Origin of the sequence: Bifidobacterium sp. MSK.13.1 (assembly GCF_019131435.1) — a bacterium.
In the GTDB taxonomy this organism is placed as follows: domain Bacteria; phylum Actinomycetota; class Actinomycetes; order Actinomycetales; family Bifidobacteriaceae; genus Bifidobacterium; species Bifidobacterium pseudocatenulatum.
This window is the reverse complement of the sequence record NZ_JAHOMM010000005.1, coordinates 1-115,343: the sequence shown is the minus strand read 5'-3', so window position 1 is coordinate 115,343 and position 115,343 is coordinate 1. Positions and strand designations below refer to the sequence as shown.

Annotated in this window: 84 protein-coding genes, 3 tRNA genes and 1 pseudogene (1 of these 88 running past the window's edge); 67 read left to right on the top strand and 21 right to left on the bottom strand. The window is 56.7% G+C overall.

Features of this window, described 5'->3' with window-relative positions; genetic code table 11:
* The 4 genes from KSY55_RS06675 to KSY55_RS06660 form a co-directional block, all read right to left on the bottom strand.
* Window positions 1-679, bottom strand: partial view of an ABC transporter ATP-binding protein gene (locus KSY55_RS06675; protein WP_080789563.1) — the 5' portion only. 596 nt of this gene lie to the left of the window's left edge; the window shows 679 of its 1,275 coding nt (coding positions 1-679); the start codon lies at window positions 677-679; the stop codon falls past the left edge of the window.
* Window positions 679-1,506, bottom strand: a complete 828-nt coding sequence (locus KSY55_RS06670; protein WP_004223131.1) for an ABC transporter permease — start codon at window positions 1,504-1,506, stop codon at window positions 679-681. Before KSY55_RS06670 ends, KSY55_RS06675 begins: the two co-directional genes overlap by 1 nt.
* A 104-nt stretch (window positions 1,507-1,610) precedes the next feature.
* Window positions 1,611-2,636, bottom strand: coding sequence for a glycosyltransferase (locus KSY55_RS06665; protein WP_033524312.1), 1,026 nt, complete (start codon window positions 2,634-2,636; stop codon window positions 1,611-1,613).
* A gap of 50 nt (window positions 2,637-2,686) precedes the next feature.
* Window positions 2,687-5,299: an LTA synthase family protein gene (locus tag KSY55_RS06660; RefSeq protein WP_303246372.1), complete on the bottom strand. Its 2,613-nt coding sequence runs from the start codon at window positions 5,297-5,299 to the stop codon at window positions 2,687-2,689.
* A 448-nt stretch (window positions 5,300-5,747) separates the two neighbouring features.
* Between KSY55_RS06660 and KSY55_RS06655 the strand changes: the two genes are divergently transcribed.
* Together KSY55_RS06655 and rfbB are read left to right on the top strand one after the other, a co-directional pair.
* Entirely contained in the window at window positions 5,748-5,930 is a 183-nt protein-coding gene (locus KSY55_RS06655; protein ID WP_099595080.1) for a hypothetical protein, read from the top strand.
* 465 nt (window positions 5,931-6,395) lie between these two features.
* Window positions 6,396-7,445, top strand: coding sequence for a dTDP-glucose 4,6-dehydratase (rfbB, locus tag KSY55_RS06650; protein WP_217749630.1), 1,050 nt, complete (start codon window positions 6,396-6,398; stop codon window positions 7,443-7,445).
* 414 nt (window positions 7,446-7,859) lie between these two features.
* Here rfbB and KSY55_RS06645 read toward each other — a convergent pair whose 3' ends face one another.
* On the bottom strand, window positions 7,860-8,333 hold the full coding sequence (locus tag KSY55_RS06645) for a hypothetical protein (protein WP_065439610.1): 474 nt from the start codon (window positions 8,331-8,333) through the stop codon (window positions 7,860-7,862).
* A gap of 204 nt (window positions 8,334-8,537) precedes the next feature.
* Between KSY55_RS06645 and KSY55_RS06640 the strand changes: the two genes are divergently transcribed.
* The 4 genes from KSY55_RS06640 (at window position 8,538) to KSY55_RS06625 (ending at window position 13,438) form a co-directional block, all read left to right on the top strand.
* Window positions 8,538-9,596, top strand: coding sequence for a LacI family DNA-binding transcriptional regulator (locus KSY55_RS06640; RefSeq protein WP_034879799.1), 1,059 nt, complete (start codon window positions 8,538-8,540; stop codon window positions 9,594-9,596).
* Window positions 9,597-9,866: 270 nt separating this feature from the next.
* Window positions 9,867-10,823, top strand: a complete 957-nt coding sequence (locus KSY55_RS06635; RefSeq protein ID WP_004223152.1) for a nucleoside hydrolase — start codon at window positions 9,867-9,869, stop codon at window positions 10,821-10,823.
* 65 nt (window positions 10,824-10,888) lie between these two features.
* Window positions 10,889-12,340, top strand: a complete 1,452-nt coding sequence (locus KSY55_RS06630; RefSeq protein WP_022244580.1) for an MFS transporter — start codon at window positions 10,889-10,891, stop codon at window positions 12,338-12,340.
* Window positions 12,341-12,460: 120 nt separating this feature from the next.
* Window positions 12,461-13,438, top strand: coding sequence for a ribokinase (locus KSY55_RS06625; RefSeq protein WP_117754727.1), 978 nt, complete (start codon window positions 12,461-12,463; stop codon window positions 13,436-13,438).
* Between the two features lie 175 nt (window positions 13,439-13,613).
* Here the strand turns inward: KSY55_RS06625 and KSY55_RS06620 are convergent, their stop codons facing one another.
* Window positions 13,614-14,627: a ribose-phosphate diphosphokinase gene (locus KSY55_RS06620; protein ID WP_004223162.1), complete on the bottom strand. Its 1,014-nt coding sequence runs from the start codon at window positions 14,625-14,627 to the stop codon at window positions 13,614-13,616.
* A 264-nt stretch (window positions 14,628-14,891) separates the two neighbouring features.
* Between KSY55_RS06620 and rpsF the strand changes: the two genes are divergently transcribed.
* The 8 genes from rpsF (at window position 14,892) to KSY55_RS09115 (ending at window position 19,406) form a co-directional block, all read left to right on the top strand.
* Window positions 14,892-15,179 carry a 30S ribosomal protein S6 gene (gene rpsF, locus KSY55_RS06615; protein WP_003810120.1) on the top strand — a complete coding sequence of 96 codons (288 nt, stop codon included), beginning with the start codon at window positions 14,892-14,894 and terminating at the stop codon, window positions 15,177-15,179.
* A 56-nt stretch (window positions 15,180-15,235) separates the two neighbouring features.
* On the top strand, window positions 15,236-15,895 hold the full coding sequence (locus tag KSY55_RS06610; protein ID WP_055063700.1) for a single-stranded DNA-binding protein: 660 nt from the start codon (window positions 15,236-15,238) through the stop codon (window positions 15,893-15,895).
* Between the two features lie 60 nt (window positions 15,896-15,955).
* On the top strand, window positions 15,956-16,204 hold the full coding sequence (rpsR, locus tag KSY55_RS06605; RefSeq protein WP_003833963.1) for a 30S ribosomal protein S18: 249 nt from the start codon (window positions 15,956-15,958) through the stop codon (window positions 16,202-16,204).
* Between the two features lie 19 nt (window positions 16,205-16,223).
* A complete protein-coding gene (rplI, locus tag KSY55_RS06600) occupies window positions 16,224-16,670 on the top strand; it encodes a 50S ribosomal protein L9 (RefSeq protein ID WP_004223169.1) in 447 nt (148 codons plus the stop codon).
* Window positions 16,671-17,253: 583 nt separating this feature from the next.
* Window positions 17,254-17,327, top strand: a tRNA-Lys gene (locus KSY55_RS06595).
* A gap of 200 nt (window positions 17,328-17,527) precedes the next feature.
* Complete coding sequence (locus tag KSY55_RS06590; protein ID WP_117656551.1) at window positions 17,528-18,256, top strand: MIP/aquaporin family protein; 729 nt, start codon at window positions 17,528-17,530, stop codon at window positions 18,254-18,256.
* Window positions 18,257-18,463: 207 nt separating this feature from the next.
* On the top strand, window positions 18,464-19,177 hold the full coding sequence (locus tag KSY55_RS06585; protein ID WP_227572367.1) for a hypothetical protein: 714 nt from the start codon (window positions 18,464-18,466) through the stop codon (window positions 19,175-19,177).
* A complete protein-coding gene (locus KSY55_RS09115; protein WP_259330792.1) occupies window positions 19,083-19,406 on the top strand; it encodes a DUF3152 domain-containing protein in 324 nt (107 codons plus the stop codon). The genes KSY55_RS06585 and KSY55_RS09115 overlap by 95 nt, the downstream gene beginning before the upstream one ends.
* Window positions 19,407-19,452: 46 nt before the next feature.
* Here KSY55_RS09115 and KSY55_RS06580 read toward each other — a convergent pair whose 3' ends face one another.
* The gene (locus KSY55_RS06580) at window positions 19,453-20,586 is read right to left on the bottom strand and encodes a glutamyl-Q tRNA(Asp) synthetase (protein ID WP_217749623.1); all 1,134 of its coding nucleotides are present in this window, start codon (window positions 20,584-20,586) and stop codon (window positions 19,453-19,455) included.
* A gap of 150 nt (window positions 20,587-20,736) precedes the next feature.
* Here KSY55_RS06580 and KSY55_RS09265 point away from each other — a divergent pair, with 150 nt between their 5' ends.
* The 4 genes from KSY55_RS09265 (at window position 20,737) to clpB (ending at window position 26,149) form a co-directional block, all read left to right on the top strand.
* Window positions 20,737-21,201 carry an HTH domain-containing protein gene (locus tag KSY55_RS09265; protein WP_004223192.1) on the top strand — a complete coding sequence of 155 codons (465 nt, stop codon included), beginning with the start codon at window positions 20,737-20,739 and terminating at the stop codon, window positions 21,199-21,201.
* Window positions 21,202-21,434: 233 nt separating this feature from the next.
* Window positions 21,435-22,259 carry a YggS family pyridoxal phosphate-dependent enzyme gene (locus KSY55_RS06570; protein ID WP_022245595.1) on the top strand — a complete coding sequence of 275 codons (825 nt, stop codon included), beginning with the start codon at window positions 21,435-21,437 and terminating at the stop codon, window positions 22,257-22,259.
* Between the two features lie 131 nt (window positions 22,260-22,390).
* Window positions 22,391-23,212: a fumarylacetoacetate hydrolase family protein gene (locus KSY55_RS06565; RefSeq protein WP_217749622.1), complete on the top strand. Its 822-nt coding sequence runs from the start codon at window positions 22,391-22,393 to the stop codon at window positions 23,210-23,212.
* 222 nt (window positions 23,213-23,434) lie between these two features.
* Window positions 23,435-26,149 (top strand): ATP-dependent chaperone ClpB, encoded by a 2,715-nt coding sequence (gene clpB / locus KSY55_RS06560; protein WP_171025375.1) that lies wholly within the window; start codon window positions 23,435-23,437, stop codon window positions 26,147-26,149.
* 154 nt (window positions 26,150-26,303) lie between these two features.
* On the opposite strand, the gene KSY55_RS06555 is transcribed toward clpB, so the two are convergent.
* Complete coding sequence (locus KSY55_RS06555) at window positions 26,304-27,188, bottom strand: copper-transporting ATPase (protein WP_217749621.1); 885 nt, start codon at window positions 27,186-27,188, stop codon at window positions 26,304-26,306.
* Between the two features lie 172 nt (window positions 27,189-27,360).
* On the opposite strand from KSY55_RS06555, the gene rmuC reads away from it, so the two are divergent.
* The 5 genes from rmuC to KSY55_RS06530 all read left to right on the top strand — a co-directional run bounded on the left by rmuC (window position 27,361) and on the right by KSY55_RS06530 (window position 40,526).
* Window positions 27,361-28,695, top strand: coding sequence for a DNA recombination protein RmuC (gene rmuC / locus KSY55_RS06550; RefSeq protein WP_217749620.1), 1,335 nt, complete (start codon window positions 27,361-27,363; stop codon window positions 28,693-28,695).
* Window positions 28,696-29,141: 446 nt separating this feature from the next.
* On the top strand, window positions 29,142-32,102 hold the full coding sequence (locus tag KSY55_RS06545; RefSeq protein ID WP_254881876.1) for a LamG-like jellyroll fold domain-containing protein: 2,961 nt from the start codon (window positions 29,142-29,144) through the stop codon (window positions 32,100-32,102).
* Window positions 32,103-32,282: 180 nt separating this feature from the next.
* The gene (locus tag KSY55_RS06540; protein WP_217749619.1) at window positions 32,283-38,375 is read left to right on the top strand and encodes a family 43 glycosylhydrolase; all 6,093 of its coding nucleotides are present in this window, start codon (window positions 32,283-32,285) and stop codon (window positions 38,373-38,375) included.
* A gap of 252 nt (window positions 38,376-38,627) precedes the next feature.
* Window positions 38,628-39,290 (top strand): hypothetical protein, encoded by a 663-nt coding sequence (locus tag KSY55_RS06535; protein WP_004223209.1) that lies wholly within the window; start codon window positions 38,628-38,630, stop codon window positions 39,288-39,290.
* Between the two features lie 285 nt (window positions 39,291-39,575).
* On the top strand, window positions 39,576-40,526 hold the full coding sequence (locus KSY55_RS06530) for a TrmH family RNA methyltransferase (RefSeq protein ID WP_117675869.1): 951 nt from the start codon (window positions 39,576-39,578) through the stop codon (window positions 40,524-40,526).
* Window positions 40,527-40,960: 434 nt separating this feature from the next.
* Here KSY55_RS06530 and KSY55_RS06525 read toward each other — a convergent pair whose 3' ends face one another.
* Window positions 40,961-41,917 (bottom strand): hypothetical protein, encoded by a 957-nt coding sequence (locus KSY55_RS06525; RefSeq protein WP_022245588.1) that lies wholly within the window; start codon window positions 41,915-41,917, stop codon window positions 40,961-40,963.
* Between the two features lie 864 nt (window positions 41,918-42,781).
* Between KSY55_RS06525 and gatC the strand changes: the two genes are divergently transcribed.
* The 10 genes from gatC to KSY55_RS06475 all read left to right on the top strand — a co-directional run bounded on the left by gatC (window position 42,782) and on the right by KSY55_RS06475 (window position 55,766).
* Complete coding sequence (gene gatC / locus KSY55_RS06520) at window positions 42,782-43,078, top strand: Asp-tRNA(Asn)/Glu-tRNA(Gln) amidotransferase subunit GatC (protein WP_003833990.1); 297 nt, start codon at window positions 42,782-42,784, stop codon at window positions 43,076-43,078.
* A gap of 1 nt (window position 43,079) precedes the next feature.
* Complete coding sequence (gene gatA / locus KSY55_RS06515) at window positions 43,080-44,609, top strand: Asp-tRNA(Asn)/Glu-tRNA(Gln) amidotransferase subunit GatA (RefSeq protein WP_022245586.1); 1,530 nt, start codon at window positions 43,080-43,082, stop codon at window positions 44,607-44,609.
* 25 nt (window positions 44,610-44,634) lie between these two features.
* Window positions 44,635-46,131, top strand: a complete 1,497-nt coding sequence (gene gatB / locus KSY55_RS06510) for an Asp-tRNA(Asn)/Glu-tRNA(Gln) amidotransferase subunit GatB (RefSeq protein WP_065437769.1) — start codon at window positions 44,635-44,637, stop codon at window positions 46,129-46,131.
* 310 nt (window positions 46,132-46,441) lie between these two features.
* Window positions 46,442-47,545 (top strand): GNAT family N-acetyltransferase, encoded by a 1,104-nt coding sequence (locus tag KSY55_RS06505; protein WP_004223221.1) that lies wholly within the window; start codon window positions 46,442-46,444, stop codon window positions 47,543-47,545.
* Window positions 47,545-47,856 (top strand): DUF2469 domain-containing protein, encoded by a 312-nt coding sequence (locus KSY55_RS06500; RefSeq protein ID WP_003833998.1) that lies wholly within the window; start codon window positions 47,545-47,547, stop codon window positions 47,854-47,856. Before KSY55_RS06505 ends, KSY55_RS06500 begins: the two co-directional genes overlap by 1 nt.
* A 259-nt stretch (window positions 47,857-48,115) precedes the next feature.
* Complete coding sequence (locus KSY55_RS06495) at window positions 48,116-49,705, top strand: NAD(P)/FAD-dependent oxidoreductase (protein WP_004223226.1); 1,590 nt, start codon at window positions 48,116-48,118, stop codon at window positions 49,703-49,705.
* 299 nt (window positions 49,706-50,004) lie between these two features.
* The gene (gene rho / locus KSY55_RS06490) at window positions 50,005-52,155 is read left to right on the top strand and encodes a transcription termination factor Rho (RefSeq protein WP_033524305.1); all 2,151 of its coding nucleotides are present in this window, start codon (window positions 50,005-50,007) and stop codon (window positions 52,153-52,155) included.
* 468 nt (window positions 52,156-52,623) lie between these two features.
* Window positions 52,624-53,100 (top strand): Lrp/AsnC family transcriptional regulator, encoded by a 477-nt coding sequence (locus tag KSY55_RS06485; RefSeq protein ID WP_033524304.1) that lies wholly within the window; start codon window positions 52,624-52,626, stop codon window positions 53,098-53,100.
* 24 nt (window positions 53,101-53,124) lie between these two features.
* Window positions 53,125-53,538, top strand: coding sequence for a chorismate mutase (locus tag KSY55_RS06480; protein WP_004223233.1), 414 nt, complete (start codon window positions 53,125-53,127; stop codon window positions 53,536-53,538).
* Window positions 53,539-53,705: 167 nt separating this feature from the next.
* Window positions 53,706-55,766 carry a hypothetical protein gene (locus KSY55_RS06475; protein ID WP_254881877.1) on the top strand — a complete coding sequence of 687 codons (2,061 nt, stop codon included), beginning with the start codon at window positions 53,706-53,708 and terminating at the stop codon, window positions 55,764-55,766.
* Window positions 55,767-55,939: 173 nt separating this feature from the next.
* On the opposite strand, the gene valS is transcribed toward KSY55_RS06475, so the two are convergent.
* The 4 genes from valS to KSY55_RS06455 form a co-directional block, all read right to left on the bottom strand.
* A complete protein-coding gene (gene valS / locus KSY55_RS06470) occupies window positions 55,940-58,726 on the bottom strand; it encodes a valine--tRNA ligase (RefSeq protein WP_117645888.1) in 2,787 nt (928 codons plus the stop codon).
* A gap of 128 nt (window positions 58,727-58,854) precedes the next feature.
* The gene (locus tag KSY55_RS06465) at window positions 58,855-60,417 is read right to left on the bottom strand and encodes an ABC transporter substrate-binding protein (RefSeq protein WP_004223238.1); all 1,563 of its coding nucleotides are present in this window, start codon (window positions 60,415-60,417) and stop codon (window positions 58,855-58,857) included.
* 42 nt (window positions 60,418-60,459) lie between these two features.
* Window positions 60,460-61,125 carry an endonuclease III gene (nth, locus tag KSY55_RS06460; RefSeq protein ID WP_033524301.1) on the bottom strand — a complete coding sequence of 222 codons (666 nt, stop codon included), beginning with the start codon at window positions 61,123-61,125 and terminating at the stop codon, window positions 60,460-60,462.
* 136 nt (window positions 61,126-61,261) lie between these two features.
* Window positions 61,262-62,023, bottom strand: a complete 762-nt coding sequence (locus tag KSY55_RS06455; protein ID WP_022245579.1) for a response regulator transcription factor — start codon at window positions 62,021-62,023, stop codon at window positions 61,262-61,264.
* 174 nt (window positions 62,024-62,197) lie between these two features.
* On the opposite strand from KSY55_RS06455, the gene KSY55_RS06450 reads away from it, so the two are divergent.
* Window positions 62,198-62,956 (top strand): hypothetical protein, encoded by a 759-nt coding sequence (locus KSY55_RS06450; RefSeq protein ID WP_004223246.1) that lies wholly within the window; start codon window positions 62,198-62,200, stop codon window positions 62,954-62,956.
* 155 nt (window positions 62,957-63,111) lie between these two features.
* Here KSY55_RS06450 and KSY55_RS06445 read toward each other — a convergent pair whose 3' ends face one another.
* From KSY55_RS06445 to KSY55_RS06435, 3 genes are all read right to left on the bottom strand, one after another.
* Window positions 63,112-63,678 carry a manganese efflux pump MntP family protein gene (locus KSY55_RS06445; RefSeq protein WP_004223251.1) on the bottom strand — a complete coding sequence of 189 codons (567 nt, stop codon included), beginning with the start codon at window positions 63,676-63,678 and terminating at the stop codon, window positions 63,112-63,114.
* Window positions 63,679-64,236: 558 nt separating this feature from the next.
* On the bottom strand, window positions 64,237-64,731 hold the full coding sequence (locus tag KSY55_RS06440; RefSeq protein WP_004223253.1) for an inorganic diphosphatase: 495 nt from the start codon (window positions 64,729-64,731) through the stop codon (window positions 64,237-64,239).
* 144 nt (window positions 64,732-64,875) lie between these two features.
* Window positions 64,876-67,164 carry a maltotransferase domain-containing protein gene (locus KSY55_RS06435; protein WP_217749617.1) on the bottom strand — a complete coding sequence of 763 codons (2,289 nt, stop codon included), beginning with the start codon at window positions 67,162-67,164 and terminating at the stop codon, window positions 64,876-64,878.
* 277 nt (window positions 67,165-67,441) lie between these two features.
* On the opposite strand from KSY55_RS06435, the gene KSY55_RS06430 reads away from it, so the two are divergent.
* From KSY55_RS06430 to KSY55_RS06420, 3 genes are all read left to right on the top strand, one after another.
* Window positions 67,442-68,368: a hypothetical protein gene (locus KSY55_RS06430; protein WP_226555976.1), complete on the top strand. Its 927-nt coding sequence runs from the start codon at window positions 67,442-67,444 to the stop codon at window positions 68,366-68,368.
* Between the two features lie 251 nt (window positions 68,369-68,619).
* On the top strand, window positions 68,620-70,395 hold the full coding sequence (oxc, locus tag KSY55_RS06425; protein WP_217749628.1) for an oxalyl-CoA decarboxylase: 1,776 nt from the start codon (window positions 68,620-68,622) through the stop codon (window positions 70,393-70,395).
* Window positions 70,396-70,566: 171 nt separating this feature from the next.
* Complete coding sequence (locus tag KSY55_RS06420; RefSeq protein ID WP_004223270.1) at window positions 70,567-71,661, top strand: AEC family transporter; 1,095 nt, start codon at window positions 70,567-70,569, stop codon at window positions 71,659-71,661.
* Window positions 71,662-71,885: 224 nt separating this feature from the next.
* On the opposite strand, the gene frc is transcribed toward KSY55_RS06420, so the two are convergent.
* A complete protein-coding gene (gene frc, locus KSY55_RS06415) occupies window positions 71,886-73,241 on the bottom strand; it encodes a formyl-CoA transferase (RefSeq protein WP_047749771.1) in 1,356 nt (451 codons plus the stop codon).
* A gap of 343 nt (window positions 73,242-73,584) precedes the next feature.
* Window positions 73,585-73,658: transfer RNA gene (locus KSY55_RS06410), tRNA-Met, on the bottom strand.
* A 191-nt stretch (window positions 73,659-73,849) separates the two neighbouring features.
* On the opposite strand from KSY55_RS06410, the gene metA reads away from it, so the two are divergent.
* From metA to nucS, 10 genes are all read left to right on the top strand, one after another.
* Entirely contained in the window at window positions 73,850-74,884 is a 1,035-nt protein-coding gene (metA, locus tag KSY55_RS06405; protein WP_034879782.1) for a homoserine O-succinyltransferase, read from the top strand.
* A 470-nt stretch (window positions 74,885-75,354) separates the two neighbouring features.
* Entirely contained in the window at window positions 75,355-76,164 is an 810-nt protein-coding gene (gene atpB, locus KSY55_RS06400; RefSeq protein ID WP_003833854.1) for a F0F1 ATP synthase subunit A, read from the top strand.
* Window positions 76,165-76,220: 56 nt separating this feature from the next.
* Entirely contained in the window at window positions 76,221-76,448 is a 228-nt protein-coding gene (gene atpE / locus KSY55_RS06395; protein ID WP_003809874.1) for an ATP synthase F0 subunit C, read from the top strand.
* Between the two features lie 56 nt (window positions 76,449-76,504).
* Window positions 76,505-77,026 carry a F0F1 ATP synthase subunit B gene (locus tag KSY55_RS06390; protein WP_004223295.1) on the top strand — a complete coding sequence of 174 codons (522 nt, stop codon included), beginning with the start codon at window positions 76,505-76,507 and terminating at the stop codon, window positions 77,024-77,026.
* A gap of 29 nt (window positions 77,027-77,055) precedes the next feature.
* Window positions 77,056-77,883, top strand: a complete 828-nt coding sequence (locus KSY55_RS06385) for a F0F1 ATP synthase subunit delta (protein ID WP_004223298.1) — start codon at window positions 77,056-77,058, stop codon at window positions 77,881-77,883.
* Between the two features lie 71 nt (window positions 77,884-77,954).
* Window positions 77,955-79,583 carry a F0F1 ATP synthase subunit alpha gene (atpA, locus tag KSY55_RS06380; protein WP_065440675.1) on the top strand — a complete coding sequence of 543 codons (1,629 nt, stop codon included), beginning with the start codon at window positions 77,955-77,957 and terminating at the stop codon, window positions 79,581-79,583.
* Between the two features lie 3 nt (window positions 79,584-79,586).
* The gene (locus KSY55_RS06375) at window positions 79,587-80,507 is read left to right on the top strand and encodes a F0F1 ATP synthase subunit gamma (protein WP_004223300.1); all 921 of its coding nucleotides are present in this window, start codon (window positions 79,587-79,589) and stop codon (window positions 80,505-80,507) included.
* Between the two features lie 8 nt (window positions 80,508-80,515).
* Complete coding sequence (gene atpD / locus KSY55_RS06370; RefSeq protein WP_004223301.1) at window positions 80,516-81,997, top strand: F0F1 ATP synthase subunit beta; 1,482 nt, start codon at window positions 80,516-80,518, stop codon at window positions 81,995-81,997.
* Window positions 81,997-82,275, top strand: a complete 279-nt coding sequence (locus KSY55_RS06365; RefSeq protein WP_034879774.1) for a F0F1 ATP synthase subunit epsilon — start codon at window positions 81,997-81,999, stop codon at window positions 82,273-82,275. The genes atpD and KSY55_RS06365 overlap by 1 nt, the downstream gene beginning before the upstream one ends.
* A gap of 182 nt (window positions 82,276-82,457) precedes the next feature.
* Window positions 82,458-83,162, top strand: coding sequence for an endonuclease NucS (nucS, locus tag KSY55_RS06360; RefSeq protein ID WP_022245574.1), 705 nt, complete (start codon window positions 82,458-82,460; stop codon window positions 83,160-83,162).
* A gap of 60 nt (window positions 83,163-83,222) precedes the next feature.
* Here the strand turns inward: nucS and KSY55_RS06355 are convergent, their stop codons facing one another.
* Window positions 83,223-84,179: an FKBP-type peptidyl-prolyl cis-trans isomerase gene (locus KSY55_RS06355; protein WP_171842413.1), complete on the bottom strand. Its 957-nt coding sequence runs from the start codon at window positions 84,177-84,179 to the stop codon at window positions 83,223-83,225.
* 81 nt (window positions 84,180-84,260) lie between these two features.
* Between KSY55_RS06355 and KSY55_RS06350 the strand changes: the two genes are divergently transcribed.
* The 3 genes from KSY55_RS06350 (at window position 84,261) to KSY55_RS06340 (ending at window position 87,557) form a co-directional block, all read left to right on the top strand.
* Window positions 84,261-85,487: a hypothetical protein gene (locus KSY55_RS06350; protein ID WP_217749616.1), complete on the top strand. Its 1,227-nt coding sequence runs from the start codon at window positions 84,261-84,263 to the stop codon at window positions 85,485-85,487.
* On the top strand, window positions 85,487-86,485 hold the full coding sequence (locus KSY55_RS06345) for a hypothetical protein (RefSeq protein ID WP_004223315.1): 999 nt from the start codon (window positions 85,487-85,489) through the stop codon (window positions 86,483-86,485). The genes KSY55_RS06350 and KSY55_RS06345 overlap by 1 nt, the downstream gene beginning before the upstream one ends.
* 103 nt (window positions 86,486-86,588) lie before the next feature.
* A complete protein-coding gene (locus KSY55_RS06340; RefSeq protein ID WP_004223317.1) occupies window positions 86,589-87,557 on the top strand; it encodes a tetratricopeptide repeat protein in 969 nt (322 codons plus the stop codon).
* Between the two features lie 96 nt (window positions 87,558-87,653).
* Here KSY55_RS06340 and KSY55_RS06335 read toward each other — a convergent pair whose 3' ends face one another.
* The gene (locus tag KSY55_RS06335; RefSeq protein ID WP_217749615.1) at window positions 87,654-88,292 is read right to left on the bottom strand and encodes a hypothetical protein; all 639 of its coding nucleotides are present in this window, start codon (window positions 88,290-88,292) and stop codon (window positions 87,654-87,656) included.
* Window positions 88,293-88,534: 242 nt separating this feature from the next.
* Between KSY55_RS06335 and KSY55_RS06330 the strand changes: the two genes are divergently transcribed.
* From KSY55_RS06330 to araA, 12 genes are all read left to right on the top strand, one after another.
* Window positions 88,535-88,607: transfer RNA gene (locus tag KSY55_RS06330), tRNA-Arg, on the top strand.
* 163 nt (window positions 88,608-88,770) lie between these two features.
* Window positions 88,771-89,160: a Rid family detoxifying hydrolase gene (locus tag KSY55_RS06325; RefSeq protein WP_065437777.1), complete on the top strand. Its 390-nt coding sequence runs from the start codon at window positions 88,771-88,773 to the stop codon at window positions 89,158-89,160.
* A gap of 323 nt (window positions 89,161-89,483) precedes the next feature.
* Window positions 89,484-90,866, top strand: a complete 1,383-nt coding sequence (locus KSY55_RS06320; protein ID WP_095279597.1) for an amino acid permease — start codon at window positions 89,484-89,486, stop codon at window positions 90,864-90,866.
* 31 nt (window positions 90,867-90,897) lie between these two features.
* Complete coding sequence (argS, locus tag KSY55_RS06315; protein WP_065434912.1) at window positions 90,898-92,688, top strand: arginine--tRNA ligase; 1,791 nt, start codon at window positions 90,898-90,900, stop codon at window positions 92,686-92,688.
* A gap of 5 nt (window positions 92,689-92,693) precedes the next feature.
* Window positions 92,694-94,274, top strand: coding sequence for a diaminopimelate decarboxylase (locus tag KSY55_RS06310; RefSeq protein ID WP_117791332.1), 1,581 nt, complete (start codon window positions 92,694-92,696; stop codon window positions 94,272-94,274).
* A 203-nt stretch (window positions 94,275-94,477) separates the two neighbouring features.
* On the top strand, window positions 94,478-95,794 hold the full coding sequence (locus KSY55_RS06305; RefSeq protein WP_022245567.1) for a homoserine dehydrogenase: 1,317 nt from the start codon (window positions 94,478-94,480) through the stop codon (window positions 95,792-95,794).
* Between the two features lie 197 nt (window positions 95,795-95,991).
* Window positions 95,992-96,996, top strand: coding sequence for a homoserine kinase (gene thrB, locus KSY55_RS06300; RefSeq protein ID WP_004223341.1), 1,005 nt, complete (start codon window positions 95,992-95,994; stop codon window positions 96,994-96,996).
* On the top strand, window positions 96,993-98,465 hold the full coding sequence (locus tag KSY55_RS06295) for a Maf family protein (RefSeq protein WP_004223345.1): 1,473 nt from the start codon (window positions 96,993-96,995) through the stop codon (window positions 98,463-98,465). The genes thrB and KSY55_RS06295 overlap by 4 nt, the downstream gene beginning before the upstream one ends.
* Window positions 98,466-98,541: 76 nt before the next feature.
* Entirely contained in the window at window positions 98,542-99,660 is a 1,119-nt protein-coding gene (locus KSY55_RS06290) for a LacI family DNA-binding transcriptional regulator (RefSeq protein WP_022245566.1), read from the top strand.
* A 257-nt stretch (window positions 99,661-99,917) separates the two neighbouring features.
* Window positions 99,918-101,555 (top strand): xylulokinase, encoded by a 1,638-nt coding sequence (locus tag KSY55_RS06285; RefSeq protein ID WP_217749614.1) that lies wholly within the window; start codon window positions 99,918-99,920, stop codon window positions 101,553-101,555.
* A gap of 43 nt (window positions 101,556-101,598) precedes the next feature.
* The gene (locus KSY55_RS06280; RefSeq protein WP_022245565.1) at window positions 101,599-102,291 is read left to right on the top strand and encodes an L-ribulose-5-phosphate 4-epimerase; all 693 of its coding nucleotides are present in this window, start codon (window positions 101,599-101,601) and stop codon (window positions 102,289-102,291) included.
* Window positions 102,292-102,435: 144 nt separating this feature from the next.
* On the top strand, window positions 102,436-103,953 hold the full coding sequence (araA, locus tag KSY55_RS06275) for an L-arabinose isomerase (RefSeq protein WP_004223359.1): 1,518 nt from the start codon (window positions 102,436-102,438) through the stop codon (window positions 103,951-103,953).
* A 320-nt stretch (window positions 103,954-104,273) separates the two neighbouring features.
* On the opposite strand, the gene KSY55_RS06270 is transcribed toward araA, so the two are convergent.
* Entirely contained in the window at window positions 104,274-106,097 is a 1,824-nt protein-coding gene (locus KSY55_RS06270) for a long-chain fatty acid--CoA ligase (RefSeq protein WP_065439701.1), read from the bottom strand.
* A gap of 670 nt (window positions 106,098-106,767) precedes the next feature.
* Here KSY55_RS06270 and KSY55_RS06265 point away from each other — a divergent pair.
* The 5 genes and pseudogenes from KSY55_RS06265 to KSY55_RS06245 all read left to right on the top strand — a co-directional run.
* On the top strand, window positions 106,768-110,955 hold the full coding sequence (locus KSY55_RS06265) for an ATP-binding cassette domain-containing protein (protein WP_254881878.1): 4,188 nt from the start codon (window positions 106,768-106,770) through the stop codon (window positions 110,953-110,955).
* 363 nt (window positions 110,956-111,318) lie between these two features.
* Complete coding sequence (gene pdxS / locus KSY55_RS06260) at window positions 111,319-112,194, top strand: pyridoxal 5'-phosphate synthase lyase subunit PdxS (protein ID WP_004223372.1); 876 nt, start codon at window positions 111,319-111,321, stop codon at window positions 112,192-112,194.
* A gap of 113 nt (window positions 112,195-112,307) precedes the next feature.
* Window positions 112,308-113,051, top strand: coding sequence for a pyridoxal 5'-phosphate synthase glutaminase subunit PdxT (gene pdxT, locus KSY55_RS06255; RefSeq protein WP_118240207.1), 744 nt, complete (start codon window positions 112,308-112,310; stop codon window positions 113,049-113,051).
* A gap of 503 nt (window positions 113,052-113,554) precedes the next feature.
* On the top strand, window positions 113,555-114,916 hold the full coding sequence (locus tag KSY55_RS06250; RefSeq protein ID WP_022245560.1) for an ABC transporter substrate-binding protein: 1,362 nt from the start codon (window positions 113,555-113,557) through the stop codon (window positions 114,914-114,916).
* A 285-nt stretch (window positions 114,917-115,201) separates the two neighbouring features.
* A pseudogene (locus tag KSY55_RS06245) lies at window positions 115,202-115,343 on the top strand (sugar ABC transporter permease); the annotation flags it as partial.

Sequence of the window (115,343 nt, the reverse complement as noted above, 5' to 3'; positions counted from 1 at the left end):
CGGCATCCATGCTATGCGTGACAAGTATAACTGTCTTGCTTGGATCGGTTTTGACCTGCTTAAAGAACCTATCGCACTTCTTCTGGAAAGCCTCGTCTCCAACCGCAAGTACTTCATCTAGAACTAGAATGTCTCCGCGCGCTTTGATAGCCACAGAGAAAGCAAGACGCACCTGCATGCCGCTAGAATAGTTTTTAAGTTTCTGATCCATGAATTCACCAAGCTCAGCAAATTCAACGATATCGTCATACATTGCGTCGACTTGGTCGCGAGAGAAACCGAGGAGTGCGCCATTGAGGTACACATTTTCTCTACCCGTTAATTCTGGATTAAAACCGACACCTAATTCGATAAACGGGACTAGAGTTCCATTTATCACAACGTTGCCTTTTTCGGGTGTATAGATACCTGAAATAATCTTGAGGAGGGTTGATTTTCCAGAGCCGTTTCGTCCGACGATACCAAAGAAATCACCTTTTCGTACTTCGAAAGAAATATCGCGCAGCACTTGCTGTTCACGGTATCCTTTGATGCCTTTGGTCCAGTTCAGGAAGGCTTGTTTTAGGCCACTTGCCTGTTCTGTCGGCAGACGGAACGATTTTGCAACGTGAGAAACAGATAGCGCGAGGGGATTCTCTTCATCGTTCGACAGGACAATCGGGGTTTCAACTGTAGTCACTAGAGTACCTCCGCGAATTTGCTGCTATTCTTTCGGAAAACATGTACACCAAGCCAGAGCAATAATGCCGTCAGAGCATACGGGATAAGGGAAAGAATGGGGTCACCCACCCATGTCCATACAGTTGGAATGTCCTCTGGAGATAACAGATTGTGACGGACATCCATGATGGTCTGCGCTATTGGATTGAGTAACATAATTTTGGACACAGCGGGGAAGTACTGCGAAACCATAGAAAGTGGATAAATTACAGGAATCGCATAAAACATTGCTTGTAAAACGACATCCCATATATGGGACACATCTCGAAAATATACATACAACGTGCCGAGAAGCAACGAAATGGCGAGGGCCAGCGCATAAAGCTGCAGTACGTTCAGAGGAACTAGCAGCATATACCATGTGTAATGGGCGTGCGAGAAGAAACCGAAGATGACAACCACAAGCAAGTTTATTCCAAGGGAAATCATAGATCCCATGGTTGTTGCGGCAACGATGATATAGCTCGGGAAATGAACCTTGCGAAGTAAATCGCCACGATTAACTATTGACTGCATTCCCATAGTGGTCGCTTCAGAAAAGAATGACCACAAGCATGTACCGCACAGAAGTGAAATCGCAAATGTAGGAGTACCGTCCGAAAAACGTAGGAATCGGACGAAAACCATGTACATGACGGCAAAAAGCATCAACGGTTTTAAGACAGACCAAAGTACGCCTAGAAAAGATCCTTGATATCTTAGCTGGAAGTCAGTCTTCACTAATTCTTTAAATACCACTATTGAATATCGGTACTTAGCCTTGAAACGCCGAATTAAGTCACTCATAGTCTCTCCACTCTATCAAAAGGGATAGCTGAAACTTTAGGCTGTTTAAAATCTACACCCTATGCACATGCCACATATAACGTTGGATTGCTTTGGGAAGCAAGCTACTGCATGTTTTTAATTTTGCGGTCGTACACAGCCTTTTCAACTAACCGCATATGACGCAGAATTACACAAATTGTTTTTTGCGAAAGAGACAGCTTCCTAATAAGAGATTGAGCCTCGTTCTTGCTACGCTCATAAGTGCTTCTATTTGAGCTTAAATCGGGGGCGGAGGCTGCCTCGTTTAGTGATCCGATCATGGTGTAGTAGCTGCGGGCTGGAAGCACGCCTTGGCTGAGAGCATGCTCGAAATTTGACAGCCCCGCGTTGAGATTGTCCTGGTAAAAACTGTAATTGCGCTTGCTGTGAGTGACGGATCCAGGGGACTGGAGCCAGTAGTACAAAGTACAATCGATGTCCACAACTTTATGCATGCGGGAGTATAACTTGCCGGCTACCATGACATCTTGGGCATACATGCCTTCGGGGAAACGAATGCCGTCCCACAATTCTCGTTTGTATAAGCGGCACCAGTTCGCCTCGTTGAAGTAACGAGCTTCGGTATTTTTTTTGAGTATGTCACCGATGAGACGAAGACTCTTGCAGAAAACAGTTTGATACGACCGAAGTGGGTTTTTGAATGCAGTTACTTTGTTAGGTGCCGTTGCGCCTACTGCTGCAACTGATTTGACCTTATCGAGCTGTGAGATGCCAAACTGTTGCCACCGAGCCTTAGACATGTCAGAGCCGCTGCTTAGGAGAGCATGCAGAAGGAATTCAATGTTATGACAATCCAAAATGTCATCGTTGTCCGCAAAAGCGACATATTCACCGTGTGCGGCATCGAGGCCAGCGTTCTGAGCTTTAGCGATGCCACCATTTTCTTGATGAATGACATGAACACGAGAGTCCAGAGCTGCATAACTGTCGCAAATTTGTGGCGACTTATCCGTAGCGCCATCATCGACGAGGATGATTTCCAAGGTTTGGTATGACTGAGCCAGAATTGAATCGATACAGTATGGCAGATATTTTTCTGCGTTATACACGGGAACAATAATTGAGACCAACGGTCTTATACCGGTCATGAAGTGCATCCTTGACGCATGGGTTAGTCGTACGTTTCTATCGTACAAGGTTATTGGACTTTGGTGAAATCGGTGTTGTTTAGATACCCTTTGCCTGCGGTCATATCATATTGAACCAATTCATAGTCACGAAGTAGTTGTTTTGCGTCCTTACTCAGTGATTTCTTCGAGATCTGATTGCCTGACATGTCCAGATACGTTGTGTCCCCTGAACTGATTCCGCCTGTTTCTGTTGCGATGCGACTTGCTGCGGGAATTTGTTCCAACAATTGTGTAAGTAATGCAAGATAAGGAGATACTTTCGCATTCATATGGTTGGCTGCTAATGACATGAAGTAATTTGGCGACGTGAAGGCTGTATTAGAGGCATCGAGTTTCGTTCCACTTGATGCTGATGCACTGTTTGACCATATAAAGTAGTCGGTTTCATGTAGAGCGACGTGATTTTCAGTATCCTGATCAGCTGTCGAATAGATACTAGGCAGGTGATCGCCATAGAAAATCACAGTAATTGGCTTGTCAATTTGGTTGAGTTCGTCTAAGAACGAAGCGGTTGCCTGATCGGTGAGGTTTAGTCCTTTAGTATAGGTTTCGAGATTTTGATATTCGTCCGCAGACAATCCTGTGGAAGTATCTGCGCCTACAAATTCATTATCGATGTACCAATTGGTGTAAGGCATATGATTTTGCATGGTGGATAATTGCAAAAACTGTGGGTGCTTTTGCTTTTCGATTAAATCAATAATATTTTTGTATGCCTCTTCATCACTGACGTATGGAGAGTAGTCGATTGTGTCTTTGTGCTTGATTGAGGGAGTGCTATCAAGAGTGCGTAGGTGAGAAAAGCCAAATTTCTTGTAGTCAACGTTTCTCAGATACATGCTTTGGTAATACGGATGAACTGCGTCAGAGCCGTCAGCGCCATATCGATTGTTCCAGATTTGGTTGAAGGCATAAGGGTTCTTCTGATTAGGCACAAGCTGTTGGAACGGGATAATGAGGGAATCATCAAAAATAGACAGACTTAAACCCGTCAAAGCTTGATATTCCATATTGGCGGTACCTCCGCCATACCCCGAAGACAACATCAAGCCCGAGGTCGTGGTGTCTTTTATAGCATGAATATTCGGAATCGGATCAGTCGAAAAAGAAATACCAGGAATTCTTGTTGGATCGGAAAAAGTCTCCGAAAGAATCATTACTACAGTACTGTCAGTAAGGTCATTCTGCCTGTTGTTGTTGATTGATATGGCCTGCTGAGAGTATTTTTCCGCAATTTGCGTCATTGTATCGCGATTATAATCTTTTGGTTTTTCTATCACTTTCGTTTTTGCCAAGCTGAGGAATGTAGTGACCGGACCATTGGTCTGGGCGTCAATTTTAGTATCGAATAAGGAAGGAGTATACCCAAGCGATCCCGCGAAAGAGTATGCCCAGGAGCCGGGAACGCTGAGGTTCCAAGAGTAGGAACAGAGCAAAGCAATACTGGATATTGCGGCAACAATGCGGGTAAGAGTGCCAGTAAAGTTTTTAATGCTTGCAAAAGGTCTTTTCCATGAGCAATAGATGAAACTCCGTCTACCATCTATAATGAAGAAAACGATACAGCAGCAAATGAACCAGACTAAAACAGTGGCGGCTCCGTTGACGAATGACTGACTTTCTTTAGGAATGAAAGACAGAAGTTTTCCTGAATCTCCTCCTGTCACAAAAGATAGATCGGCAGGAATGATTGGTTCATTGCGTAGTCCCATCTTAATGTTATCGGCCGTGCCGTAAATAGTGAAAAGAATACCGAACAATAATGTCGCAATCCAAAATCGATTGGTAACAAAGATAAAAACAAGATAGATTATTGCAAGTGCAAACAAGCTGAGCAGAAATTGGTATTTCTGTTCGAGCCACATTTGACTGACGAATTTGGTGACTTGCCCTGCGACGCTGTTCAGAATTTTGGTTGTCTGATCAACTTCATCGCCTTTATCGTACGTTGGTTCGCTATACATTCCCCACTGAAGGAAGATGACCTCGGCAGAAGTCAATAGGGTGAACACGATGGCGTAGAACGCATAGGAGAACCTCATGCGCTTCTTCCACGGGCCATATGCTTTTCTAAAGAATTTGATGATGAGTTGAACGGCTTTGAAATTAATAAAAGTATGCCATGCGTTTTTTACTGCTGTGGCAGCGGTGTGGATGGCGTGACCGGTAACTTTGGTTGCTTTTACAGCCGTGTGCCCTGCGGTGGAAAGCGTTTTTGCCGTAGTATGTGCGGCTCGTTTGCAAACCGAGACGACCTGATTCAAAGGCTGCTCAGCGGGTTGATGGGGCTGGAGCTCAGAAGAATCGATTTGTTCGTTATTGTCTATTACATCTTTACTGACGGATCCACTGGAAACCATCTCCGGTAAACAGGGCAGGGTGCCAGCGCCTGAAATAAAGATGCTTGTGTTGTCGGAGGTGGCGTGAATTGCCGACTTCTGCGTATACAGTTTTGAACTATGGTGACCTGAAAGGGCGGATGGGGCGCAAGCGTTGCTGTCTTCGTCATTCGCAAGAGGGCGATATGTTCCACCCGCAATCGGCTGCTTAGTAAGTTTTACGTATGAAGGTGCACAAGCGTGACGGTCAGGCGAGTAAATGGGCATCGTCGCATCCTTCAAAAAGCAGCCCCTTGTAATTAGGGGCTCTGTACAATTAAACCGGATATATTCTAGTGTTCAGCTGTGGACGAACGGGTGCCTAGCGGATGTCTTAAAGGTAGCTGGAAGGTTAACTGTGCTACGTGGGGTATCTGCCTACAACGTAAGTGGGAAAGGGCAACAAAATGTATGCGAAATCTGAAGGGTCGTAGCGCAGGAATTGGTTGATTTGCAGACTGGGGGAGAGGCTCGATATGTGGATCTTTTTACTCAATTTGCTGCGAGCGACAGTCGACAGACGGATTTGGTGTTCAAGGTGGACGACTATATGCGCGCGCAAGTGTTGGATGCCACCAGCTGATAATGCGCCGAAAGCGTGGCTTGTATGGGGCGACGAGAAGGCGGGCGGCGGATTCGGTGCGTGGCTTGGCGCAGTTAGACCGTTGACGTGAGATGTAACGTGGTTGCCATGACAGACCATGAACGCACTATTCCGACTTCTGGACATATTGCTGCTGAACATGCCGTTCCAACTTGTGCTCGTATGAAGACCATTGCTGTTCCGGATTTTGAAGTGTTGTTTGCCGACTATAAGGGTTCCAAGCCTCAGGAAGACGAATTTGTGAAGTGCGTCGGACGGGAACGCTTATGACAGTTCGCCATGGCGATGTGACGCAGTCTGACAACTGAGATTCGGTAAGCGTCGCTTTTGAAGATGTCACGCTGCAAGCGAGTCGGCTTCACTGGAGGCAGAAGCGGGACCTGACTCATACTTGGCCTAGAGCCCGAATCTTGCCATGTAATCCAGAAGTTCTCTTCTGCCAGGACCTAAATTTTAGGGTGCTCGTTTGAGTTCAATGGGTCTCTGCTTGAAAAGCCAATGATTATGCGGTCTTTACACCAAATCAAGAGTTGCGAAAGGCGCTCTCATACACCAAATCAAGGGTAACTGAGGTGCCGTTCATACACCAAATCAAGGTTTGGAGTGCGAAAAACCTGCTGAATCTGTCATAGATATCGCATCCGCCACGGGGGAAGCCGTGCAACCATTGAACTTTTCGGCTTGCGCGGGTTACGTGAATTAGTGATTCGAGACATCGCCCACGAGCGCTCCATGATGCAACCCTGCCGGTACCCTGAAATCGTGAGTAGTGAGATTTTCAAGCCGCGCAACATCATCGTGACCGGCGGATGTGGGTTTATCGGAGCCAATTTCGTGCGCTACGTGGCACACAACCATCCTGACGTGCGCATAACCGTGCTCGACAAGCTGACGTATGCCGGAAATCCGCAGAATATCGCCGGTCTTCCGCAATCGCAAGTCGAACTCGTGCAAGGCGATATCTGCGATGCTGCACTACTGGAACGTATCGTGCCCGGGCATGACGCGATCGTGCATTTCGCGGCCGAATCGCATAACGACAACTCCATCGCCAATCCTGAACCCTTCATCACAACGAATGTGGAGGGTACGTTCCACCTGCTTGAGGCGGCGCGCAAGCATGACGTGCGATTCCATCACATCAGCACCGACGAAGTGTACGGCGACCTTGCGCTCGACGATCCATGCAAATTCACCGAAAGCACGCCATATAAGCCGTCAAGCCCGTACAGCGCGTCAAAAGCGGCATCCGACCAGCTGGTGCGTGCCTGGGTTCGCACGTACGGGCTTCGCGCCACGATCTCCAACTGTTCCAACAATTACGGGCCGTACCAGCATGTGGAAAAATTCATTCCACGCCAGATCACTTCCATCATGGAGGGCGTGCGTCCGAAACTATATGGCACAGGCGAGAACGTGCGCGACTGGATCCATACGGAAGACCACTCTTCCGCGGTGTGGAAGATTCTTACACGCGGGCGAATCGGCGAAACATACCTGATCGGCGCGGATGGTGAAATGAGCAATATTGCCGTGATGCGTATGATCCTGCGGCTTATGGGATGTGCCGAAGATGCGTTCGACTGGGTGCGTGACCGCCCCGGGCATGATCGGCGTTACGCGATTGACTCCAGCAAGCTGCGTACCGAACTCGGCTGGCGGCCCGTGCACACTGATTTCGAAGCCGGTTTGCAAGCGACCATCGCTTGGTATACGGACAACCGCGCCTGGTGGGAGCCCGCCAAAGCCGCCACCGAAGCCCGCTACCGCGCCCAAGGCCAGTAAAGCGCGTCGGATGGGAACGTTTGTGACGGTGCGTCATGGTGGATGCGGCGCAGCCTGGCAATTGGGTTCGGCAAGTGGCTATTGGAAAATAACGTGCTGCAAGTAGCTGACTTCGTCAGGAAATGCCTCCGGTCGGACTGTCGAATCTGCCATATATAAGCCAGATACGGTGCGAAAGCGCTTGTGCGGGGGTGAAGTCGTCCAAAACGTAACTTTGACCCCGTTAATAAGCTCTTTCGGGTTTTTGTGGAAGGGGTATCGATTTGCGGTATGGGCGGTTATCGGGTTGTGAAAACGTTGCGAAAGTCATCTTTAACGAGGCCAAAGTTGTTTGAAAACGCAACTTGGCCCCGTTGAACGCAGGGGCGGCGGAGCTAGGGGCGGCGCCCTGTCGGCTCGTCTGGCTCGGACGGCTTACTTGGCGGACTCGAGTTTGAGTTCCTGGCTGGCGATCACCGACTTGGCGGCCGCGTCGAGTTCGTTGGTGATGTTGCGCAGGTTGTCGGCGTACGTGCGAATATCGTCTGTCGCCTTGGTGAAGTCGCTGGCATTGCCGTTCGCGGGGCATGTTGGCGCGTTTTCCACGGCTTCGGCCAGCGTGATCGCATCCTTCAGGGTTTCCAGCGTGGTGCCGTCGGCCACGTCGTCCACGGTGAGTTTTGCCGCATCTTCGGCTTCTTTCTGAGCCTCTTCGAAGTTTTGCTGATGCGTGGCGAGCGCCTTCGCGTTCAACGTGCAGGTGTCGCTGGCGGCTTGCGTCATTTCGCGCTTATTGGCGACTGCGATGATGGCAACGGCTGCGAGCGCGATGGCAACCACTGCTATCACGGCGACGATGGCGATGGTCTTGCGCTGTCTCGCATTGTTTTTCTGCGTGGTTGGCTGCATTGCTGGTTCCTTTCTTCTTGTGCGGTTCTCATTTCGGGCAAAACGTTGCGAGTATACAAAAAACACTTCCGAAAAACGATTTACCACTGGAAATAATGTGGATTATTTTGCTATGAAAGGAATTTGTTTGTGGATGGGGGGTGCTGGGCGCGTCAGGAGTGCGTGGCATTTATGCTGGAAGGAGAAACGTTTTAAGGGGTTTGAATGGCGTATCGTGCGACGTTGAAGGATGTGGCCGCTGCTGCGGGGGTGTCTGTGACGACGGTTTCGCTGGTGTTGAATAATCGGCCGGCTCGCGTGTCTGAGGAGAAGCGTAAGGCCATTGCCGACGCGGCGAAGAAGCTGAATTATGTGCCGAATCAGAGCGCGCGTAGCTTGGTGACCAAGCAGTCCCAGCTGGTTGCGCTGATCGTGCCTGATATTGAGAACTTGTTTTTCGCGGCGCTTGCCAAGTGTGTGGAGGATGAGTGCGCCGCGCAGGGGTATTCGCTGATTGTGGCCAATTCCGATGATTCGCGTGCTGCGGAGCATGAGTTGTTGCAGCGTCTTCCTGCCCGTGGGGTGGATGGGGTGATGTTGATCCCGGCGCGTGAGTCGTGTGTTGGGAGTGCTGTTGAGCAGCTGTGTGAGGATGTGGCGCTTGTGTCGTGCCCGGTGGTGCTGATCGACCGTTTGACGCAGTGCGGCTGGTGCGATGCCGTCGGTTTTGACAACTATCTTGGTGGTCGTTTGGCTGCCCAGTATCTGGTGGAAGGTGGTCATACTCGTATTGGCATTGTCACCGGCGATATTGCGGAGTCGAGTGCCGCGGAGCGTCGTCGTGGTTTTGTGGATGCCATCGAGCAGTCGGGGAAGCATTTTGATTCTTCGCTGTGTGTTGAGGGTGATTACCGTTTCGATAGCGGCTATCGTGCCGCGAATCAGATCATCGATGGCGGGGCGACGGCCGTGTTCTGCTGCAACGATGTGATGGCGCTTGGCTTCCGTCAGCGTATGGCGGAGCGTGGGTTGCATGTTACTGAGGATATGCAGGTGATTGGTTACGACAATATTCTCAAACGATTCGGTCTTGGTTGGCGTATGACCACCGTTGAGCAGAGCGTGACTGATTTGGCCGCCGCTTGTTGGGGTATGTTGCGTAAGCGGATTGATGTTGCGGTTCGTGCCAAGTCCGGTACGGAATCAGGGGATGCCCGTCCGTGGCTTTCCGATCCGCAGGTTGAAGTGCTTACGCCGAAACTGGTGCAGGCGGCCTGCGCGTAAACCGCCATTTTTAGATGCTGCAGACTGGTGCAAAACGGGTGGTGCAGATCAATCTCGGTATGTGGTGACGTAAGCATCTCCAATATGCTGTAATCGTTGGGAATACAGGCAACACGCCGTGTATAGGTGAAGAATTTGCGTTCTTGATAAAACGCTTTATCATAAATCTTGTCAACACAACACAATCGAGAATGCGCTCGATGTATAACTGACGACGCACCCGTATGGTGGCGGACCGTCGTCAGGCCGTCAAAGAGGAAAGGCACACACATGAAAAAGATGATTCTTGATCTTGATACCGGCGTTGATGACGCGCTTGCCATTTCGTATGCTCTGGGAAGCCCGGAGATTGAACTGATCGGCATCACCGGCACCTACGGCAACGTGCTCGTCGAGCAGGGTGTGCGCAACGCACTGGCCGTGACCGACCTGCTCGGCCACCCGGAAGTCAAGGTGTATCAGGGTTTGCCGCACTCCAGCACCACCGACCATTTCGAAGTACTGCCGATCTCCGCGTTCATCCACGGCGACAACGGCATCGGCGACGTGGAAATCCCCGATTCCAGCCGTTCCGTCGAAACCGAATCTGCGGTCGACTTCATCATCGACGCAGTGAAGACTTATGGCAAGGATCTCGTCTACGTGCCGACCGGCCCGATGACCAACATCGAAGCCGCACTGAAGAAAGCACCGGAAATCAAGGATGAAATCGGCCAAATCGTGCTTATGGGCGGCGCACTGACCGTACCCGGCAACTGCAACGCCTGCATGGAAGCCAACATTTCGCAGGATCCGGAAGCCGCCGACTACCTGTTCCGTTCCGGGGCGCCGACCACCATGATCGGTCTCGACGTAACCCTGCAGACCCTGCTCACCTACAAGGAAACCCAGCAGTGGCGCGACCTCGGCACCAAGGCCGGCAAGTTCCTGGCCGACATGACCGACTTCTACATCAAGGCTTACGAAACCACGTCCCCGCATCTGGGCGGCTGCGGCCTGCACGATCCGCTCGCCGTTGGCGTGGCAGTGGACCCGACCCTCGTCACCACCCTCGACATCAATATGAAGGTCGACGTGGAAGGCCCGACCCGCGGACGCACCATCGGCGACGAAACCCGCTTGAATGACCCGGCCAAGACCATGAAGGTTGCCGTCGGCGTCGACGTGCCGCGCTTCCTGAACGAATTCATGACCCGCATCTCCGGCCTCGCAGCCAAGGCTGAATAAGCGTAACCGGCCAAGCAATCGCGTATCGCATATCGCGCAATTCGAGAGAATCAAGGATTTTTATTATGTCTAACAACACAACCGCCGTGACCGGCACTGCATCCGCCGATCCGTTCGATGATCCGGTGACCAGCAACAAGATGGCCATCCGCGCCCTGATCCCGCTGCTGATCACCTTCGTGCTCGGCACCCTGTGCCTGCAGGGCTTCAACCTGGTGTTCCAGCAGGTCGGCGCCGACGTCGGCGCACCGAACCAGGCGTCCCTGATCACCGCATTTCCGAGCATCGTGCTCGGCATCGTGTGCTTCATCTACGGTTCCCTGGGCGATTTCGTCTCCCTGCGTAAGCTTGTGACCGTCGGTCTCGTGACGCTGTTCGTCGGCTCCATCTTCGGTTTCGTGGCAAACTACTTCTTCGCCGCAAACCTGTGGACCGTGATCATCGCACGCGTGCTGCAGACCGCAGGCGAACAGGTGGCAGGTTCCGCCTTCCTGGTGGTGGCCACCAAGTACCTGCGTAACGATTTGAAGGTCATCTTCTTCGGTCTATTCACCGCAGCATACCAGCTTTCCGCATCCATCGGCGTGTTCGCAGCCGGCATGCTCAGCTCCATCGCATGGCAGTTCCTGTTCCTGATCCCGTCCGTCACCATCCTGTTCCTGCCGATCCTGCTCAAGACCCTGCCGTCCAAGAGCGGCAACGGGCAGAAGGTTGACGCATTCGGCTTCGTGATCTTCGGCTTCGCCACCGCATTCCTCACCCTGTTCTTCTCGTACATGGCATGGTGGATGCTCGTGGTCTCCCTGCTGCTGTTCGTGGCATTCGCCTTCTACATCAACAAGGCCTCCAACCCGTTCATCACCCCGGCGTTCTTCAAGAACACCCGCTGGCTGCGCGCCATCTGCCTGATCCTCGTGTTCTACTTCGTGAACTACGCACTGAGCCCGATCTTCAACGCCATCGGCACCAACATCTACGGCATGACCACCACCCAGGTCTCCCTGCACATTGTGTGGGCCTTCGTGGTCGCCGCCGTGGTGGGCACCTGCTCCGGTATGATCATCCGCAAGATCGGAATCAAGGCCGGTATCGTGACCGCAGGCACCCTCATGTTCCTCGGCTGGACCGGTGCGGCATTCTGCGTGAACTCCGGTTTCGTGGTGCTGACCCTGTGCGCATGTGTGTTCTACGCAGGCTGCGGCCTCATGTACTCCCCGGTGGTCTCCACCGTGCTGGGCACCATTGAAAAGGACGAATCCGGCCGTGGCGTCGGCATGAACGATCTGGCCATGAACGTTTCCCCGTCCATCGGCATCGCCATCATCGGCAGCCTGCTCGGCTCCAACGCCCTCGCAGGCGGCTCCATCACCGGCGCAACCGGCACTGCCGCCAACTATGCCAACCTGCTGCTGGTCGCCGCCGGTACCGCACTGCTTGGCCTGATCGTGTTCTTCGTCTTCAAGAAGAAGATCTACGAAGGCAACCATGCGCTGGAAACCGAGGAATCGGCAAAGTAATCGCACATTACATCCTCAATATAATAAAAATGGGGATTTGCGATAATTGCGATTACTGAACAACACTATTTCGCAAATCTCCATTTTCATAAATCTTCTTTTGATGTAAGGAAGGTAAAGATGAGCGCGACTGAAGTTCTCTCCGCATTGGACCGTATCCACGGCACAGTGTCCGTAATCGGCTCGATGAACGCGGACTACACCGTCACCGCACAGCGTCTGCCAGGGCCGGGGGAGACCATCACCGGCGGTCCGCTGCAGCTGCTGCCGGGCGGAAAATCCGGCAACCAGGCGGCCGCCGCAGCGCGCATCGGCGCAACCGTGCAGATGTTCGGCGCGGTCGGCTCCGATTCCAACGCCGACTTCCTACTCGGCGCTCTGGGCGAGGCGGGCGTGAACACCACGCATGTTCGCCGCGTGCTCGGACCATCCGGCACAACCGTGATTACCGTGGACGCAACCGGCGAAAACACCATCGTGTACTCGCCGGGATCGAACGCGCAGGTCACCGTGGATTATGTGGAATCCGTGCGCGATGCGCTGGCACGGTCTTCCGTACTTGGCCTGTGCTTGGAAAGCCCGATCGAAACGGTGACGGCCGCCGCGCGCATGTGCCATGAAGCGGGCGTGAAAGTGCTGCTCAACGATTCGCCGTTCACCCCGTCGCTGCCGGCCGAACTGGTGGAAGCATCCGATATTCTGCTCGTCAACGAGCATGAGATGGTGCAGCTGCTCGGCATTGACGAGCCGGAAAACGACGATTGGGACGGTTTCGATTGGAATCATGCGCTGGAAGCAATGCGTGGATTCGGTTTCGAACAGGCGATCGTGACGCTCGGCGGCGATGGTTCCGTGGTATTGGATTCCACTTCGGCAACGCCGATCCAGCGCATTGCCCCCGTGCATGTGAACGCGGTGGACACCACCGGCTGCGGCGACTCCTTCATGGGCACGGTGCTGGCCGGTCTTGCCTCGGGCATGGCGCTTTCCGAAGCGGCCGAGCTTGCCTCGTATGTTTCGGCATACGCCGCCACAGGGTATGGTGCGCAGGCCTCCTACGGCAATGCCGCGCAAATCCGCGAAGCATTCGCCAAATAACGGAAGCGAGGATGTCTATCGGACGCTAGCCAGATTTCTCTTTTCTCTCTTGATACGCGGGGTGCCGCATCCTACCGACGTAGGATGCGGCACCCCGTTTTTGGGAAGATCTGACATTAAAAAACTCGCCGACCGGATGGGGCGAGTTTTTGTTACGTTGAAAAGATTGCGCGAATCAGGCGTAGATATTGCGGGGACGCATGTCTTCGGGCAGACCGTTGAGCAGCGTGGAAACGGATCCGGATTCGAACACGGAACGGATGCCGGCGGCCAACAGCGGAGCCACGGACAGCACGGTCATGTTCGGCAAGCGCTTCTCTTCCGGAACGGGCACGGTGTCGGTGAGCACGATTTCCTTGGCACCGCAATTTCTCAGGCGTTCCACGGCCGGGCCGGACAGCAGGCCATGCGTGGCAACCAGCGTCACGGACTTCGCACCAGCGTTGTTCAGTGTGCGCACGGCCTCGCAGATGGTGCCCGCGGTGTCGATCATGTCGTCGACCACCACGCAGTCGTGACCTTCGACCTCGCCGATAATGCCATGCGCTTCGGCATGGTTCGGGCGGGTGGTGTCACGGGTCTTGTGAATGAACGCGAGCGGCAGATTGCCCAGCTTCGCGGCCCACTGTTCGGAAACCTTGATGCGGCCGGCATCCGGAGACACGATGGTGGTGTTCTCAAGCGGCATGTTGTTGCGCACGTAGTCAAGCAGCACCGGAGTGGCGGTGAGATGGTCGACCGGTCCATCGAAGAAACCCTGCTCCTGGGCGGCATGCAGATCGACCGTCATAATACGGTCGGCGCCGGCTGCGCGGAACAGGTCGAAAATCAGTCGGGCGGTGATGGGCTCGCGGCCCTGATGCTTCTTATCCTGGCGCGAATAGCCAAGGAACGGCGCGACCACGGTAATGGAACGGGCGGAAGCGCGCTTCATGGCGTCAACCATGATGAGCTGCTCCATAATCCACTTGTTGATCGGCTCGGTGTGCGCCTGCATCACGAACGCATCGGCGCCACGCACCGGCTCGGTGTAACGCACATACATCTCGCCGTTGGCGAAATCGTAAGCCGTGGTCTCAAGTACGTCGATTCCCAGGTATTTCGCGGTTTCATGGGCCTGCTCAGGGTACGCACGACCCGTCACCAAAGCCAATTTCTTATCCGGGGTGCCTTCGAGAATCGCCGACATGCTTCGCCTTCCACAAATCTAGAGTCGCGTAAATACGGTACCAACCGTACAAAAATAGCCGTATTCAATATAACAATGCGGGTGCCCATGACGCGCCTGCACCACAGAACGTGCGCAATTGCCGCTCGTCCAGCAGAAGGGCTATGCTGAACAGGTTGTCTGAACTGTATCTTTATACCTTTCATATATAGATGCGTGAAGGCAGTACGCATACACACTCCTGCCATGGAAGGTCCATGGCCGATAGTCCGAAGGAGGTGGGTGATGTCTGCGCATAAGTACGAACTGATGTTCATTGCCGATCCTGAGCTGGATGAGCGCGGTCTGAAGAAGCTGACCGAGCAGTATCTGGAAACTGTCACCAAGGAAGGCGGTGCTGTCGAGAACATCGACATCTGGGGCCGTCGCAAGCTTGCCTACGAGATCGCCGGTAAGACCGAAGGCAATTACGTTGTGGTCAACTACTCCGCTGAGCCGGCCACCAGCGACGAACTCGATCGTCTGCTGAACCTGAACGAATCCGTCATCCGTACGAAGATTCTTCGCAAGTAAGTAATTCCAAGCTTTTCAAGCTGCAAAACAATAAGCTGCAAAGTAAGTAGGTAACGATGGCAGGCGAAACGATTATCACTGTGGTGGGTAACCTCACGGCTGATCCCGAAATCCGTACGGTTGGCAACGGCTCGTCCGTGGCCAGCTTCACGATTGCCTCCACTCCGCGCACCTGGAACCGTAATACGGGCCAGTTTGAAGATGGTCAGGCTTTGTTCATGCGCTGCTCCGCGTGGCGCGACATGGCCGAACATTGCGCGCAGAGCCTGAGCAAGGGCATGCGTGTGATCGCGCAAGGCCGTTTGCAGCAGCGTTCCTACCAGGCGAACGATGGTTCCCAGCGCACGGTCGTCGAGCTTCAGGTCGATGAGATCGGCCCGTCCCTGCGCTATGCGACCGCCCAGGTCACCCGAACCTCCAGTGCCAACGGTGGTAATTTTGCCGGCAATCGTGGCGGCAACAATTTCGCTGGCGGCAATGGCGGATTCAACAATGGTGGCTTCGCCGGCAATGCCGGTGGCTATCAGGGCGGTGCCGGATATTCCGGTGGCGCTGGCTATCAGGGTGGGGCTGCCGCTCCAGCCAATGCCGCGCCCGCCGTGCAGCCTGCTCCGGCATCGGATCCGTGGGGCAATTCGGATAATTCCGGTTCCTCATCGTTCGGTTCCTTTGGCTCCTCCGAATTTGGCGGAAGCAGCGACGAACCGGAATTCTGATCCGACCCGGATCGCAGCTTAAAAGAAAAGCAATTTCCAGATTGTAAGGAGAACATCAAGATGTCACGCAAGAGGCCGCAGCCGCCGGTCAAGCCGTTTAAGAAGAAGCCGAATCCACTGAAGGCCGCTAAGGTCACCGAGATCGATTACAAGGACGTTGCCCTGCTGCGCAAGTTCATCTCCGATCGCGGCAAGATTCGTTCCCGTCGTATCACCGGTGTTTCCGTGCAGGAACAGCGCGAGCTCGCCAAGGCTATCAAGAACGCCCGCGAGATGGCTCTGCTGCCGTACGCCACTTCCGGTCGCTGATCTTAGAGAGGTTTGAAAAATGGCTGAAACTAAGGTTATTCTCACCAAGTCCGTCAATCACCTGGGTCACCCGGGCGACGTCGTGTCCGTCAAGGCCGGCTACGCTCGCAACTACCTGATTCCGCAGGGTCTGGGCTTCGCATGGTCCAAGAACGCTGCCGCCCAGATCGAGGCCATGAAGCGCGCTCGTCTGGCCAAGGCCGTTGCCACCCGCGAAGAGGCTGTTGCCGCCAAGGAACTCATCGAGGGTTCCGTCGTCGAAATCGCCGCCAAGGTCTCCGAGTCCGGCAAGCTGTTCGGTGGCATCTCCGCCGACAAGATCGCCATCGCGCTGTCTTCCAAGGCTGCCGTCAACCCGAAGAACATCACCGTGGATCCGATCAAGACCACCGGCGAGTTCGCTGCAACCGTCGCTCTGCACCCGGAAATCTCCGCTTCCTTCACCGTGAAGGTTGTCGCTGAGTGATTCGGCCCCATTCGCTATGGCTGCATTCATTGCGGTTACGGCGAATGACTTCAGACTGAGATACGTCTGAGCTTAAGCATGGAAAATCCCCCTGCACCAGCTGAAAACAGTTGTGCAGGGGGATTTTCATATTTGATCAGTTGTAGCCACCGTCATTAGTTGGTTTGTCGCAACTTGGGCACGTCATGGTCGTTACTTTCCTTCTCTCGTGCGGAAACGGTGCTTGGAAGCAACCTAAGCTCAATCCTTAAGTGGGTGTTGCGTGAAGCATGCTGATTCACTCAAGAAGAGCGATTTACCGTCAGTTTTCATGCATGGCTGTGCAAATGAATTAGCGGGAGCGTTTGGGCAACTGGATTGCAAGGAACTGAATTTGTGAAGAAATTGTGATTTCCTGCCTTGATTGTGCTCTTTAGGTAGGAAATATGATGGTTGAATCGCGTTTTCTGCGATTTTCGTAATCTGTCGAAATCGTTGAAAAATAGCGGTTTTACAACCGCGACACGCCGAAAGTTGCATTCTTCTCGATTCTGAGTATATTTACTTCTCGTGCTCAGCGAGAACAAAACCTCGCAAGACCAACGCCCCTTTAGCTCAGTTGGTTAGAGCAGCTGACTCTTAATCAGCGTGTCCAGGGTTCGAATCCCTGAGGGGGCACAGATAAAGCCTTGGAGCTTCGGTTCCAAGGCTTTTTTGTTTTCCGATTTCTGTATGACTGTCCGGCAAGCCGACGGCCTGTCAAGCCTTTTTGTGCTCGACTTCCAGTGCGGGGAGTAGTGTTGGACGCTGTTGTCCGCCGAGAGCGGAATCGACATCAATCTGATTCTTATTGAGAAGAAGCAATAGAGGAAACAGCAGTGGAATACTCGACTTTTGTCAAACTTGCGGCCGAATTCTTCGGTACCGCCATTCTGATGATCTTCGGCAACGGCGCTGTCGCGAACGTTGAACTGAAGAACACCAAGGGCCACCATGCGGGCTGGCTGAACATCGCCATGGGCTATGGCTTCGGCGTGATGTTCCCGGTGCTCATGTTCGGTGGCGTTTCCGGCGCGCACATCAACCCGGCCATGACCATCGCCCAGGCTGTAAACGGCCTGTTCGACTGGAATCTGGTGCTGCCGTACATCATCGCTCAGCTGCTCGGCGCCGCAGTCGGTCAGCTCGTGGTATACATCACCTACTATCCGCACTATAAGGACACCGAAGACGCCGACGCCATCCTTGGCACTTTTTGCACCACCGACGCCCACAACGATCGCGTGAACTACTTCGTCAACGAGTTTTTCGGCACCCTCGTGCTCGTGGTCGGCGCACTGTGCTGCCTGTCCCTGCCGTGGGGTGAGGAAGACCATGCTGCCGCATCCATCGTGGTTGGTTTCATCGTGTGGGGTCTCGTGACCTCCATGGGTGGTCCGACCGGTCCTGGCCTGAACCCGGCCCGCGATCTCATGCCGCGACTGCTGCACGCCATCCTGCCGATTCCATCCAAGGGCTCCTCCCGCTGGGACGAGGCTTGGATTCCGGTCGTCGCCCCGATTCTGGGCGCTATTGTGGGTGCGTTCGTGTTCAAGTTGTTCGCCTGATCGCATTCAATCATTCGTGACTTGTTTGCCTGACCGTCGCATAAGTTGCGTTTGATATATGAGAACTGTTGCATAAAGCCTGTTTTCCTCGGAAAATTTCCGGTACGGGGGAAGCGGGCTTTTTGCATGCCTACTGTTGGCTGGTAGTGTTGCCGCGGAAGAGATATGCTGCCACCTGCGTGACGGCAGGGTTATAAGGAGGCCGGATTGAAGCGAATTCGTACCATTCTGCGTGCGCTCGATCCGAAAGCGGCCGCCACCATGAGCCGCCGGGAACGGACGGAAGCGTTCCGCATCCGCAGAAGCGTCGTGGCTTGGATTCTTGCATTATGCGTCATCGTGTCATGTACGTCGTGCAGCGTGCATGCCGTGCTGGTCAACGCGGTACTGAACGGACATGCGAAAACGGCGCAGATCGGCAATTCCGGAACACATTCAGAAAAAACGGATCAATCCGCGAAATCCGAAAAGAAATCGCAACAATCAGAGAAGAAAACCCAGGAATCGTCGGAAACGAAAGACGCAAAGGCCTCAGCGGAGGAAACGGCGGAACCGCAGGAAGACGCCGTCACCAAAGCGCTTCGCGAGCAGTCGGCCGCGCTGATGGACGATCAGAAAAGCGAAATACTTGCGAAAGCGCAGCAAACGGCGCAAAACAGCGGATATGGCATGGTGCAATATCATTACTGTGTGGTCACCAATGGTGAAGTCGGATCAGTCGAAGATTTTTCGAATGCCGTGTTTCGTATTCTGAACAGCGAACATGGATGGGCGCGCAGGCGCGATTTTCGAACCTTCTACGGACGGCAATTGCGATTTCAATATCGTGCTCGCCCAAGCGTCGACCTTGCCGACGTTCTCGTCGGTATGTTCGGAGCAATACAGCTGCCGTGTGGGCAACAATGTGATTATCAACGATGATCGTTGGAATTCCGGCACGGACGTGTGGATGTCGGGAGGCGGCGACTTGGCGCGATATCGCACGATGGTGATCAATCATGAGGTCGGGCACCGGTTGGGGCATATCGACAATGAGATGACGTGCGCGGGGGCTGGCCAAGCGGCACCGCTTATGCAGGAGCGGTCCATATTTTTGGATGGCTGTGCGATCAACGAATATCCGCTTGATTCGGAATTATGGATTGGCTGAACGCGATTGCGGAATAGAGCTGCAGAATAAAACTGCAGAATAGGGCCTACAGTCCGAAATATGCGTTGAACTCGCCTTGATCGAGCGTGCGGTCTGACGTGTTGGTGCGAACGGCATCCCAACTGAATACGCCAAGCGCTTCGTCGGCGCTCATAGGCTGCGGTTTGGTGTGTTTCAGGTCTCCCTGCAATCCGAGCAGCCATGCGCAATAGCCGATGATCTGTTGCGCGGTGGCGCCGTGTGCCGTGAGTATGCCGAGATCGAGCGAGCGCTCGCGTTTGGCAAGGCGTTGGCCGGCTGCGTTGTCGATGAGGGGCAGATGCGCGTATGAGATGGTCACATCGTCAGGTTTATTGGAACCGTCGGCAGGATGGAAGGGCTGTGTCGGTTCGGAAGGCTTGAATCCCGCGTTGATAAGGGCTTTGCGAATGTAGATTTGCAAAGCGTTGGAGCGAAGCAGATCACGGCCGCGCACAATGTCGGTGATGCCCATGTCGAGGTCGTCCACGGTGACGGCCAGCTGGTAGGAGTAGATGCCGTCCGAGCGGCGCACGATGGTGTCGCCGATGTCGTGGGCGAGGTGGTATTGCTGGGTGCCGAATACTTCGTCGTGGAAGGTGATGGTGGTGTCGGCGGTGGCGATGCGCATCGAGTGGCGGTCGTTGTTGGCGAGGCGTTGTTTCGCACGCTGCGGTTCGCTGGCGATGAGGCGTCGGCATGTTCCTGGGTACACGGTGAAACGATCGCCTTCCTGTGGTGCAGAGGCGGCGCGGATGTCGGCGCGCGAGCAGAAGCAGGGGTAGATGAGCGGTGTTGCCTCAGAGGTGGTTGCTTCGTTGCCTGCTGTAGTGCTGCAGGGCTTGGAATCGTTGAAACCAGTACTGATAATATCGCTGATTTCGTCAAAGCTTAGCTTGCTGAGAAGCTCAAGCGCTTCCTGGTATAGGGCGTGTCGCGACGACTGGAATACCGGTTCGTCATCCCAACCGAGACCAAGCCATTCGAGATCGCGCATCATGGTTTCGGCGGCGCCGGGAACCACTCGTGGCTTGTCGATGTCTTCGATGCGCAGCCGTATGGAATCACCCGATTTGCGGGCGGAAAGCCATGCTCCGAGCATGGCATAAACGTTGCCGATGTGCATGCGTCCTGATGGGGTTGGTGCGAATCGGCCGGTCATGGCTGCTCCTTTGGTGGGTTGACTGTGGCAGTACGCAACTGTACCCGTTGGGGTTTAGCTAGGTTTAGCGTAGGGCGATTCAGGTGGCGTGAGCCCCCATAGCCTTACGTTAAAGTGGTAGTATATGCCGTTCGGGTACGTTCGTTTGTGATGGTAATCTACGAGCACGAGAATGGTATTCCGTTTTGTCGGATGAATGGGGTCGATATGACGAAAAGGCAGTTTAGTAACACGGAGGTCGAGTATCTTCGTGCGTTGCCGGCGGTTGAGTCGGTTACGGAAAATCGGATCACGTATTCGCGTGATTTTCAGATCAGTTGCATGCGCCGATATTTGGATGGCGAGCGGCCGAGCACGATTTTCACGTCGGCTGGGTTGAGCCCTGCGATTATCGGGCGCAAGCGTGTGGAACGTAATATCGCACGTTGGAAAGTGGATCTGGATATTATGGCGGCCGCAAGAAGCAATTCCACGACGGGTGCCTTGTCTTCCGACACCAGGGAACGATTGGTGACTGTGCAGTTGGGGCAGATTCGATCGCTGACGTGTCAGGTGCTTGCGTTGAAGGAACGCGTTGATGCTTTGGAACGCAAATTAGACGAATCGCAAGGCTGAATTTGAGTTCGCTGAGAAAATTTTTTTTGAAGAAAAAGTTTTTTTCGGCGCGTGTTTAGTAAATCTTGCATATAGTTGCTGTCGGACGGAGTCTTTGAAGTTCCCCCTTCTACTGCCGTCTGTTTTATTAGCCCGTACGGATATCGGTCGCTTTATCGCTTCACTTCAGACCGTCGTACGGGCTTCTTCTTACTCTGGTAGAGGTAGTTGGGATTGAACGCAAGAGGCTGAACATGACTGCATATATGGACCATAAGAATCTTGCCAATGAGGTGATCGACGGTGTGCGTGCCGTGCAGATCGCCGATGGCGTGCACCGTGTACTGGACCGCATCGCATCGGCGGAGCAGCATGCCGGGCGTGACGCAGGTTCCGTACGCCTGCTTGCCGCCACGAAAACGCGCGACGTGGGTGAGATCATGGCTGCGATCGACGCTGGCGTGCGTATGATCGGCGAGAATCGTCCGCAGGAAGTGATGGCGAAGGCCGAAGGATTGATGGCACGTTGCGGGGAGCGCGGATTCACGTTGGGCGTTGCCGACGATGCCGGCGCTTCCACTATTGCGGGTGAGCATATTCCGTTCCATCTGATCGGCCAGCTGCAAAGCAATAAGATCGGCAAAGTGCTGCCGGTCGTCAACACCATCGAATCGGTTGATTCCCTTGACTTGGCGGAGAAAATCTCGCGCAGGGCCGTGGCGCGCGGCATCACCGTGGGCGTGCTGCTGGAAGTCAACGAATCGGGTGAGGCGTCGAAATCCGGCTGCGATCCCTCGCATGCCATCCGCATCGCGCAAAAAATCGGTACATTGGACGGACTTGAATTGCAGGGGCTGATGACCATCGGCGCGCATGTCGACGACGAAACCGCCATCCGCAAGGGATTCGAGCACCTGCGCAAAACCCGCGACCATATTCTCGAATCCGGCGAGCCGGGCACGCAATCCTGCCGCGAACTGTCGATGGGCATGACCGGCGACATGGAACTTGCGGTTGCGGAAGGATCCACCATCGTGCGCGTCGGCACCGCGATTTTCGGCGAGCGTGCTTTTATCTGACGTTTTCTTCCTGTGACGGGCCTTCGCATGATGTGATGGCCCGTTTTTTTTTTTTCGATGTTTTTGATTGCCGGGCGCCGCATGTCGATGATATGAACGATTCGACGATTGTTGCGGGTAGACTGGCAAGCATGAGAATCGCACGTTTTTCGCATAATGATGTACCGCAATACGCTTTCGTGCAGACCGACGAAAGCGACGGCAAGGACTATCTCGTAGCGCTTGAGGGGCATCCTCTGGCCGGTGCCGGCGTGAAGCCGACCGGCGAGCGTTTTCCGGTGGACGGCGACGGCATTCGCCTGCTTTCCCCGGTGATTCCGTCGAAGGTGTATGGCCTGGCCAAGAATTACGAGGCGCACGCGCAGTTCATGCATGAAGCAGGCCATTCCGACATCAAGCATGCTCCGGAAGACATGGTGATCTTCTCCAAGCCGAGCACGTCGGTGATTGGTCCGGATGATCCGATCGTGATCCCGTCATATTCGAACGACATGAATTTCGAGCCAGAAGTGGCCGTGGTGATGGGCCGCATCGCCAAGAACGTGCCGGTCGAACAGGCCATGGACTATGTGCTCGGCTTCACCTGCGTGAATGACGTGACATTGCGCGACTTGCAGGGGTTCGACCCGATGTGGACGCGCGCGAAGGGCTTCGACACCTCCTGCCCGCTCGGCCCATGGATCGTGACCCGTGACGACTTGGATTGGAAGGACGCGAAGATCTCCTTCACGCTGAATGGCGAGGACGTCGAGCTGGCTTCCGGCACCACGGCGAACCTGATTCACGGCATTCCCGAGCAGATCGCCGCGATTTCCAGCTTTACGACGCTGCTGCCGGGCGATGTGATTCTGACGGGCACGCCGAACGCTTCCGGCCATCTTGATCCGGGCGACGAGGCGATCGTGCACGTCGAAGGCATCGGCAGCCTGCGCAACGTGGTGGTGCGCGGCTGATTGCCGATTGCTGATTGACATATTGAAGATATGAAGGCCGTCACCTTTCGTGGGTGACGGCCTTTGTGCTGCGTTGTTCGCGATTTCCCGTTTAGTGAACAAAAGTTGAGTGTTGCAGGCTCAACTTTTGGGAATAGAATGGTGGTGAAGTCGGTTGAGCATATCAGACAACGACATATGCGTCGACGCGAACGTGCGAAAAACGGACGATCGGCGCGAACCATGGAGGATGATATGGAACAGAAGTTCACCACAATGGCGCAGGAAGCCATTTCCGACGCCGTACAGAACGCGTCGGCAGCAGGCAACGCGCAAGTCGAAACCCTGCACCTGCTTGACGCGCTGCTGCGCCAGGAAAACGGCGTGATCCGCGGTCTGATCGAAGCCGCGGGCGGCAACGCGCAAAACATCAGCGCCGCCGTGCACCAAGCGCAGGACGCGCTGCCAAGCGCCAGCGGATCGACCACCGCGCAACCGCAAGTCAGCAGGCAACTATCCGCAGTACTTGCGCAAGCCGGCAAGGAAATGCAGCAGATGGGCGACGAATACGTATCCACCGAACATCTGCTCATCGCCATCGCGGCGGCAAAGCCGAATCAGAGCGCGCAAATCATGGAACAATACGGCGTGACCGCCGACGCGCTACGCAAAGCCGTGCCCACGATCCGAGGAGGCGCGAAAGTGACCAGTCCCGACGCCGAAGGCTCCTACAAAGCCCTCGAAAAGTATTCGACCGACCTGACGGCAGCCGCGAAAGAAGGCAAGCTCGACCCCGTGATCGGCCGCGATCAGGAAATCCGCCGAGTCATCCAGATCCTGAGCCGCCGCACCAAGAACAATCCGGTGCTGATCGGCGAGCCTGGCGTGGGCAAAACCGCCGTGGTGGAAGGCCTCGCGCAGCGTATCGTCGCCGGCGATGTGCCGACCACCCTGCAAAACAAGAAGCTCATCTCGCTTGATCTGGGCTCCATGGTGGCAGGTTCGAAATACCGTGGCGAGTTCGAGGAACGCCTGAAGAGCGTGCTGCAGGAAATCAAGAACGCAGACGGGCAGATCATCACGTTCATCGATGAGATCCATACCATCGTCGGCGCGGGCGCGGCCGAAGGATCCATGGACGCAGGCAACATGCTCAAACCCATGCTCGCGCGAGGCGAACTGCGCCTGATCGGTGCCACCACACTCGACGAATACCGTGAGAACATCGAAAAGGATCCGGCATTGGAACGCCGTTTCCAGCAGGTGTTCGTAGGAGAGCCGAGCGTGGAAGACACCATCGCCATCCTGCGTGGCATCGCACCGAAATACGAAGCCCACCACAAGGTGACCATCGGAGACGATGCGCTCGTGGCCGCGGCGACGCTGTCGAACCGGTATATTTCCGGCCGTCAGCTGCCGGACAAAGCCATCGATCTGGTTGACGAGGCCGCATCGCACCTGCGCATGGAACTCGACTCCTCGCCTGAGGAAATCGACGAACTGCAGCGTCAGGTCGACCGTCTCAAGATGGAAAAATCGTACCTGCTTGGCAATCCGAAAGACGATGCCGCCGCGCAGAAAGCGGAAAACGAGCTTGATGAAAGCGCCAAGGAACGTCTCGACGACCTCAACAAGGAAATCGCCGACAAAAGCGAGAAACTCAACGGTCTGAAAGCACGCTGGGACGCCGAAAAGAACGGGCACAACCGCATCGGCGACCTGCGCAAGAAGCTCGACGAACTACGCACCCAAGCCGAACGGTATGAACGCGAAGGCGATCTGGCGAAATCCTCCGCCATCAACTATGGCGAAATTCCGGCCATCCAGAAGGAGATCGCGCAAGCCGAACAAAACGAGGCGGCGGCCAAGAACAGTGCGGCAGGCGGTGCTGACGGTGGCTTGGGTGGCGATATTCCGATGGTGCCGGACCGCGTTGACGCCGACTCCGTGGCCGAAATCGTGTCCGACTGGACGGGCATTCCCGTCGGACGCCTCATGCAAGGCGAAAACGAGAAGCTGCTGACCATGGAAGACTATCTCGGCAAACGTGTGATCGGCCAGAAGGAAGCCATTCAAGCGGTTTCCGATGCGGTACGTCGTTCGCGTGCGGGCATTTCCGACCCGAACCGCCCAACCGGCTCGTTCCTGTTCCTCGGCCCGACCGGCGTGGGCAAGACCGAGCTCGCCAAGGCGCTCGCCGACTTCCTGTTCGACGATGAAAAGGCCATGGTGCGCATTGACATGAGCGAGTACATGGAGAAGGCCTCCGTGTCTCGTCTGATCGGTGCTGCGCCAGGCTACATCGGCTATGAGGAGGGTGGCCAGCTGACTGAGGCCGTGCGTCGCCGCCCATATTCGGTGGTGCTGTTCGATGAGGTTGAAAAGGCCAATCCTGAAGTATTCGACGTGCTGTTGCAGGTGCTCGACGACGGCCGTTTGACCGACGGGCAGGGCAGGACCGTGGACTTCAAGAACACGATTCTGATCATGACCTCCAACCTTGGCTCGCAGTTCCTGGTGAACACCGAACTGGATGACGAAGCCAAGAAGAAGGCCGTGATGGACGCCGTGCATATGCAGTTCAAGCCGGAATTCATCAACCGCTTGGATGAACTGGTTATGTTCCACCCGCTTACGCGCGAAGAGCTCGGCGGCATCGTGGACATTCAGGTGGCGCAGGTTTCGGCCCGCTTGGCGGATCGCCGCATCAAGCTGGATGTTACCGATTCGGCGCGCGATTGGCTCGCTAACACCGGTTACGACCCGGCGTATGGCGCTCGCCCGCTGCGTCGTTTGGTACAAACCGAAGTCGGCGACCAGTTGGCGCGCATGCTGCTGGCCGGCGAAGTGCACGACGGCGACACCGTGCTTGTGGATCAGACCGGCGGCGACCATTTGGAGCTCTCCTCGTGGGCGCCGGGGCAGATTGACGACGATTTTTCGGCAGAGGCTAAGTGACGGTCGGAGTCATTCGGCTGATCGGTTTGGCCTGACTGACTGTTGATTGGCCGAGTCACGAAAACGGTCTAACCGTTGACGGTGGGCGGACTGCGCACATGCGGGTCCGCCCATTTTTCGTGCGATTGCGCGATTTTCTTTTGCGAAAACCGTTTTACCGTGACGGTTGGCGGTCGTATGCCTGCAAAACCAAGCCTGCGACCGTCAAAACCGTCGCACCGATCAACACGGCAATCGCAAGCTTCGGCTGAAGCCCGAAAATCAGCCACAAAGCGAACGTCCACACCGCGATGACCATCGTCACGGTCGCGGTAATCTGCGTTACCCGCGTGCGAATCTCACATGTGATGCTGGCCTGGATAAGCGTATCCATGCTTTGCTGTGTTTCTTGCGTTTCTTGCGATTGTATTTCTTGCTTTTCTTGCGATTGTGCGGTCGGAATATCGCCTTCCGATGCTTTCTTTGCCATGGGGCGTTGCGCGATCAGCGAAATTGCAAGCGATAGCACGGCGACCATGCTTGCGAAAGCGAAATACTGATTGCGTGACCCCGCGGGGAAAATCCACGACACCACGCACGCTAGCAGACTGTAGACGTACACAATGGTCATGGCGAGCGACAGCAGCGAATCCGCGTTGGGCGTGTGGCTTTTCAGGGCGGCGGTGCCACGATTGTGCATCGGCGCGGCGCAGTAGAACATGACCGGCGTGGCGATGATGGCGTGCAGCCATGGATTGGTCAGCCAGTGGGGAAGTGTGATGCCGCCGAATGTCAGCATGGTTACGGTGAATGTGGGAGCGGTCAGTATGGTTGCGATGGCGAGACTCTTGGCGATGTCGCTTCGGTGTGTTGCGCCGGCTGCCTCGTCTGGATTTTCGGTGTGATTTTCGGTGTGATTCTTGGCGGGCTTGTCATCGGTGATGCGTTGGTGGGAGGGGGCTATGTCATCGTTTTCGCTTAGGAATAGCCTGAGGATGGCCCAAGTGGCCACGGCCGCCGCAACAATCGCCGCCACCGTCATAAACAAATCGAATCCCATGTGTTTCCGAACCCCCGGATTGCCTCTTGAATGCCTCTCGAATATTCAGCGTGCTCGCGTTGCCGCATGTTCGTGAGCATGCTTTCGGCTCCAAGCATAATGCAGCTGGGCATGGATGTCTTGCGAACTTTGATCTTCCAAGATGTCTTGGTCATGCTGTTATATAGAACATATGTTCGATAATCCTGTGTTTGTGGTGATTCTTCTGGTGGTTGTGGCCGTGCTTGGAGCCGCGGCCGGCTTTTTCGCGGGCCGTTCCAAAGGGCAGGAAATGGCCCGTGATGCGAAAACCGCTGATCTTAACGAGGCGAAAGCGCAGATCGAAGCTGATCGGCAGGAAATCAGCGAATTGTCCACGGCGGTGACCCAATACCGCACGCAGGCGGAAGGGTTGGCCCAGCAGTTGACCTATCTCAAATCGCAGCTCGCGCAGGCCCAGCGGGCCGAACAGGAACGTGTGGAGCGGGAGCGTGAGCGTGCCGCGGCCGAAGCGGAACGCAAGCAGGCCGAAAACGAGCGAAAACTGCAGGAGCAGAGCAAGGTATTGTCCGCGCTCGCGCCCGTGCAAAAGAATCTTGACGCCCTGCAGCAGAAGGTTTCGCAGATCGAAGAGGGTCGCAAGCGGGAAATGGGTGCGCTTGGCGAGCAGCTCAAGGGGCTTGGCGAGCAGCAGGCTCGTCTTGACCGCGAAACCAACGCCCTGTCGTCCGCGTTGCGCAACAACAAGGTGCGCGGCGCGTGGGGTGAGGCGCAGCTGAGGAACATCGTGGAATCCGCGGGGCTTCTGGAGCATGTGGATTTTGACACCCAGGTGGTCGTCACCGACGTGGATGGGCGTACGCAGCGTCCGGATATGATCATCCATATGCCGGGCGGCAAAACCATTCCGATCGATGCCAAGGCTCCGTATGCCGACTACCAGAAGGCGTGCGAGATTCCCGATACCGCCACGCCCGAGGAGCTGACGCGAAAGTCGGAGCTGCTGCATGCGCATGCCAAGGCAGTGCGTGAACATGTGAAGACCTTGGGCGACAAGGCCTATTGGAACGCGTTCGCCGATGCCCCCGATTTTGTGATCGCCTTCATCCCCAACGAATCCCTGCTGCAGGCGGCTTTGGAAACTGACCCGACGCTGATGGATGACGCGTTTGCACGCAAGGTGGCTTTGACCTCGCCGATTACCCTATGGGCGGTGCTGAAATCCGTGGCATACGCGTGGCAGCAGCAAAGCCTGACCGATGACGCGAAAATGCTGTTCGACCTGTCCCGCGAATTGTATGAACGGTTCGCGGTGTTGGGCGATCGCGCCACCAAGCTGGGGTCCGCCATCACCAAAACGGTCGGTGCCTACAATGCGTTCGCCTCGTCACTGGAATCGCGCGTGCTGGTCACCGCACGCAAGCTGCAGCGCGTCGACCAGAGCAGAATCATCGAACCCGTAAACATGATCGCGCCAGAAAAGGCCGACATCCGCGAACTCACCGCCCCTGAAACCAACGAGCAGTAGGTGCTGCGAAAAGGGTGTATTATGGGTGCTTTGGAGCAAGTGCTGCAGCGGGTGTTGTAATGCTATTTGGCTTTGTATGGGGGTCTATAAATCCTTGATGAGGCTCTTTTAAGGGGATTGTCCGGCTTCCGCCGTCTTTGTTGCAAAGGGGCTGCTGGCTGGAATTGTTATTGAATTGTTACTGGCTGGGATTGTGGTGAAAGTCACCATAGCTTTGAATAGAACATAGACCGTTAACGTTCACAGTGTTGTAGGGCGCGTCGCGGTTCGTGGTTGGACATGGACGGTCCGGCCATGCGGCCACAAGCAAAAGAAAAACAATAAATACGGACCAGCGCCGCCGACTCAGAACGAACAACGGTGATGCAGTAATGAAGCATAAGCAGAGCGCTAGCTATCACTCTATGTCGTAACCGTGTGCGGCGGTGGTAAATCAAGGAGAGTGCATGAAACGACATAGCCAACGATTACGCGATATTCTCAGACGTGGGCTTGCCATCGCGGTCACGGTACCGATGATGGTTTCGTTCGCGCCGGTCGCATTCGCTGAAGACGGCGCCGGAACCGGTAACGGTTCGGCAACCCCCTCTGCTTCAAGCGGTCTGAACCTGCTTGCCAGCTATGATTTTTCCGACGGAACTGCGACTGACACATCCGGCAACGGGTACAACCTGACCATGAACGGCGGTGCGAAGGTCGAAGCGTTCGGCGACAGGAACAATAACCAGGCGTTGTCTCTGCGAGGCAATGGCCAGTATGCTTCGTTCCCGGATGAGCTGTTCGCCAAGGCGGGCAACTCGTTCACCATGGAATTCGCTGCCAAATCACGTCATGCTGATGACGGCAACTATTTCAGCTTCTCTGTGGGTGGAAGCCAGCAGAAATACCTGTTCTGGTACCTGAGCACCAAGTCCACGAAGTTCGTCATTTCCGATAACAAGTGGAACAATGAGCAAGGATTTAAGACTTCGCTGTCTAACAATGACAATATCTGGCACAACTACAAGCTGATCGTCGACGGCGAAACCCTCACCATGCTTCGTGACGGCGAACTTGTCGGATACAAGGCAAACACCGGCATCACCATGGCCGATCTGGGCAGCACCGCCGCAACCATCGGCAAATCCCTGTATAGCGGCGACGCTTATTGGAGTGGCGCGATCGATGACATCAAGATCTATCAAGGTGCGGACGTCACGTTGCCAAGCAGCGTGACGATCGTTGGCGATGGCGTGCTTGACGGTGCACTGACCATGGTTGAAAACAGCGCTACGAAGCTAACGGCCACGGTTTCTCCTGAAAACGCCATCAGCACCGATGTGACATGGGAGTCGTCGAAGACTTCCGTCGCCACCGTCGGCAGCGACGGCACCGTCACGGCTGTCGGAGAAGGAACCACCACAATCACGGCGACTACGAAGGCCGGCGGCGTTTCCGCAAGCGTTGACGTCACCGTCAAGCCGTTGGATCCGGCGACCGTGGTCCAATTCGATCTGGATTCCGCGATTTCTGCCGTCAACGAGGCAACCACCGAGAATCTGCCGCTGATTTCCACCGGCTCGAAGTACGGATCCACCATCACTTGGACGTCTTCCAATGAAAATGTGATCACCGGAACCGATACAAATTACCAGGCGCCGTCGGTCGGATCCGCTGACCCGTATAAGGGTGCAGGCGTTGTGACCCGCCCTGCATACGGTGACGGCGATGCCGCGCCGGTAGAGCTGACCGCCACCGCGGCCAACGCTGACGGCAGTGTCACCAAAACCGCCAAAGTGTCGGTGATAGTCAAGGAAAAGACTCGCGAAGTGCCTGACGAAGCCTATGCCGCAGTCACCTTCCTGTCGGATTCCGACAAGACGAATGGTAAGACGGGCGAAGCGCTGTACATGTCTGCCACGGAAGGCAACAACTTCTTCTCCTTCAAGGAAATCAACAATTCCAATCCGGTCATCGAATCTTACGCCGATACCAAGGGCCTGCGCGATCCTTACGTGCTCAAGTCGCATGACGGGGACAAGTACTACATGATTGCCACCGATCTGAAGGTTTCCGCACAAGGATGGGGCCAGAACCAGCAGTATGGTTCGCTCAAGGTTGAAGTGTGGGAGTCCAAGGACATGGTCAACTGGACTCGCACCAACGCGGCCGACGGCGATACCGGCATTAAAATCAATGTCGACAATGCGGGCATGACGTGGGCTCCGGAAGCCTACTGGGATGATTCGCTCGGTGCTTACGTGGTGTTCTTCTCGTCACGTATGTACACCGACGACACCCGTTCCACCGCGGTGACCAGCACCAATACCGGCTACGCGTACAACGTGCTGCTGTACTGCATCACCCGCGACTTCAAGACCTTCACCGAACCGGTGATGTGGCAGGATACCAACTATTCCCGTATCGACTCCACGGTCATCAAGGTTGGCGACTACTACTACCGCTTCACCAAGAACGAGGAAAGCGGCGCTGCCGGAAGCTACATCACCAACGGCAAGTCCACGTTCCTTGAGCGTTCGAAGGTGCTGACGGCCACCACCGAGGAGGCATCTCCCGATACCGATCCGGAAACCGGCTGGCAGCTGCTTGACCAGCGCATCTTGCCGTTCGAAGGTCCGGAGGCTATCAAGCTCAACGCCGGAGACAAGTATCAGAATGAAGCAGGGGATGCCATGGTCATCATGGCTGATTCCGGTGGATACCAGCCGTACATGACCAGCGAATCCGCTCTGCTGAGCTGCGATTGGAACAACCGACTGTCGCAGACCGATGGATGGCATACTCAGAAGGATCAGAACGCGGGTGTGAGCGGCTACGTGTATGCCAATGGCATGCCGACCCCGACCCGCCACGGTGCGTTCGTCAATGTGCCTGCTGCCATCGCCGAGAACATGCATCGTTGGACGACCGCCAACCCCACCACTCCGGATGCGACTGACTCCACGACCAAGCTGGAGCGCGGTAGAGACACGCTGACTGCCACTGTCACCGCCAAGGACGGCGGCAATGTGGCCGGATCGGTTGTCTTCACCGCTGGCGACTGGACCGAAACCGTCAAGCTCAATGCTGATGGCGTCGCCACAGTCACCGCTCCAGAAGGCACGCTGGGCAAAGTTTCCAAGATCACGGCGGCCTACGGTGGGTACACCGATAACTTGGTCAACGTGTCTGACGATGCAATCGAGCAGACTCCGGATCCTGATCCGACTCCGGACCCGACTCCTGATCCTGATCCGACTCCGGCTCCGACCACTAAGCCCGGTACTACCACCACCAAGAAGACTGCGAAGAAGGCTGCGGTTGTGGTGAATACCGGTGCCAATGTCAAGGGCATAGCGCTGGTCGCCGCAATCCTGGCCATCGGTGGTGCGTTGTCTGTTCTGCGTCGCTGGAAGGCAGCTCGCTGACTTCACATGAACGCTTCGCCTATTCCGTTTCCACGTATTCCATCCATCCCGCGTGAAAACAAGACGAAGCTCCGTAAGAGAAACCGTCCGGTTCTATTTACCTCCTTTCCGGACGGTTTCTCATCCTCCTTGTTATGCATGAATCGCATGCACTAATGCTGAATTCTTCAAGGAATATTTATGAATACGAGAAAACATCTCACCGTCAAACGGTTGACCGGCGCTATCGTCGCCGCCGCAACCATGACTGCCGTTCTGCTCGTTGCGCCAAGTACGATGGCATCGGAGCCATCGGCGCTTGACAAATACAAGAACGAAAGCAGCCTGCTTGTAGATCTGAATTTCAACGATCTTACGGCAGGACAAACCGGAACCTACCAATCGGGAAATATCGTCGCTTCGATTAATGGCCAGACGGCCACGGGAACCGGCGAAGACGGCACCACTGCAGCCAACCTGTCCAGCGGATTCTGGATGAGCCTGACATCCGCGGATGGTAGTGCGGTGCTTCAAGGCAAGCATGCCATTACCATCAGCTACGATTCGAAGCCCGCATCAAGCGGCAACAGCGGCTGGACGCTGTACGCGGCCCGCGATGCGGCGAAACCAACCTATGGTTATGAGCATTACATCGGCTTTCTTGACAAAACCGACAAGATCACATTCGAACGCTACAACAACACCACGGGCGGTCGCACGGGAGCCAATGTCAGCGGTGCTTCCAGTGTCGGCTGGAAGCACGTGGATGTAGTCGTATCCGACGAATCCACCACAATGTACGTCAACGGCACACTTGTGAACAGCGTGGAGGCCAAAGAAAGCCATGATCTGACAGAAATCCTCGGCAAAGACGGTGGTATTCTGCAACTCGGCAAAGCGAATTGGGGCGCGGAATACTTTACCGGTCTGATCGACAATTTCAAGATTTACGACAGTTCCCTAGCTGCGGCGACCGATGCGTTCAACGCCATCAGCGTTGCGCAAGAGGCAACCGAAAACTTCTCCGTCATTACGGAAAGCAACGGTATGCCGATCGTTTGGTCGAGCGATAACAACGCGATCCGGTTCACGGAAGATGGAACCGCGCAAGTTACTCGCCCCGCAGTCGGTGAAGCCGATGCTGTGGCAACTTTGACTGCCAAGCTCAACGGCTCGGACGATCAGTTGCGGACGTTTAAGGTTACGGTTCCGCACATCATATCGGACGATGAGAAGATCCAAAGCGATCTTGATGCCGTGAATATCTTGGACGCCGACGATATTCGTAGCAATTTCGTGGTGCCGACGGTCGGTGACAATGGCTCCGCCATTACATGGTCCGTCAAGAACGATGGCGGTGCGAACGCTTCTATCGCCGAAGGATATAACGAGAACAATGCCAAAGTATCGGTGAATCGGCCGGCTGCCGGCAAAGATTCCGTCAACGTGACATTGGAAGCGACGGCGACGAACAACGGTGCCACCGCAAACCGGGAATTCCCGATCACCGTTTCGCCGATGCCTTCCGACCAAAGCAAAGATGAGGCATACATTTGGGCGTTCTTCACCGGCGAAGGCGTGGGAGGCGAGAAGATAAGCCTCGCCGCTTCCAAGGGCAACAACGCGCTCGACTGGAATACGCTCAATGAAGGCACTCCGCTGTTCACCTCCACCGAAGGCGAACAGGGATTGCGCGATCCATTCATCATGCGCTCGCATGACGGCGACACCTTCTACATGCTTGCCACCGATCTGAAGATCTCCGGCAGGAAGGGCAGCTTCTCGGCGGCACAGTACAACGGTTCGCTGTATATCGAGGTTTGGGAATCCAATGATCTGGTGAACTGGACGAACCAGCGTCATATCAAGGTCAGCGACGACAGCGCGGGCAACACGTGGGCTCCGGAAGCCTACTGGGATGATGAGTTGGGCGAATATGTGGTCTACTGGGCCTCGAATCTGTACGACAATGACGATTCGAGCACTCGTACCTCGCCAAGTTACAACCGCATGATGTATGTGACGACGCCTGATTTCATCACGTTCTCCAAACCGAAGACGTGGATTGACGTGGATCGGAGAGGCCAAGCTGGAGCGGGTTCCATTGATGTGACGGTGCAGAAGGAAGGCGACACCTACTACCGCATCTACAAGGATGAAAAGTCGATGACCTTGCGCCAGGAGAAGTCCAACACCCTGACCGATTCCATTGGAAAAGCCGGCGTCAAAGACTACAGCACGGCATTGTCCGGCAGCTCGTGGAGCGAAGTCGGCACCGCGATCGGCAACGACAAATCCAACGGATACGGTGGCACCTTCTCCGCAGGCGAAGGCCCCTCGCTGTTCAAAGCCAACGAAGGCGATGTGAACGGATACCAATACTATCTGTTCGCCGACCAGCCCAGCTATCACGGAGGTCCGAACCATTACGTGCCCATGGCGACCACCGACATTTCCGACGCTTCGAAGTGGACGGTAATCGGCGACAAGATGCCCGAGGAGAACTTCCCCGTCAATTCCGATGGTGGCAAGCCCCGTCACGGCACCGTGGTTCCGGTCACCCGCGCCCAGTATCAGACCGTGCTTGAAGCCTATGCGCCGAGCATCGCGGTCAAGTCGGTGGCATCGGTTGACGTGTCCACTAACGCCGGGACCGCTCCGACGATGCCGGAAACCGTGCATCTGACAATGGCTGACGGCTCCGAACAGGATGCTGACGTGCAATGGGATGACATCGACGCGGACCAGTACGCCAAGGCTGGCACCTTCACCGTCAAGGGAACCGCCCAAGACGACTCCCGCATGCCCGTGGAGGCAACCGTGACGGTATCCAAGCCGGATGACGGCAAGGATGATCCCAAAGATGACGATGCTGCCAAGAAAGCCGGATATCTGTGGCTGTACTTCAACGCATCCGACTATGAAAAAATCAATTACGGATACAGCAAAAACGGCCTGAAATGGCAGGCGCTGAACAATGGTGAGGCAATCATGTCTTCCACGCAAGGCACCAAAGGCATCCGCGATCCGCATCTGATTCGCTTGGAAGAGCCGGATGCGGACGGCAACAAGTATGTGATGCTCGGCACCGATCTGCACGCCGAAGGAAGCGCTTCGGGCGGTTCTTGGAATCAGATCAACGCCAGCACCTATCTTGTGGTCGCCAAATCCAAGGATCTCGTCATCTGGACCGATCCTGAACTGGTACCAACCGGTTTGGAAGGCAAAGTCGGCAACGCTTGGGCTCCCGAAGCGATCTGGGACGCCGAAGCGGGCAAATATCTGGTGTATTGGTCAAGCCGCGACCTGTCAACAGGCGGAGACAATCCCACTACTGGCAATACCGCGCTGAAAGTGTACAAAGCATACACTTCGGACTTCACCACGTTTGAGAATCCTCAAATCTGGATCGATCAAAGCTCGGCCGACCTGCATAACATCATCGACACCACAATCGTGCAAGGCGATGACGGATCCTACTATCGTTTCTCCACATCGGATTGGTACACGGTGATCGACACCGCGGATTCTCTGGAAGCGCAGAAGTGGACCCGACTAGTTGAACGCGACTCCGAAGTCAATGCCGACGGCACGTCGAAAATTACTGGAGACAAAGTCGTCAAGACCTCGGAATCAGGATTGAGCACCCGCATCGAAGGTTTGACCGTGTACCAAGGCACTGATGGGGCGTGGATTGTGATGGGCGACAACGGAGGCTACGCCGGCTGGACCATCGCAAAACTGTCGTCCCTGAAGAAGTCGGGCACATTCTCAAAGGCCTCAGCCAATTTCGGACAGCGATTCCGCCATGGCACCGTCGTCCGTCTAAACGTCGACGAGGAAACCGCCGTGCTCGCAGCTTACGGCGAACATACCGCGCCCAACACTCCTCTGGCACAGCAGAAGAATCCGATCGCGCAATTCACCTTTGACGATGAGGAAACCGGTTACACCAGCGATCTGGCAGTTGCCGGAATCCACGGAACGGCCAAGCTTGAAGATGGCAACAACGGCACCAAAGCCGCTCGACTGGGCAGCGGTTCCTGGCTGAGCGTCACGCAAACCAATGGCGCCGCACTGCTGTTGGACGCCACCGAGTTCACCGTCTCCTACGATGCTAAGCCCGACTCCAACGGCAATACCGGCTGGACCTTCTACGCGGCTCCGTCCACGGCTGCCCCGACGTACAACCAATCCGAACACTACATCGGAGTGCTTGATAAGGTCGGCAGCGTTGTTGTCGAACGATACAACACCGACGGCAATCGAGATGGTCGAGGCAACGCATCGGCCACCACAAGCGGCGACGGATGGCACAACGTGACCGTCACGGTAAACGCGAAGACGACACGTGTCTACATCGATGGCGTGCTTGCCGGCGAAAGCACGGACGTTTCCGGGCTGGGCGTCAAGGAAATCCTTGGCGAAACCGGAGGAATCCTGCAAATCGGCAAAGCCAACTGGGGATCCGGCGAATACTATTCCGGTCTGATGGACAATCTGACCATCTGGAATCGAACGCTGAACGCCAACGAAATCGCACAACGGAACAACGCGCCCGCGCTCGCATCCATCACTGTGGGCACTGTGCCGACCTCGTCGCAAGCAGATGCATTGCGTGGCACCGATAAGCACAGCAACGTGCGTACCAGCATGGATTGCGACGCGAAAACCATCACCTCCGTAGTGAACAATCGTGCCGAGATCAACGCCGTTCCGGTAACGTTCGCGCTGACTTACGACGATGCGAGTGTCACGGTCGATGGCAAGTCGTTTGCCAGCGGTGACAAGCTTGACATGTCCAAGAAGCATACGCTTGTAATCGAATGTTCGGACGGCAACGGTGGTATCGTTAGCGAAAAATGGACGCTCGAAAAGGCGGTTCAGTCAAATAATCCGGTTTTGCCGGGGCAATATGCCGATCCGGATATCGATTATTTCGACGGAAAATTCTGGATTTTCCCGACGACTGATGGCTTCTCGGGATGGAGTGGGAATTACTTCCATGCTTTCAGCTCGACCGACCTGGTCAACTGGACCGACGAAGGAGTGATCCTCGACGTGGATAAGAATCACGAGCCGACCACGAATGGCGACGAGAATACGGCAATTTCGCCTTGGTCTGTCGGATCCGCATGGGCGCCGACCATCGAGAAAAAGAATGGCAAGTATTACTTCTACTACTGCGCCAAGCTTGAGAGCGGTGAATCGGCGATTGGCGTGGCGGTAGCGGATTCGCCTGCCGGCCCATACAAGGCGGCCAAAGACCCCATCGTTACGCGTTCGATGGAGGGTGTGACTGTGGGGCAGGCCATCGATCCGTCGATTTTTACCGATGATGACGGCACGTCGTATATCCTGTACGGCAACGGTTCGGCGGCCATCGCCCAATTGAGCGATGACATGATGAGCGTGGTGCCGGGAACGGTCAAACGGATCAACGGTCTGAACAACTTCCGGGAATCCGTTGTGGTGTCCAAGCGCGATGGCGTCTATCACTGGACGTGGTCATGCGACGATGCCGGATCGGCGAATTACCACGTCGAATACGGCACTTCGCCGTCGCTGTTCAAGGAAGATGGCTCCGTGACTGATATCGACAACCATGGCGTGCTCCTGCAAAAGGACGCGTCGAAGAATTTGCAGGGTACGGCCCATCAGTCCGAAGTGCACGTGGTGGACGCGAATGGCGAAGAGCGCTGGTTCATGGCGTATCACCGTCACTACACTCCGCTTGGCGTGTTTACTTCCGGGCTTGGCTTTCACCGCGAAACCGCGATCGACGAGATCACCTTCGACGAAAACGGGCTGATGCAAACCATCAATCCTACCGATGAAGGCGTGTCGATCACGATGGCGAAGACCGATGCGTTGTCTTCCGCTGTTGCGGATGCTGCGGCGGTGGTCAACAACGGATATGACAGTGGGAAGTGGGATGCGTTCGTTGAGGCTCGTGACGCTGCGAAACTGGCGCTGTCTAAGGCTTTGGATGAGGGGCTATCGCAGGCGGACGTCGATGAGGCGTCTGAAGCGTTGACAGCGGCGCAGGCTTCGCTGAAGAGCGATTCGGACAAGCCCGGAGATTCGGACAAACCTGGGGATTCGGATAATTCTGGTGGTAATTCCGGTAATTCTGCTGGCAATGGTAAGAACAATACTGCTTCCAAGACCGGCAACAAGGTTGCCAATACCGGTTCGGCTGTCAGTGGCGTAATCGCCGTGATGGTGTTGCTGGTGGGAGCGGGTGTGGTATTGCGCCGGTGCGTCAGCGGGGCTGGAAGCGAGACCAGATGAGAGTCCGGAAGCGAACCTGGAAGCGGAGTTTGAAACAGATCTGAAGTGGATTCTCGCGCTTAAGTGAGTAATCTGCTGCTCTCGCCGGTTTCTTGGGTTCGGTTCAGGCCGGTTTCATCTTTATGGTGAGACCGGCCTGACTTTTGAAATGTTGATTTTCTGTTGACCATCTGTTGATGGGAGATATTGGACGTTGCTTGTTGACACCAACACTGTCACTCTTTTGACGAGTAGAAACGGTAGGCTGGGACTATGACCGAAGAGAAGACTTTCCGTAAGACCAAGCCGGTTGCTGAATCCACTGCCGCAACCGCTGGCGATACTGTGAACGCAGCCGTTGATTTCGCCATGCTTGAACCGCGTGATCAGCTCAAGTCGCTGCTGCAGGCCGAGATGGCCGATAAGCCGTTCTCGGAACTTTCCTCAGTGTTGTTCGACCATCGTGGAGCGTCGATTGTTGGGCATATTTTGTTGGATACGTTGGAAGAGGCCGGCTATTCCGTTGATGATTTCGATGCGGTTGGTGCGCTGACTGCGGCTGCGGTTCCGCTGGTTTCCGCTATGATCCAGGCGGCCGCTTCTCGAGGTGAAAACCTTAACGGTTTTGTGATGGATTTTGTGTATCCGTCCATCAAGGGGCCTTCGATTGCCGGTAAACGTGTGGTGTTGCTGGATTCCTGGCTGTCTGAAAAGTCATATGTGCAGACGTCCTCTTTGGTCACCTTGCGTAACGGCAATGAGTTGAGCCTTGACTTCTCCGTGGTGAAGAACGAAGGCGCCGAAGTGCTTGCTGTCGCTTCGTTGATTGGTGGCGTCGATATGGCCGACCCGTCGATCAAAGTCGTCAATCCGGTGGATGGGTCCGAAGCTGAACTGCCGTTTGTGGAGGTCTTCAAGGAGTCGGAGCTTCACTGACCAGCGCGACTTTCCGGTTGTACCGGCGGTTTTTTTAATGATGTCATCCGCCGTGTTTCATGGAATGTTTCACGGGTATTGTTCTGTTGAAATCATGCTGACGTTCATGCTGACATGAGTAAAGGAAAAATAAAGTCGGCAGTACGGATGCGGTTGACGGCAGGCGATCTCCAAAATCGCGGTGGGCAATGCTGCGATTGCCGATGTTGATCGTGGGCGAATGGTGGAAGATATAACAGAAGTTACCTGTCGACGAAATATCGGACGACGAATGTGAGGAAAATCGTGCATCAGCCTAATCCTATTGATATTGCGGCGAAAGCGTCCGGAGAGCCGGCTTTTCGTGAGGTGGGCGTAGGTCCGTGGGGCCAAACGCATCCTGGCGAACCTCGTCCGGATGATCCGCAATCACCGAATTATGATCGTCGATTCGATACTGTGCTGCTTGATGAGGGCGACCGTCGTAACGTGCTTGACCGGTACCGCTACTGGACGGTTTCGGCCATTAAAGATGATCTTGACGATCATGGTCGGCATGATTTCGAAGTTGCCGTGGAAAACTGGACGCACGATTTCAATATCGGATCCATGGTGCGCACTGCCAACGCATTCCAAGCGAAACGTGTACATATCGTCGGACCGCACAAGTGGAATCGCAAGGGCGCGCTGATGACGGAACTGTACCAGCACGTCGAAAACCACCCGTCCATAGCCGAGCTTGTCGAATGCTGGAAGCTGCGCATTGCCGGAGAAATCGCCGCAGTCCAATCGCAAGCGGCCGCAATCGCATTCCGCATGCGCGAAAATGCAAAAAAAGCGAACTGTGCCTGCATGAGCGAGGCGGCTTCGTTAGCTGAGATCCGTGTTGCTGGGTGCGCTCCATCTGGTATTTCAATGGACGTTTCAGCTACGAGTGGTATTGAACATGGAAACGAGTCCACTTGTATGGCGCAGTTGGCGGCGATTAATCAGCGTATCGCCGAGTTGAAGGCCGCGCGGGTGATTGCGCTCGATATCATTCCCGGCGCGGTGCCGATGGAAACCTACCATTTCCCGAAGCGATGCCTCATGCTGTTCGGCGCGGAAGGTCCGGGGTTGTCTGAAAAGGCGCTTGAGTTGGCCGACGATGTGGTTTACATCTCCCAGTTCGGTTCGGTGCGTTCCATTAACGCCGGAGCCGCGGCCGCCGTTTCCATGCACGCATGGATCTCCCAGCACGCCGCTCCCCAGCTCTAACCTCCATCTCCTATCGTCCAAAATCCTCCAGTGACTGGAAGAATCGGGACGATTGGAGTTCTGTCAGCGGGATGATTGTTCCAGTGGGCGGAGGTTTTGGGTCTCCTGTGGGGCGTCTGGCGGGGTGAGTCCTTCAGTGACTGGAGAGGTTGGGACTTTAGTACGGTGTTCTGCGGGAAGATTCCTCCACTTACTGGAGCAATCTTCCCGCTAACAAGCCTGTCAGAGTCCTGATTCTTCCAGTCGCTGGAGGAATCTTCCCTCTGAAAGCCTCACCAGAGACCCAAAACCTCCACCCACTGGAGCAATCTTTCCGCTGAGTGCCCTGCTAGAGTCTAGATTTCTCCACCCTCTGGAGAAATCTTCCCGGTGGCGAGCTTCTCAACGTTCCGATTCCTCCACTTACTGGAGGAATCTTCCCGCAGATGATTACCCTATGAAACGCAAGGAACCCCAGCACGCCGCAGTTTCGCAATCAGCGGTTTTTGCTGGACTGCATCGTCAAAAGTTAATCTGACAATTTCCGTAACTCCTGCGCGAAAAAGCGCTTGCTCGCGTTCTCGCTCGGCCTGAACGGTCTCCTGGATGCTCCTACGATCAGTCATTTTCGGATCAACGTATTTTGCTGTGCCGTCAAGTTCTCCGACAATAATACGTCCATCGGTTGTGCGCCATAAAAAATCGACCCTAAATTGTTTTCCCGTAAGCGAGTCGGCGAAGGAGACTTGCAATTGAGGAACCGCAAAACCGTTTTCAATCATGACTGCCCGAGCAAAAGATTCACCGCCATTTTCACTTCCTGCGTCGGTATATCTCAACAATTTGAAGATGCGCGAGCAATCGAGTGTCGTGCGTGCGCATTCCTGCAAGATCTGCTTTTCTTCGATTCCGTCTGCTGCTGCATCATCGAAAATCGGCAGGGAATAGATGAACTCTAACGTCCGTCCACAGTCCAATAAGGTACGAGGGGGATTAGTGACATGGATTCCGTTTGCGAGTACCGCATTTTCTCTGGGATATGGGCTGTAGATGATATTGAGTTTGTCGTGCGGCCGGTATGATCCGTGATTGGGCAATGTTATGGTCAGTCCTTGCCGGTGCAGGAATCGCGGGTGGTCGAATCCGTGGGCTGCGGCGGCTGTTATTCCTGCGAAAACCCAGTTGGGGTGGAGCCTGCTGAGGGTTCGGGCCGCGTGCAACGATTGTTCGGGCTCGTTCAGCTGATTCCAATATTCGGCACGGGCGAATAGCCCTGGGTATGGGCGCGCCAAATCTCCCGCGCGGTATCTGCGATATAGTCCCTTCTGGATGAGAGGGTCACTGCTGTGTGCGCATCGTTGCGCATTTTCTGTTTGATCGAGCAGCGCATCGATTTGAGGATATGCTTTCATGATTTGACGCTACCTTGTTGTGGCTCTGCTATGGAAGTGCGATCGGCAAATGTGGATAGAGGATGCTGTTTCGGGCGTGTCTGTGGATAACTTACGGGTTTTGTGGATAACTGGGTGGTTGTTTTGCAGATAAGTGCTTGTATCCGCTTGTTTTGTGTGAATTTTTGTTGTTTTCTTCTATTGGTTGGATATTTTTAAGTATTGGGATGCCGTTCAGAGTCCAGATTCCTCCATTGGGTGGAGGTATTGGGACTGTGGATGGCTGGCTTGCGGGAGAATTCTTCCATTGGGTGGAGGAATAGGGGCTCTGACGAAGCGCTAGTGGGAGAATTCATCCAGTGGCTGGAGGTTTTTAGACGGTTGTATTGCTTTTAGTGTCCGTTTTGTTCCAATGACTGGGGGATTTTGGCCTCTAGTGGGGCCTTCCGCGGGAGGATCCTTCCATCTTCTGGAGGAATCCGGACTCCAGCAGAGCGTTCAGCGGGAAGATTCTTCCAGCGAGTGGACGAATCGGGACGATGAGAGGCTGGTTTGGGCCCGGATTGTTCCAGTGAGTGGAGGTTTTGGGACTGTGGATGGAGGTTTTGGGACTGTGGATGGCTTGTTGGCGGGAAGAATCCTCCAGTGTCTGGAGGGATTTGCCCGGTGAAACAGCGTTTGGCGTCCTTTTGTTCCAGTGGGTGGGGGATTTGGGACTCTGACAGAGCTGGGGTGTTGATGCGGCGGGCTGCCGGGCGGCATGCAGTGTGGGGCTGCCGGGGGAATTGGGACTTTGGTGGGGTGGTAGGGCGGGAGCGTGGTGGGGCTGCCGGGCGAGGCGAAATGGGCGGGCGCTCGTCACACAGACGCGTTAATGTTAGGGACATGCCTACTTTCACCAAAGAAGAAATCGTGCATCTGGGCGATTTGGCCCGAATTGCACTTACTGACGAGGAGATCACCCGTCTGCAGGGCGATCTGAACGTCATCGCAGAATCCATCAACAAGGTCCAGGAAGTCGCTACCGACGATGTGGAACCAACCGCGAACCCGATTCCGCTGGAAGCCTACCTGCGCCCGGATGTGCCGGAAACCCCGCTGACTCAGGAAGAGGCGACCGCAGGCGCTCCGGTTTCCGAGGCCGGCATGTTTGTTGCACCGCGCATTCTGGGGGAGGAGTGACATGAGCGAACTCGTCAAGCTTTCCGCCGCCGAGATGGCGGCTAAGATCAAGGCCAAGGAAGTTTCCAGCCGTGAACTGGTTGAAGCGCATCTCGAAGTCATCGAGGCCGCCGAGCCGAGCATCAAGGCTTTCCTGAAGGTGTCCGGCGATCAGGCTCTCGAACAGGCCGACGCCTTCGATGCCAAGTCCGATGAGGAAAAGGCACAGCTGCCGGAACTTGCCGGCGTGCCGATCGCCATCAAAGACATGATCGTCACCAAGGGCATCGAAACCACCGCAGCCTCCAAGATCCTCGAAGGCTGGGTGCCTCCGTACGACGCTACCGTCATCGAGAAGCTCAAGGCTGCAGGCATGCCGCTGCTGGGCAAGACCAACCTCGATGAGTTCGCTCAGGGTTCGTCCACCGAGCATTCCGCCTACCAGACCACACACAATCCGTGGGATACCGAACGTGTTCCGGGCGGTTCCGGCGGTGGTTCCGCAGCTGCAGTGGCAGCGTTCGAGGCCCCGCTCGCCCTGGGTACCGACACCGGTGGCTCCATCCGTCAGCCGGGCTCGCTGACCGGTACCGTCGGTGTCAAGCCGACCTACGGCGGTGTCTCTCGTTTCGGTGCGATCGCCATGGCTTCCTCGCTCGACCAGATCGGCCCATGCTCCCGTACTGTGCTCGACGCGGCCCTGCTGCAGGAAGTGATCGGAGGCCACGACAAGCGTGATTCCACGTCCATTCCGGAAGGTCCTCGCCCGATGGTGGCGGCCGCCCGCGAAGGCATGAAGCGTGATCTGAAGGGCCTCAAGGTCGGTCTGATCAAGGAGCTCGGCGGCGAAGGCTTCCAGCCGGGCGTTATGGCACGCTTCAACGAAGGTGTCAAGAAGCTTGAGGAGATGGGCGCTGAAGTCACTGAAGTGTCTCTGCCGCACCTGCCGTACTCCCTTGGCGCGTACTACATCATCATGCCGTCCGAGGTCAGCTCCAACCTGGCTCGTTACGATGGCATGCGTTACGGTCTGCGCGTCATGCCGCCGGCGGGCGTTCCGCAGACCGCCGCCAACATGATGGCCTACACTCGTGAAGCCGGTTTCGGCGACGAGGTCAAGCGTCGTATCATCCTTGGCACGTATGCCCTGTCCGCCGGTTATTACGATGCATGGTACGGTTCCGCACAGAAGGTGCGCACCCTGATCATCGACGATTTCAAGAAGGCTTTCGAGAAGGTCGACGTGCTTGTTGGCCCGACCAGCCCGGTCACCGCATTCAAGTTCGGTGAGAAGACCGAGGATCCGATGGCCATGTATGCCATCGATATCACCACCATTCCGGCCAACCTTGCAGGCGTTCCGGCCATGAGCATTCCTGCTGGTCTGAGCGACGACGGCTTGCCGGTTGGCTTCCAGTTCCTCGCTCCGCAGCAGCGTGACGAGGCCATGTACAAGCCTGCCGCGGCACTTGAGGCGGCTCTCGAGGAAGACTGGAACGGTCCGATCTGGCAGTCCCTGAAGACCCCGTGGCTCGACGGCTTGAACAAGTAGGAAGCATCGGAGGAAAGAAAACAAAATGGCTGAAAAGTTGATGAAGTACGCCGATGCCGTCAAGAAGTTCGATCCGGTCATCGGTCTGGAAACCCATGTTGAGCTGAGCACCACCACGAAGCTGTTCTGCCCGGCCGAAGTCTCGTTCGGTGGCGATCCGAACAGCCAGCTCACCCCGGTGAGCCTTGGTCTGCCGGGTTCTCTGCCGGTGGTCAACAAGACCGCCGTCGATTACGCCATCAAGCTGGGTCTTGCCCTGCATTGCGAAATTGCCGAGTGGAGCCAGTTCGCGCGTAAGAACTACTTCTACCCGGACATGCCGCGCGATTACCAGATCTCGCAGTATGACAAGCCGACCAACGGCAACGGCTATCTTGATGTGGAACTTGAAGACGGCACCGTGTTCCGTGTGCCGATCGAACGCGCCCACATCGAAGACGACGCAGGCAAGAACACCCACGTCGGTGGCGCTGACGGCCGTATCGAAGGTGCTGACCACTCCCTGGTCGACTACAACCGTGCAGGCGTTCCTCTGATCGAAATCGTGACCAAGCCGATCGTTGGCGCAGGCGATCGTGCTCCGGAAATCGCCGGTGCCTACATGCGCGCTATCCGCGACATCGTGCGTGCGCTTAATATTTCCCACGCTCGCATGGAGCAGGGCAACATGCGTGCCGACGTGAACGTGTCGCTGCGCAACAGCCCGTCCGATCCGTTCGGCACCCGTTCCGAAACCAAGAACGTGAACTCGTTCCGCGGTATTGAAAAGACCATTCAGTATGAGATTCGCCGTCAGGCGGCCATTCTGAGCGAAGGCGGCGAGATTCTGCAGGAAACCCGCCACTGGGATGAGGCTTCGCAGACCACCGCAGGCGGCCGCGTGAAGTCCGATGCCGACGATTACCGCTACTTCCCGGATCCGGATCTGGTGATGCTGCACATCACCAAGGAGCACATCGAAGAGATGAAGGCTCAGATGCCGGAAATGCCGCGCGAGCGCCGCAACCGCCTGAAGGGCGAGTGGGGCTTCAACGATTTGGAGATGCGTGACGTGCTCAACGCCGACGCTCTGGATCTGCTTGAGGAGACCGTCAAGGCTGGTGCCACCGCCGCAGGTGCCAAGAAGTGGTGGCTGGGCGAGCTGAGCCGTGAAGCCAACAACAAGGGCGTGAGCCTCGAAGAGCTGCCGATCACTCCGGCCGATGTTGCTGAGGTTGAGAAGCTGATCGCCGATGGCAAGCTCAACGACAAGCTGGCCAAGCAGACCGTCGCCGGTGTGCTTGCTGGCGAAGGCACTCCGGACGAGGTCGTCAAGAAGCATGGCTTCCAGGTCGTGTCTGATGACGGCGCTCTCGAAAAGGCCGTGGATGAGGCTCTCGCAGCCAATCCTGACATCGTTGAAAAGCTCAAGAGCGGCAATATGAAGCCGATGGGTGCCATCATTGGTGCCGTCATGCGCGCCACTCGCGGTCAGGCTGACGCAAAGGCCGTCACCAAGATCGTGATGAGCAAGATCAAGTAACGTTTACAACGATTGCTGACGATTACAGCCGATTGTTGAATCGCAGGAAAACGCACGTTCCAAAAAGCTTGGGACGTGCGTTTTCTTTTCGTTATTCCGGAAAAGGGATTTCAAAGAAAGAGAATGCATAATCGCGAAGCGCATTTTCTTACGATTGCCGACATGTCCTTCAACATCAGGTTATGCTGGTAGAGGAATATGTACAGCGATTGCCGCCGCGCGGATTCACAGCTGACATACAGTCGGGTACAATACCCTCGGTATGGGTGCGGCGACGGTCGTGCCTGCAATGATGTAGGGGACAGGAATAATGCCAGAACAAGTTGAGGCTGCGACACAGGAGCAGTTGGACCAGCAGTCGCGTGAATTGCCGGATCTCATCGTCATTCCGTCTATCAAGGGCGAGATGGTGCATCTGCGTCCGTCCGTGATCGAAGATCTTGAACGTATGGACGCCATTGGGGCGTACATCGGCGCTTCCGGAATCACCGGCAAGGATCGGGTTGCCGAGCGTGGCGCGGTGCATGCGTGGGTGCGTCGTTCCGTGGCATGGTCCCAAGGCGAAACGCCGACCGAATCCGGTGTGGGGGATCCGGAGTCGCGTCGCACGATCGCATGGTCCATCATCACCGAAGCCGACCATGATGGCGATGGCGAGATCGATGCCGCGAATTCCGACAATGTGATTGGCATGATTTTCCTGATCGATATTGACGGTTGGGCTCGTTCCGCGCGCATTCAGGTGGTGCTTGGCAAGGATTACCGCGGCCGTGGCTATTCGCGTGACATCATGCCGCGCGTGATGACGTACGGACTTGCGCCGGAACCGGCAGGCCTTGGCATGCATCGCATTTGGGTTGCCGTGCCCGAGCAGAACACGCGTTCCGTGTCCGTGTACCAGTCGTTGGGATTCGTGCCATCCGGTCGTTCGCGCGACGCCTTGTGGAACGCTTCGCAGAACCGTTACCAGGATCTGATCGTTATGGACACGCTGGTTGACGAGTTCGACCCGATCCGTTCGCTTGACGCGTTCGGCATGCATGTGATCGAAGATAATCCGGGCGTCAAGGAAGCGTTGAGCGCGCGCGAGCATTCCATTGCCATCCGACTGAATGAGAAGAATGCTTCGAAGCATGATGCGGAAGGTACGGATGTCAACGATGCCGCGGCAGCTGCGCAATCCGTGCAGAAAGCTTCTTCCGATGGTGCTGGTGACGTGGCCGAGGCTGTGCGGAAGGACGCGGAAGGCGCGGAACCTGCGCGACAAAGCGAGCATGATGATCGCAAGTCCGTTACTGGCGATGCCGATGCCGAAAACAGCTGGCCGTACACGGCGGGCGAGCGTAAGACGTCGAAGGAAGCTTGGTGGCGCACGCTTGGTCGTGGTCGCAAGCGCGATACGGAAGGTAAGTGATGAGCGCCGAGGATCTCGATAATTACGAAACCGACGCGGAACTGGCTCTGTATAAGGAGTATCGCGACGTAATCAAGCTGTTTACGTATGTTGTTGAAACGGAACGTCGCTTTTATTTGGCGAATAAAGTCGATTTCAATGTGCGTTCCGCAGGCCAGGACGTGTATTTCGACGTGCGCCTGACTGATGCTTGGGTGTGGGACGTCTATCGTTCCAGTCGTTTCGTCAAGAACGTGCGTATCGTCACGTTCAAGGATGTCAATGTTGAGGAAGTGCAGAAAACCGATATTGACATTCCTGATTCCATCTAGCTGCGCAGTTGCCGGTCACGCGGTTGCCAGTTGTGCGGTTGCTGGTCGCGTAGTTGGATTGCGTAATGTGGTTGCGCGCTTTGGCCGCGCAGTCGGGTCGTGCATCGGCCGGTTTGATGATTGCGTTTTGCATGATGCGATAGCCGTATATCCGGCTGACTTGGCTTGATTTTGTAAGCATTCGCACAAGTTGCGGTGTTCGTTTCCCTACCCTCGGGTAGACTATCAGGGATTTTTGTTTTCATAAGGAGACCTCAAAGTGACGCAAAAGCAATCCGTGGTGATTATCGGCGGTGGCCCTGCAGGCCTGACTGCCGCTTGGGAGCTCGTCAAGGACGGTGGCTCCGAGAACTACGACGTGACTGTGTTGGAAGCGACCCGCGAATTCGGCGGCATCTCCCGCACCGTCAAGCATGATGGCAACCGTATGGATATTGGCGGCCATCGTTTCTTCTCGAAGGACGAACGCATCATGGATTGGTGGAAGGGGGTCCTGCCGCTGCAGGGCGCGCCAAGCTATGATGACAAGAAGCTCGGTCGCGAGCACGATATGGAACCGGGCGGACCGGATCCGGAAGTCGAAGACAAGGTGATGCTTAAGCGTCATCGCGTGTCTCGTATTTACTGGAACCGCCACTTCTTTGACTACCCGATTTCCCTGAGCGCCAACACGTTGAAGGCCATGGGTCCGAAGCTTACGCTTGTTGCCGGCTTCAGCTACCTGAAGTCCATGGTGCACAAGCTGCCGGAAGACAATCTGGAGAACTTCTACATCAATCGTTTCGGCCGCAAGCTGTATTCCATGTTCTTCGAGGGGTACACCGAGAAGCTGTGGGGTCGCCATCCGTCCCAGATTTCCGCTGATTGGGGTGCGCAGCGCGTCAAGGGCCTGAGCATTATGGGCGTGCTGAAGAACGCGTTCCAGAAGCTCCTGCCGAAGAAGCGCAGCAATGCTGAGGTTGAAACCTCGCTGATTGAGGAATTCTGGTATCCGAAGTATGGTCCGGGCCAGCTGTGGGAAACCGTCGAGGCCAACTGCGAGGCCGCGGGCGTGAAGGTCATCACCGACGCGAACGTGGTGGAGATTCGCCAGGCCGACGGCAAGATCGCATCCGTGGTATATGAGGATTCCGAAGGCAACCGCACCGAAATGGCCGCGGACGACTTCATCTCCTCCATGCCCGTCAAGGATCTCATCAACGCCGTGGACGCTTCCAGCCAGCCCGCGCCGAAGGACATGACCGAAATCGCCAACGGCCTGCCGTACCGCGACTTCGTGACCGTTGGTCTGCTCGTCAAGCACCTACGCCTGTCGAACACCACCGACATTCCCACCCTCGGCAACCCGCCGATCGTGCCTGATTGCTGGATTTACGTGCAGGATCCGGGCTACAAGGTCGGCCGTTTGCAGATCTTCAACAACTGGAGCCCGTACCTGGTCAAGGACGTTGACAACACCGTGTGGATCGGTCTTGAATACTTCTGCGAAGAAGGCGATTCCTTCTGGAACATGTCTGACGAGGAAGCGAAGAAGTTCGCCATCCAGGAGCTTACGCGCATGCAGATCATCAACGGTCCGCAAGACGTGATCGACTCCCATCGTGAGCGCGTGAAGAAGGCGTATCCAGCATATTTCGACACCTACGATCGCATGCCTGAGCTCGTGGAATACCTCGATTCCTTCGGCAATCTGTATTGCGTCGGCCGCAACGGCCAGCATCGTTACAACAACATGGATCATTCCATGGCCACCGCAATCGAGGCCGTCGGCAATATCAAGAACGGCAAGACGTCCAAGAAGAACGTATGGTCCGTCAATACCGACAAGAGCTATCACGAGGAAAAGTAGGTTCCGGCAAGACCTGCACCTGTTGCTGTAAAGCATGTGGTAAAGCGAAAGACCCGTCATGTGATCGCATGGCGGGTCTTTCGCATTGTGATTTGCGATTTGTCATTGACTTGAATGCTTGATTGGCATGAATACGTTGGCACGCCTACGTTGCGTTGGTCTGGATGACGTTGTATGGTTAGGGAAGTTCGAAAACCGTGATATTTCGCGGCGGACTTTCAGTGGCGGAAATTTCCGTATCTCTTTTTACAGCTGTTGCAGGCGTGTGCTTGCGAAAGCTAGGGGAAAGGCAAAAACCAGTGGCAACCAGCCCGAATCTTGAAGACATGAAACTGCCTGAGCTCAAGGAGCTCGCCAAGCAGATGGGCCTTCGTGGCACCTCCACCATGCGTAAGCCGGAACTTATCGCGACGCTTCAGGCCGCTCGTTCCGGCGGTGAAGCGCCTGCCGGTGTGACCGTGCGAGCTCCGAAGTCCGCTGCACCGGCCGCTCCGGTGGCTCCTGCTGAAGCCCAAACCGCAGACGCTGAGGTCGCGGCGAACACGGCTGAGGAATCCGGCAAGTCCAACGAGGCTGCCGAAAGCAAAGCCAACGAGGCTGAGCAGTCCGAAAAGCAGACGGCCAAAACCGTTAGGAAGACCCTTGCCGGACGTGCTGATAGCGCTGAGCGTGCGGAGCGCTCCGAACAGACGGAACGTGCCGAGCGCACCGAGCGTGCTGACCGTCGCAAGCAGGCTGAGGCTCCGACGAGCGAGGAGGCGGCCGATGTCATGGCCGCGGTGAACGCCCTGGACAGCATCGATGAGGCTCCGAAGCGCCGTCGCCGCCGTGATGCGGACGCTGCCACCGATCTGCTGGCCGAACTGGGATTGGACGATGCTTCGCCGAAGCAGGATGATCGTCGTCGCCATCGTAAGGATGATGCGTCCGACGTTGAGCCGCGCCGTCGCCGTCGTGCGGTGGAAGGGCCGAAGGATGAGGACGTTGTGCGCGATCTTGATGACATTCTCGCCACGTTGCCTTCGCAGGGCAGTGATGATGACGAACGTCGTGACGAGGCTGAAGACGGTGATTTCGCGCGTCGTGGTCGCGGTCGCGTCAGCGATAGGGGTGACCGCGTGGATCGTCGTGGCCGTCGCCTGCGTGGCCGTGACCGCGATTATGACGAGCGTGACGAGCGTCGTGGCCGTACCGGCGACCGTAACAATGATCGCAACGAGCGTAACGATCGCGTCGAGCGCAACGAGCGCACGGATCGCAATGTTGAACGCGAACAGCGTCACGAGGAGCCGAAAGAGGATCTCGTGCCTGTCGCGGGCATCGTCGACGTGCTCGATTCCTACGCTTTCGTGCGTACCTCCGGCTATTTGCCGGGTCCGAACGACGTGTACGTTTCCATGGGCCAGGTCAAGAAGTATGGGCTGCGCAAGGGTGATGCCGTGCACGGTTCCATCCGTACCCCGCGTGAGGGCGACCGCCGCAACCAGCGTCAGAAGTTCGTGCCGCTGCAGTCCATCGACTCCATCAACGGCATGACCGTGGAGGCCGCACAGAACCGTCCGCAGTTCAACAAGCTCACTCCGCTGTATCCGCAGGAGCGTCTGAAGCAGGAAACCGCGCCGAACAAGCTCACCGGCCGCCTCATCGACATCGTGGCGCCGATCGGCAAGGGCCAGCGTGGCCTGATCGTGTCTCCGCCGAAGGCCGGCAAGACCATCACCCTGCAGAACATCGCCAACGCGATCGCCACCAACAATCCGGAAGTCCACCTGATGGTCGTGCTCGTGGACGAACGTCCGGAAGAGGTCACCGATATGGAACGTACGGTGCAGGGCGAGGTCATTTCCTCCACCTTCGACCGTCCGGCCTCCGACCACACCACCGTCGCCGAACTCGCCATCGAACGCGCGAAGCGTCTCGTGGAGCTTGGCCAGGACGTGGTGGTGCTGCTTGATTCCATGACCCGTCTGGCCCGTGCCTACAACATCGCCGCTCCGGCTTCCGGCCGTATTCTTTCCGGTGGTGTGGATGCCCAGGCGCTGTACCCACCGAAGAAGTTCTTCGGTGCCGCTCGTAACATCGAAAACGGCGGCTCTCTGACCATCATCTCCTCCGCACTGGTGGAAACCGGCTCCAAGATGGACGAGGTGATTTTCGAGGAGTTCAAGGGCACCGGCAACATGGAGCTGCGCCTGAGCCGCGAACTGGCAGACAAGCGCCTGTTCCCGGCCATCGACGTGAACGCTTCCGGCACCCGTCGCGAGGAACTCATCACCGATCCGCAGGAGCTGCCGATCATCTACCGTCTGCGTCGTCTGCTTGGCGGTCTGGAGCCTGAGCAGGCTTACCAGACGCTTGTGCCGCGTCTGAAGAAGACCGCGACCAACCGTGATTTCATGGCGTCGCTGATCCAGCAGAGCGGCAATACCGCGAATAACGGCAACAGCTAATCGCAGGTAATCGCAATCTGCGGTTACGCATCCAAGGGTCGTATGACAATCGCCATGCGGCCCTTTTGTTTCGTTCGGCTGTCTTTCTGTTCGGCTGTCTTTCTGTTCGGCTGTTTTTCCGTTTTGCAGTTTTCAACTACTTTCGAATGCGTTTCGATTGTTTTTCGAAAGTTCCGCACGATTCGGCAATGTGGATGATCACGTTGTGGACATACGGTATGTAAAAATCGACGCACGAAAAAAATACGAAATCGAAAGTAAAAAGACGAAAATAGTATTGCTATATAGGGGGTATATGAAAAAAATAGGAGAAAAATGATTGAAAATCGAAATTCGTTGGAAATGTTACGAAAATGCAGTTGACGGATTGTGTGTTGGGGTGGGTATGGTAATGGACGGAAACGTGAGCTGCATAGGGGAGTCGGTCCTACCGGACTGATGCAGAATGCTTGTTGGAAAGGGGCATCTATGACAGGCAATGGCAACGAACCCGACACCACGCATGCGAGCGTGGGCCAATTCGACGATATCGACGAAACCATTCTCAGCATGCTGGAGAAAGACGGCCGCGCTACGCTGTCTCAGCTTTCGGACGCTACGGGACTGTCGATTTCCGCGGTGCAATCGCGCGTGCAGAAACTGGAACGTCGTAATGTGATTCTCGGCTACAAGGCCGTTATCGACGATGAAAAGCGTGGCCTCGCCGTACGTGCCTACATTGCGGTCACGCCGATCGATTATTCCAAGGAAGCCGAGATTCCCGCCAAATTGCAGGATATCGAAGGCATCATGTCGTGCGATTCCGTGGCCGGGTCACCCAGCTACATGCTGACCGTGCGCGCAGCCTCGCCAAGCAAGCTTGAGGATCTGCTGAACGTCATCCACCAAACGGTGCCGGTGAGCACGGAAACCACGATTGTGCTGCAACGGTACTTCTCCAAGTGACATGCGCGCGGTAGTCTTGTACGCATGAGCGATAGCGAACATGACTGGCTTCGGCCAGAAGAAGAGCATGAAACCGAAACCGTCATCGATGCGGGCACCGCGCAAAGCAATCCCGAGGTCGCCGATGCCGTGGCGAAAATCGCTGCATTGCGCCAGTCGATCGACAATGTCGACACGGCCATCGTTTCCCTACTGGCGGAACGCTTCAAATACACGTCCCAAGTGGGTGTGCTGAAAGCCCGCGCGGGTTTCGCGCCGGCCGATTACAAGCGTGAGGATTACCAGATCGAACGGTTGCACCGCATTGCTGTCGATGCCGGGTTGGATCCCGACATCGCCGAAATGTATCGCGAATTCGTGGTGACCGAAGCCAAGCGCAGGCATAAGCGCATCGCCGAGAACGGCGTCGATCCGGGTGTACTCGACGTATTCGCCTGACCTGTCTGTTTTCCGCGAAATCGTTTCTTGCCGGGGCATGCCGCGCGCTACATTGATTGCTTTGGAACGTTGTTTTGATTGCGATTGAGAGGCTCGGCATGCGTCGTTCTGTTGCGTTTCGTGCATCTTGTGCCCATCATGCCGATAGCACGCGTGGTGAGCGTGATATGCGTGTGGCGAGTGTCCATCTGCGGCACATGCTGGCTGCGTCCATTGCGGTAACGCTGGTTTCGGCGGCTCCCGTATGCGCGGTCGGGGTTTCGAATGTGGTTGATGCGGTGCGTCGGAACGGCGAGTACGTCTCGGCGGTGGCCTCGCACGATGTGATGAGCGCATATGAGTCCGTTGATGAGCCGGGCCGCTTGTATTTGACGAGTGACGCCGCTTCTGCAACTGATACGGACATGAATGCAGATGAGGGCGCGACGTCTTCGCAGCGCGTGCCGCAAGAGCGTGTGGAACTGCCGTGGGATATAACGGCGACCTTTACTTTGGACGGTCCGACCGTCAGCGCATCCAAGATTTCCGGTGCATCGGGCGTGGTCGGCATCCGCATCGATCTGAAATCGGAACGACCGGAGGAAACGGCTGATCTGACGCCGATCGTCGCGTTCACCATTCCCAACCGCGTCGGCAATGACGCGACCTCAGACGAAGGCGTGCTTGTGTCTGCCGGCAATTCGTCGACATTGGTCGCTGCGGTAGGCAAGCCGGGTGAGGATCTTACGATTCATACGTATGTGACTGCGAAAAACTTCACCATGAGTTCGCTGTCTGTCGCCGCTGTTGCCTGCGATTCCGGAAGAACTGGCTGCTATGGCAATCTCACCAGTTTGACCGATCGCGCATCCACATTGGTGGATGGTTTGACGAATGTCGGATCGCAACGCAACCATGAGCTCATCGCGCAGCTCGAACAACTGCGCGATCATGAAAAGGAGCTTGCCGAAACGACCATCGCCCAGCGTGAGCAGGAACATGAGCAGGCGTTCAACGGGTATATCGACGCGTACGTCGGCTCGTATACGACGCATCTTTCCGGATCGATTGGCGATACTACGCAACTTACTGCCATTCTCGGCACCGCGGCCGAATTGAACGGCGATACTGCGGTGGCGCAGTCCGTGGTCGATCTGGCCAACGCGGTCAACGATGTGAGCGCCGCATACCGACATACGGGTGCCGCCGACGCGGTGAACGAGGTGATTCGCACCATCGAACAGCGTGGCACATCCGGTTTGGTGGCGGAACTCAACAAGCGTGCGGGCGAGGAGCAGCAGCGTGGCGCCAAGGATTACAGTGCCGGCCAGTCGCAGCTTTCTTCGGCGATGATTCCGTATTCCATGGATTTCACCGACGCGTACACCGCTCGGCTTAAGGAATTGGGGGCTTCCGCAGGTTCGGCGCAAAACTTGGAATCTCAGGCGATTGCGGATGTGCGCAACAGCATTGACGGCAATGAGAAGTTGAAGTCGGCTTCAAGCAAGGTTGGCGATGCGATGCAGGCGTTGGCGGATGCGAGCGAGCACACGGGTCAGGCCAGTGCGTTCCACCAGATCGTGCTTCGTTTTGCGGATCAGCTTGATGCAGGTGATGATTCGACCAGTTCCGACGATACTGTCGATGGTTCGGAAGTTACGTTGAAGGGGTCTATGGGACTTGCCTCGGCTTCGGAGACGTCGCTTGCGGGCCGTGCCGAGCGGGCGCGTATCAAGGCCCAACGCAAAGAGGAACGCGCGCAGGCGGATGCGGCCAATCAGCAGAACGCTTCCGACGGTACTGCGGCCAGCTTGGTGGACGACAAGAACGCCATCAGCATGGATGATGTGATGAGCTACGCGGGCGGCCTGCGATCGTCATTTGGCGCGGCTGCCGATACCACGTCGAAGAACGTTGCGAAAGTCGGGGGAGTGGAATCAAAGAAATCCAGCGATGGCGATTCGGTAGATTCCGCATCTGAAAATACTGGAACAACAGGAAAAACCGCATCTTCCGAAATGTTGATGACAAGTGCGTTGCCGATTGCAGCATACGGCATTGCTGGTTCCGGAAATCGCACGTTGATTGTGCCTGATAATAGCGATTTGATTGACGAGACCGTTGAAATTGCGGCCGCTGCCGAAATATTGCAGCAGGCTTTGCAGAAGCTGTATCCGGATATGCCTGTGCAATCGCAGCCTGCTAAGGCCGCGCAATCTCAATATCTGCTTGCAGTTCCCGTTTTATAAAAATGTATAAACATAGGATCCAGATACACAAAGAGGGGGCCTTCCAATCGTGGAAGATCCCCTCTTAGGCTTTTTTAGCCGGCTGAGCCGTTAAGCAGACAGTCCTGTGGACTGTCTGTAGGTGAAGTGAACGGCTTTGCCACGAAGGCTGCCGGTTTCACCTACAGTTGCCATTAGTTCTTCGGCTTTTTAGCCGGCGGCTCTCCAAGTTCGCTGTCGGCCACAATCACGTCGATGGCGGCTTCGGCATCAGCCTTGGCCTCCTTGACGGCTTCCTTGGCTGCTTCGGCGGTTTCCTTGACGGCCTTCAGTGCGGCGGCCGCTCCCATGAAGGAGATGCGTCCGACCACGCGACCGGCCTCGGCGATATCGCCCAATGCGCTTTCGATGGATTCGCGCGCTTCATCGGAAACGCCCAGCTGCACGGAAAGGATCGGGGTCTTCATCGAAACCTTGGCCTTCGACTTGATGCCACGCAGCGCGGCCAGAGCTTCACCGGCATGGGTGAGCAGCTCCGGGGAGACGGCTGCTGCGGCCGCATCGTACGTTTCAGCCTTCGGCCATGCGGCGTGGTGCACGGAGCCTTCGCCCTCATGCATCCAGCTCCACACTTCTTCGGTGGCGTACGGCAGGTACGGTGCCAGCAGGCGTGCGAAGGCATCCAAGCCCAGTCCCAGCGTGGTGCGGGCGGACTTCACGGCCTTCTCGCTCGGCACATGGCCGGTGGAGTCTGCGGTGCCGTATGCACGGTTCTTGACCAGCTCGATGTAATCGTCGCAGAACTGCCAGAAGTAGTTTTCGATGACTTCCAAAGCCTTGGAATGCTCGTAGTTGTTGAGGCTTTCGGTGGCTTCGCGCACTACGAGGGCCATCTTGGCCATGGCTGCGCGGTCCAGCGGCTCGGTCACGTCGGCAGGGTTCCAGCTTGCGGTTGCCGGAGCGCCCACATGGTGGTTCTCATCCTCACGGCCGATGGCCAGTGCGAACTTGGTGGCGTTGAGCAGCTTGATGGCCAAACGGCGGCCGATCTTCATCTGGCCTTCGTCGTAGGTGGCATCCAGGCCCAAACGTGCCGCAGCGGCCCAATAACGCACCGCGTCGGCGCCGAACTGCTTGATCGGCTTGTCTGGCACAACTACGTTGCCCTTGGACTTCGACATCTTCTTGTGATCCGGATCAAGAATCCATCCAGACAGGGTGGCATTGGCCCACGGCAGACACTTGTTCTCGAGATGCGCGCGATCCACGGTGGAGAACAGCCAGGTGCGGATGATGTCCTGACCCTGCGGACGCAGATCCATCGGGAAGGTGGCGTTGAAAATCGCCTGGTTCTCTTCGCCTGGCTCTTCCCAGCGGGTCACGATCTGCGGGGTGAGCGACGAGGTCGCCCACGTATCCATGATGTCAGGTTCGGCGGTGAAGCCACCGGGCACGTCGCGCTGGTCCTCGCTGTAGCCTTCCGGCACATCGTCGGTCGGATCGATCGGCAAGCGGTCCTCGCTCGGCACGATCGGATGATCGTAATCGGCGGTGCCATCTTCCTTCACCGGATACCACAGCGGGAACGGCACGCCGAAGAAGCGCTGACGGGAGATCAGCCAATCGCCATTCAGGCCGTTCACCCAGTTTTCGTAACGCACGCGCATGAAATCAGGATGGAAGTTCAGTTCGCGACCGCGTTCGATCAGTTCGGCGTTCAGCTTCTGATCGGTGCCGCCGTTCTTGAGGTACCACTGGCGGGAAGTGACGATTTCGAGCGGCTTGTCACCCTTCTCGTAGAAGTTCGTCATACGCTTGGTCGGAGTCGGTTCGCCGTCAAGATCGCCGGATTCGCGCAGCGCGTCGACGATGATTTTGCGTGCGGAGAATGTCGTCTTGCCGGCGGTTTCCTGGAAGACGCGCTTGCCTTCCTCGTCTTCGATCCAGTCCGGGGTGTCCATCACGATGCGTCCGTTGCGCTGGATGATGGAACGCAGCGGCAGGTTCAGATCACGCCACCACTCAACGTCGGTCACGTCACCGAACGTACAGCACATGGCGATACCTGCGCCCTTGTCCATTTCCGCGGCCTTGTGCGCCAGAATCGGCACCTTCACGTGGAACAGCGGGGAGTAGACGTACTGGCCGAAATACGGCTTGTAACGCTCGTCATCCGGGTGCGCGATCAGTGCGCCGCAGGCTGCCAGCAGTTCCGGACGGGTGGTTTCGATGTAGATCGGAGTGCCGTCTTCGAAGCGGAACGCCACCTTGTGGTAGAAGCCCGGATATTCGCGGGATTCCAGCTCGGCCTGGGCCACTGCGGTCTGGAAGGTCACATCCCACAGGCCCGGAGCGTCTTTCTGATACGCTTCGCCGCGGGCCAGATTGCGCAGGAACGCCTTCTGGGCCACGCGCTGCGGGTGCTCGCCGATGGTGTGGTAGGTCTGCGTCCAGTCGATGGACAGGCCGAGGGAACGCCACAGCGCCTCGAACTGCTTCTCATCCTGGGCGGTGAGCTTCTCGCACAGTTCGATGAAGTTCTTACGGGAGATCGGAACCTGATCCTTGGCGTCGATCTTCTTGCCATCGGTGCCTTCGAACGGCGGCACGAAATCAGGATCGTACTTGAGGGAGGTGTCCACACGCACGCCGTAATAGTTCTGCACACGGCGTTCGGTTGGCAGGCCGTTGTCGTCCCAGCCCATCGGGTAGAACACGTCGTAGCCGTTCATGCGCTTGAATCGCGCGATCACATCGGTATGCGTGTACGAGAACACGTGGCCCACGTGCAGGTGGCCGGAAACGGTGGGCGGCGGGGTGTCGATGGAATACACGGCCTTGCGGTCGCGGGTGCCCTGGAACTTGTAGACTTCGCTTTCGTCCCAGACTTCGCGCCACTTGTCTTCGAGACCGTCCACGCCGACCTTGTCGGGCAGCGGCGTGAGGTTCGCGTTGATGGTAGTATCTTGGCTTTCAGTCATAAACGCTAGTCTAGAAAGCGAATGTGACAACTTACGGAACTGCAGCCGAATGCCGAAATCGCAAGAAAATCAGCGCAACACACGGATTGTCCGCAGTGTTCGGCGATTGATTGACAATCGCGGGAAAATCACTGCAACTTCACTCTGCTCAACGGCAGCAGACGGTCGGTCAGATTTTTCGGATATCCCTGCAATTGGTCGCTTACCGCCATGAAATTCTTGCGCGTGTACAGCCAGTCGCTTGCCGCGTTTTCGCTGACGGCGCGTGCATACGTGCGCATGCGTGCCTGATAATCGTCATCATTGGTGGCCGCCATCGCGTCCGCATATGCCTGCTGCACATCGCCGTTCTCATAATGGAACACGCTCTGGCCGTCGGTGAATACGCTCGCATCGTTTTCGCCGCTCATGGTGGTGAGCGCGATATTGTAGGTGCCCGCGTTCATGCGTTCCGTGACTTGCGCCGCGGAATCGAGCACTTCCAGATTGACGCCGATATTGAGCTGTTCGATCGCCGATTTCACGGTGTTGCCGATCTGCTCATATTCCTTGGGCACCAGCAGATCGATATCGGCGATATAGTATGCGCCGAAATAGCTGCGCATCTGCTGGCCCTGCTCAAGATTGTAGGGGAACAGTTCGCTCAGATCCTCATACCCGTCTTCCAGCGGGCTTATCGGGCCTCCGAGCGGCGAATAGGCGTCCGGAGCGTCTTTGGCGATGGTCTGCGCGTCGATGGCGTATCTCGTCATTTTGCGGATCTGCTCGTCGGAGAACGGGCTTTCGGTGCCGTTATTGAAGGCGAGCATCACTTTGTCGAAGCTGATGCCGCTGTCGGAGTTGATGCCGCTTTGCTGGTTGAGCTCATCGGCGGCAGACGCGCTCAACGGCAATGCCATGCTGATTTTCTTGGCTTCCATGGCGCTGACCAGCGAATCTTCGGAAGCGTAGTAATACAGCGTTATTTGCGATGCGGCGGCTTTGGTGCCCCAATACGAGTCGTTGCGCTGCAGCACGATCTGTGTTTTCGACGAGGCTTCCACGGTGAACGGTCCCGATCCCACGGCTTTCTTGCCGTAATTCGCCGTGCTTTCCTCATCGTAAACAATGCCGGCACGCCCGCTCAACGCGCGCAGAAGGCACGGATTCGGCTGATTGAGGGTGATGACCACCGTTTTTTCGTCGGGATTGGTGATTTCCTTGAGACTACCAAGTTGGTCGGATCCCACGTAATTGTTGTTGATGACGTTTTGCAGCGACCAGACCACGTCGGACGAGTCGAGCTTGTGTCCGTTGGCGAAGGTCATGTTGCTGTTGAGCGTGAACGTGTAGGTCAGTCCGTCGTCGGAAATCTGCCATGATTTCGCGATTGACGGCTGCAGTTTGTTGGTTTCGCTGCGTGACACCAGGGTTTCGTACACGTTTTCGAGCAGCGCCTGCTCCAGCGCGGTGCCCTGTTCGGTGCGGATGTCGAGCGATTCCGGCGCGCTGCCCTGAATGCCGATGGCCACGGAGGAGTCGGAAACGAGCGTGGTGAAGGAGGTAATCGGATTTTTGCGGTTCGTCAGCGACCAGCCCAGCCAGGTCATGACGCTGAGCATGATGGCGACGCCGAAAAAGATCAGCCATCGCGTGATTTCGGCTTTCAGCTTGGCTTCCCGCCCGTTTTCTTCTTCCATGGTGTCTTCCATGGTGCTGAGTCTAGTTGGCACAGGCTACAGCGGGCATGCGCGTTACGCTGCGAATGCGCTCGGACAGGTGTCGTTAAGGGGGCAGTTGAGGCAGTCGGGCTTGCGCGCATGGCATATGGCACGACCATGCAATATCAGCCTGTGAGACAGGTCCGTCCACTCTTCGGGCGGGAAGCAGGCGGTGATCTCTCGTTCGATGGCTTTGGGGTCGGGGGAGCCGCTCGCCCAGTCCGAACGCCAGCGCAGCCGCCCGGTCACACGGATCACATGCGTGTCGACAGGGAATCCCGGCACGCCAAAAGCATTGCCAAGCACCACGTTCGCGGTTTTGCGCCCGACCCCGGGCAGACTTGTCAAAGCATCCATGGTTTGCGGCACCTCGCCGTCGAACCGTTCGCACAATGCGTAAGAAAGTCCGATGATGTTCTTTGCCTTCGTATGATGAAATCCGATGGAATGAATGATGCTTTCCACGTGTTCGGGATTGGCGCTCGCAAGTGCGGCCGGTCCCGGATATTCGCCGAATAATTCCGGTGTGACCATATTCACGCGTTTGTCGGTGGTTTGCGCGCTTAGCACGGTCGCCACCAGCAGCTCAAACGGGTTTGAAAAATTCAGCGCGCATTTCGGATGCGGAATCTCCTCGCACAATACGGCGTATTCCTGATGCATGCGTGACAGTCGCGCTTGTTTCGATTCCCGGGGCATGGCACCAGTCTACCGTCGCATGAATATGCAATCGCGCGTACGAAAGTGAGATAGCCGACAGTCAGATCGCAAGTATCGTGGCAATCGCAAGCATCGCAAATCGCAGGCAATGCTTGCAATGCGAATAGTGCGACAATCAGTTTTCGCTCGAAGCGTTGTGGGCTGCGGCGTCCTTGGCCGCCGCCTCGCCTTCCTCTTCTTCCGGAGGATCAAAACGATAGCCGACATTGCGCACGGTACCGATCACATGCTCGTATTCGCCGCCCAGCTTGGCGCGAAGACGACGGATATGCACGTCGACGGTGCGGGTGCCGCCGTAATAGTCGTAGCCCCACACTTCCTGCAGCAGCTGCGCGCGGGTGAACACGCGTCCCGGATGCTGCACGAGGTACTTGAGAAGCTCGAACTCCTTGTATGCCAAGTCGATCGGATGCCCATGCAGACTTGCCGTATAGCCGTTGGTGTCCACCACCAGGTCTCCGGAGTGGATCATGCCGTCTTCGTTCTGCACGCCCGATTCTCCGGAACCGGAAACCGCATTGACCGGCGAGTTGCCGCGCTCGGATACCAAGCGAAGACGCCCCTCAACTTCGGCCGGGGAAGCGGACGCCACCACCACGTCGGCGATGCCCCACTGCGAATTGACCACGGTGAAGCCACCCTCGGTGAGGACGAGCACGATCGGCGTGGACAGTCCGGATGCATGAATCAGGCGGCACAATGTTTTCGCCGTGGCCAGATCATCTCGCGCATCCAGAAAAAGAATGGTGTTTTCCGGCATTTTCACCAGACTTGCCGCGTCCATTGGTAGCACGCGTACGCGGTGGGAAAGCAGCGCCAGAGAAGGAAGCACGGTAGCTGGGTCGCTAGCGAACGTCATAAGCGTCAGATCCGTCACGTTAGCTCCCTTTGTCTCTTGTACTGGTTTTGTATCGTTGCCGCGATTGTACTCTTGTTGTGTGTTGTCGGCGTTTCATTAATTTTATCTGAACTATGTGGACACTTGCGGCTACATTTAATGGTATCGCATACGTAATGACCACATTATGGAAAATCATGAAAAGGGGACGAAATGACCGCCTCTGAAAAAGTTGCCGTCAAGTCGGCTCAGAAAGCCTCGTTCGGCAAGGTGTTTGCCGTCCAAATCGCCGCATATGTGGTGCTGGTTGTGCTTGCTCTGATTCCCGGCATTTCCTATGGGAATGCGGAAGAGCCCGCAATCGTGTCGTTCACGGTTGTGGCTTCCGTGGCGATGATTGCGCTGCTTGCCGTGTTCAACCCGTTCCGCGATGGTGTTGCGGGGCATGCGATTTCCGTGATTGCGGGCTTGCTTTCCGTGGTGTGTGCCACGACGATGATGCTCGGACGTGCGATTTTCCCTGCCGGTTTGGGTGACGAAGACACGTTTTGGATGCAGGAAGGCTGGATCGCCGGCGTCGGCGGTCTGCTGATCCTGCTGATTGTGGTTTCGTTCGGGCGTCAGATGGCGCGTGAGAACCGTACGCATCTGATTCGTTCGCTGTCGCACAATGTTGTGGAAGGCGTTGCCATGATTGGCAGCGCGGGCTGGTGCTTCCTATCGACGCTGCTGCCGATTCGTTCCGGCGAAAACGCGGCTTCCACCGATTATGGCTCGACGACGGCGTGGGCTGTTGCGGTGATTGTGGCGTTGCTGCTGATTATCGCGCTTGACGCGTGTTCGTATTGGTGGAATCGTGATGCCGATCCCGATCCGCAATCCAAGAATCCGTGGATCGGCATTGCGCTGCTGCCGGTTATGATTTCCGGAATTGTGGTCGGTATCGCATCGTACGCGACCGTCATGTTCTAATAGTGTGATTCCTGCAATCGCGAGAAAACGCGAAAGCGCAGGAAAATAATCGCAAGTATTTGCGGTAAGCGGTAATGTAAAAGCCCATAATCATGTGCGATTACGGGCTTTTACTGTAAGTTTGTATATTTATTTGTATATCTGATTTGCGATTATTATGCGAGGAATCCGAGATGTTCCAGCAATACTTTCACGCCGATCAGAATAAGCACGACGCCACCTGCGATCTGTGCGGGCTTCTGCCAGCGCGAGCCGAACGCGCGACCGATATACAGACCGGCTGCGGAGAACAGGCCGGTGGTGATGCCGATGATGATCACTGAAATCCAAATGTTCAACGACATGAATGCGAAACTGACGCCGACGGCGAATGCGTCGATGCTGCAGGCCACGGCGAGCGGAAGCATGTGCTTCCAATCGAAATCAGCGGTTTCCTTGGCGTTCTCTTCATCCTCTTCGAATGCTTCACGCACCATGTTGCCGCCGATGAGGGCGAGCAGGCCGAAAATGATCCAATGGTCGACGGCGGTCACGTATTTGCTGAACGTGGAGGCGGCGAAATAGCCGAGCAGTGGGAAAAGCGCCTGAAATCCGCCGAACCAGAGGGCGGTTTTGAACGCGTCGAGGCCGCGTAGTTTTTTGACGGTGAGACCTTTGCCGATGGAAACGGCGAATGTGTCCATCGATACGGAAACGGCAATAAGTAATGTTTGAATCAACATAGCTGGTATATAGGTTCATCCCGCCGGTTTCCCACGGGATGGGCCTCGACGGAGTCTCACGTCCGCCTACGCCTAGGGGTACCGACATAGAACTGCCGCGCCAGCCAGCGGGCTTTGAATTCTGCGAATACTGTTCGCATGCCGTGAATTACGTGTTCCACTATAGCGGCCCCGGCGAATATGCGCGTGCAGTATGAGTGTATCCCGTCTGCGGGCTGTTTCTTCCACTCGCTGGAGAAATCTGGACACTTGGAGGGTATGGTTTTGTCCGTTTTCCTCCAATCGGTGGAGGAATCTGCCCGCTGAGAAGTTGATTTGCGGGCATTTTCTTCCAGTGACTGGGGGAATTTGTCCGCTGGAAGCCGTGTTAGTGGGGTGATTGTTCCAGTGAGTGGAGGTTTTTGCCCGCTGAGGGGCTGGTTTGCGGGAGGATTCTTCCAGTGACTGGCGGAATCTGGACGTTGGAAGGTATGCAAAAGCCCGTTGACGTGTGCGAGTGCGTACGTCAACGGGCTTTCCTTGGATTGCTACCTAAAGCTATCTAGAAAGGCGTGGAAATCACTTCTCGGATTCTTCGAGGCGCTTGCGGGCGGCCACGATTTCTTCCTCGGCCTTGGCGGCACCGGTCCAGTAATCGCCCGGCAGCACTTCCTTGCCCGGCTCCAGAGCCTTGTACTGCTCGAAGAAGTGCTTGATTTCAGCCTTGTGGTACTCGGAAACGTCTTCGACATCCTTGATGTCGTCGAAACGTACGTCAGCCGGCACGCACAGCACCTTGTCATCTCCGCCAGCCTCGTCGACCATGTGGTACAGGCCAACGGCGCGGCATTCCACCACGCAGCCCGGGAACACGGAGTTCGGGATCATGACGAGTGCGTCGAGCGGATCGCCATCCTCGCCCAGAGTGCCGTCGATGTAGCCATAGTCATCCGGGTAACCCATGGAAGTGAACAGGGTGCGGTCCAGGAACACGCGGCCGGTCTCGTGGTCCACTTCGTACTTGTTCTTGGAGCCGCGCGGAATTTCCACCACGACGTTGAAGGTTTCTGCCATGTCATTTCTCCTTGAGATTGGGCAGTTTGCATTATCAGTAACCACAATACCGCTTTCCACCGAAGTGGAACCGGTATTGTGGTATGAATCGAAACGAATTTCTAGTCGAGCTGACCGAGATTAATCAGATCGATTGAGACTCAATCAGTCTTCGACTACGGTGAGCACGTGTGCCACGTCGGCCCAAGGGGCGAGCGAAACGTAGTTGTCGTAACCCCATTCGAAGTCGCGGCCGGTCAGCTCATCATGCACCTTGAGCGGCTTGTCGGTGGCGAAACCGAAGTCGCCAAGCTCGATGTGCACAATGGACTGGTGCGCGTTGTGTCCGTCGAGGTTCACGATCACGATCATCGTATCTGCCTTGCCGGTACCGGTCAGTTCGGCCGGAGTCTGACGCAGGAATGCGATCACGCCCGCGTCGTCGCTCGGCAGAATGTGCAGGTTGTGGTAGCTGCGGCAAGCCGGGTGAGTGTCACGGATCTTGTTGAGCGAGGTCAGCAGTTCGGCGATGCCGTACTTTTCGGTGCTGTCCCAATCGCGCACCTTGACTTCGTACTTCTCGTTGTCGATCTGCTCTTCGAAGCCCGGACGCTGCTTGTTTTCGATCAGCTCGTAGCCGTTGTAAATACCCCAGCTCGGGCTGCCCATAGCGGCGAGCACCGCACGCACCGCATGGCCGGCAATGCCGTTGTCGCGCACGTAGGCGGTGAGAATATCCGGAGTGGTGGGCCAGAACGTGTTGTGCTGGTAGAAGCCGCCATTGCCGTTGGTCTCTTCGAGGTACTCTTCGAGCTCTTCCTTGGTGTTACGCCACGGGAAGTAGCAGTGCGACTGCGTGAAGCCCACATAGCTCAGCGCGCGCATCATGCCCGGGCGGGTGAACGCCTCGGCAAGGAACAGCACTTCCGGATGCTTCTTCGTAACGGCGGCAATCACATCCTGCCAGAAACGCACCGGCTTGGTGTGAGGATTGTCAACGCGGAAGATCGTCACACCCGCCTTGACCCACAGATCCATAATGCGTTCGACTTCCTTTTCGATGCCTTCCATGTCGGCATTGAAGTCGATCGGGTAAATGTCCTGATACTTCTTCGGTGGATTCTCTGCGAATGCGATGGTGCCGTCCGGCTTGGTGCGGAACCAGTTCGGATGCGCCTTGACCCACGGATGGTCAGGCGAGCACTGCAAAGCGAAATCAAGCGCGATTTCCAAGCCCAGCTCGTGGGCGCGCTCGCAGAATGCCTTGAAATCGTCCATGGTGCCAAGCTGCGGGTCAACGGTGTCGTGGCCACCCAGTTCGGAGCCGATGCCGAACGGGGAGCCCGGATCGTTCGGGCCGGCTACCAGGGAATTGTTGCGTCCCTTGCGGTTGGTCACGCCAATTGGGAAGATCGGCGGCAAATACACAATGTTGAAGCCTTCGGCTGCGGCGCGTTCCAAGCCGGCGATCGACGTCTTGAGGTTGCCGGGAACGATCTTGCCGTCTTCACCGTAGTAGGCTCCTTCGGAACGTGGGAAGAACTGATACCAGGAGGCGAAGCTGGACTTCGGGCGTTCCACACGGAAACGCTGCGGATTCGATTCGGACAGGCCGTCGCGCAACGGGTTGGTTTCGTGCAGCTGCTCGATGTCGCTGCTCTGGACTGCGGCGAGACGCTCTTCGGCGCTCAGCGACTTGTTTTCCATGGTCTTGGCGGCGTCGCGCAGCACCTTCTTGTCGGCTGCGGAAAGCTTGGAATCCTTCGCGTCAGCCCAACGTGCGAGCAGCTGTGCGCCGGATTCCAGCGCATTCTCCACGTCGTCATTCACTTCAACCTTGATGGCGGCGTCGTGCAGCCAAGACTGGTAGGTGTCTTCCCAGCCTTCGACCACGATCTGCCATTCGCCCAGCTGACGCTTGACGGCGGCATAATCGGCATCCCACGGCTTCAGATCGCTGTGTTCGCCGATCTTGACCATGGCTTCCCAGCGGTCGAGGCCCGGATTGGTGCAGGTCATGGCGAAACGTTCAACCTCGCGGCCGCGTGCGTTACGCACGGACACGGTCGCTCCTGCCTTGGTGCGGCCTTCGATGAACACTTGGGCGGTGACGTTGAATGCTTCGCCGAGCTCCACGCGTGCCGGGAACAGGCCGTTCTCAACGTTCGGGGTGATGTCGAGCACGTTCACGCGGCCGAACTGTTCGGGGCTGGTGCGTTCGATGACGGGGGCTGGGGCTTCGCCGACCGTTTGCGGTGCGGCGGCCTTCGCTTTGGTGGTGCGCTTGCGAGCGGTGGATGCCGTGGACTTTTTGGCTGCGGTGGTGCGCTTGCTAGGCGTCTGAGACGTTGCCGATGCCGTTTTGGCGGCCGCGCTTTTGGCGGTCGTCTTCTTGACGGCTGGTTGCTTGGTTGCGGTGGTGCGCGGTTCCGCGCTCTTATCTTCTTCTGCCATACCGCCGATTATAGAGGAGAAAAGGTGGATTTGGGTGAACTATCTTCCGACCAGCGATTTCCACCCTTTGTGGATAACTTGTTTACCTACGATTGGTAAAACGTTTTTTGTGGATAAGTTACGTTTGCTGACAAGCGAAGTTGTCCACAAAAACGGCAAAAAGAACGTCCTCCGACCACAACCCTTGAAAAAGGCCATGTGGCAATCGCAAGTATGCAAGCCTGTTGAATTACGACAACAACGATGTGCATATCGAAAGGACGATGCGATGAATGCGATGAAACGACATACGCTTGCGATTCTGGCCGCGGTATTGGCGGCCTGCATCATAATCGTGGGAATGACCTGCCCGGCCGCGCTGGCCGCCGAACAGCTGCTGCGCGCGAACGGCAAGCATTACAACTATTTTCTCGATGGAAAACCGTATGTGATCGGGGTGAACGCGGAATCGAGATCGGGCAAATTCTATTATTGCCGGCAAATCGAAAGCATGACCGACTATAAGGTCACCGAAACCACCACCGTGGAAAATACGGAAGCGGCGCGGCGCCTCGCATGGCTGCTGTCCGAATATCAACATGACGGGGAACCGGTGCTCACGTATGCGGCGATCGGCGTGCTGGTGCACCGCAACTATGACGACCAAAAGGTGTGGGTCAGGCATGAGCAATACCTCTTCTCGGTGATGGACGGGCTGGAAAGCAAGGTCAACGAGCTTTGGGAGGAGGCCGCGAACAAGCTGCCGGTTTCTTCGAGGGTGACGCGTGATGATCGACAGGGATTGCGGTCCGGAAGCCTGTTCGTGCAGTTGCTGGATTCGAGTGGACAGCCGATCGAGGGCGTATTCACGGCGACGATCGAAGGTCCGGCCGTGTTCGACGAGGACGACGAGCCCACGGCAGTCGGCTGGGCCGAACTGGAGGGAACCACCGTGTATTGGCATGCAACGGGTGCCGGCGAGGTCAATATCAAGGTCGGATACCAGTCCGTGGGATTGGATGAGGCCGTCACCGCGCAGAAAATGATGGTGCTGAACGATGTGGTGGAACGTGAGGATAGCCTGCTGACGTTCAATGTCGACAACCTTTATGCCCCCGAGCAGGAAATGCCGCAGACAGGAAGTCCGATGGGGCTGGTGTTGGGTTTGGCGGCTGCCGTGATGTGCTGCGGGGCGTTCATGCTGTATGCGGTACGGCGACGATGATATGCGGCGATGATGTCGTCTCGCGGAGGTGATGCTTCTCGATGAGAGTTGCGATATTTCAGCTGCAATATATTCCGCATGCGCGTGAGAATACGGCTATATCATGCTGAAAACGTTGAAATTAAGCCGCAGACGAACATATTTTTCTGCTGACGAACTCCCATTTTCACGTATCTACAATCATGGCGTCGTCGATACGAATGGAGGTTGCGATGACAGAAGAACATGCAGATGAAACGATGGTCGCGAGCATGCGTGCGGATGCCGAACGGCAGGGAGCCGATGATCGGAAGGTCACCGATGCGCCGCATTATCTGGCGCGGGTGCTGATGGCCAACGGCATACGAAACATGTATGGCGTGGTCGGCATTCCCGTCACCGATTTCGCGCGCATCGCGCAGGGCATGGGTATGCGATTCGTGGGCATGCGCCATGAGGAGGACGCTGTGAACGCGGCCGCGGCCGACGGATTCATCACCGGTCGGCCGGCTGTCACGTTGACGGTATCCGCTCCGGGATTCCTCAACGGTCTACCGGCACTGCTGGAAGCCACGGTGAACGGCTATCCGGTCATCATGATCGGCGGCTCCTCAACCCGCCATGTGGTCGACCTTGAGGAAGGCGAATACGAAGGCCTCGACCAGATGAACTACGCCAAGCAGTTCTGCAAGGCTTCGCTGCGCATCGACCGCATCGAAGATATTCCGCTCGCGGTGGCCCGTGCCATGCATATCGCCTCTTCAGGACGCCCAGGCGCGGTGTACATCGATTTCCCCGATGACACCGTGGCACAGACCCTGAGCCAAAGCGAAGCCGACCGCCTGATGTGGACGGCAACCGACCCGGCCCCCGCCATGGTGCCGGCACGCGAATCCATCGACGCGGCGCTCGCATTGCTGCAGCAGGCCGAACGTCCGCTCATGGTGATCGGCAAAGGCGCCGCAATCGCCCGCGCCGAAGAGGAAATCCGCGAATTCGTCAAGAAAACGGATATTCCATTCCAGCCAATGTCCATGGCCAAAGGCGTAGTGCCCGATACCGACCCACACAGCACGGCAAGCTGCCGTTCCACCGCGCTACGCAACGCCGACGTGGTATTGCTGGTCGGCGCGCGACTCAACTGGATGCTGTCGTTCGGCCGGGGCAAAACGTGGAACGAACATGTGAAATTCATCCAAATCGACATCAATCCGGAAGAAATCGAAAACACGCGCAGTATCGACGTACCAATCGTGGGGGATATTCGTTCCGCCATGACGCTGCTCAACGGATCTCTGGAAGAATACCCGTTCAAAGCTGACGAAACCTGGCTGAACATGCTGAAGGAAGCCAGCGCGAAAAACGTGGCGAAATTTGAAACCCGCGAACAATCCGATCAGCTGCCCATGAGCCATTTCAACGCCTTGGGAGCCATCAAAAAGGTGTACAGCAAACACCATGAAGATCTCATTCTCACCAATGAGGGAGCCAATTCGCTCGATGATTGCCGCAACATCATCGACATGCTCGAACCGCGCCATCGTTTGGACTGCGGCACGTGGGGTGTGATGGGCTGCGGCACCGGCTATGCGATTGGCGCGGCGCTTTCCACTGGCAAGAAAGTGCTGTACATCGGCGGCGATTCCGCATTCGGCTTCGATGGTATGGAAGTGGAGGTGGCCTGCCGCTACCAGCTGCCCATCACCTTCGTGGTGCTCAACAACGGCGGTATCTACCGCGGCGACTTCGAAAACCTTGGAGCGGACGGTGATCCGTCGCCGCTGACGCTTACCTACAACGCGCATTACGAGAAGGTCCTCGAAGCGTTCGGGGGTAAAGGTTACTATGCCACCACTCCGGAAGAAGTCGAACGCATGGTCGGCGAGGCGGTCGAATCAGGCAAGCCAAGCTTCGTGCATGTGCAGATCGCGCAGTATGCGGGCAAGGAATCCGGCAATATCGGAGCGTTGAATCCGAAGCCGGTGGTCGGAGCCCTCGTTGATTCCGAAGTCACCATGTACGACTACGCGACCGGCGCTCGCATGTAGCGCATCGGCTGTCGGTATGACATGTGGGCGTGCGAACGGTGGAATGCGTGCGCCCACTTTTTCTGCCTGAAAACCAATGATCCGATCAACGTATCTGCAATATCCGCAATATCAGCAATCAAACAATATTGCAGAAGATTGCAGATAGAAAAATATAAAGAAAGAACGACAGTGATAAACATACTTGTTGACGACATCGTGCCAATTATTGTCATTATGGCATTAGGGTATATTTGTGGAAAATTCAGTTATTTTGATGACGATCAGCGGCAGGGACTTAATAAACTTGTGTTGAATATCGCGCTTCCTGCGGCGTTATTTGTGTCCATCATCAAATCGACCCGTGCAATGCTTGCGAAAGACGCAACATTGACCGCCATCAGTTTCATCGGCGTCATCGTCATGTTTATGGTGAGCTATTATCTGTGCCGGTTGCTGTTCCACCGCAGCATTCAGGAGGCGGCCGTCTGTGCTCTGATCGCAGGATCTCCGACGATTGGTTTCCTTGGATTCGCTGTGCTTGATCCGATTTACGGCAACACCGTCAGCACGAATCTCGTCATAGCCATTATTTCCATCGTGGTCAACGTGGTGACCATTCCGATCGGCATGTATCTGATCAACCTCGGCCAGGCTAAAGACCGAGCGAAGTTTAGCGTGCAGGCCGAAAACGCGGTCAATGCAAAGGCCAATGCAAAAGGCGATATCACGCTTGACCCGGCGCGAGATGCCGCAACCGACAAAACCGCCGAACTTATGGTGCATGGCACGTCGAATACGGGAAAGAACCGCAACGGCAATCTGCAGGCGTTGCTCGACGCACTGAAGCAACCGATCTGCTGGGCGTCGTTATTGGCCATTTTCCTAGTGTTGGTGGGCATTCATGTGCCAAGCCAGGTGGCGCCGACCTTCGATCTGATCGCCAAAGCGAATTCCGGTGTGGCCGTGCTTTCCGCGGGCCTCGCGCTTTCCACGGTGAAATTCTCGCTCGGTTGGGAAACCATCTGGAACACGTTCTTCCGCCTGATTCTGACGCCTGCAGTGTTCCTTGGCGTGGCGCTGTTGTGTGGCATGGGCGGTGACATGAACAAGATTTCGATGCTGGTGATGGCGGTCGCGTTGCCGCCGGCGTTCTCAGGCATCATTATTTCCAGCCGTTACAACATTTATGTAAAAGAAGGCGCCTCGACCACGGCCGTCGCCACGGTGGCATTCGCGGCCACCTGTCTGCTGTGGATCTGGCTCGTCCCCTTCTGCGTGGGCTGATTCAGTATCCTCACTGTAGCTCACGAAGCGCATATAGTAACGGAACGTTGAAATTCCAACGTTCCGTTACTGCATGCGCTTTTTGTGACGGTAAACCGTAAGACGTAAGACATGTGATTGTGTGCGGAAGTGCGGGGCGTGGACTGCAATGGATGTGAGCATAACAAATAAGGGCGAATCTTGTGATCCGCCCTTATTCGTGCGCCAGTGCGCGCTAACGTGCGTTACTTCAAATCAGCCTGCACGCCATCGTTGCCGCCGATCACACCGGAATCGCGCAGCGAAGCGATCTGATCGTCGTCATATCCCAACGCATGCAGAATCTCACGGTTATGCTCGCCCAGCTTCGGCGCACGCTGGTAATCCGGCACGAAATTACTCATCGTAAACGGCATGCCGATCGTCTTGAAATCGCCGCGCGCATCCTGCTGGTCAATGGTCACAATCGTGCCATCCCCATTCAAATCAGGATCGTTTTCCAACTCATACCAATCCAACACCGGGCCGACCGGCACGCCCTTCGCACCCAATTCCTTGGTCAGCGTGTACTTGTCGAACTGCATGGTGTACGCCTCAACACGCTGGTACACCTCGGTTTTATGCTCGTCACGCGCATTGGCGGTATTGAAACGCGGGTCGGTCAGCCAATCCTCGAATCCCATCGCATGGCAGAAATTCTCGAAGCCCTTCTTGGACTGTTGAACCACTATATATACGTAAGCGTTCGGGTCATGCTCCCAGCCTTTCGCGCGGTAGCACCAGCCAAGCACCAAACCACCCTCCGCATTCGCTGCGCGCGGAATGGCTTTGCCTTGCTTGCCCCACTCATAATTCGGGTAGCAGTCATAGTAGGAAAGCTTGCCCAAACGGTCGAGAATCAACTGGTCTCGCAGCTTGACACGGCACAAGTTCAGCACCGCATTCTGCATCGACTGGTACACATAGCAACCCTCACCGGTATGCTCGCGCTGCAACAGCGCCGAAAGAATGGCGATCAGCAGATGCATTCCGCTGTTGGAATCGCCCAATGCGGCGCCGGACTGCGTGGGCACATTGCGCTCGCCGTCATACCAGCCGGTGGTGGAAGCGGCACCGCCCGCGGACTGCGCGACCGGCTCGAACGCCTTGACATGCTCGAACCGGCTGCCCTTGTTGAAGCCCTTCAGCGACGCCATGATCAGACGCGGATTGATCGCATGTACGTCATTCCATCCGAAACCAAGCTTTTCCACGTCTCCCGGGCCGATATTCTCTACGAACACGTCGGCTTTCTTCAGGAGTTCGGCGAGGATTTTCTTGCCTTCCGGATCTCTCATGTTCAGCGTGATGGATTTCTTGTTGGCATTGAGCTGAAGGAAGTACAGGGAGTACGAGCCATCCACGTCGTTCATTTCATTACGTGTCGGATCTCCGCCCTGCACCTTCTCCACCTTGATGACGTCGGCGCCCATCCATGCGAGCATCTGCGTGCACGACGGGCCGGACTGCACCTGCGTCCAGTCAATCACGGTGATGCCTTTCAGCGGCGCGGTGTCCTGCGTTGCCTTTGTTGCCGTATCGTGCGTTGCGCTGTCTTGCATTGTGGTGTCCTGCGTCGCGTTGTGCGCGTTCGCTTGATTCATATAATGCATTGCCTTGTTCTCCTTATATCCGGTGATATGTGGTTGGCGAGGTCAACGTAGCGCGTGCAACCTTGGAGAACGTTGGATTTTCAGCCTTGAGCGGCAATCTTCGCTTTCGGCACATGCGATTGGCGGATCCGGCGCATTTTCTCCATACTTTCGGCACATGCGATTGATGAACTCGGCTGATATACCCGGTTTTTGTCGGGTTTTGTCCAGATTTTGTCCGGAAATTGGTTTTGGTGAGATTTGACGGAAAACAAAAAAGCTAGGAATTGTTGCAATTCCTAGCTTTCATCAGTAGCGGGGCATGGATTTGAACCATGGACCTCTGGGTTATGAGCCCAGCGAGCTACCGAGCTGCTCCACCCCGCGTCGGCTTGTCTTTAAGACAGCTCTATTAACTTTACGATTACTTCCAAATATGTCAAATCGGCGTGTCGCATCAGTCCGGCCATGCAAAACCGCGTTGCAAATAGCGCGTTATTCATTTTTCCTATAACGGTTTCGGCTGATCGTGGGGGCAGGGAAGTGCGCCATATCCGAGCCCGCACCATAATAGAAGCATGCCTATCAAGATCCCCAGCGGCCTTCCGGCCAGAGACATTCTCGACTCCGAGCGTATTTTCGCGCTTGAAAAGCCTGAAGCGGAGCGCCAGCGCGTGCGTCCGCTCAAGCTGGTGATCTTAAATCTCATGCCGAAGAAAATCGAGACGGAAACGCAGCTGCTGCGTTTGATCTCGAAAAGTCCGCTGCAGGTGGAGATCGATTTCATGAAGACCTCCACGCACGAGGGTACGCATGTGAGCGCCGACCATCTGGTGAAGTTCTATGAGACCATTGAGGCGTTCCAAGACAACTATTACGACGGCTTCGTGGTGACGGGTGCCCCTGTTGAGCATCTTGATTTCGAACAGGTCGATTATTGGGATGAGTTCAAGCAGATTCTTGACTGGGCTTCCGCGCATGTGTTCTCCACTATGTATTTGTGCTGGGGTGCGATGGGTGCGCTCAATTATCGCTATAACGTGCGTAAAGAGAATTTGCCAGAGAAGATTTTTGGCGTGTTTCCGCAGTATTTGCAGGATGAATACTGCTTTTTGACGAACGGCTTCGATGAGATTTGCCTGCAGCCGCATTCTCGCCTTGCGGGGGTGGACGAGGGTGATATCGCGCGCAATCCGGAGTTGCAGGTGCTCACGTGGGGTCCGAAGTCCGGTCCTGGGCTGATCGCCACCCGTGATTTTTCGGAAGTGTTCGCGCTTGGCCATTGGGAGTACGGCAAGTACACCTTGGCCGAGGAGTATGAGCGTGATATGAAGAAGGGCATGACGAATGTGCCGTTCCCCGAAAACTATTTCCCGCATGATGATCCGCAGTTGGAGCCGGTGTTCGCGTGGCGCGCCCATGCCAATCTCCTGTGGCGCAATTGGCTGAATTGGGTGTATCAGACCACGCCATACGATTTGAGCGAGGTTCCGCAGCTTCGTGCGCAGAAGCGTCTTGGCACGGATCGTTCGATTCGTCATCAGCCGGGTTCGCCGCGTGTCGACGCGTTTGCGCCGTTCGTGCGTGACGGTTATGGCGTGATTCGCGATTGATTTGTGGATTGATCCGCATATTGATGTGATTGACGTGCGGCCGTGATTGGCGCGTGATTTACGGCTGTTTACTGGTGGGGGCTTGCGTATGCGGCCCCTCTTTCTTTATATGCAGCACTTGTGTTATATGTGATACACTTGATGAAACGTTTTATCAATATGCTGTTTTCGTAAAACAAACTATTGGTTGCGTCGGCTATCCGACGATTCACAAAGCTGTGTCTAGTTAGTACAGCTTGCTGCGAAACGCCGGGAAAACCAAATGGGAGTATGGAAAAGCCCAAGTGTTTGGATGTTGTCTAGACACGGGCTAATAATCCTATCCAGCCATTCGGAGTCGAATGCGTCGCACGGGACTCCGTTCGCGTCGACGCGCACTTCGAAGTACGCTTTGGTTAAGTAACCAGAACGTCACATTCGACTCGGTTGTTGGGTTAAACTAACAGCTGACACAAGAGCAGGAGGCGTGAATGATTGGTGCATTGGGAAAGGGCATGCTGACCATCGCTGATGGTCCCGAAATGCCCAGTGTCGATGACTTCCTTCCCGATCCGTTCGTTTTTCAGGGCACGCCGTTCGCCATCAACCGCATCATCCTCGTTCGCATCCTTGCGACCGTCATCATGTTGCTGGTTCTCGGAATTACGGCAAGCCGTGCAAAGCTCATCCCCAGCCGTTGGCAGGGAGCAGTCGAATGGTTGATCGAATTCGTCCGTGACAACATCGTCTATCAGGTGATGGGCGAGCTGCGCGGCAAGCGTTATGTGCCGATGATCACCACCGTGTTCTGCACGTTGTTGGTCTTCAATCTGTGTGGCATCATCCCAGGCTTCAATATCGCGGCAAGCGCAACCATTACGCTGCCGCTGGTATTCGCCATGTGGTGCTTCTGCCAATACTGGATTGCAGGCATTCGTGAAAAGGGCCTCGGCCACTTCCTGAGGGATGAGATCTTCCCGAAGGGTGTTCCGGCCCCGATCTACATTCTGCTGTCCCCGATTCAGCTGCTTGAGCTGCTGATTATCCGTCCGTTCTCGTTGACGATCCGACTGTTCGCCAACATGGTTTCGGGCCACTTGATTCTTGCGCTGTGCCTTTCGGCCACGCAGTACTTCCTCATTGATGTGGTGAACAAGGTGTTCATGCCATTCGGCGTCGTCACCTTCGCGGCTGGCATGTTCATGTTCCTGTTCGAAGCGCTGGTCGCTTGCCTGCAGGCTTACATCTTCGCCATCCTGACCACCGCATACATCAATATGAGCTATCCGGAGATCGACTGACCGCCGGCTTTTTAATTGTTGCTTCTTGTCAAGCAATAACCAGAAAGGAAACAATCATGGATATCGTTACCCTCGCTGAGGTTGCCGGCAACCTGAACGTCGTTGGCTACGGCCTCGCCGCCATCGGCCCTGGCATCGGTCTGGGCATCCTGATCGGCAAGACCATCGAAGGCACCGCTCGCCAGCCTGAGCTCGGCAGCCGTCTGCAGACCCTCATGTTCCTGGGTCTGGCATTCGTCGAGGTGCTGGCACTGCTCGGCTTCGTGCTCGCCTTCATCAAGTAAGACTTGATTCAAGGTAACACCGAAGACGCAAACGAACATGAAAGGAGGAAGACACTATGGTGACCGCAGCTAGCGAAATGGAATTGTTCCTTCCGAAAAGCTACGACATTTTCTGGTCGTTGGTCATTCTGATCATCGTCGCCGTGTTCTTCTACAAGTTCTTCCTGCCGAAGTTCCAGGCCGTGTTCGATGAGCGCGCTGCCAAGATCGAAGGTGGCATCGCCAAGGCCGAACAGGCCCAGAAAGATGCCGATGAAGCCAAGGCGAAGTATGAGGCTCAGCTGAGCAAAGCTCGCGTCGAGGCATCCAAGATCCGTGACGACGCACGTACGGAGGCATCGCATATCATCGCTGACGCGCGCACTCGTGCCGAAAACGATGCGGCGCAGATCACCGCCACCGCCCAGCGTTCCATCGAATCGCAGCAGCAGCAGGCTCTGGTGAGCCTCAAGGGTGAGGTCGGCGTGCTGGCAACGGCACTGGCCGGCAAGATCCTGGGTAGCAAGCTCGAGAATGACGATGTGCAGTCGTCGATGATCGACCAGATGATCGCCGACTTGGACAGCGACAAGAAGTGATCGAAACCTTCAAGAAAGGGAGGTGACCAATGCGAGGAGAAGCATCGCGTATCGCAGACCGCGTATCGCGTGACTCGCTGGCCCCCAAGCTGCGTGACAGCGGTGAGGACGCATGGCGTATCGGGAACGAACTGTTCACGATCACCAGCGCGCTTGACCACAATATCCAGCTTGAACGTGCCCTCACCGACCCGTCGCGCCCAGTCGAAGACAAGGTTGCGGTAGTCAAGACTCTGATCGGAGACCAGGCCCATCCGCTCGTGATGGAGATCATGTCCGATCTGGTGTCTCGCCGTTGGAGCCGCGTGTCTGATATCGCCAATGCCGTTGAGGATTTCGGCGTTGATGGCATGATGTACTACGCGGATTACACCAATACGACTTTGCAGGTCTCCATCGAGCTCGCAGAGTTGCATTCCGCACTGCTCAACCTTCCGGTCGTGCGTACCAAGCTGTATGACGCAACCGTTTCCAGTGAAGCCCGTGTCAAGCTGCTGTACAGCCTGATTGGAGACGCGGATTTCACCAAGGTGACCAAGCGTCTGGCCGAACACGCGACCTGCAATCTGCGCAATCGCCGCTACTTGCAGACCATTCAGTGGCTGATCAACAAATTCTCCCGCCATATGGGCGAATCGATGGTCACTGTTACCACGGCAACGCCGTTGAGCAAGGAGCAGGTGGAAAAGCTCATCGCCATTTACTCGGCGAAGACCGGTCATCCGGTGCACATCAACTCGGTGGTCGATCCGACCGTCATGGGTGGCATGCGCATCCAGGTGGGCGACGAGGTCACCGACAACACGGTGGTCGCACAGCTGCAGCATCTTCAGCGCACGGTGAAGGCAACCGCCTGACGGTTCGCCGCACGGTGAACAAGCCTGAAACAAGACTTGACTGAATTTATAAACAACAATAAGGAGTGATCATGGCAGAACTTACCATTGATCCCACCACGATACGCAAGGCGCTCGATGAGTTCGTCGAGTCGTACAAGCCGTCGGATACCCCGACTCAGGAAGTCGGTTATGTCGCGACTGCTGGCGACGGCATTGCGCACGTGACGGGACTGCCTGGTTGCATGGCCAATGAGCTGCTGACCTTCGAAGACGGCACGCTTGGCCTGGCGTTCAACCTTGACGCCCGCGAGATCGGCGTGGTTATTCTCGGCGACTTCGCAGGTATCGAGGAAGGCCAGGAAGTGCGTCGTACCGGCGAAGTGCTCTCCGTGCCCGTCGGCGACGGCTACCTTGGCCGCGTCGTGGACCCGCTAGGCAACCCGATTGATGGTCTTGGCGAGATCAAGACCGAAGGCCGTCGTATTCTCGAGGCCCAGGCACCTGACGTTATGCATCGTCATCCGGTTGACGAGCCAATGTCCACCGGTCTGAAGGCCATCGACGCAATGACGCCTATCGGCCGTGGCCAGCGCCAGCTCATCATTGGCGACCGCCAGACCGGTAAGACCGCTATCGCAATCGATACGATCATCAACCAGAAGCGTAATTGGGAATCCGGTGATCCGAAGAAGCAGGTCCGCTGCATCTACGTGGCCATCGGCCAGAAGGGCTCCACCATCGCATCGGTGAAGCAGTCCCTCGAAGAGTCCGGCGCCATGGAGTACACCACTATCGTGGCCTCCCCGGCTTCCGATTCCGCAGGTTTCAAGTACATCGCACCGTACACCGGTTCCGCCATCGGACAGCACTGGATGTACAACGGCAAGCACGTGCTCATCGTCTTCGACGATCTGTCGAAGCAGGCTGAAGCCTACCGTTCGATCTCCCTGCTGCTGCGCCGCCCGCCGGGACGTGAGGCATACCCGGGCGATGTGTTCTACCTGCATTCCCGTCTGCTCGAACGCTGCGCCAAGGTTTCCGATGACCTCGGCGGCGGTTCGATGACCGGCCTGCCGATCGTCGAAACCAAGGCAAACGACGTGTCCGCATACATTCCGACCAACGTGATCTCCATCACCGACGGTCAGATCTTCCTGCAGTCCGACCTGTTCAACGCGAACCAGCGTCCGGCTGTCGACGTCGGCATCTCCGTGTCCCGAGTTGGTGGCGCGGCACAGACCAAGGCGTTGAAGAAGGTCTCCGGCACGCTGAAGATCTCCTTGGCCCAGTACCGTTCCCTGGAATCCTTCGCCATGTTCGCTTCCGATCTGGATGCGGCTTCGAAGGCCCAGCTGAACCGTGGTTCCCACTTGACCGAGCTGCTCAAGCAGCCGCAGTTCTCCCCGTATTCCATGGAACAGGAAGTCGTCTCCGTGTGGGCCGGCACCCATGGCAAGATGGATGATCTGCCGCTGAACGACGTGCTGCCGTTCGAGAAGGCCATGCTGGACTACCTGGACCACAACACCGATATTCTCAAGACCATCCGCGAGACCGAAGATTTCACCGCCGACACCGAGGCTGCCCTCGACAAGGCTGTGGAAGCGTTCCGTGAGACTTTCGTGACCAGCGCGGGCAAGCCGCTGGTCGAGAAGAAGCCTAACATCAAGAACGCCACCCCGGTCGAGCAGGAAAAGATCGTCGCAGGAGAGAAGTGATCCATGGGCTCGCAACTCGCATTGAAATCTAGGATCGCCTCCACCGCGTCGTTGGAGAAAATCTTCAACGCGCAGGAGATGATCGCGTCTTCGCATATCGCCAAGGCACGTGACGTCGCCTTGAACGCGAAGCCGTATACCGATGCGATTTTCGACGCCGTGCAAGCGCTGGTGGCCCACACCCATATCGACCATCCGATCGTGAAGAAGGACGAGGACAACCCTCGCGTGGCTGTCCTCGCCCTCACCTCGGATCGTGGTATGGCGGGTCCGTACACCTCCTCGATCATCCGCGAAACGGAATCGCTGCTGGCCCGCCTCGATGCGGCAGGCAAGCAGCCGGAACTGTATGTGTATGGTCGTCGCGGTGTGACGTACTACAAGTACCGCAATCGTGATGTTGCCGGTACTTGGGAAGGCGATACCGACCAGCCCGGCGTGGAAGTCGCAGAGTCCATCTCGAAGGCACTGATGGACGCCTACATGAAGCCGGCGAGCGAAGGTGGAGTTTCCGAACTCTACATTGTGTTCACCGAATTCGTGAATATGGTCGTTCAGAAGGTGCGCGTGCTGCGTATGCTGCCCGTTGAACTCGTGCTTCCGGAACAGCAGGACTCCGGCCCTGTGCCCGAATCCGATGCCGATGCCGCGACCCCGCTTTATGCGTTCGAGCCGAGCGTCGACGAAGTGCTTGACGCGATTCTGCCGAAGTACATCCAGTCCCGTATTCATGAATGCCTGCTCACCGCGGCGGCATCCGAGACTGCAAGCCGACAGAACGCCATGCATACGGCTACAGACAACGCCCGCAGCCTGATCGACGACCTGACCCGCAAGCTCAACGCTTCGCGACAGGCTTCGATTACCCAGGAACTTACCGAAATCATCGGCAGCGCCGACGCGCTGAATAAGAAGGAAGAGTAGGAACGCATATGGCTGAGAATCAGACCACAGCGGCTCCCGAGACGGCTGCAGAGCCGACCACTGGACGCGTCACGCGTATCCAGGGTTCGGTTATCGACGTCGAATTCCCGGTGGGCCACCTGCCCGACATTTACAACGCACTTACCGTTGAGCTGACCAACACCGCCAACGAAGAGGGCGAAACCACGAAGAAGATCACGCTTGAGGTCGAACAGCACCTTGGCGACTCTACCGTGCGTACCGTGGCGCTGAAGCCGACCGACGGCCTCGTTCGTGGCGCCACCGTGCTCGACACCGGCGGTCCGATCTCCGTTCCTGTTGGCGATGTCACCAAGGGTCACGTGTTCGACGTGTCCGGCAACATCCTCAACAAGAAGGATGACGAAACCATCACGGTCACCGAGCGTTGGCCTATCCACCGCAACCCGCCGGCATTCGATCAGCTGGAATCCAAGACCCAGATGTTCGAAACCGGTATCAAGGTCATCGATTTGCTGACCCCGTACGTGCAGGGCGGCAAGATCGGTCTGTTCGGTGGCGCAGGCGTCGGCAAGACCGTGCTTATTCAGGAAATGATCCAGCGAGTCGCCCAGAACCACGGCGGTGTGTCCGTGTTCGCAGGCGTCGGCGAGCGTACCCGTGAGGGTAACGATCTGATCGGCGAAATGGATGAGGCTGGCGTTCTTGAGAAGACCGCACTGGTCTTCGGCCAGATGGATGAGCAGCCGGGTACCCGTCTGCGCGTGCCGCTGACCGCACTGACCATGGCAGAGTACTTCCGTGACGTGCAAAATCAGGACGTGCTGCTGTTCATCGATAACATCTTCCGTTTCACCCAGGCTGGTTCCGAGGTGTCCACCCTGCTCGGCCGTATGCCGTCCGCAGTGGGCTACCAGCCGAACCTGGCTGACGAAATGGGTGCCCTGCAGGAGCGCATCACTTCGACCCGCGGTCACTCCATCACCTCGCTGCAGGCCATCTACGTGCCGGCCGATGATTACACCGACCCGGCTCCTGCAACGACCTTCGCCCACTTGGATGCAACCACCGAGCTTTCCCGTGACATCGCTTCCAAGGGTATCTATCCGGCAGTGGACCCGCTGAGCTCCACCTCGCGAATCCTTGATCCGCGTTACGTGGGCCAGGCTCACTACGATTGCGCGAACCGCGTCAAGGCGATTCTGCAGCGTAACAAGGAGCTGCAGGACATCATCGCTCTGATCGGTATCGACGAACTCGGCGAAGAAGACAAGACCACCGTGAACCGCGCTCGTAAGATCGAGCAGTTCCTCGGCCAGAACTTCTACGTCGCTGAAAAGTTCACCGGTCGTCCGGGCTCCTACGTGCCGGCCGATGAGACCATCGAAGCGTTCACCCGCATTTGCGACGGCGTGTACGACGACGTTCCGGAGCAGGCATTCTCCGGTATCGGCGGCATCGACGATCTCGAGAAGAAGTGGCACGACATGCAGAAGGAATACGGTGCGTGATGGCCGGATTGACAATGCAGGTGAACATCGTCGCCGCCGACCACCCCGTGTGGCACGGTACGGCGAAGTCCGTCACCATTCCTGCCTCTGAAGGCGGAATGGGCATCCTGCCCAACCACGAGCCTGTATTGACCGTAATCAAGGAAGGAACCATCGTTGTGGTGGATCCGGATGGCAGCCGTCGCTCCTTCGAAGTGACCGACGGTTTCATCTCCTTCGATTCGAACAAGCTCACCGTTGCGGTTGAGCGTGGACGTGACGTCAAGATGGCAGAGTAGCACTCGGTAGCATACTTCTGACGGTCCGTCTGTTGCGATTGCAGCAATTGCATATGATTGCGATTCTGTAGTTGCAGCAGACGGACTGTTTTTTTTTTAAAAAAAGATTAATCAAAACAAAAATAGGATTGTACATATCGTGGGATTCATGGCTTACGACAATCATGGTAGGGTAGTGCCTCGTGCGAATTATTGTTGCTGATTGCTCTGCCGAATATTCCGGGCGTTTGAATGCGTCCTTGCCGCTCGCCAAGCGTGTGTTGCTTATCAAAGCCGATAACAGTCTGCTGATTTTCTCCGAACTTGGTTCGTACAAGCCACTCAACTGGATGGCGGCGCCCTGCACCATCAAAGACATCACTCCGGAACATGCCGACGACGACGTGACTACGGAGGTTCCGCAGAAAGTCATTCGTGCTTCGGCGGATAAATCCAATGACGTGCTCGAAGTGACATTGCAGCATATTTATTCCGACGAAACATACGATTTGGGCGAAGATCCGGGGCTGATCAAAGACGGTGTCGAAGACCATCTGCAGAAGTATCTGGCCGAACAGATCGAACGCATCGGGGAAGGTGCGACATTGGTGCGCCGCGAATACCCGACCGCCATCGGACCGGTCGACATTATGGCCATCGACGGCAGTGGCAAGCATGTTGCCATCGAAATCAAACGTAACGGCGGCATCGATGGCGTGGAGCAGCTCACCCGTTACTGCGAGCTGTTGAACCGAGACCCGCTGTTGGCCCCCGTGCGTGGCATTTTCGCCGCGCAGACCATCACGCCGCAAGCCCGCGTGCTCGCTCAGGACCGCGGCTTCGACTGCCTGATCCTCGACTATGACGAAATGAAAGGTGCCGAAGACGACTCCCTACGACTCTTCTAGCTTATAAAAAACTCCCTGTTGTTATGCAGGGAGTTTTTTATAAGCGAATCGTGATGTAGATCAGTAGGCGGCGAGGATGTCGACTACGAAGACCAACGTGGAGTTCGCTGGAATCTTGCCGGAATCCTTGTCTCCATAGCCAAGGTCCGGCGGCACGACCAGCAGCACCTGCGAGCCGACGGTATGCCCTGCCAAGCCCTGCTTCCAACCGGTGATCACCTCATCAAGCGAGAAGCTCGACGAAGCACCGCGATCCCACGAGGAATCGAACTGTGTGCCGTCAAGCAGCCAGCCGGTATAGTGCGCGATCACGGTCTGCGTATCCTTGACCTCGGCGCCTTCGCCCCTGATCAAATCCTGCGAGATCAACGTGTCGGAACCCTTGTATCCGTTCATATCGATCGACGGCTTGCCATCCTTCGCAAGCGTCACCTTCGGCAGATCGGCAGGAACGTCAAGCACCTTCGTGCCCGTTGCCTTCGTCAGATCCTTCGACTTCGACACGATCGTGAGCACCATCAAATAGGAGGTGCCAGCGGAATTCGAATCGTTCACACCGAACGCAAGCGTGGCGTTAAGCTTCTGATCCTTGAAAATGTTGTAATAATCCTCAGTCATCTGACTGGTGTCGGAAGTGACCACCGTAGAGCAATCGGGGGTGTTTTTCTCCCAGGTGCTCATGAGTTCGGAACCATCCTTGACATTGATGGCGATACCCTGCGTGCATATGCGGTCGCCGTCTTCAATCTGGTCGCCATTGCCTTTCTGCAATACGACGTAGCTGTTGTCTTCCACCGTCATAGGGGTTTTGAAGGAGACAGTCGGCTTCTCACCGGGCTTGCCCGTGGCGGTCACACCGGCGATCTGATTCATCTTCGACGAGGAATCGGAAGAAGACGAAGATGAATCGGAGGAGGAATCAGACTTCGTGTCGGAACTTCCGCATGCCGCGAAACCCAAGCACATGATCGTTGTGCAGGCGGCTGCGACGGCTTTGAAAAGAGTAGATTTGCGCATAGGTTCCACTTTAGTGGCAATCGTTGATTTTCATAGTTTTTTCAGGCTTTTGCAGAGAGGCAATGTAGAATAGTGAATGCTATGACTTTATTGCAGGAAGAACAGGAAAAGCCGCAGTCCAAGGCGGGTCCCACGCGACACGCCAAGATTATGCGCGGCATTGTCACGCCTATTTTCGGCTTGCTTGCCATTGCTTGCATCGTGCTTGGCGTCTTGAACGCGACGATTTGGAAGCCCTCGGCACAGGTCACGGCGTCCGCCTCGGTCACGGGATCACAGTATGTGGTCACCGATCCGAATGTGCTGCAATTGGTTGACGATCGCGTCACCATTTCGGCGAAGTCGCGCGACAAATCCGCGAACGTGTGCATCGCCATCGGTTCCGCCCGCGATATCGCCGGATGGATCGCGGGATCCAAATACACGCGCGTCACCGGACTGTCCGACTGGTCCACCCTGTCCACGCTGAAGGCCACGGCTCAGGGCACCGCCGATAATTCCGAAGGCCAGGTCGCCTTCCAGGATTCCGACATGTGGCGCACCGTCAAATGCAATGCCGGTTCCGTTGATATGCAGTTCAAGGGTGCTAATACGAATAATGCCGAGGATTCCGTTGCGATTATCGATTACGGCGATCGCAAGGGAGGCTCGGTCGCGCTTGATTGGAACCGTCGTTCGATGCTGAATTTCGCCATGCCGTTCTATCTTTCCGGCGGATTGCTGGCGATACTTGCGGTGCTTTCGGCTTCCGTGTTTGCCATGCCTCCGCATAAGCGTCGCAACAAGCGCGCGTTTGCCATGGTTGACGGCATCGGTTCCACGCAGGGTGACGATGACGAGGTTGCCGCATGGGTGAAGAACGCCGAAGCGAGTGCCGCCCGTAGCGAAAAGAGCGGGCCGAAGCGTAAGCGTCGTCGTCATGCTGGGCATCGCGCGAGTGGTTCGGAAAATAGCCAAAATGAAGTTGCGCAGCCTACGATTGTCGATCCCGGCGCGCGCAATCTCGTTGCCGATCAGCAGAACGCTGCCGCTGATGGTGTTGAAGAAAACGACGATTTCGAACAGACTTCCGTGATTTCGCAAGACGAGCTTGCCGCGTATTTCGCACGTCTTGCGCAGGAGGAAAGCAGTGCGGCCGCAGCGGCCTCGGGATCTGTAGAATTCGCGGTATCCGATGAAATCAACGTGCCCAACGAAGTTGACGAAATGGCCGTAACGGCCGAGTCGGTCGGATCCAACGAAACATCCGAAAACGACGAATCCGACAACGACAAGTCCGACGAACCTGACAACGAGGAGGCCAAGTGATGAAGAAGCGTTTCAACGTAATCGCGGCGGCCGTGCTCGCATTGGGAATGGTCGTTGGCATGTGCGGATGCGAGGGGCAGCTGCCGCAGCCGAAAACCACGCAACGTCAAGATGCGCCGAATCTGACCGCCAAGCAAGAGAAAACCATCCGTACGAATATTCTCAAAACGCTTGACCAGTGCAATAACGATCGCAATATCGACGCCCTCGGTTCGATTTTGGAGGGGCCGGAACTTGAGATTCGCACTAGCGAACTTCATGTGGCGCAGGTCACGGGCAATCTTGACCGCAAGACCACGATTCCAACTGATCTTGCGCAGGCCGTGATTTCCACGGACAGTGGATGGCCGCGTTCGGTGTTTTCCATCACTTCCACCACGGATGACCAGCAGTCCAAGCGTCTGCTGGTGTTCCGCCAGGATTCCGCACGTCAGAACTACAAGTTGTGGGGTGTGGCACGACTGTTTTCGGGCGTGAAGATGCCGAGTTTTGAGATTTCCAAAACCGGTAGCGAGCAGGGAACGGAAAAAGACACCGGTCTGGTCATGACTCCGAAGGATGCGGTCGCCGCGTATGCCGACGTGTTGCAGAATGGTGCGTCCAGCCAGTATGCGCAGAAGTTTGCCGACGACGATTTGCGTACGAAGCTTGCCGATCTGACCGAACAGGTGCAGAAGGCCATGGAGTTGAACGAGGGATCGCAGCAGCAGGTGTTCACACCGGTTGACGATGCCATCAGCGTTATGCGTTCCGCGGATGGTGGCGATCTGGTGGTGGCGCAGATCAATTCCGAATGGACGCGTTCAGCTGGCTCCGGCCGTGAGTCGCAGCCTGCTTCCGATGCGGAAAAAGCGCTGTTTGGCGACGGTCAGGCCACCAGCACCATGAAAACCACGTATGTGAATGTGGTCGCGCTGTACGTGCCTCCGGCAAATTCTGACGCGAAGATCACTGCAGTCGGTTCCGAGCGCCAGCCGGTTCGTGTTGAGGCACTGTGATCGTGGCAGTCGCACGAATGCGCGTAAGCTTGGGGCGAACGTTTGCAATGCGTGTTACGCCGGGCGCTTAATGTTGTTGATTGTTGATATTTAGGAGGCAAGCATGGCAGGTCAAAGGCCGTTTAATCCGGGAGTTTCCTTGGCGGGAGCCGTCGATCTTGAAGCGTTGAAGCATCAGGTGAAGGCCGAACCGGGGCAGGCTGGAGGCGCTCCGGCCGCAGGCGGTTATGTGATCGACACCACGGAGAACACGTTCCAGGCCATGGTGCAGACGTCGGCCACGTTCCCGATCCTGTTGCTGCTGTGGGTGCCGACCGATGATCGCCTGTTCGACATGGCACGCCAGCTGGGCGATGCCGTGAACCAGTTGAACGGCCAGATTCAGCTGTCTCGTATCGATATCGCGTCGAATTCGTCGATCGCGCAGGCGTTCCAAGTGCAGGGTGCGCCTGCATTGTTCGCGTTGATCAACGGCCGTCCGATGCCGATTTTGCAGGGCTTGCCGTCCGCTGAGGAAATGCAGCAGATCGTGGATACGGTGATTCCGAATCTGGTCGCAGCCGCGCAGCAGGCCGGTGTGACCGGTTCCGCGCCGTATTCCGGCGATCCGAATTCCGATGCGGCAAACTCGGCTTCCGCTGCCGGCGCCCAGGAGCAGGTGCCTCCGGAGCATCAGGAGGCGTATATGCTGGCACAGCAGGGCGATTACGCTGGCGCCGCAGCCGCGTACGAGAAGGTGCTTGAAGCCGATCCGAACGATGCGCGTGCCGCCCGCGAGCGTGCGAAGGCGTTGCTGTTGGCCCGTTCCGCCAATGCGAACGTGCGTGAGGTGCGTGCCGCCGCTGCCGACAATCCCGATGATGTTGAAGCACAGCTTGCCGTCGCTGACATTGATATGATCGGCGGTCAGATTCAGGATGCGTTCGATCGTTTGCTGGATTTCGTTGCGGCCGGCCATAAGGCCGATATTGAACCGGTGCGCAAGCGTCTGCTGGAATATTTCACGATTCCTGAGCCGACCGACGAGCGTTTGAAGCGCGCCCGCCGTCGCCTCGCCACGCTCATGTACTGACTCGTTTATTGACTTTAGGTACCGTTTAGGTACCGCTCAACCGTAGGCTGCGCAACTACATCGTTCTTTACGGCCTACGGTTGTTTTTTAAAAGACTTATTCCATACGGTTGGTGCCGAAATAGTCGAGGAATTGCGGTCCGTCTGCTTCCAGTTCGTCTTCGAATTCGGATTTCCATCGTGAATATGGATTCGCGGCAAGCCCTTCATTGCTGAACCGCGATTGGTCGGTGATTTCGGTGGTGCAGAATTTCGGGATCACCAGATTGGTGACCGGCCCGATACGTTCCGCTTCCGCAATGATCAGGGGAGCGTTGGTGCCTCCGAACACGTCGATGTTCCAGCCGTCCTCATCGATCCAGTCGGTGAAACGGTTTTTGATGGTCACGTGTCCGCCGCGTTTGATGAGCTCCCCTGCGATGCGCGAATCCAAATCGCGGCTCGCCTCATATCGCGTGCCTCCCACGGACGGCCCTTTCACGGTGACTGATCCAAGCCGGAATTCGTCGCGATACTTTTCGAGCACAGCCAGCGGGTCGAGGTCCGGAGTCATGGCAATGCGGACGGACTTTGTTTTCAATCGCACGCGCAGCGCGTAATTATCCTGATGCACGTAATAACTTTGTATGATCAGCGTCGGACTGTCGTTATCATCCAACTGCGTCGGCAGGGCACGGCAGAAAAAACGGCGCGTGTATTCGAAATCGCCTATACTTCTGCCTGAATCCTCAACCATATTTTCAGTCTAGTGGAAAAGACGCTTCAAATGGTGTTATGTTGCTACAAATTTCGTTGTGGCGCACGCTATCTCTCGTTCCTTCCCCGTTCTATGCCCGTTATTCCCCCTTTAGGGTTGGGTGTGCTGTCGAAAGATCCGCCGTAGTTATGTTTTCGCAATAATGATCCGAGATTCGAAGATCGTTTTTCCGTAAAAAGTGTCGCTTTCATCTCAAGGCAGTGTAAAGTAGTTTGACGCACGGGTTTGTAGCTCAGTGGATAGAGCGTCTGTCTCCGGAACAGAAGGTCGTGGGTTCGATCCCCATCAAGCCCACACAAAGACATGTGAAGGGCCGGTGCAGGGAGCCGGTATTTGGAACATGGGACAATGCGTGTCGATTCCATGGGTACAGTGATTGCTTGAGATTGCGTTGTCGTGGTTTGCCGCGGCCTGAACGCAAGCAACATGCATAACACATTCTTCAAAGGAGAACATTATGAGCGAGAAGATGGAAGCGGTTGCGACTTCTGAAGCCCCGGCGGCGCTGGGTGCATACAGCCAGGCCGTGAAGGCCAACGGTTTCGTGTTCGTCTCCGGCCAGCTGGGCATCGACCCAGTCACCGGCGAACTGGCTGGCGAAACCGCCGGCGAGCAGGCAGCCCAGGCACTGAAGAACATCAAGCACATTCTTGACGCCGCAGGCACCGGCATCGAACACGTCTGCCGCGCCACCATCTACATGAAGAACGTCGAAGACTTCCACGAGATCGACGACGTGTATGCGCAGGCCTTCATCGGCTCCGTGAAGCCGGCCCGCGTCGCGTTCGGCGGCAACAACATTCCGAAGGGCGCTCTCGTTGAGATCGACGCCATCGCTGTGCTCTGATTTCAGTGCGCTGATTGCAAATCTCCAGAAAATCCTTTTCAGGCTCGTATGCGGTTTCTTACGCTGCATGCGAGCCTGTTTTTGTTTATGCAATCTCAGGATTGCCGCTAAAAGTGAACGGCAGGCAACATGATTCCACCGATTTCCGTATAGTAATGCGATTGGGTATTGTGCAAACGCATGCAAACGCAAGAACGCAAGAACGCGCCCATCCAAATATGAAGGAGCAGTCGCGCATGGCCGAATCGCAAGTCAACGCATCCACTGCAGACACTGACGCCGCTGAATCCGCTGAAGCCGAGCAGGGCGGTCTTGAACGCAAGATGGAAACCCGCCATCTGACCATGATTTCGCTGGGTGGTGTGATCGGCACTGGCTTGTTCCTCAGCTCCGGCTACACGATTCACCAAGCCGGCCCTCTTGGCGCGATCATCGCGTATGGCATCGGATCCATGCTTGTGTATTTTGTGATGCTCAGCCTTGGCGAACTGTCGGTGGCCATGCCGTATGCAGGCAGCTTCCACCTGTATGCGAAGCGTTTCATCGGCCCCGGCACCGCGTTCACCATCGCCGTGCTGTACTGGCTGAATTGGGCGGTGGCGCTCGCTTCGGAATTCACTGCAGCCGGTCTGCTGATGCAACGTTGGTTTCCTGATTCGCCCGCGTGGATTTGGTCCGCCGCCTTCATTGCGGTGGTGTTCATGCTCAATATTCTGTCGGTGAGGCTGTATGGCGAATCGGAATTCTGGTTCGCATCCATTAAGGTGTTTGCGATTATCGTGTTCATTGTGATCGGCTTGCTTGCCATGTTTGGTGCGATTCCGATTGCCGGTTACGATCACGCACCGCTGTTTGAGAATTTCTATAATGACGGCTGGTTCCCCAATGGTGTGCTGCCGATTTTTTCGACGCTGCTGACGGTGGTGTTCGCGTTTTCCGGCACTGAGGTTGTTGGCGTTGCGGCGGGGGAGACGAAGGATCCGGCGCAGGCGATTCCGAAGGCCGTGCATACCACGGTGTTGCGTCTTGCGATTTTTTTCATCGGTTCGATTGCGGTGATGTCCGCGCTGATTCCGTGGCATCGGTCAGGCGTCGACACGAGTCCGTTTGTGCTCGTGTTCCAGTCGATCGGCATGCCGTTTGCCGGCGATGTGATGAATTTCGTGGTGTTGACGGCAGTGCTTTCCGCTGCGAATTCCGGCTTGTACGTGTGCTCGCGCATGGTCTGGTCGCTTGCGCAGGAGGGTATGATCCCGCGCGTGCTCGGCAAGACGAATTTCCATGGTGTGCCCGTGTTCGCGGTGCTGTTCAGCATGGCTGGATCGCTGTTGGCGTTGTTGTCTTCCGTGGTTGCCGCTTCGACGGTGTATTTGGCGTTGGTTGCGGTTTCCGGCTTGGCCACACTGGTGGTGTGGGCGTCGGTTTCCGTCTGCCACTTGCGTTTCCGCAAGCAGTGGCTTGATCAAGGGCATTCGGCTGACGATTTGAAGTATCGTGCCCCCGGTTTCCCGTTCGTGCCGATTGCTGCGATTGTGATGTGCATCGGCGCGTTGGTTTTGGTGATTTGCGATTCGTCGCAGCGTTCCACATTGCTGTATATGATTCCGTTCGTTGCGATCTGCTATATCGGCTATTACGCTTCGGTGGCTTGGCGCAGGAAGCATGGCGAACTGCAGGATGATACGCGGGGCGATACGCAAGGCTGATTCTGTCTGCATAATCGGTAGACTTGGAGGAATGAGTCCAGAAGCGCTTAGTGAACTGATTTTCAATATTGCCAACAACCTTGTGAATGAAGGCAAGGCTGGCACCCTGACCACCGATCTCATCCCTCCGCAGACCAAATTCGCCGTCATGCGTCCGAAGGACCGCGCACACGGCGATTGGGCATCGAACGCGGCCATGCAGCTGGCCAAGAAGGCCGGCATGAAGCCTCACGATTTCGCCGAATTGTTCGCCGCGGAACTCGCCAATGCCGATGGCATCAAGTCCGTGGAAGTGGCCGGCCCCGGCTTCATTAACATTGTGCTTGATTCCGCGTCCGCCGCAGCCGTGGTTGACACTGTGCTTAACGAGGGCGCGAACTACGGCAAGAACGACCATCTTTCCGGCAAAACCCTGAATCTTGAATTCGTGTCCGCCAATCCGACCGGTCCGATCCATATCGGCGGCACCCGTTGGGCCGCGGTCGGCGACTCCATGGCCCGCGTGCTTGAGGCGAACGGTGCCAAGGTGGTGCGCGAATACTATTTCAACGATCACGGCGAGCAGATCAACCGTTTCGCCAAGTCGCTGGTCGCGGCAGCCCACGGTGAGGAAACCCCGATCGACGGTTACAAGGGCGCTTATATCGATGAGATCGCACGTCGCGTCATCGATGAGGCAAAAGCCGACGGTATTGCGATTCTCGACCTGCCGCGCGTCGACGGTGGCGTTGACAACGATGGCAATCCGCTGGGTGAGGGCGATTCCGAACAGCGTGAGGAATTCCGCAAGCGTGCAGTGCCGATGATGTTCGACGAAATCCGCAAATCCATGAAGGATTTCCGTGTGAATTTCGACGTGTGGTTCCATGAGAACAGCTTGTATTCCGATGGCGAAGTCGACAAGGCGATCGCCGATCTGCGTGAACGCGGCGACATTTACGAAAAGGATGGCGCAACCTGGTTCGAATCCACCAAGCATGGTGACGACAAGGATCGTGTGATTATCAAGTCCGACGGCAACTACGCGTATTTCGCAGCTGATATTGCTTACTATCGCAACAAGCGTCATCGTGACAACGATCCGGCAGACATCGCCATTTACATGCTGGGTGCCGACCATCACGGCTATATCGGCCGCATGATGGCCATGTGCGCCGCATTCGGCGACGAACCTGGCGAAAACATGCAGATTCTTATCGGCCAGCTCGTCAACGTGCTGAAGGACGGCAAGGCAGTGCGCATGTCGAAGCGCGCCGGCAATGTGGTGACCATCGACGATCTGACCGACGCTATCGGCGTGGATGCCTCCCGTTATTCGTTGGCACGCACCGACTACAATTCCCCGGTCGACATCGACCTGAACCTGCTCGCTTCGCATTCCAACGAGAATCCGGTGTACTACGTGCAGTATGCGCACGCCCGCTCCTGCAATGTGGATCGCAATGCGGCTGCTGCCGGCATCACCTACGAGGGTGCCGACGTGAGCCTGCTCGACACCGCCGCCGACGGCGAAGTGCTTGCCGCGCTCGCCCAGTGGCCGGCCCTGCTGCGCGAAGCCGGAGACCTGCGCGCCCCGCATCGCGTAGCCCATTACTTGGAAGACCTCGCCGCCACCTACCACAAGTGGTACAACGTGGAACGCGTGGTGCCCATGGAGCTCACCGATCCGGAAGCTCGCGGCGAACAGGCTGAAGCCCTGCGCATCGCCAAGGCTCCGGAACCGGCTCGTGCAGCCGCACGTTTGAAGCTCAATGACGCCGTCAAGACGGTTATCGCCGAAGGCCTTGACCTGCTTGGCGTCGCAGCCCCAGACAGGATGTGATCGCCATGGCAGTCACCCCCATCTGGCCGGCCGGCTCCAACGTGAACGAGCAAGGTGAAATCACGTTCCATGGCCGCACTGCCGAAAGCCTGCTGAACGAATTTGGTTCGCCGCTCTACGTCATCGACACCGATGACGTGCGAGCCCGCGCCGCCAAATTCGTCAAATCCGCGGCAAATGCGTTCAACAACACCGTAACCCACGTCAGCTTCGCCGGAAAAGCACTGCTTTCCAAGGAAATCTGCCGTATCGTCACCGAATCCGGCATGCTGATCGACACCTGCACCATGGGCGAGATGCGCATCGCGCTCGCCGCGGGCGTTCCCGGACGGCGACTCGTGCTGCACGGCAACAACAAGTCCGATGCGGAAATCGAACTCGCCATTACCGAAGGCTTCGCCAAAATCGTGGTGGACGAGCCGAACGAGCCGGTCCGCATCGCCGAAATCGCCAAGCGTCTCGGCAAGCGCGCTCGCGTGATGTTGCGTGTTACGTCCGGCATTCATGCGGGCGGCCACGAATTCGTGTCTACCGCGCATGAGGACCAGAAGTTCGGTGTCGCCTTGCTGCCGGTTGGTGCCGATGCAAGCAAGCTGAACGTGCTCGACGATTTGGCTGACGTGACCCCCGCAGGGTCGAACGCACGCCTAGGCGAAAGCGAAGCCACTCCGGGCGAAAGCGCAGAACGCCAACTGCAGTACGACATCAAATACCCGTATGACATGAGCCACGAGAAGGTTTCCGAAGGCGACCGCAAACTCGCCGAAGCCATGACCATGGTGGCTGATGGCCCCGCGCTCGCCGTATTGAAGGAGATCTACCGCCATCAGGACGTGCTCGAACTGGTCGGCGTGCATTCGCATATCGGGTCGAACATTCACGATGCGGACGCCTTTATCCAGGCCGCGAAGCGCATGATGCTGCTGCGCAAGACCTTCTACGCCACCGACGCATACACCCTGCCGGAGGTCGACTTGGGCGGCGGCTATTCCGTGGCCTACACCGATGGCGAGGATTCCATGGATCTCGATACGGAACTTGCCCGCCTTGCCGATGCGGTCACCACCGTGAACCGTGCGCTCGGCATGCCCGCTCCGGTCATCTCGTTCGAGCCGGGCCGTTGGACGGTCGCCCCGACCGGCGTCACCCTGTATCGTGTGGGCACGGTCAAGCCGGTGCAGCTTGCCGGAACCGCGAAAGACAAGGCTGGCAATCCGGTTACGGAACGCGTGTACGTGTCTGTCGACGGCGGCATGAGCGACAATATTCGTCCGGCATTGTATGGATCGGATTACACTGCGAGAATCGCCAATCGTGAGGGTTCCAGCGAAACCAAGCTGTGCCGTGTGGTCGGCATGCACTGCGAATCGGGCGATATCATCGTCAACGAGGTGCGTCTTCCTGCCGATATTCAGCGTGGTGACGTGCTGGCGGTGCCTGTTACGGGTGCATACGGTCGCACGATGGCCAGCAACTACAATCAGGCGCTGATTCCTGCGGTTGTTGCCGTATCCGAGCAAGACGCGCATGTGATGATTCGCCGTCAGACGGTCGATGATCTGCTGGATTGGGATGTGAGCGAATAGCGATTCGTGGCGTTTCGCTCGTGTTTCGTATTGTTCATGGCGATTCGTCTCAAATTACGGATGCAGCGTGGATGCAGTATGGGCGGTTTTCGGGGCAAAGCTCGGAAACCGTCCATTTTCGTATGATTTCGCGGTCTTACGTCATATCGGGACCGTACAATAGGCAGGGTTACACCAATACTTCACATTCAAGGGAGGATGCCTTGGTACAGGAAGATGTTGCGCCGATTCGCGTTGGATTGTTGGGCGCGGGCACGGTCGGCTCTCAGACCGCACGCCTGCTGGTGGAGCAGAAGGATGAGCTCGCCGCACGCATCGGACGACCGATCGAACTGACCGGTGTCGCCTGCCTTGATCCGTCGGAAACCGACCCGTTCCCGTGGATCGACAAGTCCGTGGTGACCACCGACACCATGAGCGTGGCCACCAATGCTGACATTGTGGTCGAACTGATCGGTGGAACCGGCGTGGCCCGCAAGTTCGTGCTTGCGGCCATCGAATCCGGCGCTTCCGTGGTTACCGCCAACAAGGCGCTGTTGGCCAAGTATGGTCCAGAAATCTATGCCGCCGCCGAAGCCAAGGGCGTCGATATCTACTTCGAGGCTTCCGTGGGCGGTGCTATTCCGTTCCTCAAGCCACTGCGTGAATCCCTCGTCGGAGACAAGGTGACGAGCATGCTCGGCATCGTCAACGGCACCACGAACTACATTCTCGACGAAATGACCACCAAGGGTCTTGATTTCGACGACGTGCTGAAGGACGCTCAGGCCAAGGGATACGCCGAAGCGGATCCGACCGGGGACATCGAAGGCTACGATGCGGCCAACAAGGCAGCCATCATGGCCACGCTCGGCTTCCACACCAACGTGACCATCGATGATGTGTCCGTTGAGGGCATCACCAAGATCACCGCCGACGATATTGCTGCCGCAACCGCCGAAAACAAGGTCATCAAGCTGCTGGCCGTGGTGGAGAATGGCGAGGCCGGCGTGTCTGCCCGCGTGTATCCGGCGCTGATTTCCAACGAGCATCCGCTGGCTTCCGTGCATGGTTCCTTTAACGCGGTGTTCGTGAAGGCCGAAGCGGCTGACGATCTGATGTTCTACGGTCGTGGCGCTGGCGGCGCTCCGACCGCTTCCGCAGTGGTCGGCGATGTGGTGACCGAAGCACGTCACATCGCACAGGGCTGCACCGGCCCGACCATTCCGTTGTATAAGGATTTGAAGAAGGCTCCGATCGAGGCTTCCAAGGCCGAGTTCGCGGTGCGTTTCGTGATTCACGACAATCCGGGCGTACTTGCGGCCATTGCGGCCAAGTTCGCCGAACATGGCGTGTCCATCAATGGTGTGAACCAGGATCTCAAGCCCACGCTGAAGGATCCGGGCTACGACGGCGAACTGCAGCAGCTGCGCCTTGTCACGCACATGACCGACGAGCTTACCCTGCGTGAAACCGTGAAAGACGTGTGTGCACTCGACTGCGTGGTTGGCGAGCCTTCCATCCTCCGCGTGCTCAACTAACAGTTATGAGACGGCTGCTCAAATCGTTGCGATTGGGCGGCCGTCTCTTTATTCATATTCCGGCTGCTGTGTTGGGCAATTGCTTGCCGATTGTTTACTCAATCGCCCGATGATTATGGGCTTGAATTTGACTCTTGTACCCTTTCGGGTATACGGTGCTACATTTGTAAAGAAGATGTGACGAAGGACGACGAGATATGACTCCAGTTACTCGTAAAGTGCGTGTGCGTGTTCCGGCTACCAGCGCCAATCTTGGTTCTGGCTTTGATACGGTCGGACTTGCTCTGGACTACCACGACGAACTTGAATTCACGCTGAGCGCCGATCCGGTGAACACTGCGGCTCAGGTGATGATCGAAGGCGAAGGCGCCGATACTCTCCCGCGTGACGAAACCCACTTGGTGGTTTCCACGTTCCGCCGCGCATGCCAGACCTTTGGTCTGGGCCGTGTGGGCTTCATTCTTCAGGCTCACAACAACATTCCTCAGGCACGAGGCATGGGCTCTTCCGCAGAGGCCATTGTGGCGGGCATCGCAGCCGCGGCCGCCTTCGCGCAGGACGACGAACTCAACCGTGATGCCGTGTTTGAGCTTGCTGCGGCCATCGAAGGCCATCCGGACAACGTGGCTCCGGCCGTGTACGGCGGGCTCACCATGTCTTGGGACATGGAAACCCCCGAAGGTGTCGGTTCCGTGCCGATTCCGGGCGGCGAACCGCTGCATAAGGGCTTCCATACCATCAACTATCGCGTTGCCGACGATCTGACCGCCGCCGTGTTCGTGCCGGATTATGAGCTGTCCACCGAAAAGGCACGCCAGGCGCTGCCGGGCCAGCTGGCGTTCAAGGATGCCGTGCACAATGTGTCTCGCGTGAGCCTGCTGCCGGCCGCCATGAATCCTGCGATGCTGGCGACTGGTCAGCGTCAGGACGTCAACGCGTTGCTGTTCGCCGCCACGCAGGATCGTCTGCATCAGCCGTATCGCGCTCCTTTGATGGAACCGTCGTGGACGTTGATCGAAAAGCTGCGTTCCCATGGTTTTGCTTCCATGGTTTCCGGCGCCGGCCCATGCGTGCTCGTGCTGCATCATGGCGACGCTCGCGAACAGCTGGGACAGCTTGCTTCCGAAGAGCTCGCTTCCGGTCATTGGCGTGTGCTGCATTTGGGCGTCGACACCAAGGGTGTGCAGGTGGAACGCGCATGAACAACTCCATTCCGCTGATTCTCGCTTCCAAATCCAAGCCTCGCCGTGACGTGCTTTTCTCGGCGGGCATTTGCCCCACGATTCGCGTATCGAACGTGGACGAGCCGGCGGCGCTCGAACGTGAGGCGGCCGCCATGGGCGTTGCCGTAAGCGATCTGAGCGTGGAACAGCGGGTGATGATTCTCGCTACGGCCAAAGCCGAAGCCGTACATCAGGCGTATCGGAACGTTGCCGCCACCGCTGCGGCGGCGCACGGCGATCGTGTGGTCGGATTTCCGCTGAAAGCCGTTGCCGAATCTTCCGAACATTCGGATAATGCTGAAAATACTGGGGATTCCGCATCTTTAGAACATCATCGTGTTACGTTGCGTGCGGACGAAGTGCAGTCCGCCTCCGATGTGAAGACCCGCGATTTTTCGGGAGTCACCATTCCTACGATCACCGAATCGATTGCTGATTTCGTTGATGGCAAGCCGAGCCTGACCCGTGCGAAAGTCGGTCCGCTGATTCTTGGCTGCGATTCCATGTTCCTGCTTGACGGCGAATGTTACGGCAAGCCGCATAGCGCTGAGGTGGCTCGGGAACGACTGCGTGCCATGCGTGGCGCCACCGGTGAATTGTGGACGGGCCATTGCCTGATCGACTTCGCCACCGGGCGTATCGCGCGAGGCGCGAGCAGGGCAACGCTGCACTTCTGCGAATATTCCGACACCGATATCGAACGGTACATCGCCACCGGAGAACCGTTGGAAGTGGCTGGTTCCTTCACGCTTGAGGGCTTCGGCGGAGCATTCATCGACTCCATCGAAGGCGATCCGCACGGCATTATCGGCCTGAGCCTTCCGCTGGCGCGCCGTTTGGCCGCCGAGCTCGGCGTGGAATGGACTGATCTGTGGAATGTGACGCGAGCCGATCAAGAACCGAACGTCGAACACGATTCGCGAACCGGTGCCGCGAAGCCGCTTCCTCCCAAGGAAAACGTGCATCAGCCGGGTGATGGTTGGATTGATTGCGATTGCGGCCGCAAGCATTGGGGCACGAACGGCGCATCCGGCGTGCTCTTGGCCCGCCGAAGCGAACAGACCGGCGAAGTGACGCACGTTGTCATGCAACATCGCGCGGTGTGGAGCGCGGAAGGTGGCACATGGGGCATTCCAGGAGGTGCCACCGCCGACGGTGAAAGCCCGATCGAGGGCGCGCTGCGCGAATCGTACGAGGAAGCCAACATCACGCCGGAAGATATCGACGTGGTCGGATCATACTGCGAAGACCACGGACCGTGGGCCTACACCACCGTGTTCGCTTTCGAAAAGCCGGGGCACCGCGTGGAGCCGAAGGCCAACGACGACGAAAGCATGGAAATCGAATGGGTGCCGATTGAGGAAGTCCCCAATCGTAAACTGTTGACCGCCATGCGTACCGACTGGCCGAATTTCGCTGCGCGACTCGCTCAAATGGCTGAAAAATAGCGTCTGTTAGCGCTAACCGAAGTTGCGTGTAGAATAGTCGAAAGTACCAACGGTAGTGTGCGGAAGGCGACGGAGCATGGCAGGCAAGCGCAATGCGGCAAACAAACGCCCCTCGATGTTCGAAGTGGCGAAAATGGCTGGTGTCAGCCATCAAACGGTGTCGCGCGTCATCAATCATTCCCCCGACGTGTCTGATGCCACCCGCGAAAAAGTACAGAAAGCCATCGACGCGCTTGGATACCGTCCCAGCAATTCCGCGCGTGCCCTCGCTTCGCATCGCTCCCGCACCATCGGCTTGGTTGCGGGCGGGCAACGCTTTTATGGTCCGATTTCCGCGATTTCCTCGATTGAGGCGATGGCGAGGCAGCATGGACTGTTCATGTCGGTGAGCATGGTGCACGAGGCGCTCTGCTCGCAGACGGAATTCGACGAATTGTGCTCAACGTTCGATGAGATGAACGTGGACGCGTTCATTTTCCTCACGCCGACGGATGTTATGTTTTCCGCCGCCTGCCGTGCGCAGATCACGCAGCCGCGCGTCATCGTCACCTCCACGCACGGCAGCATCAGCGTGCAGGATGGTTTGCGCTTGATGAAACCGGCCGACCGTCGCCGAGTATCCGTAGTGGGAGTGGACCAATGGTCGGCCATGGCCGACGTGATGCATTTGGTGGTCGAGCATGGGCATCGTTCCGTGCTTTATTTCGCAGGTCCGAAGGAATGGCGTGACGCCGCCACGCGTTTGATGGCGTGGAATAAGCTGTGCGCGGCCAATGCGGTGAGTTCCGTCACCGTGCAATGCGAAACCTGGGAATCGACCGAAGCGTATGGCAAGATGAACCATATTCTCGAAAACATCGGTCGTACCGGCGGAAATCTGCCGACGTGCATGGTGTGTGCGAACGACAGCCAGGCGGTTGGTGTGTCTCGTGCGCTGCATGAACATGGCATGCGTATTCCGCAGGATGTGAGCTTGGTCGGTTTCGACGACATGCCCGCCATGGACAACATGTACCCGCCGCTGGCCACGGTTCGCCCGGATTTTGAACAGCTTGGCGTTGCCGCCATGCGTGAGACGCTGTTTTTGCTGGGGGAGGGCGATGAGAATTCGTTCGCCTCGTCGCAGCATGGCGTCGGCCTGATTCCCGCGAAGGTGATCGGCCGCACTTCTTTGGGCACCGCCAGCCGTCGCTGAATATTTCCTGCGATTTTTGTATTTCTTGTGATTCTCGTATCTCTTTTTGCCGCATGTGCTGCGATTGCCGGATTTCGCAATGCCGGTATATCAAGAAAATCGGCTGACGATCTGCCGGTAGTACGTTGACGATTGCGTGACACGTCGAACTTGTATAGTCGCCACTTTCTGTTTAGAATAGTGAGCGTTAACAGTGAGCGCTAACATTCCGTCGACAATGTGGTTGTGAGGCGCTCGGATGCAAGGAGTTTGAAACTATGGCGCAAGAGCAGGGACTTGACGATCGCATCGCGCTGACCGCCGAGAAAATCCGCGCTGGCAAGACGAGTCTGGGCATCGAATTCGGCTCCACCCGAATCAAGGCCGTGCTCATCGACGACACGTACACCACCATCGCAGCCGGCGACTACGGCTGGGCCAGCCACTTGGAAGACGGCCTGTGGAGCTATTCGCAGGAAGAAATCTGGACCGGGCTGCAGACCGCATACGCGGCGCTCGCCGAAGATGTCGAAAACGCTTACGGCGAAAAGCTCACCTGCGTGGGACGCATCGGCTTCTCCGCCATGATGCACGGCTATCTCGCCTTCGGCAAAGATGGCGAACTGCTGGTGCCGTTCCGCACCTGGCAGAACACCAACACTTCCGAAGCACATGAGAAGCTTTCCGAACTGTTCCAGTACAACATTCCGGAACGCTGGTCCATCGCACACCTGTACCAGGCCGTGCTCAACAACGAAGAGCACATCGGCAAGGTCGATTTCTTCACCACCCTCGCCGGCTACGTGCACTGGAAGCTCACCGGCAAGAAGGTGCTCGGCGTTGGCGACGCATCCGGCATGTTCCCGATCGACCCTACCACGCACACCTACGAAACCGAATTCATTGAGAAGTTCAATGCGATTCCGGAAGTCGCAGCCCAGCCGTGGAAGCTTGCCGACCTGCTGCCGGAACCGCTGGTTGCAGGCACTCCTGCGGGCACGCTGACCGAAGAGGGCGCCAAGCTGCTCGATCCGACAGGCACGCTGCAGCCGGGAATCACATTCGCTCCGCCGGAGGGCGATGCTGGCACCGGTATGGTGGCCACCAACTCCGTACGCGTGCGCACCGGCAACGTTTCCGCCGGCACCTCCATCTTCGCCATGGTTGTACTCGAACGCAAGCTGGAACGCCTGCACCCGGAAGTGGACCTCGTCACCACTCCGGCAGGCGATCTCGCAGGCATGAGCCACGCCAACAACTTCACCTCCGACCTCAACGCATGGGTTGGTCTGTTCGGACAGTTCGCAGCTGCAATCGGCACTCCGGTCGACGCCGGCACCCTGTATGGCACGCTGTTCCGCGCCGCCATCGCGGACGATGTTGACTCCAACTGCGGCGGACTCATCAACTACCCGTTCCGCTCCGGCGAATTCCTCGCAGGACTGCCCGAAGGCCGCCCGCTGTTCGCGCGCGGTCCGGAAGCCCGCATGAGCCTCGGCAACTTCATGCGCGCCCAGCTGTTCAGCGCATTCTCCCCGGTGAAGATCGGCATGGATGTGATGACCAAGGACGAAGGCGTTGCCGTTGACTCCCTCGTCGGCCACGGTGGCATCTTCACCACCCCGAAGGTCGCCCAGAAGATTCTCGCAGCCGCATTCGATACGCCGATCAAGGTAATGTCCACCGCTGCCGAAGGCGGCGCATGGGGCATGGCCGTGCTAGCCGACTACCTGTGGCACGCCGACCAGCCGCTCGACGAATTCCTTGACGCTCGTGTGTTCGCCGATGCCGCTTCGACCACGGAAAATCCGGATGAAGGCGATGTCGCAGGATTCGAGGAATTCTTCGATCGCTTCCGCAAGGGACTGCCGATTGAGCATGTTGCAATCGAAAGCATTCCGCTGGAAACCAAGTAAATAAATATTTTAAAAACTTATTTCAATTTGAAAGGAAATGATTATGGCTACTTTGGCTGATTATGGTCCTGAGGTTCGTGCCGAGGTCAAGCAGGTGCGCGAGGTCGTGGCGACCTTGCACGAGCAGCTGATCAAGTGGAACCTGGTGGTGTGGACGGCTGGCAACGTGTCGCAGCGTCTGCATACGGCGGATCTGATGGTGATCAAGCCGTCGGGCCTGCGTTACGAGTACCTGACGCCGTCGAGCATGGTGGTGTGCGATCTGGACGGCAACGTGGTGGACGGTTCGGAGGCTCCTTCCTCCGATACGGCGTCGCATGCGTACATCTACCGTCATATGCCGGACGTGTACGGCGTGGTGCATACGCATTCGACGTATGCGACGGCGTGGGCGGCGACGGGGCAGAACATTCCGTGCGGTCTGACGATGATGGGCGACGAGTTCGGCGGTCCTGTTCCGGTGGGTCCGTTCCGTCTGATCGGTTCCGAGGCGATCGGCGAGGGCGTGGTCGAGACGCTCAGGGAGTATCCGAAGTCTCCTGCGGTGCTGATGCAGAACCATGGTCCGTTCACCATCGGCAAGGACGCGGAGTCGGCGGTGAAGGCCGCGGCGATGACGGAGGAGGTCGCTCATACGATGTGGGCGGCGAGGCAGTTGGGTGAGATCATTCCGATTTCGGATGAGGATATCGCGAAGCTGAACGATCGTTACACCAACGTCTACGGCCAGCACTGAGCTGCAATCCTACGATTCCGTAATCCTACATAATTTCACAATCGTACGAACTCGCGCTACGCAACAGAACAACGCGAAGCGCGAGTTCGCAATCGCAATAAATAATTAAAAACTCCATAAACAACGAAGTAAAGGAACAATCACATGGCAATGGAAAACCCGTTTGAAGGCAAGGAAGTCTGGTTCGGCGTCGGATCCCAGGATCTGTACGGCGAAGAAGCGCTGCGTCAGGTGGCCGAGCAGTCCGGCGAAATCGTCGACGCGCTCAACGCAACCGGCAAGATTCCGGTCAAGGTGGTGCTTAAGCCGACCCTGAAGTCCTCCGACGGCGTCAAGGCCTTCATGGTCGAAGCCTCCGCCAACCCGAACGTCATCGGCGTGATCACCTGGTGCCACACCTTCTCCCCGGCCAAGATGTGGATCCGCGGCCTCGAAGTGCTCACCAAGCCGCTGCTGCAGCTCAACACGCAGCACCACTTCGAAATCCCGTGGGAAACCATCGACATGGACTTCATGAACCTGAACCAGGCCGCACACGGCGACCGTGAGTTCGGTTACATCCTGACCCGTCTGGGCATCAACCGCAAGATCGTGGTCGGCCACTACACCGATCCGGCCGTTGCCGAAGAAATCGGCACCTGGGCACGCGCCTGCGCCGGCTGGGATGCTTCCAACAACATGAAGGTCATGCGTTGGGGCGACAACATGCGCAACGTGGCCGTCACCGAAGGCGACAAGACCGAAGCCGAGCGCGTGTTCGGCGCATCCATCAACACTTGGGCCGTCAACGAGCTCGTCGCAGCCTACGAAGCCGTCAAGGACGATCAGGTCAAGAGCATCATCGAAGACTACAAGGTTAAGTACGACGTTGATCCGGCTCTGCTCGACGCCAAGTACGATTCCCTGTTCATCGCGGCCAAGGAAGAAGCCGCCATGGTCAACATGATGCGCGCCAATGGCTGCACCGCCGGCGTTGACAACTTCGAAGACTTGGGTGCTCTCCCGCAGCTGCCGGGCGTTGGCCCGCAGCGCTTCCCGTCCGAGTACGGCTTCGGCTTCTCCGCCGAAGGCGACTGGAAGACCGCAGTGCTCGTGCGCATCGGCGCAGTGATGGGCTACGGCCTCGAAGGTGGCGCTTCCCTCATGGAAGACTATTCCTACAACTTCACCCCGGGTAACGAGATGATCATGGGCTCCCACATGCTCGAAGTCTCCCCGTCCGTCGGCACCATCGCCAAGCCGAAGCTGGAAATCCACCCGCTCGGCATCGGTGGCAAGGCCGATCCGGTGCGCCTGGTCTTCACTGTCGCCCCGAAGAAGGACGCCGTCGTCGTGTCCATGTCTGACGTGCGCGAACGTTTCCGCCTGACCATGAACCTGGTCGACGTGGTCGAGCCGCTCGGAGAGCTCAAGCAGTTGCCGTGCGCCCGTGGCCTGTGGAAGCCGCAGCCGGACCTCAAGACCTCCGCCGAGTGCTGGCTGCGTTCCGGCGCCTCCCACCACACCTGCATGACCACCTCCGTCGGTCGCGAGGCTTGGGAAGACTTCGCCCGCATCGCCGGTGTCGAACTCGCCACCATCGACGCGAACACCAAGGCCGCAGAATTCGAGCGCGACCTTGAGATCTCCGAAATGTACCACCGCCTCAACAACCGTCACTGACATAACGGAGCGTTAACGGCACGGCAGAAGACTCGACGTACCCTCGTACGCCTTCGCCTTCTGCCGCACCGTTACCGCACGCGTTATGCACTGACGGAACCGTCACTGATTGTCGCTTTACTGACAATGGCTGATGGAATGTCGTTAGCCATTCTGGATTCATCACTAATCTCTGCCATATGAGCGCCGGCGGGTCGGATCGCTTCCGATCACCGGCGCTCGTTTGCATTCCTTGAAAGTTGTACGGACAGAACAAAAGCGTGGGGTGCGAGAGAACGTTTGTATTCTCTCGCACCCCACGCTTTTATGTATTATGCGATTCAGCGCTTGCCGGAGTACAGCTGCTGATCGATCACCTGTGCGAACACGCGGTTCACTGCCGGGCGCACCACCTTCAGCGACGGGGTCAGGCACTTGTTTTCCTGCGTGAACTGGGTATCCAGCACTACGAACTTACGTACGGATTCGGCGCGGGAAACGGTCGCGTTCGCCTTGTCGACGTACTTCTGGATTTCGTCGTGAACGGCGGCGGTCGCAGCCACGCGATCCAACGGCGTATCGGCAGACAGTCCAATGGAAGGCAGCCAAGCCTCCAATCCTTCCGGATCCAACGTGATCAGCGCACCGATGAACGGACGATTGTCGCCGACAACTACCACATGCTCCACAATCGGACATTTCACAATCTCCTGCTCCATCGGAATCGGAGAAACGTTCTTGCCGCCGGCGGTGATGATGATGTCCTTCTTACGGCCGGTGATCGTAATACGTCCCTCGTCGTCAATCGACGCCAAATCACCCGTTTTCAGCCACCCATCCTCGGTGAACGCTTCCGCCGTCTTCTCAGGCAGGTTGTGGTAGCCCCTGAACACGTTCGGGCCCTTCACCTGAAGTTCGCCATCATCGGAAATGCGCACAGACGATCCCGGAGCCGGTTGGCCGACAGTGCCGATCACATTGTCGGTGACGCGGGTCGCGGCGAACGGCGCAGCGGTTTCCGTCATACCGTAACCCTGAATCATCGGCAGGCCGATACCGTTGAAGAAATGCGCCAGAGACACGTCCAGAGGAGCACCACCGCATGCCACGTAGCGGATGCGCGGGCCGAGAGCGCTACGCACGGTACGGTATACGGAAGCCTCATACGAAAGATGCTGCGCGATCTGCTTGGCGGTCGGGCGTTCGCCGGCCTGCTGCATGCGCGACCAATCGCGTGCGGCTTCGGCAGCCTTGAGGAACAGGCGTCCCTTCCAACCCGTGCCGGCCTTGCGGGAGGCCGCGTTATACACCTTCTCGAACACTCGTGGTACGCCCAGCAGATATGTCGGTTCGAAGGAACGCAAATCGGGCAGCAGCGTCTTTGTGTCTGGCAGATAACCAACCACGCCGTCGTCGGAAGCAATCGACGCGTACTGGATGAACCGTGCGAAACAGTGGGCGAGCGGCAGGAAGAGAAGCAGTCGCGGATGATCTTCGAGAACGATCTCATGCAACGCCAGACTGCCTGCGCGCGTGATCGATATGAAATTGCGGTGCGAAAGCTCGGCACCCTTTGGAGCTCCCGTCGAACCGGACGTGTACACGATGGTGGCCAGATCGTCTGCATGCACCGAATCGATGCGCGCTTCCAGCTCCTCGTCGGACACGGTGACGCCCAAGCCTTCCAACGCGCCCATGGCGTTGGAATCGAGCATCAGAATGTGCTTGAGAGACGGGCAGCGGTCGATTACGGAGTCGAGACGGTCGAAGCGCTCGCGATTGTCGGCGATGGCCAGTTTCACATCCGAATCGTTGAGGATACGCTCGGCCTGCGCCGCGGAATCAGTGTCGTAGATCGGCACGTTCACCGCGCCGATGGCGGCCAGTGCGAAGTCGAGCACGCCCCACTCGTAGCGGGTGGTGGAGAAGATGGTGACGGCATCGCCCTTGTTGATGCCGAATGCGATGAGGCCTTTTGCGGCGGCGAGCACGGCATTGTGGAATTCGCCGGTAGTGACCTTCGTCCATTGGCCGGGGGCGATTTTGCGTTCCGCGATCACGGTATCTTCGCCAGTGCGCGCTATGCGTCCAGTAAGCAGGGAATAGATGGATTCGTCGTCGCGCACCTCAACGGATTCGCCCGGGGTGGTGTACTCGGTGAGCATGAAGCGTTCTCTTTCTCGCGGTTTTTGCGTTGTTTCCGCGTATTTCTGCTTGTGATGCGTGCGGGAGCGATACAAACCGTGTGTCCGCGTTTCCTACCCCTTGCGCACCTTGCACATTCTAAGTTACGGGGCCGTAAGTCTGCATTGTGAGAAGCGACAAGAAATATTTCATCAACTTTGTATGAACTGACAAATGGTGCTATTCCGTCAAAAATCAAGTGTTTGGTGTCGCGCTGTATCCGTTCGAAAAAAAGGCTTGACGTAACGGTTGCGGGGGAGCCGCCATGCTTCCCATATATCCCCGAAAGGACCGTAAAACCAGCGAAATGCGAAGAAATGGTGGTGCGAGCGTTTTTTATCGAGTACACTCACGAGTGACGCAATTTACCCCTTGCGTCAGAGGGCTGCCTGCTCAACGGCGAACATCCAGCCTTTCTCTTTTCAACGTTGCTGATTTGAGGTCGATTATGGCAATTCGATTGCGACGGTTCGCTGTATGCAATGCGCCCTTGACGATTGCGAGCTGCCTTGGATAGGCTGAAAACGGTTTGCCACGCACCGGTTTTCCCGTATTGGCCTGTTGCGATTCGTTTGTTGGATGCATGGCGATTGCGCTTTGGGCCGTAGGCGAGCTGGCAACGCGAGTGCGCTCATTGGACGGAAGGTGTTTATGTTTGACAAGAGGCTGTTTTCCCTCGCTCCCGGCGTGGGGCGGTTGGTTGCGGCGAAAGTGCTCTGCCAATGGGTCGGACTGCTGGCCAACGTCGTGTTCGTGGTGACGGTGGTGGTCATGCTTTCGCCGGCGCTTGCCGTGGTGGAATCGGCGTTCGACCCCATGTTCTCCATGGGTGATAGTGGCCTGATTTCCCGCTTGTTCATCGGCTTTGGCTACGGCGGATTCAGTGCGGAAACATACGTCGGATGCGTGCTGGCGATCGTGGTCTGTGCGGTACTGCGTTTTCTGATGATGCGCGCAGCGGCCTATTTCGGCGCGGAAGCGGCTGAGCGTGTCAAACTCGCGTTACGTGAACAGCTTTTTAATAAAATGCTTGCGATCGGACCATCATATTCGCAACATATCAGCACTGCCGACGTGGTGCAATCTGCCGGTGAAGGCATCGAACAAATCCAAAGCTTCTTCGAATTATTCCTACCGCAACTGTTTTATGCGATTCTTGCACCGGTAACATTATTTTTTATAGTTGCGCCGATTAATATGCCGACGGCTGTTACATTGCTTGTATGCGCGCCTTTGATTGTATTGATTGTTGGCATGGTCGCAATGCGCGCAGCCCGAGTATTCAAAAAATATTGGGGAAAATACACCGACATGGGATCTGTGTTTCTTGACAATGTACAAGGTCTTGAAACGCTGAAAACTTTTGACGCGGATGCGCATGCCGCCAAGAAAATGGGCGAGCAAGCGGAACAATTCCGCGTAATGACCATGAATGTCCTGCAAATTCAGCTGCGCTCGCTCACCGCCATGGACGTCGTCGCATACGGGGGTGCCGCGGCCGGCGTGGGCGTATCGATCTGGCAGTATGCGAGTGGTGCCGCATTGCCGCTTGCCGGCGTGCTGCTGATAGTGCTTCTTTCCGCGGATTTCTTCATTCCGCTGCGCCAATTGGGGTCGTTCTTCCATGTTGCGATGAACGGCATGACTTCGACCAAGCGTATTTTCGCATTGCTTGATACGCCGATTCCTGCGCATGGGATGCAGGAAATGCCGGAATTCGGCGCTTCCGATAACGGTGTGGACGTGTGCTTTGATGACGTGTCGTTCCGATATGTGGACGTGAATACGGACGCTGCGGCGGCTGTGAGTGTGACTGCGGATACGGCTGTGACGGCGGATATGGAAACTGGAAAAACTGGACAAATCGGGGGAAAGTCCGGTGTGGTTGGTGCTGGAAAAACAGGCATGTCGAAAGATGATGATGGTTCGGTCGTCGCATTGCATGGCGTCTCTTTCACTGCGCGGCGCGGGCAGGTGACCGCCATCGTCGGTCCCTCCGGATCCGGCAAATCCACCGCCGTCGAACTGCTCTCCGGAAATCTTTCCGGATATGAAGGATGTATGTGGCTGCAATCCGGAAACACAGGAAACAATTCGACGCAACGGTACCAAATCAACGATCTTTCCATCGAATCCCTTACGAGGGAAATCGCCATAGTGGCGGCGCAAAGCCACCTTTTTGCAGGAACGTTGCGTGACAATCTGCTGATGGCCAAGCCGGATGCCACCGAAAGCGAACTGTGGCAAGCGCTGGAAGCGGCGCACATCGACGAATTCGTGCATGCGCAATCGCAAGAACTTGACCTGGCCATCGAACAGGGCGCAAGCAACCTGTCGGGAGGGCAGAAGCAACGCATCGCCATTGCGCGCGCATTGCTGCGGGAGCCTGCCGTCTACATTTTCGACGAAGCCACCAGCAGCGTCGATGTGGAAAGCGAAACCCTGATTCTGCAAACCATTCATGCGCTTGCCAATCGGGGCAAAACCGTGATCATGGTGACGCACCGCATGGCGAATGCAGCCGACGCCGACCATGTGGTGGTATTCGAACACGGGCGCGTGGCGGAACAAGGCACGCATGCGGAACTCATGCGTGCCAACGGAACATACGCCAAACTGTTCCACGCCCAACAAACCGTGGAAAACATAGGTCTACGCAATAACGCAACCCATTCCACCTCTGCATCCCACGCACTTAAAGCGTCCGATTCTGCAGAATCAGTCACGCAGCGTGCGGAAATGGGTCTCCAAGTGTCCGATTCTGCAGAAACGGACAACCAACTCACTAAAAACACCGCTCAGTTGTCCGATTCTCCCGAATCGGTCACGCAGCGTGCCGAAACTACGTCTCGAATGTCCGATTCTGCAGAAACGGACGCACAGGGTGCGAAAACGGGCGTTCGGATGTCCGATTCGGCAGAATCGGACGCGAAGACAATACCCACGTCTCGCCTTATTGCGCGCCTGTTGAAGGAGGTTGGGCCGCAGCGCAAGTACATGATCGTCGCGTGCGTCTGCGGCACGCTCGGCCATCTCGCCGCCACTTTCCTGCCGGTGTTCGGCATCGCGGCGGCCTTCGCTGCAGTCGGCTCGCCGGTCTGGAACCTCAGCGTTCCCGCGGCGCTCGCAGCCATGGCCGTATGCGCGCTGATCCGCGGCGGCATGCGTTACGCCGAACAGTTCATGAACCATAACGTGGCGTTCCGTCTGCTTGCGTTATTCCGTGCGAAAGCCTTCGCGGCCCTGCGCCGTCTCGCCCCCGCCAAGCTTGCAGGCAAAGGCAAAGGCGACCTGATCGCACTGGTCACCACCGACGTGGAACTGCTGGAAATCTTCTTCGCACACACCATCAGCCCGGTCGTCATCGCCATCGTGACTGCCGTCGTCTACGCGCTCGCGCTACTCACCCTCAGTCCGCCCCTCGCGGCGACGCTCATCATCGCGCACCTCATTATCGGCGTCATACTGCCGAAACTCTTTGCATCCGCGGTGCGCGGCATCGGTCCGGAACTGCGCAAGGAGTCGTCCGCCCTCGATGACGAAATGCTTGACGACATGCGTGGCATCGGCGAAATCATCCGCTTCGGCCAAGGCGATGCCCGGCTTGCGTCCATTCAGCGTCGCACGCGCTCGCTGTGGGTCAAATGTGTGCGTCTGAGCGTGAAAAATGGCGATTTTGCAGGATTTGGCGCGGTATTGGTGATGCTGTTCACGGCGATTGCGGCTTTCCTTGCGATGACGTTGTGCACTGCGGTTTCCACTGCCGCCGATATGTCGGAAGGCCTGATGTGGATGGGTTCCGTGGGATCGAACGCCCCAGCGTTGGTTGCGGCTTTCGTGCTGCTCGCCAGCTCGTTTGGGCCGACGCTTGCGTTGAGTGCGTTGCCGGCGAATCTGACGCAAACGTTTGCTTCGGCACGCCGCCTGTTCGCGTTGATGGATGAGGCTCCCGCTGTGGTCGAGCAGGGGAGCGAACGCCCGGAATATCAGGGCATGACAATGCGCGATGTCACATTCGGCTATGGATCCGGCGCCCGTATTTCCGGCGAACGCACGCCAAACGGGCGGTCGGAGCATGCGACTGGCATGAGTCCGGCACGCCCCGCGGAAGCGCAATCCTCCGGCGAACAAGGTGCCGGCATCGCCTCGCAACCGGTGCTCGACCATGTTTCACTCGATGTTTCACGGCAGGGCATTCTCGGTATTCAAGGCCCGTCCGGGCGTGGAAAATCAACGATGTTGAAACTGCTGATGCGCTACTGGGATCCGGATTCCGGCACGATTTCGCTGTCGGATGTTCCATTGCCGCAGGTTGACGCCGGATGGCGTCGGCGCGTGCAGACGATGATGGGACAGGAGACGTATCTGTTCGACGGAACGATTCGCGAAAATCTCGCTATTGCCTGCAATGACGCCGATTTTTCGGATTCTGGCAGTAATTTCTGTAGTAATTCCAGCAGTAATGCTGGCGGTGATTCCGCTGATTCCTCCGATTCGGACCTCGCGCACGACATTCCCGATTCCGTATTGCGCGAAGCCCTCGCCAAGGCGTCCGCGCTCGAACTGGTCGATGCGCTGCCGAACGGCTTGGATACGCAGGTCGGCGAGCTGGGTGGCCGCCTTTCGGAGGGTGAGAAACAGCGCATCGGATTGGCCCGCATGTTCCTTCGCGACTCCGATTTGGTGCTGTTCGACGAGCCGACGAGCCGTCTTGACGCCTATAACGAGTCGGTGATTCTCGGGTCGATCAATGATCTTGCCGAGCGGGGGAGCGCCGTCGTGCTGGTGTCGCACCGCGATTCCACCATGCGCATCGCTGATCGCATACTGCGTATGTAGTGCGCAATACGCGAATCCATCTGCACCCCCGTCCGCAATGTGGTCGTATGAAAATCATGCGTCATTCGTATTTCTTATAGCGTGCATCGAAAGTGCGGTCGAAAGGAGCCGTGCGCGCGAATCGAAAGCGAATGGCGCATATCAGGCAAGAAAAGCGAATGAAATTACGGAATCGTCGGCAGAATCGAAATCGTAAGAAAATGAAACAATCATGAAAATGATAGTCAGAATTTAAGAAAAGCAACTTTTTAAGACGTGCAAATATTCAGTTCACATGATTTTGTAACGAAAAATCGTTAGTATCTGTGTCAAGAGATATCCGCTCTGCAGCAGGGTGGAATACGATTCGACGAAAGGCTGGCGATGGCCAACAACAGGAACGAACTGAACAAGAATCTGGCGCAGATGCTCAAGGGTGGCGTGATCATGGACGTCACCACCCCGGAGCAGGCGAAGATCGCACAGGACGCGGGCGCATGCGCGGTGATGGCTCTCGAGCGTATTCCGGCCGATATTCGTGCTGCCGGCGGCGTTTCCCGCATGAGCGATCCGGCCATGATCAAGGGCATTCAGGAAGCCGTGTCCATTCCGGTCATGGCAAAGGTTCGTATCGGCCATGTTGCCGAAGCCCGCATTCTGCAGGCCATCGAAATCGACTACATCGACGAATCCGAAGTGCTGAGTCCCGCCGACGACGTGTACCACATCGACAAGAACCAGTTCGACGTGCCGTTCGTGTGCGGCGCGAAGAACCTGGGCGAGGCGCTGCGCCGTATCGCCGAGGGCGCTTCCATGATCCGCACCAAGGGTGAGCCGGGCACCGGCGACGTGATCCAGGCCGTGCGCCACATGCGCACCATGAACAAGCAGATCCGCGAGCTCGTCTCCCTTCGCGACGACGAGGTGTATGAGGCCGCCAAGCAGCTGGCCGTGCCGTACGATCTCGCCAAGTATGTGCACGACAACGGTCGTCTGCCGGTCGTCAACTTCGCCGCCGGTGGCGTGGCCACTCCGGCCGATGCCGCGCTCATGATGGAACTGGGTGCCGAAGGTGTGTTCGTCGGTTCCGGCATCTTCAAGTCCGGAGACCCGGCCAAGCGTGCCGCCGCCATCGTGCAGGCCACCGCCAATTGGCAGGACGCCGACCTGCTCGCACGCCTTTCCGAGAACCTCGGCGAGGCCATGGTCGGCATCAACGAAGACGAGATCGAAACCATCATGGCCGCTCGCGGCGAGTGATTGCGCTGTAATTTCGTGCGCTGTGCGCTGTGCGCGGCTGTCGGCATGTCTGTTCGATGCGTCGCGCGCAGCCCGTTTCGCATGATTCGCGATGGTTCGGGTAAGGAGATCCGATGGTTGTTGCCGTTGAATACATTTCGAAGGAAGAATCGACTGACGTTGCCGAAGGTGCGGCTTCCGCGCAGCATGGCGTGACCGGCATCCTTGCGGTGCAAGGCGCGTTCGCCGAGCATGCGGCGATGCTGGATCGGCTTGGTGCGCCGTGGAAACTGCTGCGTGCCGCCGAGGATTTCGACGATTCGATCGACCGCGTGATTCTGCCTGGCGGCGAAAGCACCACGCAGGGCAAATTGCTGCGTTCGACCGGCTTGTTCGATCCGATCGCCGCGCATATCGCCGCTGGAAAGCCGGTATTCGGCACCTGCGCGGGCATGATTTTGCTCGCTCGTCGTCTCGATAACGACGAGAACGTCTATTTTGGCGCGTTGGATGCGGTCGTGCGCCGCAATGCGTATGGACGTCAGCTTGGTTCGTTCGCTGCGTCCGCCGATTTCGGCGCTTCCGACGATGCGGATGCTGTGGTGGTTGCGTCGGGGGAGTCTGTCTCTTCTGCGATTTCCGCGGCTGCTGGTGAGGAGGGGACTTCCGAGGCTTCGGATACGTCGGTGGTGCTCAAGGATTTCCCTCTGGTGTTCATTCGCGGACCGTTCGTTGCCGAGGTCGGCGAGCGGGCCACGGTCGAAACGTCGGTCGACGGCAATGTGGTCGGTTTGCGTCAGGGCAAGATTCTCGCTACGGCGTTCCACCCCGAACTGACCGACGATACCCGCATTCACGAGCTGTTTCTCAGTTTGTAGGCTCATCGAGCGGTGCGGAGTCCGTCTCTTCGTCGTATGCGTTGTTTTGGGAGGTTTGCGATTCGCAGACCTCCTTTGTATATGTTCTTTATATGTTTTCTCTTGTGAGGTAGCTTTCTTGCGATCCATTTTTTGGTTGAGATGCGCGGACAATCGCAGATTATTGTGCAAACGATGTCATTCTGTTTGTGCGAAACGCCGATGATTTCGTTGGCGCTTCAATAGCGCACAACAGTTGCAGGGGGGGCTATCGAACCGGTTTGCTTGACACCTTGATACAACCGTGTATCATCGGAGCTAATGGTACACGGTTGTATCAGAAAGGAAACAAAGCCATCCTACCAGTCCAAACATCACCACGGGGGTATTGTTTGGCAGGTCGCGAACATACAAACATCACCAAGTGGAAAGCACGGCATGTGCATTCCGCGGCGGATGTTCCGAAACATATGCGACCGACATGCAATCAGCATGCGAAGCGGATGGCAGAAAGGGAAAAGAACATGCGCAACATGAAGAAGGCTCTCGCAGCGGTAGCAGCAGTGGCAACCCTCGCCAGCCTCGCGGCCTGCGGTGGCAGCGACGGCGGCAACGACGCCAAGGCCAACGCCGGAGACGCAGACAAGGCGGATCTCGTTTTCTGGGGCTGGGACACCGGCAACACCATGAAGGCCCTGATCGCCGACTTCGAAAAGGCCAATCCCGGAATCACCGTCAAATTCAACAACACCGGCACCGCATCCGACACCCAGACCGCACTGAGCAACGCCGTCGCGGCAGGCAAGGGTGCCCCCGACGTGGTCATGCTGGAAGACCCGACCGTCACCCAGTTCGCGGTTACCGGCGACCTCGTTGACCTCACCGCCTACGGTGCCGACAAGCTCGAAGACGACTTCTCCGCAGGCCCGTGGAGCAAGCTACAGTATGATGGCAAGCCGTATGCGCTGCCGATTGATTCCGGCCCGGAAGTCTTCTTCTACAACGATGCCGTGCTCAAGAAGGCCGGCGTCGACGGCTCCCAGATCAAGACTTGGGACGATTATTACGAGGCAGCCAAGAAGGTCAAGGCCATCGGCGCCTACATGACCAACAATTCCGGCTCCTCCATGGAATACCAGCCCTTCACCGCCCAGGCATGGCAGGCCGGTGCGCAGCCGTGGAAGGTTGATGGCGAGAACATCACCATTGACATGACCAAGGATTCCGGCATGAAGAAGTACATCGAATTCCAGCAGAAGCTCATCGACGAAGACCTCGTCGACACCAAGATCGCCAACTGGTCCGACGACTGGAACCGTGCGCTCAACGAAGGCGACATCGCCACTCTCACCATCGGCGCATGGATGCCGGTTAACCTCATGAACGGCGCTCCTGACCAGGCCGGCAACTGGCGCGTGGCCCAGCTCCCGCAGTGGAACGAAGGTGACGAGGTCTCCGCTGAAGACGGCGGCTCCGCACTCGCGGTCGTCTCCCAGTCCAAGCAGCAGGCCGCGGCCTACAAGTTCGTCGAATACTTGACCCACGGCGACGGCGCCCAGACCATGGCCGACACCGGCACCTTCCCGAGCCTGAAGAAGATCCTCTCCTCCGACTCCTTCACCGATCCGAACACTGAAGCCAACAAGAAGGTCAACGACTACTTCGGCGGCCAGAACGTGAACGAGATTCTCTCCGAAGCCGCCCAGCGCAAGGTCTCCGCCTTCCAGTACCTGCCGTACAACCCGTACGCGCAGTCCACCTTCGGCGATCAGATCTCCAAGGCCTACAGCGAGGACATCACTCTGGAGGAAGCCTTCGTCAACTACAGCAAGGCGCTCACCGATCACGGCAACCAGCAGGGCTACACCGTCACCAGCAAGGACTGACGGCGCCCAGCCGCTGCCGTGCGGCACAACGAAAAACGCGATAATGCGATCCGACATACGCAACGCACCATCGCAACCATGAAGATCGACGGCAGGTGGGAATCGTCTGACGTGACCCGCCTGCCTCACTTCGTAAAAATAATTTTAAAAACGAAATCTTACAATAGAAAAAGATTTCAAAAAAAATAGCAATCCTGTAATTCAAACAATAAAAGATTTTGCGGATTAACAATTGCACATGGTTGTGCGATCAATAGAGCAAAAAGCATACAGAAAGAAGAAAGCATGTCTCAGCAAGCAGCAGTCGCGGCGGATGCGCTGCATACGCCTGCGGACCAGGTTCGCGTCAACCGTCACCGTGCGGATTGGCGCGGTTGGAAGTTCATGTGGCCGTTCGCGTTGGTGTTCGTGTTCGTGTTCGTGATCC

Excerpts from the sequence above, each read along its gene's own strand:
- KSY55_RS06670 (WP_004223131.1), bottom strand. The coding sequence starts at position 1,506 with ATGAGTGACTTAATTCGGCGTTTCAAGGCTAAGTACCGATATTCAATA.
- KSY55_RS06665 (WP_033524312.1), bottom strand. The coding sequence starts at position 2,636 with ATGACCGGTATAAGACCGTTGGTCTCAATTATTGTTCCCGTGTATAAC.
- KSY55_RS06655 (WP_099595080.1), top strand. The coding sequence starts at position 5,748 with ATGACAGACCATGAACGCACTATTCCGACTTCTGGACATATTGCTGCT.
- rfbB (WP_217749630.1), top strand. The coding sequence starts at position 6,396 with ATGCAACCCTGCCGGTACCCTGAAATCGTGAGTAGTGAGATTTTCAAG.
- KSY55_RS06645 (WP_065439610.1), bottom strand. The coding sequence starts at position 8,333 with ATGCAGCCAACCACGCAGAAAAACAATGCGAGACAGCGCAAGACCATC.
- KSY55_RS06640 (WP_034879799.1), top strand. The coding sequence starts at position 8,538 with ATGGCGTATCGTGCGACGTTGAAGGATGTGGCCGCTGCTGCGGGGGTG.
- KSY55_RS06635 (WP_004223152.1), top strand. The coding sequence starts at position 9,867 with ATGAAAAAGATGATTCTTGATCTTGATACCGGCGTTGATGACGCGCTT.
- KSY55_RS06630 (WP_022244580.1), top strand. The coding sequence starts at position 10,889 with ATGTCTAACAACACAACCGCCGTGACCGGCACTGCATCCGCCGATCCG.
- KSY55_RS06625 (WP_117754727.1), top strand. The coding sequence starts at position 12,461 with ATGAGCGCGACTGAAGTTCTCTCCGCATTGGACCGTATCCACGGCACA.
- KSY55_RS06620 (WP_004223162.1), bottom strand. The coding sequence starts at position 14,627 with ATGTCGGCGATTCTCGAAGGCACCCCGGATAAGAAATTGGCTTTGGTG.
- rpsF (WP_003810120.1), top strand. The coding sequence starts at position 14,892 with ATGTCTGCGCATAAGTACGAACTGATGTTCATTGCCGATCCTGAGCTG.
- KSY55_RS06610 (WP_055063700.1), top strand. The coding sequence starts at position 15,236 with ATGGCAGGCGAAACGATTATCACTGTGGTGGGTAACCTCACGGCTGAT.
- rpsR (WP_003833963.1), top strand. The coding sequence starts at position 15,956 with ATGTCACGCAAGAGGCCGCAGCCGCCGGTCAAGCCGTTTAAGAAGAAG.
- rplI (WP_004223169.1), top strand. The coding sequence starts at position 16,224 with ATGGCTGAAACTAAGGTTATTCTCACCAAGTCCGTCAATCACCTGGGT.
- KSY55_RS06580 (WP_217749623.1), bottom strand. The coding sequence starts at position 20,586 with ATGACCGGCCGATTCGCACCAACCCCATCAGGACGCATGCACATCGGC.
- KSY55_RS09265 (WP_004223192.1), top strand. The coding sequence starts at position 20,737 with ATGGTAATCTACGAGCACGAGAATGGTATTCCGTTTTGTCGGATGAAT.
- KSY55_RS06570 (WP_022245595.1), top strand. The coding sequence starts at position 21,435 with ATGACTGCATATATGGACCATAAGAATCTTGCCAATGAGGTGATCGAC.
- KSY55_RS06565 (WP_217749622.1), top strand. The coding sequence starts at position 22,391 with ATGAGAATCGCACGTTTTTCGCATAATGATGTACCGCAATACGCTTTC.
- clpB (WP_171025375.1), top strand. The coding sequence starts at position 23,435 with ATGGAGGATGATATGGAACAGAAGTTCACCACAATGGCGCAGGAAGCC.
- KSY55_RS06555 (WP_217749621.1), bottom strand. The coding sequence starts at position 27,188 with ATGGGATTCGATTTGTTTATGACGGTGGCGGCGATTGTTGCGGCGGCC.
- rmuC (WP_217749620.1), top strand. The coding sequence starts at position 27,361 with ATGTTCGATAATCCTGTGTTTGTGGTGATTCTTCTGGTGGTTGTGGCC.
- KSY55_RS06545 (WP_254881876.1), top strand. The coding sequence starts at position 29,142 with ATGAAACGACATAGCCAACGATTACGCGATATTCTCAGACGTGGGCTT.
- KSY55_RS06540 (WP_217749619.1), top strand. The coding sequence starts at position 32,283 with ATGAATACGAGAAAACATCTCACCGTCAAACGGTTGACCGGCGCTATC.
- KSY55_RS06535 (WP_004223209.1), top strand. The coding sequence starts at position 38,628 with ATGACCGAAGAGAAGACTTTCCGTAAGACCAAGCCGGTTGCTGAATCC.
- KSY55_RS06525 (WP_022245588.1), bottom strand. The coding sequence starts at position 41,917 with ATGAAAGCATATCCTCAAATCGATGCGCTGCTCGATCAAACAGAAAAT.
- gatC (WP_003833990.1), top strand. The coding sequence starts at position 42,782 with ATGCCTACTTTCACCAAAGAAGAAATCGTGCATCTGGGCGATTTGGCC.
- gatA (WP_022245586.1), top strand. The coding sequence starts at position 43,080 with ATGAGCGAACTCGTCAAGCTTTCCGCCGCCGAGATGGCGGCTAAGATC.
- gatB (WP_065437769.1), top strand. The coding sequence starts at position 44,635 with ATGGCTGAAAAGTTGATGAAGTACGCCGATGCCGTCAAGAAGTTCGAT.
- KSY55_RS06505 (WP_004223221.1), top strand. The coding sequence starts at position 46,442 with ATGCCAGAACAAGTTGAGGCTGCGACACAGGAGCAGTTGGACCAGCAG.
- KSY55_RS06500 (WP_003833998.1), top strand. The coding sequence starts at position 47,545 with ATGAGCGCCGAGGATCTCGATAATTACGAAACCGACGCGGAACTGGCT.
- KSY55_RS06485 (WP_033524304.1), top strand. The coding sequence starts at position 52,624 with ATGACAGGCAATGGCAACGAACCCGACACCACGCATGCGAGCGTGGGC.
- KSY55_RS06480 (WP_004223233.1), top strand. The coding sequence starts at position 53,125 with ATGAGCGATAGCGAACATGACTGGCTTCGGCCAGAAGAAGAGCATGAA.
- KSY55_RS06475 (WP_254881877.1), top strand. The coding sequence starts at position 53,706 with ATGCGTGTGGCGAGTGTCCATCTGCGGCACATGCTGGCTGCGTCCATT.
- valS (WP_117645888.1), bottom strand. The coding sequence starts at position 58,726 with ATGACTGAAAGCCAAGATACTACCATCAACGCGAACCTCACGCCGCTG.
- KSY55_RS06465 (WP_004223238.1), bottom strand. The coding sequence starts at position 60,417 with ATGGAAGACACCATGGAAGAAGAAAACGGGCGGGAAGCCAAGCTGAAA.
- nth (WP_033524301.1), bottom strand. The coding sequence starts at position 61,125 with ATGCCCCGGGAATCGAAACAAGCGCGACTGTCACGCATGCATCAGGAA.
- KSY55_RS06450 (WP_004223246.1), top strand. The coding sequence starts at position 62,198 with ATGACCGCCTCTGAAAAAGTTGCCGTCAAGTCGGCTCAGAAAGCCTCG.
- KSY55_RS06445 (WP_004223251.1), bottom strand. The coding sequence starts at position 63,678 with ATGTTGATTCAAACATTACTTATTGCCGTTTCCGTATCGATGGACACA.
- KSY55_RS06440 (WP_004223253.1), bottom strand. The coding sequence starts at position 64,731 with ATGGCAGAAACCTTCAACGTCGTGGTGGAAATTCCGCGCGGCTCCAAG.
- KSY55_RS06435 (WP_217749617.1), bottom strand. The coding sequence starts at position 67,164 with ATGGCAGAAGAAGATAAGAGCGCGGAACCGCGCACCACCGCAACCAAG.
- KSY55_RS06430 (WP_226555976.1), top strand. The coding sequence starts at position 67,442 with ATGAAACGACATACGCTTGCGATTCTGGCCGCGGTATTGGCGGCCTGC.
- oxc (WP_217749628.1), top strand. The coding sequence starts at position 68,620 with ATGCGTGCGGATGCCGAACGGCAGGGAGCCGATGATCGGAAGGTCACC.
- frc (WP_047749771.1), bottom strand. The coding sequence starts at position 73,241 with ATGCAAGACAGCGCAACGCACGATACGGCAACAAAGGCAACGCAGGAC.
- metA (WP_034879782.1), top strand. The coding sequence starts at position 73,850 with ATGCCTATCAAGATCCCCAGCGGCCTTCCGGCCAGAGACATTCTCGAC.
- atpB (WP_003833854.1), top strand. The coding sequence starts at position 75,355 with ATGATTGGTGCATTGGGAAAGGGCATGCTGACCATCGCTGATGGTCCC.
- atpE (WP_003809874.1), top strand. The coding sequence starts at position 76,221 with ATGGATATCGTTACCCTCGCTGAGGTTGCCGGCAACCTGAACGTCGTT.
- KSY55_RS06390 (WP_004223295.1), top strand. The coding sequence starts at position 76,505 with ATGGTGACCGCAGCTAGCGAAATGGAATTGTTCCTTCCGAAAAGCTAC.
- KSY55_RS06385 (WP_004223298.1), top strand. The coding sequence starts at position 77,056 with ATGCGAGGAGAAGCATCGCGTATCGCAGACCGCGTATCGCGTGACTCG.
- atpA (WP_065440675.1), top strand. The coding sequence starts at position 77,955 with ATGGCAGAACTTACCATTGATCCCACCACGATACGCAAGGCGCTCGAT.
- KSY55_RS06375 (WP_004223300.1), top strand. The coding sequence starts at position 79,587 with ATGGGCTCGCAACTCGCATTGAAATCTAGGATCGCCTCCACCGCGTCG.
- atpD (WP_004223301.1), top strand. The coding sequence starts at position 80,516 with ATGGCTGAGAATCAGACCACAGCGGCTCCCGAGACGGCTGCAGAGCCG.
- KSY55_RS06365 (WP_034879774.1), top strand. The coding sequence starts at position 81,997 with ATGGCCGGATTGACAATGCAGGTGAACATCGTCGCCGCCGACCACCCC.
- KSY55_RS06355 (WP_171842413.1), bottom strand. The coding sequence starts at position 84,179 with ATGCGCAAATCTACTCTTTTCAAAGCCGTCGCAGCCGCCTGCACAACG.
- KSY55_RS06350 (WP_217749616.1), top strand. The coding sequence starts at position 84,261 with ATGACTTTATTGCAGGAAGAACAGGAAAAGCCGCAGTCCAAGGCGGGT.
- KSY55_RS06345 (WP_004223315.1), top strand. The coding sequence starts at position 85,487 with ATGAAGAAGCGTTTCAACGTAATCGCGGCGGCCGTGCTCGCATTGGGA.
- KSY55_RS06340 (WP_004223317.1), top strand. The coding sequence starts at position 86,589 with ATGGCAGGTCAAAGGCCGTTTAATCCGGGAGTTTCCTTGGCGGGAGCC.
- KSY55_RS06335 (WP_217749615.1), bottom strand. The coding sequence starts at position 88,292 with ATGGTTGAGGATTCAGGCAGAAGTATAGGCGATTTCGAATACACGCGC.
- KSY55_RS06325 (WP_065437777.1), top strand. The coding sequence starts at position 88,771 with ATGAGCGAGAAGATGGAAGCGGTTGCGACTTCTGAAGCCCCGGCGGCG.
- KSY55_RS06320 (WP_095279597.1), top strand. The coding sequence starts at position 89,484 with ATGGAAACCCGCCATCTGACCATGATTTCGCTGGGTGGTGTGATCGGC.
- argS (WP_065434912.1), top strand. The coding sequence starts at position 90,898 with ATGAGTCCAGAAGCGCTTAGTGAACTGATTTTCAATATTGCCAACAAC.
- KSY55_RS06310 (WP_117791332.1), top strand. The coding sequence starts at position 92,694 with ATGGCAGTCACCCCCATCTGGCCGGCCGGCTCCAACGTGAACGAGCAA.
- thrB (WP_004223341.1), top strand. The coding sequence starts at position 95,992 with ATGACTCCAGTTACTCGTAAAGTGCGTGTGCGTGTTCCGGCTACCAGC.
- KSY55_RS06295 (WP_004223345.1), top strand. The coding sequence starts at position 96,993 with ATGAACAACTCCATTCCGCTGATTCTCGCTTCCAAATCCAAGCCTCGC.
- KSY55_RS06290 (WP_022245566.1), top strand. The coding sequence starts at position 98,542 with ATGGCAGGCAAGCGCAATGCGGCAAACAAACGCCCCTCGATGTTCGAA.
- KSY55_RS06285 (WP_217749614.1), top strand. The coding sequence starts at position 99,918 with ATGGCGCAAGAGCAGGGACTTGACGATCGCATCGCGCTGACCGCCGAG.
- KSY55_RS06280 (WP_022245565.1), top strand. The coding sequence starts at position 101,599 with ATGGCTACTTTGGCTGATTATGGTCCTGAGGTTCGTGCCGAGGTCAAG.
- araA (WP_004223359.1), top strand. The coding sequence starts at position 102,436 with ATGGCAATGGAAAACCCGTTTGAAGGCAAGGAAGTCTGGTTCGGCGTC.
- KSY55_RS06270 (WP_065439701.1), bottom strand. The coding sequence starts at position 106,097 with ATGCTCACCGAGTACACCACCCCGGGCGAATCCGTTGAGGTGCGCGAC.
- KSY55_RS06265 (WP_254881878.1), top strand. The coding sequence starts at position 106,768 with ATGTTTGACAAGAGGCTGTTTTCCCTCGCTCCCGGCGTGGGGCGGTTG.
- pdxS (WP_004223372.1), top strand. The coding sequence starts at position 111,319 with ATGGCCAACAACAGGAACGAACTGAACAAGAATCTGGCGCAGATGCTC.
- pdxT (WP_118240207.1), top strand. The coding sequence starts at position 112,308 with ATGGTTGTTGCCGTTGAATACATTTCGAAGGAAGAATCGACTGACGTT.
- KSY55_RS06250 (WP_022245560.1), top strand. The coding sequence starts at position 113,555 with ATGCGCAACATGAAGAAGGCTCTCGCAGCGGTAGCAGCAGTGGCAACC.